General features: G+C 71.8%; 104 protein-coding genes, 4 pseudogenes and 1 riboswitch. Of the genes and pseudogenes, 60 read left to right on the top strand and 48 right to left on the bottom strand.

Translation table 11 applies throughout. The features are described 5' to 3' along the window. Positions 1-49: 49 nt before the first annotated feature. From ACZ7P3_RS19375 to ACZ7P3_RS19365, 3 genes are all read right to left on the bottom strand, one after another. Positions 50-1,603 carry a protein kinase domain-containing protein gene (locus ACZ7P3_RS19375; RefSeq protein WP_472083197.1) on the bottom strand — a complete coding sequence of 518 codons (1,554 nt, stop codon included), beginning with the start codon at positions 1,601-1,603 and terminating at the stop codon, positions 50-52. Beyond that, positions 1,600-2,343: an FHA domain-containing protein gene (locus ACZ7P3_RS19370; RefSeq protein ID WP_472083195.1), complete on the bottom strand. Its 744-nt coding sequence runs from the start codon at positions 2,341-2,343 to the stop codon at positions 1,600-1,602. Before ACZ7P3_RS19370 ends, ACZ7P3_RS19375 begins: the two co-directional genes overlap by 4 nt. 156 nt (positions 2,344-2,499) lie before the next feature. After that, complete coding sequence (locus ACZ7P3_RS19365; protein WP_472083193.1) at positions 2,500-3,087, bottom strand: RDD family protein; 588 nt, start codon at positions 3,085-3,087, stop codon at positions 2,500-2,502. A gap of 265 nt (positions 3,088-3,352) precedes the next feature. Between ACZ7P3_RS19365 and ACZ7P3_RS19360 the strand changes: the two genes are divergently transcribed. The 7 genes from ACZ7P3_RS19360 (at position 3,353) to ACZ7P3_RS19330 (ending at position 11,212) form a co-directional block, all read left to right on the top strand. After that, positions 3,353-4,207: a bifunctional methylenetetrahydrofolate dehydrogenase/methenyltetrahydrofolate cyclohydrolase gene (locus ACZ7P3_RS19360; protein ID WP_472083191.1), complete on the top strand. Its 855-nt coding sequence runs from the start codon at positions 3,353-3,355 to the stop codon at positions 4,205-4,207. Beyond that, a complete protein-coding gene (locus ACZ7P3_RS19355; protein WP_472083189.1) occupies positions 4,197-4,667 on the top strand; it encodes a DUF3017 domain-containing protein in 471 nt (156 codons plus the stop codon). The genes ACZ7P3_RS19360 and ACZ7P3_RS19355 overlap by 11 nt, the downstream gene beginning before the upstream one ends. A 214-nt stretch (positions 4,668-4,881) precedes the next feature. Then, on the top strand, positions 4,882-6,045 hold the full coding sequence (locus ACZ7P3_RS19350; protein WP_472083187.1) for a sensor histidine kinase: 1,164 nt from the start codon (positions 4,882-4,884) through the stop codon (positions 6,043-6,045). Beyond that, positions 6,042-6,716 carry a response regulator gene (locus ACZ7P3_RS19345; RefSeq protein ID WP_472083185.1) on the top strand — a complete coding sequence of 225 codons (675 nt, stop codon included), beginning with the start codon at positions 6,042-6,044 and terminating at the stop codon, positions 6,714-6,716. Before ACZ7P3_RS19350 ends, ACZ7P3_RS19345 begins: the two co-directional genes overlap by 4 nt. A gap of 415 nt (positions 6,717-7,131) precedes the next feature. Continuing rightward, entirely contained in the window at positions 7,132-8,421 is a 1,290-nt protein-coding gene (locus tag ACZ7P3_RS19340; protein WP_472083183.1) for a helix-turn-helix domain-containing protein, read from the top strand. 537 nt (positions 8,422-8,958) lie between these two features. Continuing rightward, complete coding sequence (locus ACZ7P3_RS19335) at positions 8,959-9,948, top strand: malate dehydrogenase (RefSeq protein ID WP_472083181.1); 990 nt, start codon at positions 8,959-8,961, stop codon at positions 9,946-9,948. A gap of 130 nt (positions 9,949-10,078) precedes the next feature. After that, positions 10,079-11,212: a hypothetical protein gene (locus ACZ7P3_RS19330; RefSeq protein WP_472083179.1), complete on the top strand. Its 1,134-nt coding sequence runs from the start codon at positions 10,079-10,081 to the stop codon at positions 11,210-11,212. 9 nt (positions 11,213-11,221) lie between these two features. On the opposite strand, the gene ACZ7P3_RS19325 is transcribed toward ACZ7P3_RS19330, so the two are convergent. Further along, positions 11,222-11,911, bottom strand: a complete 690-nt coding sequence (locus tag ACZ7P3_RS19325) for a siderophore-interacting protein (protein ID WP_472083177.1) — start codon at positions 11,909-11,911, stop codon at positions 11,222-11,224. A 210-nt stretch (positions 11,912-12,121) separates the two neighbouring features. Further along, complete coding sequence (locus ACZ7P3_RS19320) at positions 12,122-13,525, bottom strand: MFS transporter (RefSeq protein WP_472083175.1); 1,404 nt, start codon at positions 13,523-13,525, stop codon at positions 12,122-12,124. Between the two features lie 101 nt (positions 13,526-13,626). Here ACZ7P3_RS19320 and ACZ7P3_RS19315 point away from each other — a divergent pair, with 101 nt between their 5' ends. The 6 genes from ACZ7P3_RS19315 (at position 13,627) to ACZ7P3_RS19290 (ending at position 22,103) form a co-directional block, all read left to right on the top strand. Further along, positions 13,627-14,544 (top strand): LysR family transcriptional regulator, encoded by a 918-nt coding sequence (locus ACZ7P3_RS19315; protein WP_472083173.1) that lies wholly within the window; start codon positions 13,627-13,629, stop codon positions 14,542-14,544. Between the two features lie 410 nt (positions 14,545-14,954). Continuing rightward, positions 14,955-16,475: an aldehyde dehydrogenase family protein gene (locus ACZ7P3_RS19310; protein WP_472083171.1), complete on the top strand. Its 1,521-nt coding sequence runs from the start codon at positions 14,955-14,957 to the stop codon at positions 16,473-16,475. Positions 16,476-16,521: 46 nt separating this feature from the next. Further along, positions 16,522-18,078: a GMC family oxidoreductase gene (locus ACZ7P3_RS19305; RefSeq protein ID WP_472083169.1), complete on the top strand. Its 1,557-nt coding sequence runs from the start codon at positions 16,522-16,524 to the stop codon at positions 18,076-18,078. Then, complete coding sequence (locus ACZ7P3_RS19300) at positions 18,075-19,190, top strand: quaternary amine ABC transporter ATP-binding protein (RefSeq protein WP_472083167.1); 1,116 nt, start codon at positions 18,075-18,077, stop codon at positions 19,188-19,190. Before ACZ7P3_RS19305 ends, ACZ7P3_RS19300 begins: the two co-directional genes overlap by 4 nt. Continuing rightward, on the top strand, positions 19,190-21,139 hold the full coding sequence (locus tag ACZ7P3_RS19295; protein ID WP_472083165.1) for an ABC transporter permease: 1,950 nt from the start codon (positions 19,190-19,192) through the stop codon (positions 21,137-21,139). The genes ACZ7P3_RS19300 and ACZ7P3_RS19295 overlap by 1 nt, the downstream gene beginning before the upstream one ends. 1 nt (position 21,140) lies before the next feature. Next, positions 21,141-22,103, top strand: coding sequence for an ABC transporter substrate-binding protein (locus ACZ7P3_RS19290; RefSeq protein ID WP_472083163.1), 963 nt, complete (start codon positions 21,141-21,143; stop codon positions 22,101-22,103). Positions 22,104-22,275: 172 nt separating this feature from the next. On the opposite strand, the gene ACZ7P3_RS19285 is transcribed toward ACZ7P3_RS19290, so the two are convergent. From ACZ7P3_RS19285 to ACZ7P3_RS19270, 4 genes are all read right to left on the bottom strand, one after another. Further along, positions 22,276-23,334, bottom strand: a complete 1,059-nt coding sequence (locus ACZ7P3_RS19285; RefSeq protein WP_472083161.1) for a hypothetical protein — start codon at positions 23,332-23,334, stop codon at positions 22,276-22,278. Positions 23,335-23,468: 134 nt separating this feature from the next. Then, positions 23,469-24,203 (bottom strand): isocitrate lyase/PEP mutase family protein, encoded by a 735-nt coding sequence (locus tag ACZ7P3_RS19280; RefSeq protein ID WP_472083159.1) that lies wholly within the window; start codon positions 24,201-24,203, stop codon positions 23,469-23,471. Continuing rightward, on the bottom strand, positions 24,200-24,643 hold the full coding sequence (locus ACZ7P3_RS19275; protein WP_472083157.1) for a carboxymuconolactone decarboxylase family protein: 444 nt from the start codon (positions 24,641-24,643) through the stop codon (positions 24,200-24,202). The genes ACZ7P3_RS19280 and ACZ7P3_RS19275 overlap by 4 nt, the downstream gene beginning before the upstream one ends. Beyond that, positions 24,640-25,155 carry a carboxymuconolactone decarboxylase family protein gene (locus ACZ7P3_RS19270; RefSeq protein ID WP_472083155.1) on the bottom strand — a complete coding sequence of 172 codons (516 nt, stop codon included), beginning with the start codon at positions 25,153-25,155 and terminating at the stop codon, positions 24,640-24,642. The genes ACZ7P3_RS19275 and ACZ7P3_RS19270 overlap by 4 nt, the downstream gene beginning before the upstream one ends. Positions 25,156-25,202: 47 nt before the next feature. Between ACZ7P3_RS19270 and pdxR the strand changes: the two genes are divergently transcribed. Beyond that, positions 25,203-26,600 (top strand): MocR-like pyridoxine biosynthesis transcription factor PdxR, encoded by a 1,398-nt coding sequence (gene pdxR, locus ACZ7P3_RS19265; protein ID WP_472083153.1) that lies wholly within the window; start codon positions 25,203-25,205, stop codon positions 26,598-26,600. Between the two features lie 12 nt (positions 26,601-26,612). On the opposite strand, the gene ACZ7P3_RS19260 is transcribed toward pdxR, so the two are convergent. Continuing rightward, the gene (locus ACZ7P3_RS19260) at positions 26,613-26,867 is read right to left on the bottom strand and encodes a GntR family transcriptional regulator (protein ID WP_472083151.1); all 255 of its coding nucleotides are present in this window, start codon (positions 26,865-26,867) and stop codon (positions 26,613-26,615) included. A gap of 148 nt (positions 26,868-27,015) precedes the next feature. Here ACZ7P3_RS19260 and ACZ7P3_RS19255 point away from each other — a divergent pair, with 148 nt between their 5' ends. Both ACZ7P3_RS19255 and ACZ7P3_RS19250 read left to right on the top strand, forming a co-directional pair. Then, positions 27,016-27,270 carry a hypothetical protein gene (locus tag ACZ7P3_RS19255; RefSeq protein WP_472083149.1) on the top strand — a complete coding sequence of 85 codons (255 nt, stop codon included), beginning with the start codon at positions 27,016-27,018 and terminating at the stop codon, positions 27,268-27,270. Further along, positions 27,267-27,521 carry a hypothetical protein gene (locus ACZ7P3_RS19250; protein WP_472083147.1) on the top strand — a complete coding sequence of 85 codons (255 nt, stop codon included), beginning with the start codon at positions 27,267-27,269 and terminating at the stop codon, positions 27,519-27,521. The genes ACZ7P3_RS19255 and ACZ7P3_RS19250 overlap by 4 nt, the downstream gene beginning before the upstream one ends. Positions 27,522-27,793: 272 nt before the next feature. On the opposite strand, the pseudogene ACZ7P3_RS19245 reads toward ACZ7P3_RS19250, so the two are convergent. Beyond that, positions 27,794-28,059: pseudogene (locus ACZ7P3_RS19245) on the bottom strand (IS5/IS1182 family transposase); the annotation flags it as partial. Between the two features lie 96 nt (positions 28,060-28,155). Between ACZ7P3_RS19245 and ACZ7P3_RS19240 the strand changes: the two are divergent. Continuing rightward, positions 28,156-29,214, top strand: a complete 1,059-nt coding sequence (locus tag ACZ7P3_RS19240) for a M4 family metallopeptidase (RefSeq protein ID WP_472083145.1) — start codon at positions 28,156-28,158, stop codon at positions 29,212-29,214. A 29-nt stretch (positions 29,215-29,243) separates the two neighbouring features. Beyond that, positions 29,244-29,510: a protealysin inhibitor emfourin gene (locus ACZ7P3_RS19235; protein WP_472083143.1), complete on the top strand. Its 267-nt coding sequence runs from the start codon at positions 29,244-29,246 to the stop codon at positions 29,508-29,510. A gap of 393 nt (positions 29,511-29,903) precedes the next feature. Here the strand turns inward: ACZ7P3_RS19235 and ACZ7P3_RS19230 are convergent, their stop codons facing one another. Beyond that, the gene (locus tag ACZ7P3_RS19230; RefSeq protein WP_472083872.1) at positions 29,904-30,746 is read right to left on the bottom strand and encodes a DMT family transporter; all 843 of its coding nucleotides are present in this window, start codon (positions 30,744-30,746) and stop codon (positions 29,904-29,906) included. 143 nt (positions 30,747-30,889) lie between these two features. Between ACZ7P3_RS19230 and ACZ7P3_RS19225 the strand changes: the two genes are divergently transcribed. Together ACZ7P3_RS19225 and ACZ7P3_RS19220 are read left to right on the top strand one after the other, a co-directional pair. After that, a complete protein-coding gene (locus ACZ7P3_RS19225; protein ID WP_472083141.1) occupies positions 30,890-31,258 on the top strand; it encodes a hypothetical protein in 369 nt (122 codons plus the stop codon). Between the two features lie 16 nt (positions 31,259-31,274). Beyond that, on the top strand, positions 31,275-32,459 hold the full coding sequence (locus ACZ7P3_RS19220) for a glutathionylspermidine synthase family protein (protein ID WP_472083139.1): 1,185 nt from the start codon (positions 31,275-31,277) through the stop codon (positions 32,457-32,459). A gap of 123 nt (positions 32,460-32,582) precedes the next feature. Here the strand turns inward: ACZ7P3_RS19220 and rocD are convergent, their stop codons facing one another. Beyond that, positions 32,583-33,836, bottom strand: coding sequence for an ornithine--oxo-acid transaminase (gene rocD, locus ACZ7P3_RS19215; RefSeq protein ID WP_472083137.1), 1,254 nt, complete (start codon positions 33,834-33,836; stop codon positions 32,583-32,585). Between the two features lie 44 nt (positions 33,837-33,880). Further along, positions 33,881-33,969: riboswitch (ZMP/ZTP riboswitch) on the top strand. A 31-nt stretch (positions 33,970-34,000) separates the two neighbouring features. On the opposite strand from rocD, the gene ACZ7P3_RS19210 reads away from it, so the two are divergent. The 3 genes from ACZ7P3_RS19210 (at position 34,001) to ACZ7P3_RS19200 (ending at position 37,530) form a co-directional block, all read left to right on the top strand. Further along, on the top strand, positions 34,001-35,464 hold the full coding sequence (locus tag ACZ7P3_RS19210) for a glycine hydroxymethyltransferase (protein ID WP_472083135.1): 1,464 nt from the start codon (positions 34,001-34,003) through the stop codon (positions 35,462-35,464). Positions 35,465-35,702: 238 nt separating this feature from the next. Next, on the top strand, positions 35,703-36,716 hold the full coding sequence (gene trpS / locus ACZ7P3_RS19205; protein ID WP_472083133.1) for a tryptophan--tRNA ligase: 1,014 nt from the start codon (positions 35,703-35,705) through the stop codon (positions 36,714-36,716). Positions 36,717-36,945: 229 nt separating this feature from the next. Next, positions 36,946-37,530 carry a 2'-5' RNA ligase family protein gene (locus ACZ7P3_RS19200; RefSeq protein WP_472083131.1) on the top strand — a complete coding sequence of 195 codons (585 nt, stop codon included), beginning with the start codon at positions 36,946-36,948 and terminating at the stop codon, positions 37,528-37,530. An 18-nt stretch (positions 37,531-37,548) separates the two neighbouring features. Here ACZ7P3_RS19200 and ACZ7P3_RS19195 read toward each other — a convergent pair whose 3' ends face one another. Continuing rightward, positions 37,549-38,304 carry a decaprenylphospho-beta-D-erythro-pentofuranosid-2-ulose 2-reductase gene (locus tag ACZ7P3_RS19195; RefSeq protein WP_472083129.1) on the bottom strand — a complete coding sequence of 252 codons (756 nt, stop codon included), beginning with the start codon at positions 38,302-38,304 and terminating at the stop codon, positions 37,549-37,551. Between the two features lie 83 nt (positions 38,305-38,387). Between ACZ7P3_RS19195 and ACZ7P3_RS19190 the strand changes: the two genes are divergently transcribed. After that, positions 38,388-39,377, top strand: coding sequence for a YihY/virulence factor BrkB family protein (locus ACZ7P3_RS19190; RefSeq protein ID WP_472083127.1), 990 nt, complete (start codon positions 38,388-38,390; stop codon positions 39,375-39,377). Here the strand turns inward: ACZ7P3_RS19190 and ACZ7P3_RS19185 are convergent. After that, a complete protein-coding gene (locus tag ACZ7P3_RS19185; RefSeq protein WP_472083125.1) occupies positions 39,325-40,641 on the bottom strand; it encodes a D-alanyl-D-alanine carboxypeptidase family protein in 1,317 nt (438 codons plus the stop codon). The genes ACZ7P3_RS19190 and ACZ7P3_RS19185 overlap by 53 nt on opposite strands. 181 nt (positions 40,642-40,822) lie before the next feature. Here ACZ7P3_RS19185 and ACZ7P3_RS19180 point away from each other — a divergent pair, with 181 nt between their 5' ends. The 3 genes and pseudogenes from ACZ7P3_RS19180 (at position 40,823) to ACZ7P3_RS19170 (ending at position 43,054) form a co-directional block, all read left to right on the top strand. Next, positions 40,823-41,062: an SCO4848 family membrane protein gene (locus ACZ7P3_RS19180; protein WP_472083123.1), complete on the top strand. Its 240-nt coding sequence runs from the start codon at positions 40,823-40,825 to the stop codon at positions 41,060-41,062. 54 nt (positions 41,063-41,116) lie between these two features. After that, positions 41,117-41,299 (top strand): annotated as a pseudogene (locus tag ACZ7P3_RS19175) (metallophosphoesterase); the annotation flags it as partial. A 210-nt stretch (positions 41,300-41,509) separates the two neighbouring features. Continuing rightward, positions 41,510-43,054, top strand: coding sequence for an ABC transporter substrate-binding protein (locus ACZ7P3_RS19170; RefSeq protein WP_472083121.1), 1,545 nt, complete (start codon positions 41,510-41,512; stop codon positions 43,052-43,054). A gap of 109 nt (positions 43,055-43,163) precedes the next feature. Here the strand turns inward: ACZ7P3_RS19170 and ACZ7P3_RS19165 are convergent, their stop codons facing one another. From ACZ7P3_RS19165 to ACZ7P3_RS19120, 10 genes and pseudogenes are all read right to left on the bottom strand, one after another. Then, a complete protein-coding gene (locus tag ACZ7P3_RS19165) occupies positions 43,164-43,892 on the bottom strand; it encodes a TetR/AcrR family transcriptional regulator (RefSeq protein ID WP_472083119.1) in 729 nt (242 codons plus the stop codon). Positions 43,893-43,901: 9 nt separating this feature from the next. After that, a complete protein-coding gene (locus tag ACZ7P3_RS19160; RefSeq protein WP_472083870.1) occupies positions 43,902-44,438 on the bottom strand; it encodes a thiol-disulfide oxidoreductase DCC family protein in 537 nt (178 codons plus the stop codon). Positions 44,439-44,443: 5 nt separating this feature from the next. Further along, on the bottom strand, positions 44,444-44,851 hold the full coding sequence (locus ACZ7P3_RS19155; protein ID WP_472083117.1) for a hypothetical protein: 408 nt from the start codon (positions 44,849-44,851) through the stop codon (positions 44,444-44,446). 106 nt (positions 44,852-44,957) lie between these two features. Beyond that, on the bottom strand, positions 44,958-45,368 hold the full coding sequence (locus tag ACZ7P3_RS19150; protein WP_472083115.1) for a VOC family protein: 411 nt from the start codon (positions 45,366-45,368) through the stop codon (positions 44,958-44,960). Between the two features lie 107 nt (positions 45,369-45,475). Further along, a pseudogene (locus ACZ7P3_RS19145) lies at positions 45,476-45,721 on the bottom strand (hypothetical protein); the annotation flags it as partial. 152 nt (positions 45,722-45,873) lie between these two features. Further along, positions 45,874-46,653 (bottom strand): succinate dehydrogenase iron-sulfur subunit, encoded by a 780-nt coding sequence (locus ACZ7P3_RS19140; protein WP_472083113.1) that lies wholly within the window; start codon positions 46,651-46,653, stop codon positions 45,874-45,876. After that, positions 46,653-48,407: a succinate dehydrogenase flavoprotein subunit gene (gene sdhA / locus ACZ7P3_RS19135; protein ID WP_472083111.1), complete on the bottom strand. Its 1,755-nt coding sequence runs from the start codon at positions 48,405-48,407 to the stop codon at positions 46,653-46,655. The genes ACZ7P3_RS19140 and sdhA overlap by 1 nt, the downstream gene beginning before the upstream one ends. A gap of 19 nt (positions 48,408-48,426) precedes the next feature. Next, on the bottom strand, positions 48,427-48,909 hold the full coding sequence (locus ACZ7P3_RS19130; protein ID WP_472083109.1) for a succinate dehydrogenase hydrophobic membrane anchor subunit: 483 nt from the start codon (positions 48,907-48,909) through the stop codon (positions 48,427-48,429). Positions 48,910-48,914: 5 nt separating this feature from the next. Next, positions 48,915-49,295, bottom strand: a complete 381-nt coding sequence (gene sdhC, locus ACZ7P3_RS19125) for a succinate dehydrogenase, cytochrome b556 subunit (protein WP_472083107.1) — start codon at positions 49,293-49,295, stop codon at positions 48,915-48,917. 192 nt (positions 49,296-49,487) lie between these two features. Further along, positions 49,488-50,036: a 2-oxo-4-hydroxy-4-carboxy-5-ureidoimidazoline decarboxylase gene (locus ACZ7P3_RS19120; protein WP_472083105.1), complete on the bottom strand. Its 549-nt coding sequence runs from the start codon at positions 50,034-50,036 to the stop codon at positions 49,488-49,490. 154 nt (positions 50,037-50,190) lie between these two features. Between ACZ7P3_RS19120 and ACZ7P3_RS19115 the strand changes: the two genes are divergently transcribed. The 8 genes from ACZ7P3_RS19115 (at position 50,191) to ACZ7P3_RS19080 (ending at position 57,582) form a co-directional block, all read left to right on the top strand. Next, positions 50,191-51,849 (top strand): beta-N-acetylhexosaminidase, encoded by a 1,659-nt coding sequence (locus ACZ7P3_RS19115; protein WP_472083103.1) that lies wholly within the window; start codon positions 50,191-50,193, stop codon positions 51,847-51,849. Between the two features lie 123 nt (positions 51,850-51,972). Then, positions 51,973-52,746, top strand: a complete 774-nt coding sequence (locus ACZ7P3_RS19110; RefSeq protein WP_472083102.1) for a DUF4328 domain-containing protein — start codon at positions 51,973-51,975, stop codon at positions 52,744-52,746. 91 nt (positions 52,747-52,837) lie between these two features. Continuing rightward, the gene (locus ACZ7P3_RS19105) at positions 52,838-53,413 is read left to right on the top strand and encodes a hypothetical protein (protein WP_472083100.1); all 576 of its coding nucleotides are present in this window, start codon (positions 52,838-52,840) and stop codon (positions 53,411-53,413) included. Between the two features lie 146 nt (positions 53,414-53,559). Continuing rightward, a complete protein-coding gene (locus ACZ7P3_RS19100; protein WP_472083098.1) occupies positions 53,560-53,946 on the top strand; it encodes a hypothetical protein in 387 nt (128 codons plus the stop codon). A gap of 237 nt (positions 53,947-54,183) precedes the next feature. Next, positions 54,184-54,816: an RNA polymerase sigma factor gene (locus tag ACZ7P3_RS19095; RefSeq protein ID WP_472083096.1), complete on the top strand. Its 633-nt coding sequence runs from the start codon at positions 54,184-54,186 to the stop codon at positions 54,814-54,816. A 219-nt stretch (positions 54,817-55,035) separates the two neighbouring features. Continuing rightward, positions 55,036-55,305 carry a hypothetical protein gene (locus tag ACZ7P3_RS19090; RefSeq protein ID WP_472083094.1) on the top strand — a complete coding sequence of 90 codons (270 nt, stop codon included), beginning with the start codon at positions 55,036-55,038 and terminating at the stop codon, positions 55,303-55,305. 526 nt (positions 55,306-55,831) lie between these two features. After that, a complete protein-coding gene (locus ACZ7P3_RS19085; RefSeq protein ID WP_472083092.1) occupies positions 55,832-56,494 on the top strand; it encodes an RNA polymerase sigma factor in 663 nt (220 codons plus the stop codon). Continuing rightward, positions 56,494-57,582, top strand: coding sequence for a hypothetical protein (locus ACZ7P3_RS19080; RefSeq protein WP_472083090.1), 1,089 nt, complete (start codon positions 56,494-56,496; stop codon positions 57,580-57,582). The genes ACZ7P3_RS19085 and ACZ7P3_RS19080 overlap by 1 nt, the downstream gene beginning before the upstream one ends. A 225-nt stretch (positions 57,583-57,807) precedes the next feature. Here the strand turns inward: ACZ7P3_RS19080 and ACZ7P3_RS19075 are convergent, their stop codons facing one another. Further along, positions 57,808-58,719: a L,D-transpeptidase family protein gene (locus ACZ7P3_RS19075; protein ID WP_472083088.1), complete on the bottom strand. Its 912-nt coding sequence runs from the start codon at positions 58,717-58,719 to the stop codon at positions 57,808-57,810. An 80-nt stretch (positions 58,720-58,799) separates the two neighbouring features. Here ACZ7P3_RS19075 and ACZ7P3_RS19070 point away from each other — a divergent pair, with 80 nt between their 5' ends. Together ACZ7P3_RS19070 and leuE are read left to right on the top strand one after the other, a co-directional pair. Further along, the gene (locus ACZ7P3_RS19070) at positions 58,800-60,380 is read left to right on the top strand and encodes an acyl-CoA mutase large subunit family protein (protein ID WP_472083086.1); all 1,581 of its coding nucleotides are present in this window, start codon (positions 58,800-58,802) and stop codon (positions 60,378-60,380) included. A 121-nt stretch (positions 60,381-60,501) separates the two neighbouring features. Continuing rightward, positions 60,502-61,151 (top strand): annotated as a pseudogene (leuE, locus tag ACZ7P3_RS19065) (leucine efflux protein LeuE). Positions 61,152-61,182: 31 nt separating this feature from the next. On the opposite strand, the gene ACZ7P3_RS19060 reads toward leuE, so the two are convergent. After that, positions 61,183-62,556 carry an FAD-dependent monooxygenase gene (locus ACZ7P3_RS19060; protein WP_472083084.1) on the bottom strand — a complete coding sequence of 458 codons (1,374 nt, stop codon included), beginning with the start codon at positions 62,554-62,556 and terminating at the stop codon, positions 61,183-61,185. A gap of 71 nt (positions 62,557-62,627) precedes the next feature. On the opposite strand from ACZ7P3_RS19060, the gene ACZ7P3_RS19055 reads away from it, so the two are divergent. Further along, complete coding sequence (locus tag ACZ7P3_RS19055) at positions 62,628-63,305, top strand: TetR/AcrR family transcriptional regulator C-terminal domain-containing protein (protein WP_472083082.1); 678 nt, start codon at positions 62,628-62,630, stop codon at positions 63,303-63,305. On the opposite strand, the gene ACZ7P3_RS19050 is transcribed toward ACZ7P3_RS19055, so the two are convergent. The 3 genes from ACZ7P3_RS19050 to ACZ7P3_RS19040 all read right to left on the bottom strand — a co-directional run bounded on the left by ACZ7P3_RS19050 (position 63,271) and on the right by ACZ7P3_RS19040 (position 67,050). Next, positions 63,271-64,455 carry an acyltransferase family protein gene (locus ACZ7P3_RS19050; protein WP_472083080.1) on the bottom strand — a complete coding sequence of 395 codons (1,185 nt, stop codon included), beginning with the start codon at positions 64,453-64,455 and terminating at the stop codon, positions 63,271-63,273. The genes ACZ7P3_RS19055 and ACZ7P3_RS19050 overlap by 35 nt on opposite strands. Positions 64,456-64,741: 286 nt before the next feature. Then, positions 64,742-66,076 carry an alpha-2,8-polysialyltransferase family protein gene (locus tag ACZ7P3_RS19045; RefSeq protein ID WP_472083078.1) on the bottom strand — a complete coding sequence of 445 codons (1,335 nt, stop codon included), beginning with the start codon at positions 66,074-66,076 and terminating at the stop codon, positions 64,742-64,744. Then, entirely contained in the window at positions 66,073-67,050 is a 978-nt protein-coding gene (locus ACZ7P3_RS19040; RefSeq protein WP_472083076.1) for a glycosyltransferase family 2 protein, read from the bottom strand. Before ACZ7P3_RS19040 ends, ACZ7P3_RS19045 begins: the two co-directional genes overlap by 4 nt. A gap of 198 nt (positions 67,051-67,248) precedes the next feature. Here ACZ7P3_RS19040 and ACZ7P3_RS19035 point away from each other — a divergent pair, with 198 nt between their 5' ends. The 5 genes from ACZ7P3_RS19035 (at position 67,249) to ACZ7P3_RS19015 (ending at position 74,222) form a co-directional block, all read left to right on the top strand. Then, positions 67,249-68,568, top strand: coding sequence for a DUF6716 putative glycosyltransferase (locus ACZ7P3_RS19035; RefSeq protein ID WP_472083074.1), 1,320 nt, complete (start codon positions 67,249-67,251; stop codon positions 68,566-68,568). Positions 68,569-68,600: 32 nt separating this feature from the next. Further along, positions 68,601-69,896, top strand: coding sequence for a cytidylyltransferase domain-containing protein (locus ACZ7P3_RS19030; protein WP_472083072.1), 1,296 nt, complete (start codon positions 68,601-68,603; stop codon positions 69,894-69,896). A 12-nt stretch (positions 69,897-69,908) separates the two neighbouring features. Beyond that, positions 69,909-70,847, top strand: coding sequence for an N-acetylneuraminate synthase family protein (locus tag ACZ7P3_RS19025; RefSeq protein ID WP_472083070.1), 939 nt, complete (start codon positions 69,909-69,911; stop codon positions 70,845-70,847). Positions 70,848-70,894: 47 nt separating this feature from the next. Further along, positions 70,895-72,043 (top strand): hypothetical protein, encoded by a 1,149-nt coding sequence (locus ACZ7P3_RS19020; RefSeq protein WP_472083068.1) that lies wholly within the window; start codon positions 70,895-70,897, stop codon positions 72,041-72,043. A gap of 346 nt (positions 72,044-72,389) precedes the next feature. Then, positions 72,390-74,222: a serine/threonine-protein kinase gene (locus ACZ7P3_RS19015; protein WP_472083066.1), complete on the top strand. Its 1,833-nt coding sequence runs from the start codon at positions 72,390-72,392 to the stop codon at positions 74,220-74,222. A 117-nt stretch (positions 74,223-74,339) separates the two neighbouring features. On the opposite strand, the gene ACZ7P3_RS19010 is transcribed toward ACZ7P3_RS19015, so the two are convergent. Then, positions 74,340-75,002: a class I SAM-dependent DNA methyltransferase gene (locus ACZ7P3_RS19010; RefSeq protein ID WP_472083064.1), complete on the bottom strand. Its 663-nt coding sequence runs from the start codon at positions 75,000-75,002 to the stop codon at positions 74,340-74,342. A gap of 222 nt (positions 75,003-75,224) precedes the next feature. Here ACZ7P3_RS19010 and ACZ7P3_RS19005 point away from each other — a divergent pair, with 222 nt between their 5' ends. The 8 genes from ACZ7P3_RS19005 (at position 75,225) to ACZ7P3_RS18970 (ending at position 85,083) form a co-directional block, all read left to right on the top strand. Further along, complete coding sequence (locus ACZ7P3_RS19005; protein WP_472083062.1) at positions 75,225-76,448, top strand: amidohydrolase; 1,224 nt, start codon at positions 75,225-75,227, stop codon at positions 76,446-76,448. Between the two features lie 243 nt (positions 76,449-76,691). After that, on the top strand, positions 76,692-77,777 hold the full coding sequence (locus ACZ7P3_RS19000) for a BMP family lipoprotein (protein ID WP_472083060.1): 1,086 nt from the start codon (positions 76,692-76,694) through the stop codon (positions 77,775-77,777). 217 nt (positions 77,778-77,994) lie between these two features. Next, on the top strand, positions 77,995-79,041 hold the full coding sequence (locus ACZ7P3_RS18995) for a BMP family lipoprotein (RefSeq protein WP_472083058.1): 1,047 nt from the start codon (positions 77,995-77,997) through the stop codon (positions 79,039-79,041). A gap of 234 nt (positions 79,042-79,275) precedes the next feature. Further along, positions 79,276-80,946 (top strand): ABC transporter ATP-binding protein, encoded by a 1,671-nt coding sequence (locus ACZ7P3_RS18990; protein WP_472083868.1) that lies wholly within the window; start codon positions 79,276-79,278, stop codon positions 80,944-80,946. Beyond that, positions 80,943-82,064 (top strand): ABC transporter permease, encoded by a 1,122-nt coding sequence (locus tag ACZ7P3_RS18985; protein WP_472083056.1) that lies wholly within the window; start codon positions 80,943-80,945, stop codon positions 82,062-82,064. Before ACZ7P3_RS18990 ends, ACZ7P3_RS18985 begins: the two co-directional genes overlap by 4 nt. Continuing rightward, positions 82,064-83,326: an ABC transporter permease gene (locus tag ACZ7P3_RS18980; protein ID WP_472083054.1), complete on the top strand. Its 1,263-nt coding sequence runs from the start codon at positions 82,064-82,066 to the stop codon at positions 83,324-83,326. The genes ACZ7P3_RS18985 and ACZ7P3_RS18980 overlap by 1 nt, the downstream gene beginning before the upstream one ends. Next, a complete protein-coding gene (locus tag ACZ7P3_RS18975; protein WP_472083052.1) occupies positions 83,323-83,727 on the top strand; it encodes a cytidine deaminase in 405 nt (134 codons plus the stop codon). Before ACZ7P3_RS18980 ends, ACZ7P3_RS18975 begins: the two co-directional genes overlap by 4 nt. Positions 83,728-83,805: 78 nt before the next feature. Next, the gene (locus ACZ7P3_RS18970) at positions 83,806-85,083 is read left to right on the top strand and encodes a thymidine phosphorylase (RefSeq protein WP_472083866.1); all 1,278 of its coding nucleotides are present in this window, start codon (positions 83,806-83,808) and stop codon (positions 85,081-85,083) included. 199 nt (positions 85,084-85,282) lie between these two features. On the opposite strand, the gene ACZ7P3_RS18965 is transcribed toward ACZ7P3_RS18970, so the two are convergent. Next, positions 85,283-86,203 carry an AEC family transporter gene (locus tag ACZ7P3_RS18965; RefSeq protein ID WP_472083050.1) on the bottom strand — a complete coding sequence of 307 codons (921 nt, stop codon included), beginning with the start codon at positions 86,201-86,203 and terminating at the stop codon, positions 85,283-85,285. A 78-nt stretch (positions 86,204-86,281) separates the two neighbouring features. Here ACZ7P3_RS18965 and ACZ7P3_RS18960 point away from each other — a divergent pair, with 78 nt between their 5' ends. Further along, positions 86,282-86,671 carry an STAS domain-containing protein gene (locus ACZ7P3_RS18960; RefSeq protein ID WP_472083048.1) on the top strand — a complete coding sequence of 130 codons (390 nt, stop codon included), beginning with the start codon at positions 86,282-86,284 and terminating at the stop codon, positions 86,669-86,671. Here the strand turns inward: ACZ7P3_RS18960 and ACZ7P3_RS18955 are convergent. Beyond that, a complete protein-coding gene (locus ACZ7P3_RS18955; RefSeq protein WP_472083046.1) occupies positions 86,555-87,568 on the bottom strand; it encodes a sigma-70 family RNA polymerase sigma factor in 1,014 nt (337 codons plus the stop codon). The two genes, ACZ7P3_RS18960 and ACZ7P3_RS18955, sit on opposite strands and share 117 nt — an antisense overlap. A 214-nt stretch (positions 87,569-87,782) precedes the next feature. After that, positions 87,783-89,066, bottom strand: coding sequence for an MFS transporter (locus ACZ7P3_RS18950; RefSeq protein ID WP_472083044.1), 1,284 nt, complete (start codon positions 89,064-89,066; stop codon positions 87,783-87,785). 63 nt (positions 89,067-89,129) lie between these two features. On the opposite strand from ACZ7P3_RS18950, the gene ACZ7P3_RS18945 reads away from it, so the two are divergent. After that, positions 89,130-90,092 (top strand): LysR family transcriptional regulator, encoded by a 963-nt coding sequence (locus tag ACZ7P3_RS18945; protein ID WP_472083042.1) that lies wholly within the window; start codon positions 89,130-89,132, stop codon positions 90,090-90,092. A 192-nt stretch (positions 90,093-90,284) separates the two neighbouring features. On the opposite strand, the gene ACZ7P3_RS18940 is transcribed toward ACZ7P3_RS18945, so the two are convergent. Continuing rightward, positions 90,285-91,049 carry a prolyl oligopeptidase family serine peptidase gene (locus tag ACZ7P3_RS18940; RefSeq protein ID WP_472083040.1) on the bottom strand — a complete coding sequence of 255 codons (765 nt, stop codon included), beginning with the start codon at positions 91,047-91,049 and terminating at the stop codon, positions 90,285-90,287. A gap of 133 nt (positions 91,050-91,182) precedes the next feature. On the opposite strand from ACZ7P3_RS18940, the gene ACZ7P3_RS18935 reads away from it, so the two are divergent. Continuing rightward, the gene (locus ACZ7P3_RS18935) at positions 91,183-92,319 is read left to right on the top strand and encodes an adenosine deaminase (protein WP_472083038.1); all 1,137 of its coding nucleotides are present in this window, start codon (positions 91,183-91,185) and stop codon (positions 92,317-92,319) included. A 191-nt stretch (positions 92,320-92,510) separates the two neighbouring features. Next, positions 92,511-92,864, top strand: a complete 354-nt coding sequence (locus ACZ7P3_RS18930; RefSeq protein ID WP_472083036.1) for an ATP-binding protein — start codon at positions 92,511-92,513, stop codon at positions 92,862-92,864. Positions 92,865-92,941: 77 nt separating this feature from the next. Here the strand turns inward: ACZ7P3_RS18930 and ACZ7P3_RS18925 are convergent, their stop codons facing one another. From ACZ7P3_RS18925 to afsQ1, 5 genes are all read right to left on the bottom strand, one after another. Then, positions 92,942-93,145: a PspC domain-containing protein gene (locus ACZ7P3_RS18925; RefSeq protein WP_067300014.1), complete on the bottom strand. Its 204-nt coding sequence runs from the start codon at positions 93,143-93,145 to the stop codon at positions 92,942-92,944. Between the two features lie 92 nt (positions 93,146-93,237). Then, positions 93,238-93,795 (bottom strand): VanZ family protein, encoded by a 558-nt coding sequence (locus ACZ7P3_RS18920; RefSeq protein WP_472083034.1) that lies wholly within the window; start codon positions 93,793-93,795, stop codon positions 93,238-93,240. A 336-nt stretch (positions 93,796-94,131) separates the two neighbouring features. Next, on the bottom strand, positions 94,132-94,743 hold the full coding sequence (locus ACZ7P3_RS18915) for a hypothetical protein (RefSeq protein WP_472083032.1): 612 nt from the start codon (positions 94,741-94,743) through the stop codon (positions 94,132-94,134). Beyond that, positions 94,740-96,329 (bottom strand): ATP-binding protein, encoded by a 1,590-nt coding sequence (locus tag ACZ7P3_RS18910; protein WP_472083030.1) that lies wholly within the window; start codon positions 96,327-96,329, stop codon positions 94,740-94,742. The genes ACZ7P3_RS18915 and ACZ7P3_RS18910 overlap by 4 nt, the downstream gene beginning before the upstream one ends. After that, complete coding sequence (gene afsQ1, locus ACZ7P3_RS18905; protein ID WP_472083028.1) at positions 96,326-97,003, bottom strand: two-component system response regulator AfsQ1; 678 nt, start codon at positions 97,001-97,003, stop codon at positions 96,326-96,328. The genes ACZ7P3_RS18910 and afsQ1 overlap by 4 nt, the downstream gene beginning before the upstream one ends. 250 nt (positions 97,004-97,253) lie before the next feature. On the opposite strand from afsQ1, the gene ACZ7P3_RS18900 reads away from it, so the two are divergent. Then, on the top strand, positions 97,254-98,015 hold the full coding sequence (locus ACZ7P3_RS18900; RefSeq protein WP_472083026.1) for a SigE family RNA polymerase sigma factor: 762 nt from the start codon (positions 97,254-97,256) through the stop codon (positions 98,013-98,015). A gap of 248 nt (positions 98,016-98,263) precedes the next feature. On the opposite strand, the gene ACZ7P3_RS18895 is transcribed toward ACZ7P3_RS18900, so the two are convergent. After that, positions 98,264-98,899: a uridine kinase family protein gene (locus tag ACZ7P3_RS18895; RefSeq protein WP_472083024.1), complete on the bottom strand. Its 636-nt coding sequence runs from the start codon at positions 98,897-98,899 to the stop codon at positions 98,264-98,266. A gap of 127 nt (positions 98,900-99,026) precedes the next feature. On the opposite strand from ACZ7P3_RS18895, the gene ACZ7P3_RS18890 reads away from it, so the two are divergent. Next, a complete protein-coding gene (locus ACZ7P3_RS18890; protein ID WP_472083022.1) occupies positions 99,027-99,284 on the top strand; it encodes a hypothetical protein in 258 nt (85 codons plus the stop codon). Positions 99,285-99,380: 96 nt separating this feature from the next. Here ACZ7P3_RS18890 and ACZ7P3_RS18885 read toward each other — a convergent pair whose 3' ends face one another. From ACZ7P3_RS18885 to deoC, 3 genes are read right to left on the bottom strand one after another with little or no spacing between them, the layout of a single operon-like run. Further along, on the bottom strand, positions 99,381-100,292 hold the full coding sequence (locus tag ACZ7P3_RS18885; protein WP_472083020.1) for an aldehyde dehydrogenase family protein: 912 nt from the start codon (positions 100,290-100,292) through the stop codon (positions 99,381-99,383). Beyond that, positions 100,285-101,730: an aldehyde dehydrogenase family protein gene (locus ACZ7P3_RS18880; RefSeq protein WP_472083864.1), complete on the bottom strand. Its 1,446-nt coding sequence runs from the start codon at positions 101,728-101,730 to the stop codon at positions 100,285-100,287. Before ACZ7P3_RS18880 ends, ACZ7P3_RS18885 begins: the two co-directional genes overlap by 8 nt. Positions 101,731-101,742: 12 nt before the next feature. Then, positions 101,743-102,741, bottom strand: a complete 999-nt coding sequence (gene deoC / locus ACZ7P3_RS18875) for a deoxyribose-phosphate aldolase (RefSeq protein WP_472083862.1) — start codon at positions 102,739-102,741, stop codon at positions 101,743-101,745. Positions 102,742-102,878: 137 nt separating this feature from the next. Here deoC and ACZ7P3_RS18870 point away from each other — a divergent pair, with 137 nt between their 5' ends. Beyond that, the gene (locus tag ACZ7P3_RS18870; protein ID WP_472083018.1) at positions 102,879-103,568 is read left to right on the top strand and encodes a PH domain-containing protein; all 690 of its coding nucleotides are present in this window, start codon (positions 102,879-102,881) and stop codon (positions 103,566-103,568) included. 388 nt (positions 103,569-103,956) lie between these two features. Here ACZ7P3_RS18870 and ACZ7P3_RS18865 read toward each other — a convergent pair whose 3' ends face one another. The 4 genes from ACZ7P3_RS18865 to ACZ7P3_RS18850 form a co-directional block, all read right to left on the bottom strand. Continuing rightward, positions 103,957-105,021 (bottom strand): FUSC family protein, encoded by a 1,065-nt coding sequence (locus tag ACZ7P3_RS18865; RefSeq protein WP_472083016.1) that lies wholly within the window; start codon positions 105,019-105,021, stop codon positions 103,957-103,959. 166 nt (positions 105,022-105,187) lie between these two features. After that, on the bottom strand, positions 105,188-106,819 hold the full coding sequence (locus ACZ7P3_RS18860; protein WP_472083014.1) for a phospho-sugar mutase: 1,632 nt from the start codon (positions 106,817-106,819) through the stop codon (positions 105,188-105,190). Positions 106,820-107,332: 513 nt separating this feature from the next. Continuing rightward, complete coding sequence (locus tag ACZ7P3_RS18855) at positions 107,333-108,157, bottom strand: purine-nucleoside phosphorylase (protein ID WP_472083012.1); 825 nt, start codon at positions 108,155-108,157, stop codon at positions 107,333-107,335. A 172-nt stretch (positions 108,158-108,329) separates the two neighbouring features. Continuing rightward, positions 108,330-108,767 carry a gamma-glutamylcyclotransferase family protein gene (locus ACZ7P3_RS18850; RefSeq protein WP_472083010.1) on the bottom strand — a complete coding sequence of 146 codons (438 nt, stop codon included), beginning with the start codon at positions 108,765-108,767 and terminating at the stop codon, positions 108,330-108,332. Between the two features lie 107 nt (positions 108,768-108,874). On the opposite strand from ACZ7P3_RS18850, the gene ACZ7P3_RS18845 reads away from it, so the two are divergent. Together ACZ7P3_RS18845 and ACZ7P3_RS18840 are read left to right on the top strand one after the other, a co-directional pair. Further along, positions 108,875-110,323, top strand: a complete 1,449-nt coding sequence (locus ACZ7P3_RS18845; RefSeq protein WP_472083008.1) for an NAD(P)H-quinone dehydrogenase — start codon at positions 108,875-108,877, stop codon at positions 110,321-110,323. Between the two features lie 166 nt (positions 110,324-110,489). After that, a complete protein-coding gene (locus tag ACZ7P3_RS18840; protein ID WP_472083006.1) occupies positions 110,490-111,428 on the top strand; it encodes a DeoR/GlpR family DNA-binding transcription regulator in 939 nt (312 codons plus the stop codon). The last annotated feature ends 380 nt before the right edge of the window (positions 111,429-111,808 follow it).

The raw sequence follows: 111,808 nt of genomic DNA, 5'->3' as shown, positions 1-111,808 counted from the left end.
AGTGGTCCCACCGTCCCAGCGGGGGCCGGGCGCCGGTACCTCGGAAGTCTCAGGGTCCCTTCTTTCCCGGGGGCGTGTACTCCTTGAGGTAGTGGGCGACGCGGGCACAGTAGGCGCGGTACTCCGGGGGGATCCCGCCCGCCGCGTTCACCCTCTTGTACGACGTCCGGTAACCGGCCGCGATCAGCAGCCGCTTGTCGCCGGGCAGGCCGGCCTTCAGATGGGGATCGATGTAACACAGGTAGCGGCCCATGGCCGGAATGGACACGGAGGGGGTCAGCGGCGGCGTGGGCGTCGCCGACGCGGGAATGCCGTTGTCCTGCATCCACCAGCGCAGGACGCCGGGCGTCCAGCGGGCGATGCCGAACTCCTGCCGTCCGGGGTCCGAGAGGTCCGGGTCGAAGTTGCTCTCGGCCTTCAGCATCGCCGCGATGAGCGCGGGCGTGACCTCGGGCCGGGGACAGGCGTGGGCGGAGTCCACGATGAGCCGGCGGTAGACGGCCGGGACGCCTTTGCCGGTCCGCAGTTCCGAGGCGCCGTAGGCGGCGAGGGCGACATCGCGGGACCCGTCGTGCCCGTCCGCGGCCCAGGTGCTGATGCCGTAGCCGAGGGCCGCGACGGCGAGGGTCGCGGCCACGGTGCCGGCGATCACCGCAGGCCGGCGTCCGCGGCGCGGCAACAGGCGGGGCAGGCGCGGCGACCGGCCCGTACCCGCGGCGGCCTCGACGCGGCGCAGCAGCGCCTGTGTGGTGATGCGGGTGGCGTGCGTACGGGACAGGCAGTCGCGGACGATCTCCCGCCAGGAGTCCGGCAGTTCGGTCGACAGCCGCAGTTCGTCGGTGCCGCGGGCGTAGGCGGCCGCCGCGTCCCGGCGGGCCGTGGGGGTGGGGCCGGAGAGCGGGAAGGAGCCGGCCAGGACGAGGTGGGCGAGCACGCCGAAGGCCCAGACGTCGGCGGACGCGCGGATCCGGCGGCCGCGTTCGCCGATCTCCGCCCACAGCAGCTCGGGCGGGGTGTAGTCGGGGGTGGAGAAGGCGGGGGTGTAGGCGTGGGTGCCCTCCAGTTCGGCGGCCATGTTGAAGTCGGCGAGGCGGGCGGAGCCGTCCGCCATCAGCAGCACGTTGGCCGGTTTCAGGTCCCCGTGCACCCAGCCCGCCCGGTGCAGCTGGGCCAGCCCCTCGCAGACCTGCGCCAGCAGGGCGGGCCCGGCTGCCGGGCGGGGCGAGGCGGCGAGCAGCGTGGACAGGGAGCCTTCGGCCCGTTCCAGTACGAGGACGGTGGCGCCGTCCAGGGCCGGGCGGGCCGGGTCGTCGACGACGAGGGTCTCGTACATCCGGATCAGCCGCGGCCGCCTGAGCCGGCGGTGCACCTCGATCTCACGCTCGATGAGTTCGCGCAGGTGGGTCAGCTGGCGCGGGGTTCCGGTGCCGGTGGGCAGGAACTTCAGGGCGGCGGTCCCGGGCAGCTCCGCGCCGGCGGGGGAGCCGCCGGTCCGCCGGGCCGCGTAGACGCTGCCGAAGGCGCCCGTCGCGATCGGCTCGCGCACCTCCCAGACGCCGACCCGGTAGCCCTTGGGGACCGGCACGGCGTACGGCTCGGTCACCGGGCCGTCCGGCTCACCGGCGTGGACAGGACGACCAGGTCGTCCTCGCGCACGAGGTCGAAGCGGAGCGCCAGGGAGACCAGGGACTCCTTCTTGCCGTTGAGGCGGGGACCCGTGTCCGCGGTGTCCGGGGCGGGCTTGAGACGCAGCTTCACGGCCAGGTAGTCGATGTTCCACTGCACCGAGGTGCGCGAGGCGGCCGGCCAGGCGGGGCGCAGCCGGTCGACGACCTGGTCGACGGTGGGCAGCGGGGCGTGCGGATCCCCGCGCAGCCGCGGTTCGCACAGGGCGGCCAGGACGGCGAAGTAGCGCTTGGTGCGGTCGACGGAGAAGGCCGGGGCGGTGGTGTCGCCGTCCGCGCCGCCGCCGTCGCGCAGGTAGTCGTGGCGCGGCGCCCACACCTCGATCGGCAGCAGGTCGCCGGCGGCCGGCAGCACGATGCGCGAGAACTCGAACGGGACGGGCGCGTCGAGTCTGCCCGGGCCGACCTTGATGTGCTCGCCGGCGCCTTCCGGGTTCTCCACCACGTACGTCTGCCGCGCGGACAGGTTGCTCAGTATCCAGAAAGCGCCCTGGGCGCCGAGCTCGCCGGCCCGGCGCGAGACCCCGTCGTGCGGGATCGGCAGATCGTTGCCGGGCGCCCGGCCGAAGGTGAGGCGCTCGCCGGGGGCGAGCCGGATCTGGGTGCGGTGGGCTCGGTCCTCCGGGGTCGGCGGAGGTACGACGATGATGCTGTACAAGGTGTGTCTCCCCGTGCCTGACGGCTACCCCGGTCAGAACGGCTGTCCCGGTCAGACTAGGGGGGACACGCCAGGGCCGTGTCTCCCCTGGACGGGTGAGACACGGCCCTTGACGGTGAATGGCGCGAACTGTTCTGTCGCGCGGGGGCGTTCGGCTCAGTTGCTGCGGATCACGATCGAGCCGCACACCTTGTCGGCGAACGTCTGGCTCTTGGAGTCCCACGCCGGCCACAGGTAACCGAGGTAGCAGGGCAGGCTGTCCAGGAAGTGGGCCAGCTGGCGCACGAACGCCATGCCGGCGCCGAGCGGCTGGCCGGTGTCCTCCTTGAGCGTGCGGATGCCGACCACCTTCTTGCCGACGGTCTGGCCGGTCCTGCCCTCCTGGACCACCTGCCAGACGAGGATGCCGATCATGGCGAGGAAGCCGAGGAGCGACAGGGCCGGAGCGTTCGCCTTCACGCCGATCAGGACGAGCGGGAGGTAGACGACCATGTACAGGATGACGTCGATCAGCTTGCTGAGGAACCGCTGCCCCCAGTTCGCGTACGAGGGCTGCATCCCGTAGCCGCCCTGCTGCGGGTAGCCCGGGTACCCCGGCTGCTGCGGGTAGCCGTAGCCCTGCTGGGGCGGCACGCCGGGGGCCTGCGGGTAGCCGTAGCCGGGCTGGCCCTGCTGCGGGTAGCCATAGCCCTGCTGGGGGTTCTGGGGCTGACCGTGGGGCGGGTTGGGCGAGCCGAAACTCATGGCGGATTTCCTCCGTTGACACTGCGGGGACGACGCGGAAGGAACGGAGGAACGTCAGGATCTGAGCGGTTTGCCCCCCAACCGGACCGCGATGCTGCGGCGCTCATGGTCATAGGAAAGGCTGATTGTTGTCCAGCTGGGTACGCGAGGTGTTGTGCAAGTGCAACATCATCGATCAAGGACGGGCGGCCCGGCGGGAGCGCGCGGACCTGCCCGTGGCCACCCGGATTGGAACCGGGAGCCGGTCATCCGCGAGGATGGTGTCATGACCGCCCAGATTCTCGATGGCAAGGCCACCGCAGCCGCGATCAAGACCGATCTGACCGCCCGCGTGGCGGCGCTGAAGGAGAAGGGTGTCACGCCCGGCCTCGGCACGATCCTGGTCGGGGAAGACCCCGGCAGCCAGAAGTACGTCGCCGGCAAGCACCGCGACTGCGCCCAGGTCGGCATCGCCTCCATCCAGCGCGAGCTGCCGGCCACGGCCACCCAGGAGGAGATCGAGGCGGTCGTCCGGGAGCTGAACGAGGACCCGGCCTGCACCGGCTACATCGTCCAGCTCCCGCTGCCCAAGGGCATCGACGAGAACCGCGTCCTGGAGCTGATGGACCCGGCCAAGGACGCGGACGGCCTGCACCCGATGAACCTCGGCCGCCTCGTCCTCAACGAGCCGGCGCCGCTGCCCTGCACCCCCAACGGCATCCTGACCCTGCTGCGCCGCCACGGCGTCGAGATCAAGGGCGCCGAGGTCGTGGTCGTCGGCCGGGGCGTGACCATCGGCCGTCCGATGCCGCTGCTGCTCACCCGGCGCAGCGAGAACGCCACCGTGACCCAGTGCCACACCGGCACCCGTGACCTGTCCGCCCACCTGAAGCGGGCCGACATCATCATCGCGGCGGCCGGCTTCCCGCACCTGATCCGTGGCGAGGACGTCAAGCCGGGCGCGGCCGTCCTGGACGTCGGCGTCTCCCGCAACGCCGAGGGGAAGATCGTCGGCGACGTGCACCCGGACGTGACCGAGGTGGCCGCCTGGATCTCCCCGAACCCGGGCGGCGTGGGCCCGATGACCCGCGCGCAGCTTCTGGTCAACGTGGTCGAGGCGGCGGAGCGCAGTGCCGGCTGAGGACACCCACGACTCGGAACCGACCGCGCGCGACGCGATCAGCGCCCCCGACCGCGAGGGGCACCCGCGGCGGGTCACGCGCCGCTTCCCGCTGTTCACCAGGGACACCGCGCGCCCCGAGGGCGGCGGCCGGGCCGCCCCCGGCGACGCCCCGGCGCCCGCCCGGCAGTGGCCGATGCTGGTGGTGCTGGGCGCGGTCGCGCTCGGCCTGCTGCTGACCGCGCTCGACGTCTTCCGCTACGGCACCCTGCTGATCGGCGTCGCCCTGCTGGCCGGGGCGGTCATGCGCTGGATACTGCCCAGCGTCGGCATGCTCGCCGTACGCTCGCGCTTCACGGACATCGCCACCTACGGGATATTGGGCCTCGCGATCGTCCTGCTGACGATGATGGCCCAGCCCAGACCGTGGCTGGAGATCCCGTTCCTGAAGGACACGCTGCACTTCACGCTGACCAAATAGAACCGCCCGCACGACGGTGGCCCGCGTCTCCCCCGGGGACGCGGGCCACCGGCTTGCCCCCTCGCCGACGCTACGGCCGCCCGCCCGGCGCCCGCGTCCACCTCCGGGCTGAACTCCTCCGTCCGACGGGGGAGGCAGCGTCGCGGGGCTGCAACTTCCGCGGTACCGCCGCAGGTTGACTCCCCGGTCCCGCTGCGGGCGTTACCCTGCGGCGATGCACCCGAGGACCCCCCGCCCGCTCGTCGTGGACGCGCTGATCGCGGTGGCCATGGCCGTGGTCGCCGTCCTGCTGGGGCAGGAGTCGCGGTCGCAGGGCTGGCAGGAACTCGACGCGCGCGCCTACGTCCTGGTCGCCCTGGCACACCTGCCGGTGACGCTGCGCGGCCGATGGCCGGTCGCCGTCTTCGCCGCCGTCCAGGCGGCCGCACTCGTCTACATCACCCTCGGCTACTGGCCGGTGGTGTGCACCTTCGGCTCGATGCTGGCCCTCTACACGGTCGCCTCGGTCCGCCCGGTGCGCACCGCGCTCGCCTGCGCCGCCTGCATGACCGCGCTGTGGGCGTACGCCGGAGCGGTCAGCCGCACCCCGTCCATGGCCTCCGTGCTCGGGCAGGCGCTGCTGTACTCCTCGGTGCTGGTCTGGTTCGGGCACCTGGCCCGCCGCTCCGCCGAACTGACCCGCCGGCTGCACGCGGAGCAGGCCGAGCGGGCCCGGCGCGCGGTCGCCGAGGAACGGGGGCGGATCGCGCGGGAGCTGCACGACGTGGTCGCCCACCACATGTCGGTCATCTCCGTCCAGGCGGGCCTGGCCCGCTTCGTCTTCGCCTCCGACCCCGGCAAGGCCCGCGGGGCGCTCGGCACCATCGCCGACACCAGCGGCGAGGCCCTGGAGGAACTCCGGCGCATGCTCCACGTGCTGCGCGAGGAGGACCCGCAGGCCCCCGAGGGCGCCCCCATGCCCACCCTGGCCCGCCTCGGCGACCTCCTCGACCGGGTGCGCTCCGGCGGCCTGCCCGTGGACCTGGCCGTCGAGGGCGGCGAACGGCCGCTGCCGCCCGGCGTCGAACTGTGCGCCTACCGCGTCGTCCAGGAGGCCCTCACCAACGTCCTCAAGCACGCCGGCCCGGCACACGCGCGCGTGGAGCTGCGCTACGGGGCCCACGACCTGACCGTCCGGGTCGTCGACGACGGGGAGGGGGTGAATCCGGACAGAGTCCGCCCGGGCGCCGGACACGGCTTGATCGGCATGCGCGAACGGGCCAAGCTCTACGGCGGGACCATCAGCGTCGGCCCGCGCGCCGAGGGCGGGTACCAGGTCCAGCTGACCCTGCCCACCTCGGCCACGCAGACCCGGCGGGGGGACGACCGTACGCGATGACCAGAGTCCTCGTCGTCGACGACCAGTTCCTCATCCGCGCCGGGCTCGTGGGCCTGCTGGACGCCGTGCCGGGCTTCGAGGTGGTGGGGGAGGCGGGCGACGGCGAGGAGGCCGTGCGGCTCGCCGCCGAGACCCGGCCCGACGTGATCCTGATGGACATCCGGATGCCCGGCACGGGCGGCATCGAGGCCACCGAGCGCATCCTCGCCCAGGCCGCCGCGGACGCGCCCCGGGTGCTCGTGCTGACCACCTTCGACCTCGACGAGTACGTCTACGGGGCGCTGCGCGCCGGGGCCGCCGGGTTCCTGCTGAAGGACTCCGGACCCGAGCGGCTGCTCGCCGCGATCACCGCGGTCGACGGCGGCGACGCCCTGTTCGCGCCCAGCGTCACCCGCCGTCTGGTCGAGGCCTTCACCCGCCCCCAGGCCCCCGCCGGCCCCGAGGCCGCCGACCCGCCGCCCGACCTCGGCGTGCTGACCGCGCGTGAGACCGAGGTCCTCAGGCTCACCGCCCGTGGCCTGTCCAACCTGGAGATCGCCGAGCGCCTCTACATCAGCGAGGCCACCGTCAAGACCCACCTCAACCGCACCATGACCAAGCTCGAACTGGGCAGCCGGGCCCAGGCGGTGGTGGTGGCGTACGAGACGGGACTGGTCACACCGGGCGGTTGAACGCCCGGGGGACGCCGGAGAACGGCGGTTCGTCCCCTCCCCCGAGCAAGGACGAGCCGCCGCCGAGACCCAGACTCCCCGCTGTGAACGGCCTGTTCAACGCCCGTCTGTACGCTGTGGCACGGAAGTGACCGTTCCGCTACGGTGTCCGCGCACTGCCACATGTGTCGCCATCGTGTCGATGTACCGACGAATCGGGGATACGGTACGAAGACCCCGTGGACACAGGGGCACGGCCGGCGGAACCGATGCTCCTGTGCGCCCCCGCTCCGGGAACTGGGATCCTTAGTCAGCGCATCCCTGTGGGTAGCCAGAACGGGGCCGGGCGGTACCCGACCGGACCGGCGAGCGATCACGTACGGGCAAGCGCGGGGAGCGAACAGCACCAGCCGCGGGGGGAAAGTGGGGGGAAGCAATGCCTCGTTGGAAAGCCTTGCCGGATGAGCTGGATCCGCAGATCAAGGAGTTCACGAGCCAGTTGCGCCGGCTCGTGGACCGCAGCGGCCTGAGCATCGCGGCGCTGGCCGACCGGACCGGCTACAGCAAGACGTCCTGGGAGCGCTACCTGGGCGGCCGGCTCCTCGCGCCCAAGGGTGCGATCGTCGCGCTCGCCGAGGTCACCGGCACCAACCCGGTCCATCTCACCACCATGTGGGAGCTGGCCGAACGCGCCTGGAGCCGGGCGGAGATGCGGCACGACCGGACCATGGAACAGATCCGCATCTCCCAGGCCCGGGCCGCGCTCGGGGAGTTCGGCGCGGCCGAGGCCGAGCAGGCGATCGGTACGAAGGGGGCAGCCGGTACCAAGGAGCCGGCCGACCCCAAGGGGGCAGCCGGCACCAAGGAGCCGGCCGACCCCAAGGGGGCGGCCGACGCCAAGGAGGCGGGTGGGACCAGGACGGCCCGCAGAGGCGCCGGTGCCAACCCGACCCCCGGCATCGCCGGGCCCGCGGGGGTGTCGCCGACGATCCCGCCCCAGCCGACGGCCTCCGAGGCCGACCGGAACGAGAGCGCGGACCGCCCCGCGGCTGCCTCCGGCACCAACTCCTGGGGCCTGGCCGGCTACCAGGGCCCGTCACCGGCGAGCGGCCGCCCCGGTGCCGGCGCGCGTCCCCCCGCCGCTCCGGAGGGCCCCGGGTGGACGCAGGGTGCGCCGAACCCCTTCGACCCGCAGCCGCCGGCCCAGCGGCCCGGCACCGGTCCGTCGGCCGGGGGTTCCGGGCGCAAGCGGTGGCTGACGATGTTCCTCGCGGGCGCCGTGGGCGTCCTCGTCGTCGTCGCGGCCGTCTTCTTCTTCACCCGCCAGGACGGCGGCAAGAAGCCGCAGGCGGCCAAGTCGCCGTCCCCGACGGCCGTCACCAGCCTGCCCGCCGGGGTCAAGTGCAGTGGCTCCGCCTGTGCCGGCAAGGACGCCGAGGCCATGGGATGCACCGGCAACCTGGTGACCACCGCCCGGACCGCCACCGTCGGCACCACCACGCTGGAGGTCCGCTACAGCAAGACCTGCGGCACGGCCTGGGGACGGATCACCGGCGCCGCCCAGGGCGACCGGGTCCAGGTCTCGGCCGGCAAGGCCCGCCAGAGCGGGGACATCACCGCCGTCGGGGACACCATCGCCTACACGCCGATGGTCGTCGTGAAGGACGCGGCCGAGGCCAAGGCCTGCGCGACCCTCGCCGCCGGGCAGACGGGGTGCACGAAGTAGCGGGGGCCACGAGGGAGAGGCGACGGGGGCACGAAACAGGGGGCCGGGGAGCAGCGGGGGCGCGAAGCGAGGGGCCCGGATCGACCGGGGCCGCGAAGCAAGGGCGCCCCGAGGCAACGAGGCCGGGGAGCAACGAGGCCGGGGAGCAACGGGGGCCGCGAGGCGAGGGGGCCGCGAAGCGAGCGGGATCGCGAAGGGGTCCCGCATCAATTCGGGTGGAATTCGGGAGAGGGACGCATGGGCCGCCGGAACCTGGGCACGCGAACCGTACCCCCACGGGATTCCGGTGAGCCGGTACCCCCCAAGGCGGCCGTCCTCGTCCTCCTCTCCCGGACGGGCGGCCGCCTTTCGGGTGGCGGGGCCCTGCTTGCGGGATCCGTCCGATGAGCCCGGCTTGTGGGGTGAGCCACAGGGCCCCGGACGTCTCGCATCGCGGATGCGCGATAGCCTGACCGCTGGATCTCTCTTGACGCCAAGAGATCGATCATCCGCACGGGGCAGGGACGCCCCACCGCCAGCTGTCATACGGAGAACGCCATGACCCGCACTCCCGTGAACGTCACCGTCACCGGCGCGGCCGGCCAGATCGGTTACGCCCTGCTCTTCCGCATCGCCTCCGGCCAGCTGCTCGGCGCGGACGTGCCGGTCAAGCTGCGCCTCCTGGAGATCACCCCGGCGCTGAAGGCCGCCGAGGGCACCGCCATGGAGCTGGACGACTGCGCGTTCCCGCTGCTCCAGGGCATCGACATCACGGACGACCCGAACGTCGCCTTCGACGGCGCCAACGTAGCCCTCCTGGTGGGCGCCCGCCCCCGCACCAAGGGCATGGAGCGCGGCGACCTGCTCTCCGCCAACGGCGGCATCTTCAAGCCGCAGGGCAAGGCCATCAACGACCACGCCGCGGACGACATCAAGGTCCTCGTCGTCGGCAACCCGGCCAACACCAACGCCCTCATCGCCCAGGCCGCCGCGCCGGACGTCCCGGCCGAGCGCTTCACCGCGATGACCCGCCTGGACCACAACCGCGCGCTGACCCAGCTGGCGAAGAAGACGGGTTCGACGGTCGCCGACATCAAGCGCCTGACCATCTGGGGCAACCACTCCGCCACCCAGTACCCGGACATCTTCCACGCCACGGTCGCCGGCAAGAACGCTGCCGAGGTCGTCAGCGACGAGAAGTGGCTGGCCGAGGACTTCATCCCGACCGTCGCCAAGCGCGGTGCGGCGATCATCGAGGCCCGTGGCGCCTCCTCCGCGGCCTCCGCCGCGAACGCCGCCATCGACCACGTCCACACCTGGGTCAACGGCACCGCCGCGGGCGACTGGACCTCCATGGGCATCCCGTCGGACGGTTCCTACGGCGTCCCGGAGGGCCTGATCTCCTCCTTCCCGGTCACCACCAAGGACGGCCAGTACGAGATCGTCCAGGGCCTGGACATCAACGAGTTCTCCCGCGCCCGCATCGACGCCTCCGTCCAGGAGCTGGTGGAGGAGCGCGAGGCGGTCCGTTCCCTGGGCCTCATCTGAGCCTGCCTCCGGCGCTTTTGCCGCGGGCCTGCGCGGGCCCTGTTCCGGTTTCGTCCGGAGCAGGGCCCGCGCCCGTTTTCACCGCTACTGTCAAAAGCAGTGCAGGGAAGGGTGATTCGGGGGGTTCGTGATGAGCGGCTGGAGCGGATGGAACAGCGAGGAGGGGCACGGCGAGGACGGCTACGGCCCCGCTGAGGACAGCGGCCGGGCGGCCTGGTCGCCCGGAACGCCGAACACGCCGCAGTCCGGGGCGCCGAGCACTCCGCCGCCCGGAACGCCGAACACGCCGCAGTCCGGGGCGCCGAACACGCCGCCGTCCGGAGCGCCGAGCACTCCGCCGCCCTGGGCCTACGAGGAGACGCGGACGGCCCCGGTGCCACCGTTCGCGGGCCCCGGTCCCGCCGACGCCCCGCCGCCTCCGCCCTGGGCCACCGCCCCCACGCACGCCGGCGGCCTGCCCGTACCGGCCCCCGTACCGCCGGCCCCCGTGCTGCCGGTCCCCGCCCCGTCGGCCCTCGCTCCGTCGGTCCCCGTACCGTCGTACGAGCCCGGACGCGCCCGGGGCGGCCGGTTGACCGCCCTGGTCATCGCCATGGTGCTGGTCGGCGGGGGCTCGGGCCTCGGGGTCTGGTACCTCGGCCGGGACCGTGGCGGCAGCGGCTCCCCGTCGGCGTCCGCCACGGCCGCCGACGGCACCGTCTCCGCCCCGGTCACCGGAGGTTCCGTCTCCGCCCCGGCGCCCTCGTCCCCGGCGGACACCGCCCGGTCCGGCACCTCCCCGTCCACACCGGGGGAGCCGGCGCAGCCTCCCGCCGGCTACCGCCTCGTCCACGACCCCGCCGGCTACACCCTGGCCGTCCCCGAGGGCTGGACCAGGCGTCAGGAGCAGGGCGAGAAGGCGACCGTGGTCTTCTACGACTCCCCGTCCGACGGCCGCCAGGTGCAGATCTTCGAGCTGACCGAGTCCACCGTGACCGAGTCCCTGGACCTCGCCGAGAACGACCCCGGCTACGGCTACTCCCACCAGCCCGGCTACCGGGCCCTCGCCCGCCGCTCCGGAGCGGACTGGGCCGAGCTGTCCTACCGCTACGACGACCGGACCAAGGGGGCCCGCCGGGTGGTGGACCACCGCTTCCGGGCGCCCGGCGGCACGCTGTACGCGATCCGGGCCGGCGGCCCGGAGAGCCTGTCCGACGCCCTGGTGCGCGGGCCGCTCACGACGGCGCTGTCGTCCTTCTGTCCCTCGGGCGCCCCGTGCGCGTAGCGGGCGCGGTCACTCCATTCCGCGCTTGCCCGGCGCCCAGAACGGCTTGGTGAGGACCGAGCGCCGGTCCCACCCCGCCTCCTGGACGAGGACCCGCCGCACCTCCTGAACGGTCCGCGCCTCCCCGGCGACGTAGGCGATGCCGCCGGGCTCGGGGGCGAGCCGCCGTACCGCCTCCGGCAGCGAGGTGCTGCCGCGCAGCGACCAGTCGAGGCGGCCGGCGTGCCGCAGCGGCAGGCGGTCCGCCGCCGTCTCCGTCTCGATGCACCCCGAGATCCGCGCCCGGTCGGGCAGCGCCGCGAGCATGGCCCCGAAGGCGACGGACGCCGTCTCCTCGCCGACGAACACATGGTGCGCGGCCTCGGGGCGCAGCACGAACGATCCCTCCGGCCGGCCCAGCCGCACCTCGTCGCCCACCCCGGCGGTCCGCCCCCAGCGCGCGCCGGGCCCGGCCTCCGGATGGTCAAGGACGCACAACTCGACGGCACCGGCGGGCTCGTAGCGCCACACCGAGTAGGTGCGCCGGGTCAGTCCGGTGCCGGCCAGGACCCGCACCTGACGGCCGGGGCGCACCTCCAGCCCGGCCAGCGCGTGGCCCTCGATGCGCAGGCGTCGCATGCGTGCGGCGATCTGTTCGGTCTCGGTGACGGTGCCCCGGAGCATCAGCAGGTCGAGGACGGGGTTCAGCAGGGCCGGCACGGACGGCTCCTCGGTGTCGTGGCGAAGGTGTCGTGGCGAAAGTGTCGCGATGGAGGTTGTCGCGATGGAGGTCGTCGCGGTGGAGGTGTCGCGGTGGAGGTGTCGCGCTGCACGGGGAGGGCGGGGTGCCCCGGTGGACCCGGTCGGCCTGGTCCACCGGGGCACCCCGTGCACCCGGTCGGCCTGGCCGACCGCGGCGGGCGCCGGCGGTCAGGAGCGTGCCGATCGCGACAGTACGCGTTTCCGGTCGGACGCGATAGTACGTGAACCGGCCCGGTTGCCGTGGCCGACGACCACCAGCGCCGTCGCGGCCAGCACCACCAGGGCGGTCGTGCGCAGGGCCGGACCCATCCCGCCGGCGAGGTCGGCGTGGGAGGACAGGACGGTGCCGGTGATCGCGACGCCCAGGGCGGCGCCGGTCTCGCGGGCGGTGGTGGCGAGGCCGGAGCCGAGGCCCGCCTGGTGGGGCGGGAGCGAGCTGACCACGCCGAAGGTCAGGGCGGGCATGGACAGGCCGGTGCCGGCCGCGATGACCAGGAGCCAGCAGGCGTACAGCGCGTAGGGGGTGCCCGCGTCGACGGTGGAGACGCCGAGCAGGCCGAGGCCGATCAGGGCGAGCCCGGTGCCGATGATCGTCCGGGGCCGGTCCGCCCAGCGGCCCGCCAGCTTCTGGGAGAGCGCCATCCCGACGGGCAGCGGCAGGATCGCGACGCCGGTGACGGCCGCGCCGAAGCCCTTCATCTCCTGCAGGTACTGGGAGTTGACGAAGAACAGGGAGAACAGGCCGAAGAATCCGGTGGCCGTGCCGAGCGAGGCGGCGCGCAGCCGGGAGGAGGCGAAGACGCGCGGGTCGAAGAGCGGGGCGGCCGAGCGCAGCGCGTGCAGGGTGAAGACGGCGATCAGCAGGGCGCCCGCGGCGAAGGCGCCGAGGATGCGGGCGGAGGTCCAGCCGTAGGACGGGCCCTCGATGATGCCGAACAGGACGGCGACCAGGCCCGCCGTCAGGAGCAGGGTGCCGACCGGGTCGAGGTTGCCGGCGGTGGAGCGTTCGGTGCGCGGGGTGGTGACGGCGACCGCGGCGGCGAGTACCGCGGCGAGCGGGACCATGACCGCGAACAGGGCGCGCCAGGAGAGGAACTGGCCCGCGAGCCCGCCGCCCAGGTTGCCCGCCGCGCCGCCCAGACCGATGGACAGGGTCCAGGCGGCCATCGAACGGGCCCGGTGCTCGGGCGCGGACAGCTGCATCAGGATCGACAGGGTGGCCGGGGTGATGAAGGCCGCTCCGGCGCCGGACAGCCCCCGGCCCGCGATCAGCAGGGCCGGGCCGGTCGCCAGCGCGCTGGTGGCGGCGCCCGCCGCGAACAGGCCGAGCCCGGTGAGCAGCGCGCCCTTGCGGCCGTGCCGGTCGCCGAGCGTGCCGGCCGGGACGAGGAGCCCGGCGAAGACGATGACGTACGCGTCGACCGTCCACAGGATCTCGCTGTGCGAGGGGTGCAGGGACGACGAGATCAGCTGCGGTATCAGCAGGTTGATGGCGGCGACCATGCTCTGGGCGACCAGCACGCAGGCGCACAGCGCGAGCAGGGTCGAACGTTTCAGGGCATGCGAGGGCACGGCTCCTCCTGGGGAGCTAGGCGGTTGGTGCGGGATGCCCTTTCACCGTAGGCTCGCCATGACATGCTTTCCAGTGCAACCTTTGCAAGAGATACTTGCGTATGACGCAATCCGCGGGGCTGGACCTGAATCTGCTGCTCGCGCTGGACGTGCTGCTGGAGGAGCAGAGCGTGCAGGGCGCCGCCCGCCGGCTGCACCTGTCCGAACCGGCGATGAGCCGCACCCTCGGCCGGATCCGCAAGGCCCTCGGGGACCCGGTCCTCGTCCGGGCCGGGCGCCGCATGGTGCCGACACCGCACGCACTGGCCGTGCGCGCCGAGGTGAGCGCGGTGGTGGAGCGGGCCCGCGCGCTGTTCCGGCCCGGCCGGGACGCCGACCTCGGCACGGTCGAGCGCACCTTCACGATCCTCGGCCACGACACGGTCGCCGCCTCCCACGGCCCCGCCCTCTTCGCGCGCGCCGCCCGGGAGGCGCCCGGCATCCGCATCCGCTTCCTGACCGAGAGCCATGTGGACGCGCCGGTCCTGCGGGAGGGAACCGCCGATCTGGAGGTGGGGGTCATCGACTCGGCGGCGCCCGAGGTGCGGGTGGAGGAGCTCGCCGAGGACCGGATGCTCGGTGTCGTCCGCGCCGGACACCCCCTGCTGGAGGGGGAGATGACGCCGGAGCGGTTCGCTGCCCAGGCTCACATCACCGTCTCGCGACGGGGCAGGCTGTACGGCCCCGTCGACGGCGCCCTCGCCGAACTCGGCCTGAAACGGCGGGTGGTGGGCAGCGTGGGCACCTACCCCGCCTCCCTCTTCGTCATCCGCGACACCGATCTGGTGGGGATGGTCGGCAGCAGGGCCGAGCCGCTGGTGTCCTCGCTCGGCCTGGTGACCTTCCCGGTACCGGTGTCCCTGCCGCCGCTGCGGCTGGGGCTGGCCTGGCACCCCCGGCACGACGCCGATCCGGCCCACGCATGGCTGCGCACCTGTGTGCGGGAGCTGGTGGAGAGGTCGGTCGACGGGCCGCGCTAGCCGCTTCTCGAACCGGTGACCGGCATACACGCTGTCGTCGTACCGCGGGATCTCCGTGCAGCCGCACGCCCGGTACATCGCCTGCGCCTCGGTGAGCACGGCGTGCGTCTCCAGCCGTACGACGGCGCCCAGCAGCCGCCGCCCGGCCCGGCAGGGCCATGGATGCCTTCCGGCCGGGCAGGCGGGCCGCGCAGGTCTTCCCGGTGCCGTCCTGTCGCCGTCATGCCCTCCGCGGGCACCCACCCTCGGTCCGTTTTTGTCCGTTTCCGACCGCATTTTCAGTGACGCGGCGCACTTTCGGCCATCGATTGCGCATGCGATCCACCCCCCGGGGCAGGCGGTCACGGTCCCCGACTGTGACACAGCTGTGACACAGGGGGACTGAACAGGAACGGAAGGCAATACCGATCATGGCGGACAGAACGGAACGACAGGCCCAGGCGACCATCCACGCGGGAGGCGAGTGGCTGGAAGCGATCTCCGGCGCGACGCGCGAGATCCTCGACCCCGCGGACGCCCGGCCGTTCGCCGTGGTCGCCGAGGGTGACGAGAAGGACGCGGAGCGGGCGGTGACCGCGGCCCGGCAGGCGTTCGACCGCGGCCCCTGGCCCGGCACCCCCGTCGCCGAACGCGCCGCCCTGCTGCGCCGCGTCGCCGGCCTCCTCGTACGCGACCGCGAGGAACTCGGCCTGCTGGAGGCCCGGGACGCGGGCAAGACGGCCGAGGAGGGCCGCGTCGACATCGACTGCGTGGCCGACGCCTTCCGCTACTTCGCCGACCTGGTCGCCGCCGAGGCCCCCGGCCGGGTGGTCGACGCGGGTTCGCCCGACATCCACAGCGTCGTCGTGCACGAGCCGGTCGGCGTCTGTGCGCTGATCACGCCCTGGAACTACCCGCTGCTCCAGGCCAGCTGGAAGATCGCCCCGGCACTCGCGGCCGGCAACACCTTCGTCATCAAGCCCAGCGAGATCACGCCGATGACGACCGTCGCGCTGATCGGCCTGCTCGCCGAGGCCGGCCTGCCCGCGGGCGTCGCCAACCTCGTCACCGGACCCGGTCACACCGTCGGCGCCCGCTTCGCCGAACACCCCGGCGTCGACCTGGTCTCCTTCACCGGCGGCCTGGTCAGCGGCACCAAGGTCGCCCAGGCCGCCGCTCCCACGGTCAAGAAGGTCGCCCTCGAACTCGGCGGCAAGAACCCCAACGTGGTCTTCGCCGACGCCTGCGCCACCGAAGAGGGCTTCGACACGGCCGTCGACCAGGCCCTCAACGCCGCGTTCATCCACAGCGGCCAGGTCTGCTCGGCCGGCGCCCGCCTCATCGTCGAGGAGTCCGTCCGGGACCGCTTCGTCACCGAACTCGCCCGCCGCGCCGAGAAGATCAGGCTCGGCCGGGGCACCGAGGACGGCGTCGAGTGCGGCCCGCTGGTCTCCGCGCAGCAGCGCGCCAAGGTCGAGGCGTACGTCGCCTCCGCGCTGGCCGAGGGCGCGGTGCTGCGCTGCGGCGGCAAGCGGCCCTCGCCCGCCGCCGAGCGGCCCGAGTCCGGCTACTTCTACGAGCCGACCGTCCTGGACCACTGCCACCGCGAGATGAAGGTCGTCCGCGAGGAGGTCTTCGGGCCGGTCCTCACCGTCGAGACCTTCCGCACGGAGGAGGAGGCGGTGCTCCTCGCCAACGACACCGAGTACGGCCTTGCCGGCGCCGTCTGGACCACCGACGCCGGCCGCGCCCGGCGGGTGGCGGGGCGGCTGCGCCACGGCACCGTCTGGATCAACGACTTCCACCCCTATCTGCCGCAGGCGGAGTGGGGCGGCTTCGGCAGGAGCGGCACGGGCCGCGAGCTGGGGCCGGCCGGGCTCGCCGAGTACCGCGAGACCAAGCACGTGTACCAGAACCTGGCGCCGAAGCCGGTGCGCTGGTTCGCAGGCTGAGCCGCCGACCCACCCCCGGCCGACCCCCCACCTGGAGTAACACCCCATGTCCCACCCTCTGCCCCACCCCCCGTCCGAGAACACGCACACCTACGACTACGTCGTCATCGGCGGCGGCACCGCGGGATCCGTCATCGCCTCCCGCCTCACCGAGAACCCGGACGTCACCGTGGCCGTCATCGAGGGCGGCCCCAGCGACGTCGGCCGCGACGACGTGCTGACCCTGCGCCGCTGGATGGGCCTGCTCGGCGGCGAACTCGACTACGACTACCCGACCACCGAACAGCCCCGCGGCAACTCCCACATCCGGCACAGCCGGGCCCGGGTCCTCGGCGGCTGCTCCTCGCACAACACCCTCATCTCCTTCAAGCCGCTGCCGTCCGACTGGGACGAGTGGGAGGACGCCGGCGCCAAGGGCTGGGGCGCCGTCCCCATGGAGGCCTACTTCGCGCGTCTCCTCAACAACATCGTCTCCGTCGACGAGAAGGACCGGAACGCGATCGCCCGCGACTTCGTGGACGCGGCCCAGTCGGCCCTCGGGGTTCCCCGCGTCGAGGGTTTCAACCGCAAGCCGTTCACCGAGGGCGTCGGCTTCTTCGACCTCGCCTACCACCCCGAGAACAACAAGCGGTCCTCCGCCTCGGTGGCGTATCTGCACCCGGTGATGGACGAGCGCCCCAACCTCCGCATCCTCCTGGAGACCTGGGCGCACCGGCTGGAGCTGAACGGCACCCGCGCCGAGGGCGTCCACGTGCGCACCAAGGACGGCGAAGAAGTGCTGATCCGGGCCCGCAACGAGGTCGTGCTGTGTGCGGGCGCCGTCGACTCGCCCCGCCTCCTGATGCACTCGGGCATCGGCCCCCGCCAGGACCTGGAGGCGCTCGGCATCCCCGTCGTGCACGATCTGCCGGGCGTCGGCGAGAACCTGCTCGACCACCCCGAGTCGGTGATCGTCTGGGAGACCGACGGACCGATCCCGGAGAACTCCGCGATGGACTCCGACGCGGGCCTGTTCGTGCGCCGGGACCCCGAACACGCGGGCCCGGACCTGATGTTCCACTTCTACCAGATCCCGTTCACGGACAACCCGGAGCGCCTCGGCTACGAGCGGCCGGAGTTCGGCGTCTCCATGACTCCGAACATCCCCAAGCCGAAGAGCCGCGGCCGGCTGTACCTGACCAGCGCCGACCCGTCCGTGAAGCCCGCGCTGGACTTCCGTTACTTCACCGACGAGGACGACTACGACGCCCGGACCCTGGTCGACGGCATCCGTATCGCCCGCGAGATAGCCAAGGCCGAGCCGCTCGCGGGCTGGCTCAAGCGCGAGGTCTGCCCGGGCCCGGAGATCCTGGGCGACGCCGAGCTGAGCGAGTACGCCCGCAAGGTCGCGCACACCGTCTACCACCCCGCCGGCACCTGCAGGATGGGCGCCGCCGACGACCGGCTCGCCGTGGTCGACCCGGAACTGAGGATCCGCGGCCTCGACGGCATCCGCATCGCCGACGCCTCCGTCTTCCCGACCATGCCCGCCGTCAACCCGATGATCGGGGTGCTCATGGTCGGGGAGAGGGCCGTCGACCTGATCGGAGGTGATGCGCGATGACGCTCACTGTTCCCACCCGCAAGCCCCCCACCACCGACGACACCCCCGTCTTCTCCGTCGACGGCCTGTGGAAGGTGTTCGGCCCGAAGGCCGACCGCGTCCCGGCCGACCCGGAACTCAGCACGCTGGACCCCGCCGACCTGCGTTCCCGCACCGGCTGCACGGCCGCCGTCCGGGACGTCTCCTTCGACGTGCGCAGGGGCGAGGTCTTCGTGGTGATGGGCCTGTCCGGCTCCGGCAAGTCCACCCTCGTGCGCTGTCTGACCCGGCTGATCGAGCCGACGGCGGGCAGCATCGCCATCGACGGCGAGGACGTGCGCGCCATGGACCAGGGCCGCCTGCGCGAACTGCGCCGCCACCGTGCCGCGATGGTCTTCCAGCACTTCGGCCTGCTCCCGCACCGCACGGTCCTGGACAACGTGGCCTACGGCCTGGAGATCCAGGGCGTCGGCAAGGCCGAACGGCGTGAGCGGGCCGCCGAGTTCGTCACCAAGGTCGGCCTGGAAGGCATGGAGAAGCGCCGCCCCGGCCAGCTCTCCGGCGGCCAGCGCCAGCGCGTCGGACTCGCCCGCGCGCTCGCCGTCGACCCCGAGGTCCTCCTGTTCGACGAGCCGTTCAGCGCCCTCGACCCGCTCATCCGGCGCGACATGCAGGACGAGGTGGCCCGCCTGCACCGCGAGGAGGGCCGCACGATGGTCTTCATCACCCACGACCTCGCCGAGGCCCTGAAGCTCGGCGACCGCATCGCCCTGATGCGCGACGGCCGTGTCGTCCAGCTCGGCACCCCCGAGGAGATCGTCTCCTCCCCGGCCGACGACTACGTCCGCGAGTTCGTCCGCGACGTCCCGCGCGAACAGGTCGTCACCTGCCGCACCGCCATGCGCCCGGCGTCCCCGGAGGAAGCGGGCGCCGGCCCCGCGGTCGCCCCGGACGCCCCGGTGGCGGAGGCCATCGAGGCAGTGGCCCGCGCGGGTGCTCCGGCCCGGGTGATGGACCGGGGCAGGTGCGTCGGCGTGGTCGGCCACGAGCAGCTGCTGGGCGTGGTGGCGGGTGTGGACGCGGACACCGACTCCGCCCTGCCGCGCCCCCGCACCAGCCCGGAGGACGTCTGATGGCCACCCTCACCGTCCCCGCCCTCCACAAGGCCCCCGTCCTGAAGAACCGGGCGGTGGCCAAGCTCCTCCTGCTCGCGCTCGCCGCCGCGGTCCTCGTGCCCCCGCTCAACGCCCACTGGGGCGGCGGTGCCTGGCCGCACGCGCTGACCGTCGACGTCTCCAAGCCCCTCGCCGACGCCAGCAACTGGGTGATCGACAACCGCGACAGCCACCCCCTGTTCCTCTACTTCTTCGGCTACATCAGCAACGCGGTCGTCCTCGCCGTACGCGCCGTCTACCTCACCCTGCTCGCCGCGGGCTGGACGGGCGTCACCGTCTTCGGTGCCCTCGTCGCCTGGCGGGTCGCCGGTGTCCGCCTGGCCGCCGGCACCGCGGTCGCCTTCCTGGCCTGCGGCGCGCTCGGCATGTGGACGCCGACCATGCAGACCCTCGCGCTGATGGTCGTCGCCGTCCTCGCCTCCGTGGCCGTGGGCGCCGTACTGGGCCTCGCCGCCGGCCTCTCCGACCGTCTGAACCGCGCCCTGCGCCCGGTGCTGGACACCATGCAGGTGCTCCCGGCGTTCGCGTACCTCCTCCCCGTGGTCCTGGTCTTCGGCATCGGAGTCCCCGCGGCCGTCCTCGCCACCGTCGTCTACGCCGCCCCGCCGATGGCCCGCCTCACCGCACTCGGCCTGCGCGGCGCCGACCCCGAGGTCCTGGAGGCCGTGGAGTCGCTCGGCACCACCCCCCGGCAGCGGCTGCTGACCGCCCGCATCCCGCTGGCCCGCAGGGAACTCCTGCTCGGTCTCAACCAGACGATCATGATGGCGCTGTCCATGGCCGTGATCGCCTCGGTCATCGGCGCCGGCGGCCTCGGCGACCGCGTCTACCAGGCGCTCGCCTCCGTCGACGTGGGCGCCGCCCTCGCGGCCGGCATCCCGATCGTGCTGCTGGCCGTCGTCCTGGACCGCGTCACCGCGGCGGCCGGGGACGGCACCGACGCGACCGACCGCCCCCGCACGACCGGCACCCTCTACGCCCTCTACGCCCTCGCGGTCACCGTGGCGCTCGCGCTGGCCGCCCGGCTGCTCGGCGCCCTCGACTGGCCGTCCGGCGCCACCCTGGACATCACCGGGCCGGTCAACACCGCCAAGGACTGGATGGTCGACCACCTCTACTCCGGCGTCCCGGTCGTCGGCGGCACCGCCGAATGGGCGGGCCACTTCACCACCTGGATCCTGGACCCGGTCCGCAGCGGCCTGCAGTGGCTGCCCTGGTGGTCGGTACTGCTCCTCGTCGCCGCGCTGGCCTGGGTGATCGGCACCTGGCGCACCGCGCTGACCGCCGTCCTCGCGATGGCCGCGATCGGCGTCCTCGGGGTGTGGGAGCCGTCCCTCGACACGCTCTCGCAGGTGCTCGCCGCCGTCGCCGTCACCCTCGTCCTCGGCTTCGCCACCGGCATCGCGGCCGCCCGCAGCGACCGCTTCGAACGGGCGCTGCGCCCGGTCCTGGACGTCTTCCAGACCATGCCGCAGTTCGTGTACCTGATCCCGGTCGTCGCCCTGTTCGGGGTCGGCCGTGCCCCCGCCGTCGCCGCGTCCGTCGTCTACGCCCTCCCGGCCGTCGTGCGGATCACCGCGCAGGGCCTGCGCCAGGTCGACGCGGCCGCGCTGGAGTCGGCGCGCTCGCTCGGCGCGACCGGCCGCCAGCAGCTGTGGCAGGTCCAGCTCCCGCTCGCCAGGCGGTCGTTGCTGCTCGCCGCCAACCAGGGCGTGGTCCTGGTCCTCGCCGTCGTCATCATCGGCGGCCTGGTCGGCGGCGGTGCCCTCGGCTACAACGTCGCCTTCGGCCTCGCCCAGGGCGACCTGGCGACCGGTCTGGTCGCCGGTGCGGCCATCGTCTGCCTGGGCCTGATGCTGGACCGGGTGACCCAGCCGACCGAACGCCGCGCGAGGGAAGGAGCCTGACATGCGCATCCGTACGACTGCCGTGGCCGCGACCGCTCTCACGGGCTCGCTCGCGCTGCTGACCGGCTGCGGCGCCGCCGACATGACCAAGCAGGCCTCGCCGTTCGCGAACACCCAGGGCTCGAAGACGGTCACCCTGTCCGTGCAGTCCTGGGTCGGCGCCCAGTCCAACGTGGCCGTCGCCCAGTACCTCCTGGAACACAAGCTGGGCTACCGCGTCGACACCGTCCAGGTCGACGAGGTGCCGGCCTGGGACGCGCTCAGCCAGGGCCGGGTCGACGCGATCCTGGAGGACTGGGGCCACCCCGACCAGGAGAAGCGGTACGTCACCGACAAGAGGACCATCGCGCACGGCGGCGACCTCGGGGTGACCGGGCACATCGGCTGGTTCGTGCCGACGTACCTGGTCAAGCAGCACCCGGACATCACCGACTGGCGGAACCTGAACAAGTACGCCTCGCTCTTCCGTACCCCGGAGAGCGGCGGCAAGGGCCAGCTGATGGACGGCTCCCCGTCCTACGTCACCAACGACAAGGCGCTGGTGAAGAACCTGAAGCTGGACTACCAGGTCGTCTTCGCCGGTTCCGAGGCGGCGCAGATCACGCAGATGAGGCAGTTCGCCAAGGAGAAGAAGCCCTTCCTGACGTACTGGTACTCGCCGCAGTGGCTGTTCAAGAAGGTCCCCATGACGGAGGTGAAGCTGCCGCCGTACAAGGAGGGCTGCGACGCGGACGCGGCCAAGATCGTCTGCGCCTACCCGCACACTCCGCTGCAGAAGTACCTCAACGCCGGCTTCGCGAAGTCCGGCGGCAGGGCGGCGGCCTTCCTGAAGAAGTTCAAGTGGACCACCGAGGACCAGAACGAGGTCTCGCTGCTGATCGCCGACCAGAAGCTCTCGCCGCAGGACGCGGCGAAGAAGTGGGTGGACAGCCACCCCTCCGTGTGGAAGCAGTGGCTGTCCTGAGCCGGGATCCGCAGGCCGGCACCGGGCAGGGCTGAGCGCGGGGCTGCCGCGCCGGTCTCCGCGTGCTCGGCGCGCTTGCCCTGCTCGGAGCGCTCGGCGCGGCGTGCCCGGTGAGCCTGCCGTTGACCTCGCGGTGGGCGACCGGACCCGTCCACCGCGAGGCGGACCGCGGTCAGCTCCAGCGGACGGCGTGGTAGAGGGTGGCGTCCCCGGGATCGTCGACGCTGCACTCTCCTACGGTGGTGCCGCTCGCGTCGACCGAGGCCGGCACGCACACGCCGGTGCTGCCGGCGGGCGCGCCGAGGTGGCTCACGGTGCCGTCGGAACTCCACCGCACGGCACGCGGGTTCGTCGCACCGTGCATCGATTCCCCGGCGATGACCCCGAGGTCGTTGACGGCCTCGGCCTCGCCGCCGTCGTCGCCGGTGAGTTCCGCGAGCGCGGACACCGTCCCGTCGGCGTTCCACCGCACCGGGGTCCTCCGGACGGGCCCCATCGGACTGCTGAGGCCGGACATGCCGACGATCTCACCGCTGTCGTTGATCGCGTTGGCGCGGCCGGCGGTGTCACCGGGCAGCGAAGGCAGCTCCTGCACCGTGCCGTCCGCGCTCCACCGCACCGCGTGCATACGGCCGTTGCCGGCGAGAGAGACCCCGACCGCCACACCGGAATCGTTGACTCCCACGGCCCACGCCTGCGTGTCGCCGGGCAGCGCGGGCAGGACGTTCCTGCTGCCGTCGGGGTTCCAGCGTGCGGCCTTCGTGCGGCCGCTGGTCGCGTCGTAGGTCTCGCCGGCCACGACACCGGTGCCGCTGACGGCCCGCGCCATGCCGCCCTTGCCGCCGGGCGGGGCCCCGAGGTCGGTGACCGTTCCGTCGGGGTTCCAGCGCACCGGCACCCGGCCGTGGGTACCGCTCGCATCGCCCACGACGACACCACTGTCGTTGACCGCCAGCGCCTCGCTTTCGGTGCTGCCGCCAAGGCGGGGCAGCCGGACGATCGTGCCGTGTGCATCCCATGACGTCGCATGGGTGGCGTCGGCCGAAAGCCGGGCCCAGCCGACGGTGAGCCCCGACCCGTTGATCCCGGTGGCCGCGCTCTGCGTCCCCCCGGGGAGGGTGCCGAGATCGGTCGCGGTGGCGGTCGCGGCCGCCGACACCGGAGTGTTCAGCGCGGCGACCGCGACCGCAGCCAGACCGGAACACCATGCAATGTGCCGAAGAAGCCTCATGGCCGCGAGTGTGATCGACGCCCCGATCCGCCGACAACAGGATGATCGGACAACCGTGAACCACCGCAGTTTCCCGTCGTGACAACCACCGACGCCCCGACGCCGCAGATCCCGGACTCCGTTCCGCGGCGGGACTACGCCGGCGGGACCTGGCGGAGCCCGTCGGCGATCTCCCGCAGCGCGGCCGCGGCCCGCCGCTGGAGTCCCGGCCCGAACGTGATGCGGGTGGCCCCGAGTTCGCCGAGCGCGGCGGGCGAGGGGCCCTCGCCGTCCAGCCGGGCCAGCATGTTCAGCGGGCCCCGGATCCCGGACCGCAGCAGGGGCAGCAGGCCCGCCGGGGCGAGGATCGGGTACACGCAGTCCGCGCCCGCGGCCACGTACAACGCCGCGCGCTCGACGGCCCGTTCGGGGTCGCCGTCGCCGTGGACGAAGGTGTCGACGCGGGCGTTGACGAACAGCCGGTCCGCGGCGGCCGAGCGCACCTCGGCGAGGAACTCGGCCTGCTCCCGCGGGTCCTTGAGGACACCCCCCGCCGAGTCCTCCAGGTTGCAGCCGACGACGCCGGCCTCCAGCAGCCGCTCCACCAGCTCCTTCGGCGCGAGCCCGTAGCCGCCCTCGACGTCCGCCGACACCGGCACGTCCACCGCCCGCGCGATCCGGGCCACCGCGGCGAACATCTCGTCCGCCGGGGTCTCGCCGTCCGCGTACCCGAGAGCGGCGGCGACGCCCGCGCTCGGGGTGGCCAGCGCCGGGAACCCGGCCTCGGCGAACACCCGGGCGCTCGCCGCGTCCCAGGGGCCGGGAAGGACCAGCGGGTCGCCCTGGCCGCGCTTGAGATGCAGCGTCCGGAACACGTCCACGTTGCTCACGGCTGGTAACCCCCCGGCGGGACACGGCGGCTGACCATCAGGCGGTTCCAGCCGTTGATGACGGTGACGAGACCGATGAGGTGGGCGAGTTCGGCCTCGGGAAAGTGCTTGGCGGCGGTGTCGTGGACCTCGTCGGGCACGAAGCCGTCGGTCAGCACGGTGACCGCCTCGGTCAGGGCCAGCGCGGCCCGCTCCCGCTCGCTGTAGAGGTCCTCGGTCTCCTCCCAGGCGCCGAGGAGCTGGAGGCGGTCCTCCGACTCCCCGTTCTCCCGGGCCACCCGCAGGTGCATGTCGAGACAGAAGGCGCAGTGGTTGAGCTGCGAGGCACGGATCATGACCAGCTCGGCGAGGACCGGATCGCCGAGCCCCTTCTTGGCGGCCGCGCCGAGTGCGGACATCGCCCTGCCGACCGCCGGGTCCAGCAGCCGGGTCCGGCTCACTTGTACTGCCCCGGGGTGTAGTGCCCCGGGGCCATCCGGGTCGTCACGCCGAACCGGTTCCAGGCGTTGATCACCGTGATCGCGGCGATCAGTTGCGACAGCTCGGCCTCCTCGAACTGCTCGGCGGCCTTCTCGTAGACCTCGTCCGGCACGAAGCCGTCGGTCAGCACGGTGACCGCCTCGGTCAGCTCGATCGCCGCCAGCTCCTTCTGCGTGTAGAAGTGCCGCGACTCCTCCCACGCGCTGAGCTGGACGATCCGTTCCACGCTCTCGCCGGCCGCGAGCGCGTCCTTGGTGTGCATGTCGAGGCAGAAGGCGCAGTGGTTGAGCTGCGAGGCGCGGATCTTCACCAGCTCGTACAGCTTCGGGTCCAGGCCGTTCCTGGCCGCGGTCTCCAGGCGGATCATCGCCCGGTAGACCTCGGGCGCGTGCTTGGCCCACTCCAGTCGCGGGGCGAGCTCGGGGGCGTACTCGACGGTGTCCTGTGCGGTGGTGTCCTGTGCAGTGTTCATGTCCTCGACCCTAGGAGTGAGGCAGCCCAGGAGTATGGTCCATTTCCATGGTGAATTCATGGGCCACTCTGGGTGTCGACCTGCACCTGGAACCGGCCGGCTCCGGCGGGCTGCGCCGGGGCCTGACCGACGCACTGCGGGAGGCCGTACGCAGCGGCCGCCTGGTCCCGGGCACCCGGCTGCCCTCCTCCCGCTCCCTCGCGGCCGACCTGGGCATCGCCCGCAACACCGTCGCCGAGGCCTACGCCGACCTGGTCGCCGAGGGCTGGCTCACCGCCCGCCAGGGCTCCGGCACCCGGGTCGCGGACCGGGTCGTGGCCCCGCCCGCGGCCTCGGCACCCCGGCGCCGCGAGCCGGGCGAGCCCGTCCACAGCCTGATCCCCGGCTCCCCCGACCTCGCGTCCTTCCCCCGCATCGAGTGGCTCAAGGCCGCCCGCCGCGCCCTGTCCGTCGCACCCTCGCACGCCTTCGGCTACGGCGATCCACGCGGCCGTCCCGAACTGCGCACCGCCCTCGCCGGCTACCTGGCCCGCGCCCGGGGCGTCCGCACCGACCCCGAGACGGTCGTGATCACCGCGGGCTTCTCACACGCGCTGCGCATCCTCGGCACGCTGCTGCGCTCACGCGGGGTGCGGTCGGTCGCGGTGGAGTCGTACGGCCTCGACGTGCACTGGGGCCTGCTGCGGGACGCGGGCCTCGTCACCTCCGCGCTGCCCTACGACGACCTGGGCACGGACCCGGGTCCCCTGGACGAGCAGGGGGCGGTCCTGCTCACCCCCGCCCACCAGTTCCCGATGGGCACGCCGCTGCACCCCGACCGGCGGGCCGCCGTCGTGGACTGGGCGCGGCGCACCGGCGGGCTGGTCCTGGAGGACGACTACGACGGCGAGTTCCGCTACGACCGCCAGCCCGTCGGCGCGCTGCAGGGCCTCGACCCCGACCGGGTCGTGTACCTCGGCACCGCCAGCAAGTCCCTCGCCCCCGGCCTCAGACTGGGCTGGATGGTGCTGCCGCCGGCCCTGGCGGAGGAGGCCACCGCGGTCAAGGGCCGCATCGACACCGTCGGGGTACTGGATCAGCTGACCCTGGCCGAGTTCCTCACCTCCGGGGCGTACGACCGCCACGTCCGCTCGGCCCGGCTGCGCTACCGGCGCCGCCGTGACGCCCTCGCCGCGGCCGTCGCCGACCGCGCCCCCGACGGCCCCCGCATCGAGGTGACCGGGATCGCGGCCGGCCTGCACGCGGTGCTGAGGCTGCCGCCCGGCACCGAGCAGTCGGTGATCCAGGCCGCCACCTGGCAGGGCCTGGCCCTGCACGGCCTCGCCTTCCACCGCCACGAGGAGGCTGTCGCCGAGCCCCTGGACGCACTGGTCGTCGGCTACGGAACACCGTCGGACAGCGCGTGGACGGGGGCCCTGGAGGCGTTGTGCAGGGTGTTGCCGTGAACGGAGCTCCGGCTAGGCGGGGGTTTCGGGGGAGGGCGGTAGGGGGTCGGCCACAAAGGTCCCCAGTCCGACTTCGCCCCGCGTCCAGCCCTGCTCCCGTACATGCCGCATGGCCTTCGCGGCTGTCGCGTTCACCACGCCGAACTCCTGGGCGATTTCGAGCGTGGACGGCACGCGGCTTCCCGGCGGATACGTGCCGTTCTTGATGCGTCGGATGATCTCCGCGGCAATCTGACGCCAGAGGGGGCGCGTGCGGTCAAGCTCCATGAGCCTCAGCGTGGGTGACCATGGCATTCTGCGCATCCGTGGTTATCCGCGGTTATCCACGGTATGTTGGTTTCGCAAGCAGAACGGCCCCGACGGGAAGCGGCTACTTCCTCACCGGGGCCTCAGCCGACTGAATAGGAGTCGACCTGTGCGCAGCCTACTGGCCGCGATGCTGAGCCTTTTCCTGCCGCCGCGCGGAGCCCACCGCGCCGCCACGCCGCCGCCCCTCATTGCCCGCCAGTCCGCGTTCCGGCTCACCCCCGTGCGCAGGACGCGGCCGTACCCGACGGACGTCATCGCCGCCGACGCCCTACCGCTGGTCCGGCCCTACGTCGTCGTCTGGGAACGCGAGCGTGACGAACAAGCACGGCGCTACTACGCCCCGTGGGAGGCCGCCGTATGAGTACGTCACCCCTCCGCAGCCTCGGCGTCGACCCCGCTACCGGCAAGGAGGCGTTCGTGGTCGCGCGCCCCGGCGGGTTCCTGGAGGCGCTGGCCGACGCGCATGCCCTGGAGGCCGCCGCCGTCCTGGTGGCGGTCGTCGGCGCCGTACTGGAGGCGGGGGAGGCGTCGGACGCCGAACTCGCCGCCCTCGTACCGCCGTTGCATGCGGCGCTCGACGAATGTGTCGGCATGATGGCGGCAGGCTCGTAAGCGATGACGGAGCCGGGGGGTGATGGCGTTGTCCGGAGGCTTGGGGCCACCCGTGCGAACCCTCCCGTCTCGGCGGGCGGCAGCCTTGCGGCGGGGCTGCCTGCCCTCACCCGGCCGGCCGTCGGGCGCCGGACCGGAAGCGATCTTCCGCAGCGGCTGCGAGAAGCGGCTGCGAGAGCGGACCGTCCGCCTTCGTCGCTTGGACGACATCCTCGGCGGTGACACCTTCAGGGTCTGCATCGGCGAATGAGGTCGCGCAGACAGGGGTGTGCTCACGGGCGGCGGTTCGGACGTCCGTCCCAGCGGTGGGTCGTCCACGCCCTGCGGAGCAGGCTACGGACGGTGACGAGCGTATCGACGAGGCCGAAGAAGGCGTCGATGACGGCGGCGCGGCGCTCATAGCTTCAGGCGAGCCGGTGGAAGGCGTTCTGCCAGGCGTGGGTGCGCTCGATGTGCCATCGCCGGCTCGCCCTGATCGGCGCCTTCTCACCCCGACACCCGTGCGCTCGCGCCGGCCCCTATCAGACTGCGGGATGCGGAGGTTCCGCCACCCAAACGGAGATCAACCACTCGATCTCATTAATCGCCGCACGAAGGAGTGTCAGCCCCGGTGCCCAGTGCCACATAGCACGACATGAACGCATCGGCTGAACCGTTCTTCCGCACGATCATTCCCCCGCACATCCTCGACAGGCTCGCGGAGTCCGAGGATCCCCGGTACCACGAGCCCGCGCGCCGCACCCTCGAGCACGACGGTGCCCTCCGCACCCAGCGCCGGGTCGTCGCCGCCCGCGGCCTGGCTCCGACCACCCCTGCCGCCGCCTCGGACAGCCCGAACCGCACGATCTACGACGCCCATCACCTGACGACCCTGCCCGGCGGCAAGGTCCACACCGAGGGTGCCGCCCCCGGCAAGGACGCCGCGGTCAACCGCGCCTACAGCGCGCTCGGCGCCACCTTCGACTTCTACCTCAAGGCCTACGGACGCCGCTCCGTCGACGGCACCGGTCTGCCGCTGAACGCCACCGTGCACTACGGCATGGAGTACGACAACGCCTTCTGGAACGGCGACCAGATGATCTTCGGCGACGGGGACGGCATTGCCTTCCTCGACTTCACCATCTGCATCGAGGTCATCGGCCACGAACTGACCCACGGGGTCACCCAGTACACGGCCAACCTGGAGTACTACGGCCAGTCCGGCGCCCTCAACGAGTCGGTCTCGGACGTCTTCGGCTCGCTGATCAAGCAGTACTCCCTCGGCCAGACCACCGACCAGGCCGACTGGCTGATCGGCGCGGGCCTGCTCGGCCCCACCATCGACGGCATCGCCCTGCGCTCCATGAAGGCTCCCGGAACCGCCTACGACGACTTCCAACTGGGCAAGGACCCCCAGCCCGCCACCATGAACGACTTCGTCGAAACCCCGCGCGACAACGGCGGCGTCCACATCAACTCCGGCATCCCCAACCACGCCTTCTACCTCCTCGCCTCCGCCCTCGGCGGCTTTGCGTGGGAACGCGCGGGCAAGATCTGGTACGAGACGCTGACCGGCGGCAACCTGGCCTCCGACGCCGACTTCGCCACGTTCGCCCGGCAGACCGCGGCCACGGCCCGGAGCCTGTTCGGCGAGGGCGACGAGACCAAGGCGGTGCTCAAGGCCTGGGCCCAGGTGGGGGTCCCCATCTCGTAACCCGGCCCGTACCGGGCGACAATGGCGGCATGCGGATCGCCATCACCCGTACCGGCGGGTTCGCCGGTATCGAGCGTCGGGCCGAACTGGACACGTCCGGCCGGCCCGACGTCACGCACCTCGAGGCCCTGGCCCACCACGCCCTCGCCCCGGGCCACGACTCCCCCGCCCGCGGTGTCCCCGACGGCTTCCACTACGAGATCACGGTCGACGATCGCACGGTCCACCTCGCGGACCCGCACCTCACCGAGGACCAGCACGAGCTGATCAGCACGGTGCTCCGCGAAGGCGCGTGACCCTCTTCCGGTGCATGCGGAGCCGTTCCCTGCACCACCCGTCCCTCCACCATGGCGAACCGACCCGCTCCGGGACCAATTCGCGGCACTCCTGCCCAAGCGGCCTGCGGTCGATCCGGCCCACCCGCTGGGGTGCCACCGCAGCCGCCCGCGACGGGGAGGGCGAACTCGGCACCGTCGGGGCCGGCCGTGATGCCGTAGGGCCCGGCCTCCTTGTCCGCCACGCGGATCTCCGTGGCGGCCGGGGCATCGGAACGGGGCACGGCAACTCCTCGCGGGACAGGCATCGATCAGCTACCGCACCCTGCCCAAGAGGAGACGTTTTCGCGCAGGGTGGCCGGGGGCGACGGGGCGAGCCCTGCGCCGCCGGGGTCGTGCGTCGTCGCGGCGCCCTCAGCCTTCTTCCGTCGCCGGTGTTTCCTCCGTGGCCGGCGCCTCCCCGAACCGTGCCAGCGCCAGTGCCCCCACCACCGCCACCGCGAACCCCAGTACCGCCAGCCAGGCCAGGCCCTCGCGGGTGCGGTCGCCGAGCCAGATCACCCCGACCGCGGCCGGGCCGATCGTCTCGCCGAGCACCAGGCCGGCCGTCGCCGTCGTCACCGAGCCGCGCTGCAGGGCGGAGGTCAGCAGGATGAAGGCGGCGCCGCCGCCGATCAGGAGGGCGTAGGCCGCCGGGTTGGTGAACAGATCGGCCGGCCGCAGCGAGTCGATCAGGCGGACCGACACCTCCACCACCCCGAACCCGAAACCGGCCCCGAGCCCCAGCACCAGTGCCCGCATGCGGCCGGACAGCCGCCCGCCCAGCGGGGCGAGCGCCAGCATGCAGAGCGCCGTCGCGAGCATCGCCCACTTCAGGGCGTCCGAACCGTCCTGGTTCCCCTCCGGGCCGGACGCCAGCGCCAGCATCGCGAGACCGGCGCACACCACGCCGACCGCGCCCCACTCCGTGCCCGTCAGCCGCACCCGCAGCAGGCGCGCCGCGACCACCGCCGTCACCGCCAGACTCGACGCCAGGGCCGCGCCGACCGCGTAGATCGGGATCGAGCGCAGCGCCGCGATCTGGAACAGGAAGCCGAGTCCGTCCAGTGCCAGTCCCGCCAGATAACGCCACTGCCTGAGCGCCCGCAGCAGCAGCGCGGCCTCGCCGCCTCCGCCCGTACCGGCTTCCCGCGCGGCGACCGCCTGCAACACCGTCGCCGTACCGAAGCAGACCGCCGCGGCCAGGGCACACACCATTCCAAAGAGCACGAAGTGACTCTAGGGTAGGCGCGATCCGGCCACCCCCCTCGGTGCCCGTTCCCGCCGGTCTCTAGGCTGGCGGCCGAAAACGGGCCCGACCGACGGGCGTTCAACGGGCAGCCAACGGGGGAGACACCAGCATGGACACCGCACGCCGACGACTTCGCTCCGGAACCGTCCTCCTGGGCGGGATGGGCCTGCTGGCCACCGCCCTGACCGCCTGCTCGTCCTCCGCCCCGGACAAGCGCTGCGTCGACCGCAACAGCTACCAGCTCGCCAAGGGCTACAAGGTCGTCTCCGACAAGAACTGCGGGACGACGAAGGCCTCCGTGAACGGCGCCTGGTACTACGGCGGCAAGAAGAAGGGCTCCTGGGTCGACAGCGGCTCCTTCACCAGGCCGAGCAAGGGATCCGGCTCCGGTTCCGGCTACTCGTCGAGCGGCGGCGGCCACCACAGCGGGGTCCACCGCGGCGGCTTCGGCGGCGGCCACGGCAGCTCCGGCGGCTGAACCCAAGGAGCCGATCATGGAACGCCGTACGACCACTCCGCGCCCCGGCTGGCAGCAGACCGTCGAGGCACAGGGGCTCGTCTACCCCCTGACCCGCCACCCCGACGGCGAACTGCGCCCCTACTGGGACGAGAGCGCCTACTACGCCTTCAGCCTCGACGAGATCGAGAGGCTGGAAGAGACCGTCGAGGAACTGCACCGGATGTGCCTGGCGGCCGCCGGGCACATCGTGGCGGAGAACCGCCTCGCCGACCTCGGCATCACCGACCCGCGCATCGCCGGGGCCGTCACCGAGGCCTGGCACCGCCGCGCCGAACTGCCGGCCGTCTACGGCCGGTTCGACCTGCGCTACGACGGCACGGGCCCGGCCAAGCTGCTGGAGTACAACGCGGACACCCCGACCTCCCTGGTCGAGGCCGCCTCCCCCCAGTGGTTCTGGATGGAGGAGCGCTTCCCCGGCGCCGACCAGTGGAACTCCCTGCACGAACGCCTCGTGGACGCCTGGCGGGTACAGGCGAAGCTGCTCCCGCCGGGCAGCCCCCTGCACTTCGCGCACTCCAGCGCCGACGAACTCGGCGAGGACCTGATGACGGTCGCCTATCTGAAGGAGACCGCCGAGCAGGCCGGCCTCGACACGGACTGGATCTCCATGGAGGAGATCGGCTGGGACACCCTCTCCGGCCGGTTCGTCGACAACCGGCTCCGGTTCATCCGCAGCATCTTCAAGCTCTACCCCTGGGAGTGGCTCACCTCCGACCTCTTCGCCGGACACGTCCTCGACACCCTCGACAACGGCGGCGGCACCGGCAGCACCCTGTGGATCGAACCGGCCTGGAAGATGCTCCTGAGCAACAAGGCCCTCCTCGCGATCCTCTGGGAGCTGTACCCCGGCCACCCCAACCTGCTCCCCGCCTACCTGGACGGCCCGCGCGAGCTGGCCGAGGCGGGCGGCTACGTCGCCAAGCCCCTGCTGGGCCGCGAGGGCGCGGGCGTGACCGTCCACGAGCCCGGCGCGCCCGCGGTCCTGCGGGACGAGCCCTGCTGCTACCAGCAGCTCGCCCCGCTGCCCGCCTTCGACGGCAACCACGTCGTCCTCGGCGCCTGGGTCGTCCAGGACGAGCCCGCCGGCCTCGGCATCCGCGAGTCCTCCGGCCTGATCACCGACGAGTACGCCCGCTTCCTGCCGCACGTGATCCTCTAGCCGGCCAGGCCTTCAGGCCCTGGGGGAACCTTTCGGGCGTTCAGGAAACCCCTCGGGCCCAGAAACCCCCCAGGCCCCAGGAACCCCTCAGGCCCCAGAAACCCCCCAGGCCCCAGGAACCCCTCAGGCCTCCAGGACCGCGCTCAGCTGGGCGAGCCCCCAGTCCAGATCCTCCTCGGAGACGACCAGCGGCGGAGCGATCCGGATGGTGAACCCGTGGGTGTCCTTGACCAGCACACCCCGGTCCATCAGCCGCTCCGACACCTCCCGCCCGGTGCCGACCCGCGGGGCGATGTCCACCCCGGCCCACAGCCCGCGCCCGCGCACCGCCGTCACCCGGCCCGTGCCGAGCAGCGCGCGCAGCCCGTCGTGGAGCCGTGCCCCCAGCTCCGTCGCCCGCGCCTGGAACTCGCCCGAGCGCAGCATCGCGATCACCTCCAGCGCCACCGCGCAGGCCAGCGGGTTCCCGCCGAACGTCGAGCCGTGCTCGCCCGGCCGGAACACCCCGAGCACGTCCGCGCTCGACACCACCGCCGACACCGGCACGATCCCGCCGCCCAGCGCCTTCCCCAGCACATACACGTCCGGGACGACCCCCTCGTGCTCGCAGGCGAAGGTCCGCCCGGTCCGGCCGAGACCCGACTGGATCTCGTCGGCGACGAAGAGCACGTTCCGCTCACGGGTCAGCTCCCGCACCCCCGGCAGATAGCCGGCCGGCGGCACGATCACCCCCGACTCGCCCTGGATCGGCTCCAGCAGCACGGCGACGGTGTTCTCGGTGAGCGCCGACCGCATCGCCGTGAGATCCCCGTACGGCACGATCTCGAACCCCGGCGTGTAGGGCCCGAAGTCCGCCCGTGCCTCCGGATCGGTGGAGAAGCTGATCACGGTCGTCGTACGCCCGTGGAAGTTGCCGCCCGCGACCACGATCTTCGCCATCTCGGAGGGCACCCCCTTCACCCGGTACCCCCACTTCCGGGCCGTCTTCACCGCGCTCTCCACCGCCTCGACGCCCGTGTTCATCGGCAGCACCATCTCCATGCCGCACAGCTCGGCCAGCTCGGTGCAGAACGCGGCGAACCGGTCGTGGTGGAAGGCGCGGGACGTCAGCGTCACCCGCTCCAGCTGCCGCCTGGCCGCCTCCACCAGCCGCCGGTTGCCGTGGCCGAAGTTGAGCGCCGAGTATCCGGCCAGCAGATCCAGATAGCGCCGTCCCTCCACATCCGTCATCCAGGCGCCCTCCGCCGTGGCCACGACCACGGGCAGTGGATGGTAGGTGGGCGCACTGTGCGCGTCTGCGGCGGCGATGAGGTCTTCAGCAGTGGTCACGGCCTCTCCCGGATAGGACGGTGGCCCCCTTCCTATCTCCGCTCGCATGGTGGACGCGGGATCTCGCCCCCGTGGCGCGCCCGGTAGGCTGATCAGCGGGCCGTGACTGGCGCGCTGGGATGGGACGGACCATCGGGGAGCGGCCCGAGCGGGAACTGTGCCGTGCGCCTGGGCCGAACCGAACATGCCGAACGCCACGTCCGGAGGTCCCGATGCCTGAGAATGCCCCCCATTCCGCGTCTCTTTCCGCCGAGTCCACCGCCTTCCGCGCCGCCCTCGACGTGATCCGCGCCGTCGAACCGGGCGTCGCCGACGCCATCGGCCAGGAGGTGGCCGACCAGCGCGAGATGCTCAAGCTGATCGCCTCGGAGAACTACGCCTCCCCGGCCACGCTGCTCGCCATGGGCAACTGGTTCAGCGACAAGTACGCCGAGGGCACCATCGGCCGCCGCTTCTACGCCGGCTGCCGCAACGTCGACACGGTGGAGTCCCTGGCCGCCGAGCACGCCAAGGCGCTGTTCGGCGCCCGGCACGCCTACGTCCAGCCGCACTCCGGCATCGACGCCAACCTCGTCGCCTTCTGGGCCGTCCTCGCGGACCGGGTGGAGGTCCCCTTCCTGGAGAAGACCGGCGTCCGCCAGGTCAACGAGCTCTCCGAGGCCGACTGGGCCGAGCTGCGCCAGGCCTTCGGCAACCAGCGCATGCTCGGCATGTCCCTGGACGCCGGCGGCCACCTCACCCACGGCTTCCGCCCGAACATCTCCGGCAAGATGTTCGACCAGCGCTCCTACGGCACCGACCCGGCCACCGGCCTGATCGACTACGAGGCCCTGCGCGCCCAGGCCCGCGAGTTCAAGCCCCTGATCATCGTCGCGGGCTACTCCGCCTACCCCCGCCTGGTGAACTTCCGGATCATGAGGGAGATCGCCGACGAGGTCGGGGCGACCCTCATGGTCGACATGGCCCACTTCGCGGGCCTGGTCGCCGGCAAGGTCCTGACCGGCGACTTCGACCCGGTCCCGCACGCCCAGATCGTCACCACCACGACCCACAAGTCCCTGCGCGGCCCGCGCGGCGGCATGGTCCTGTGCGACGACTCCCTCAAGGACCAGGTCGACCGCGGCTGCCCGATGGTCCTCGGCGGCCCGCTCCCGCACGTGATGGCCGCCAAGGCGGTCGCCCTCGCCGAGGCACGCCGGCCGTCCTTCCAGGACTACGCCCAGCGCATCGTCGACAACTCCCGCGCACTGGCGGAGGGGCTGATGCGCCGGGGCGCGACCCTGGTCACCGGCGGCACCGACAACCACCTCAACCTGATCGACGTGGCCACCTCCTACGGCCTCACCGGCCGCCAGGCCGAAGCGGCCCTCCTCGAATCGGGCATCGTCACCAACCGCAACGCCATCCCGGCGGACCCGAACGGCGCCTGGTACACCTCCGGCATCCGCATCGGCACCCCGGCGCTCACCACCCGGGGCCTGGGCACGGCGGAGATGGACGAGGTGGCGGGCCTGATCGACCGCGTCCTCACCACCACCGAGCCGGGCACCACCAAGTCGGGCGCCCCGTCCAAGGCGGCCCACGTCCTGGACGCGAAGGTGGCGCAGGAGATCTCCCAGCGGGCGACGGACCTGGTGGCGGGCTTCCCGCTGTACCCCGAGGTCGACCTGGGCTGACCCGCCCGCCCTTCACGAGGCCCGCACGGGGCTCCTCGCGCGGCGGCCCGGCACTGCGCCGGGCCGCCGCGCGGCGCATCGGGAAGCCGCCGCCGGCCGCCACGCCCGCAGGAGTCCTGGTCCGGGCCCGGCCGGCGCCGATCGCACCCGGCTTGATCATCCACCGGACGATCAAGCGGAACGAGCCGGAATCCCCCGGTGTCCTCAGGGGGAGCGCGCAGCTGAGAGAATGGTGAACATGGCCACTGACCGACCCCGCGTGCTCTCCGGAATCCAGCCCACCGCAGGCTCGTTCCACCTCGGCAACTACCTCGGCGCCGTCCGCCAGTGGGTGGCCCTGCAGGAGTCCCACGACGCGTTCTACATGGTCGTCGACCTGCACGCGATCACGGTCCCGCAGGACCCCGCGGAGCTGCGTGCCAACACCCGGCTGGCCGCCGCGCAGCTGCTGGCCGCGGGCCTGGACCCGGACCGGTGCACGCTCTTCGTGCAGAGCCATGTGCCCGAGCACGCCCAGCTCGCCTGGATCATGAACTGCCTCACCGGCTTCGGCGAGGCCTCCCGCATGACCCAGTTCAAGGACAAGTCCGCCAAGCAGGGCGCCGACCGCGCGTCCGTCGGCCTGTTCACGTACCCGATCCTGCAGGTCGCGGACATCCTGCTGTACCAGGCGCACGAGGTGCCGGTCGGCGAGGACCAGCGCCAGCACATCGAGCTGACCCGTGACCTGGCCGAGCGCTTCAACGGGCGCTTCGGCCCGACCTTCACCGTCCCCAAGCCGTACATCCTCAAGGAGACGGCGAAGATTTATGACCTGCAGGACCCGTCGATCAAGATGAGCAAGTCGGCGTCCACGCCGAAGGGCCTCATCAACCTGCTCGACGAGCCGAAGACGACGGCGAAGAAGGTCAAGAGCGCGGTCACCGACACGGACACGGTGATCCGTTTCGACACCGAGAGCAAGCCCGGCGTCAGCAACCTGCTCACGATCTACTCGACGCTCACCGGGACCGGCATCGCCGACCTGGAGGCGTCCTACGAGGGCAAGGGCTACGGCGCGCTCAAGACGGACCTCGCCGAGGTCATGGTCGAGTTCGTGACGCCGTTCCGGGAGCGCACCCAGCAGTACCTGGACGACCCCGAGACGCTCGACTCGGTCCTCGCCAAGGGCGCGGAGAAGGCGCGTGCCGTCGCCGCGGAGACGCTTGCGCAGGCGTACGAGCGGGTGGGTTTCCTGCCGGCCAAGCACTGAGCCGCGAGCCGGGGCAGCACCGGGCGCCCGGGGGCACCGGGAAGGCGTCCGGGGGCACCGGGAAGCACCCGGGAGCACCGCGGCGTACGCCGCACGCATGTCCGAGAGGGCAGAGCGCTGCACATCACTTCTGCTGCGCCTGCCCACAGGACATCCGTGGCCGTACAGTCAATATCCGACGGCCCGGACGAAGCGGCCGAGAAGAGAAAACACGACGACGGGAGACGACGTGGGGACCGTAACGATCGGCGTGTCGATCGCGGTCCCGGAGCCTCACGGCAGCCTGCTCCAGGAGCGGCGCGCGGGCTTCGGCGACCCCGCGGCTCACGGCATCCCCACGCATGTCACCCTGCTGCCGCCGACCGAGGTGGCGGCCGCCGGCCTGCCGGCGGTGGAGGCCCATCTCCTGGAGGTCGCCGCGGCCGGCCGGCCGTTCCCGATGCGGCTGTCCGGGACCGGCACCTTCCGGCCCCTGTCCCCGGTGGTCTACGTCCGTGTAGTCCGGGGTGCGGAGGACTGCAGCAGGCTGCAGCAGCGCATCCGCGAGGCCTCCGGGCCCGTGGCGCGCGACCTGCAGTTCCCGTACCACCCGCACGTCACGGTCGCGCACGGCATCGACGACGCGGCGATGGACCGCGCCTTCGCGGGGCTGGCCGACTTCGAGGCCGAGTGGCCGTGCACCGGCTTCGCGCTGTACGAGCAGGGCGTCGACGAGGTGTGGCGCAAGCTGCGCGAGTACGCGTTCGGCGGGTCCGTGGTGCCGCCGCAGGGGGGCCGTCCCGACATCGAGCGCGGGACGATCGCCAGCCGGTAGCCCCGGCCCCCGGCTCCGTCAGAGCGGCAGTCTGCGGTACAGCGCCCGCGGTGCGTGCCGCAGCGCCGACATCACCAGCCGCAGTGCTCCGGGTACCCACACGGTCTCCGAGCGGCGGCGCAGGCCCAGTTCGACGGCCGTGGCGACCGCTTCGGGGGTGGTGGCGAGCGGCGTCTCGGGCAGTCCGTCGGTCATCCTCGTGCGGACGAACCCGGGGCGTACGACCATGACGTGCACGCCGGTGCCGTGCAGCGCGTCGCCGAGGCCCTGGGCGAAGGTGTCGAGGCCGGCCTTGCTGGAGCCGTAGATGAAGTCGCCGCGACGGGCCCGTTCCCCGGCGATCGAGGAGAGGACCACCAGGGAGCCGTGGCCCTGGGTCTGCAGGGCGCGGGCGGCGACCAGGCCGGCCGATACGGCTCCGGTGTAGTTGGTCTGGGCGACCTCGACGGCACGCAGCGGGTCGCGCTCGTCGTAGGCCTGGTCGCCCAGGATGCCGAAGGCGAGCAGCACCATGTCGATGCCGTCCTCGGCGAACACCTTGCCGAGGACCGTCTCGTGGGAGGCGGGGTCGAGGGCGTCGAAGGCGACCGTGCGGACGTCCGCGCCCAGGGCGTGCAGGCTCCGGGCCGCCTGGTCCAGGGCGGGTCCCGGGCGGCCCGCCAGCCAGACGGTGCGGGTACGGCGGGCGATCAGGCGGCGGGCGGTGGCCAGCGCGATCTCGGAGGTGCCGCCGAGGACGAGCAGGGACCGGGGCAGTGCGGTGGCGTCCTTCATGACTGCTGACCGTATAGCCCGTATATGACCGTCTTGGTGAAGAAACGCGGTGTTGCCCTCCTCGGAGCGGGCACAGTCGGATCATGGACTGGCTGAAGAGGCTTCCCGGGATCGGGCCGATCGTCACCTGGCTGACGGCCACGCACGCGTGGCACTCGTACGAGCGTCTGGACCGGGTGAAGTGGACACGGCTGGCCGCCGCGATGACCTTCATCAGCTTCGTGGCGCTGTTCCCGCTGCTGACGCTGGCCGGGGCGATCGCCGCCGCCACGCTCAGCCCCGCGCAGCAGAAGAACCTGCAGAGCAAGATCTCCGACCAGCTCCCCGGCCTCGCCGATCAGGTGGACATCCACTCCCTGGTCCAGAACGCCGGCACCGTCGGGCTCATCGCCGGCGCCCTGCTGCTGTTCACCGGCATGGGCTGGGTGGGCCAGATGCGCGACTGTCTGCGCGCGGTGTGGGAGCTGCCCGACGCCGAGCAGAACCCGGTCCTCGCCAAGGTCAAGGACGCGGGCATCCTGGTCGGCCTCGGCGGGGCCGTCCTCGCCACGCTGGCCATCTCCACCGTCGCCTCCGCGATGGTGGGCTGGATCACCGACCAGCTCGGCATCGACCGGTCGGGCTGGGGCGGCATCCTGCTGCGGATCGCCGCGTTCACCGTCGCCGTGCTCGCCGACTTCCTGCTGCTGCTCTACGTCCTCACCCTGCTGCCCGGCGTCGAACCGCCGCGCCGCCGGCTGCTGGTGGCCGCGCTGCTCGGCGCCGTCGGCTTCGAGCTGCTGAAGCTGCTGCTCAGCGGCTACATCCAGGGCATCGCCAGAAAGAGCATGTACGGCGCGTTCGGCGTCCCGGTCGCGCTGCTGCTCTGGATCAACTTCACCGCGAAACTGCTCCTGTTCTGCGCCGCCTGGACGGCGACGCGGGGCAAGGAGGGTGACGAGGGCGGGGAGGACGAGGAGAGCGGGAAGGAGGAAGAAGGCGAAGAGGGCGGGGAGGGCGAAGAGGGCGGGGAGGGCGACCTCAGGGACGGGACCGACGGCGCATCAGGTCCGGCAGCGGCCAACGGCGGTTGACCAGGAACGCCCCGCCGGCCAGCAGCACCAGCAGCCCGCCCGCGACCGCCAGGGCGGTGCCGACCCCGCTGGAGCCGCCCGTGGCGGTGGAGCCGACCACCGGCTTCGAGCCGGAACCGGAGGTTCCGTGCGTGGCTCCGGTGGAGGCGGTGGCCCCCGGCTGGGCCGTGGACTGCGCGGCGTTCTTCGGCGGGACCAGCTCGCCCACCGGGTTGACCTTGCCGGCCGCCTGGAAGCCCCAGTCGAGCAGCTTCGCGGCCTCCTTGTAGACCTCGTTGTGCTCGTGCTTCTCCGGGTTCATCACGGTGACCAGCAGCACCCTGCCGCCCCGCTCGGCGACGCCGGTGAAGGTGGCGCCCGCGTTGGTGGTGTTGCCGTTCTTCACACCGGCGATGCCCTGGTAGACGGGCACGTCCGTGTCGCCGCTGAGCAGCCGGTTGGTGTTCTGGATCTCGAAGGACTCGCGGGCGGACGACGTGCCCTCGCCCTTGTCCCCGCCCTTCCCCCCGCCCTTGCCCTTGCCCTTCTTCACGGTGGCGCCGGGGAACTCGGCCCGCACGGTCGCGCAGTACTCCCGGAAGTCCTTCTTCTGCAGGCCCGAGCGGGCGAACAGCGTCAGGTCGTACGCGGAGGACACCTGGCCCTTGGCGTCGTAGCCGTCGGGGCTGACCACGTGCGTGTCGAGGGCCTGGAGCTCCCCGGCGTGCGCCTGCATGTCCCGCACGGTCTGCTCGACGCCGCCGTTCATCGAGGACAGCACATGGACGGCGTCGTTGCCGGAGCGCAGGAAGACGCCGAGCCACAGGTCGTGGACCGTGTAGGTCTCGTTCTCCTTTATGCCGACCATGCTGGAGCCCGCCCCGATGCCCGCCAGGTCGGCCGGAACCACCTTGTGCTCCGTCGTCTTCGGGAACCTGGGCAGCACGGTGTCCGCGAACAGCATCTTCAGCGTGCTCGCCGGAGGCAGCTGCCAGTGCGCGTTGTGCGCGGCGAGAATGTCGCCCGACTCGGCGTCGGAGACGATCCAGGAGCGGGCGGTGAGGTCCTTGGGGAGCACCGGCACCGTGCCGGCGAGGTTCACCTGCGTCCCGGGCTGTCCGAGCCGGACGCCGCCGACCTCCGACATGTGCGCCGGGGGAGTGGCCGTGGGGCTGGTCGAGGGGGTCGGGGCCGCGAGGGCGGCGGGAGCGGTGAAGGAGAGGGACAGCAGCGTGGCGGAGGCGACCAGCAGGGATCGCCGGCCGGTCTTCTTGGGTGCGGGCACGGTCGAGAACGTACCTGCCGCGGGACGCGAAGTCCCGCCGCGCGCCCCACCCCGCACACGCGACAGGAGACCCGGCGGCGATACTGATGTCGTGCCGTGCTCATCCGGGGAGCAACCCCCGGCCCCCTGGCCGCCCCGGCCGGCCGCGGTGGCCCGGCACTGTGTCGAAAGGTCTGCCCCTGTGAAACTCAGCCGCCCGGTCTCCTGGTTCCTGCTTGCCTTCGGGGTGTGGAGCTGGGTCATCTGGGTCACTTTCGTCAAGAACCTGATCAAGGACAGCAGCGGTCTCGCCTTCGACGACGGGCACCCGACCGCGTACTTCTGGGTGCACTTGCTGCTGGCGGTCGTCTCCTCCGTATTGGGGACGGTCATCGGGGTCATCGGGTTGCGTGGTCTGCGCGCGTTGCGCCGGACCTCATAGCGGGGGCGGACCGGTGGCGGTGGTCGTCGTCCTCGTGCTCGTCGCCCTGGCCGCGGCGGCCGGCTCCGGCCCGGCAGCCTCCTCGCGGCCGGCGCGAACCCGACCGCGGCCGGTCTCGACCGCTACGGCGACACGCAGCCGTACGTCGGCCGGGGCGCGGGTGCCTGGGGGCCGCCCACCCGGGTGGGGGCGCCGCCGGACGTGACGGTGATCGAGCCGGCCGCCGCGCGCGCGTGAGGGGAACCGCTCCCACGCCTGTGAAGACGCTGTGAAACCCGGCCGAAACAACACCTCGGTAAGTTCTTCCCCATCTGGTCAGAAAGCCCTTCCCCCAGTGAAATCCGTGTGATTAGGTGAGCCGCGCCGCTTAGGGGAGTGGCGACATTGTGCTGGCCAGGGGTAGGGCCTTGAAGGCCTGGGGAGGGCACCACCATGCGATCGGTTCGCATGCGGATTCTCGTGACGCTGCTCGTACTCGCCGTCGTGGGCATCGGCGGCTGGCAGTTGCTGCCGTCGCAGGAGAGCAAGAACAAGGCCATCACGGTCGGGACGACGGACGCCGTCACGTCGCTGGATCCGGCCGGCGCCTACGACGCCGGTTCCTGGGCCCTGTTCAGCAACGTCTTCCAGTCGCTGCTCACCTTCGAGCCGGACGGGGTCGAGCCGGTCCCGGACGCGGCGAAGAGCTGCGCGTTCGAGGGCGGCGGTCTCAAGACGTACCAGTGCAGGCTGCGCGACGACATCACCTTCCCGAGCGGACGCACGATGACCGCCGAGGACGTGAAGTACTCCTTCGACCGGGTCAAGAAGATCGACTCCGACCTCGGCCCGGCGTCCCTGTTCTCCACCCTCGGCTCGGTGAGCGCCGACAACGCCACGACGGTCACCTTCCACCTCTCGTCCTCGGACGCCACCTTCCCGCTGAAGGTCGCCACCGGCGCCGGTTCGATCGTCGACAAGGACAAGTACCCGGCCGGCGCCCTGCGCAAGGACTCCGGGGTCGACGGCACCGGCCCGTACACCCTGACCTCGTACACGAAGGACCGGCAGGCCGACCTTGCGCCGTACGCGCACTACAAGGGCTATCTGAGCGGTACCGGCCGCCCCGTCCAACTGCGCTACTACGCCGACTCCCAGAAGCTCGACAGCGCCTGGAGGACCAAGCAGGTCGACGTCGCCACCCGGACGCTGCCGCCGACCGTGCTCTCCGAGCTGAACCCGAGCGACCCGGACAACCGCGTCTCCGAGTCCGACAGCTCCGAGACCCGCAACCTCTACCTGAACACCCGCACCGGCTCCCCGCTGCACGACGCACGCGTGCGCCGCGCCATCGCCTGGCTGGTCAACCGCGAGCAGCTGGCCGCCACGGTGTACCACGGCACGGTCGACCCGCTGTACTCGCTGATCCCGACCGGCATCACCGGCCACACCACGTCCTTCTTCGACGCCTACCCGACGCAGAGCGCCAAGAAGGCGCGCGAGCTGCTCACCCAGGCCGGGGTGACCCTGCCGGTGCACTTCACCTTCGGCTACGGCAAGGGGCGGGGCCAGGGCGCGGAGGAGGCCGCGACGCTGAAGAAGCAGCTGGAGGCGACCGGTCTGTTCAAGGTGGACGTGCGGGGATACGAGTGGACGGACTTCCAGAAGCGCTGGGCCGCCGGGAAGATGGACGCCTGGGCGGTCGGCTGGGTGGCCGACTACCCCGACGCGGACACCTTCGGCTCCCCGCTCGTCGGCTCCGGCTCCACGATGAGCACCGGATACAGCAACAAGGCCGTCGACCAGCTCATCCTGGACAGCCAGCAGTACCCCGACCGCAGCCGGGCCGCCGAGGACTTCCGCGGCATCCAGGCGGACGTGGCGGCCGACGTGCCGCTGATCCCGCTGTGGCAGGCCAAGGAGTACGTGGTCAGCATCGAGGACGTCGGCGGGGGCCAGTACCTCACGGACGGCACGGGCGTCTTCCGCCTGTGGCGCCTGAACTGGATCTGATCGGCCCGCGGACGGCACGGGGGAGTTCCGTCCGCGGCACCCGAACGGGATCCGGCCGGCCCGCGGACGGCACGGGGTGTTCCGCCCGTGCCGTCCGGACCGGACCCGGTCAGCGCGAACGCGGGTCCGGCAGCGCCCTCGTCATTCCCGGCAGGAAGTCCGTGAACAGTTCATGGACCTCCAGGACCAGCGGGCGCAGCACCCGGAAGCGTGCCAGGGCGACTCCGCGGGCCGTCAGCCGCGCCCCCCGGCGGGCCAGTCGGTAGCTGCGCTCGCGGCCCTCGGTGCGGTCGAAGATCCAGTACAGGACGAGACCCATCTGGGAGAGCCACATCAGCTCCGGGAGGACGTCCCGCAGCTCGGGCGCCACCTTGGACCTGGAGCCGGCCAGCACCTCGCGGTGGACGCTGATGGCCGACTCGCGGGCGTGCTCGCTCTCCGGGGAGAAGGGGCTGAGCGGGCTGTCGGGGTCGGCGGCGTTCTTGAAGAACTGGACCGCGAACTCGTGGTACGGCCTGGCGATGTCCAGCCATGCCGTCAGGACGCCCGCGAGGCGGGCCTCCAGATCGGTCTCCCGGGCCAGGACCTCCCGGACCGCCACCTGGTGCTCGACGGCGATCCGGTCGTAGAAGCCCTGGATCAGGTGCTCCTTGCCCTCGAAGTAGTAGTAGGCGTTCCCGACGGAGACCCCGGCCTCCTTGGCGATGGCCCGCATCGTCGTCTTGTCGTAGCCGCGCTCCTGGAACAGCCGCATCGCGGTCTCCAGGATCAGCGCGCGGGTCTGCTCGGACTTGGTCTTGGGATCGGCCGCCTCGGGGCCGTCGTTCTTCGCGGGCACGAGAGGAGCCTAACCAGTGGCGCACCGGCCGTCGGAGCAGGACGGCGGGTTGTAACTCCAGCCCGTGCTCGGGTGGTACACCCATCCCTCGGCGAGGCGCTGCGTGCCGCCCCCGCCGATGTCGCCCTGCCGGTACGTCTGGCCGCCCCACTGCCCGCCGCGCCCCTGTGCGCCCCGCCATTTCGCGGCCGCCAGCACCGCGCCCCGGGCCAGCCTCGCCCCGGCCGGAGTGCTCAGCCTGTGGGCCAGCGGGCGGTGTTCGCGCAGGGCCCACAGCACGACGATCCAGGCGCGGGAGGCCTGGTAGACCTGACCGGAGTCGCCGATCACGGTGACCTCGTCCAGGGTGGCGGCGTGATCGAGCCCCGGGTAGCGCCTGCGGGCCTCGGCCGACCCGGCCGGCACCAGCTCCAGCGGCACCAGCTGCGACTGCCGTACGAGCCAGTCGCGCAGGTGGGTGCAGAGGCCGCACTCGGCGTCGTACAGGACGGTGAGCCCGCGGACCGGGGCACCGGCGGCGCCCCGGTCCGCGGCCGCGGCGGTCACGGTGCTCACGCCCCGGCCGTGGGCGGGACCCAGGCCTGCGGCGGCACCGGCGGCTGCTGCTCCCGCTCCATGATCCCGCGGCGCCGCATCTTGTTGAGCACGTACACGTTGCCCAGGTGCATCACGCCGAGCACCAGCAGCACCACGCCCAGCTTGGTCGACAGGGCCTCGAAGATGCCGCGGGTGTCGTCGATGGTTCCGCTGCCGCTCAGGTACAGCGCGACGAAGCCGAGGTTGACCAGGTAGAAGCCGACCACCAGGAGGTGGTTGACGGCGTCGGCGAGCTTCTCGTTGCCGCGCAGCACGTCGGCGAGGAAGATCCGGCCGTTGTGGCTGAGCGTGCGGGCCACCCAGACGGTCAGCGCGATGCTGACGACCAGGTAGATGACGTAGGCGATGACGGTGCGGTCCATGCCCCACCCCTTCTTGAACGCGTTCAAAACGCTGGCAGGGATGACTGTAGACCTGTTTTTGAACGCGTTCAACGCAAGAGGTGGAGGGGTGCGTGTGGTGCTGCTCTCAGTTCCTCCGCCCCAGCTGGGGGCGCTTGGAGTAGTCCGTGAAGCCGAGGACGTTGCCCCACGGGTCGGCGGTCTCCACGGTCCAGCCGGTGGCCACCGGGAAGGCCTCGTCGAGCGGCGCGATCCCGGCGGCGGCCAGCTGTCGTGCCGCCGCGCGCGCGTCCGCCACCTCCAGCCACAGGCGCGGCGCGGGCCAGGACGGCGGCCGGTGCCCCAGCCCGTCCTCCAGGCGCAGCAGGATCCCGGGGGTCTCGCCCCCGACCTTCAACAGCGCGATCCCGCCCTCGTCGAAGCGGAACGCGACGCTGAACCCGGCCCGCTCGTAGAAGGCGACGGCCTCGCCGAGGTCGCCGACGGGAAGCACGGCGTTGTCGAAACCGAGCAGTTCGTACGACTCATGGTCTGACATGTCGTCAGATTAGAGTGTCCGGGCGAAAGGGCGCGGCGACGGTCCGGGAGCCCGGTGGTGCGATCACTCGTTGAGGCGAGGCGGCCCCGGCCGGCCGGGGCCGGCACTCACATGGCGCTCAGCGACCGGGCGTAGTTGATCTGGCCCATGACGGCCGGGAAGGTCTGCGGTCCGAGGGCCGGGACCATCGTCGAGTGGTGCCGGCCCGCGCTCGTCACGGTGATCTGGATGTAGCCCGTGGTCTTCTTCTCCTTCAGCAGGAGGAAGAACAGGCCCAGAAGGCAGAACAGGAAGAAGACGATCGCGAGCACGATGGCGTGCGAGGGGATCTTCTCCTCGGTGTGCGACATGTCCAGCCGTGGTCGATCAGGCTGTTGGATCAGCCCCTCGTCCTGCCAGTTCTCCCCCGGCGGATGTGATGAACGGCTGGTCCGATGATCCAAGGCCGAGGGGCCGTTCCTCCCGCCTCCGGGAGGAACGGCCCCTCGTACGCTCGGACGTCCCGTCAGTAGCGACGCGTGATCAGCGCGCGCTTCACTTCCTGGATCGCCTTCGTGACCTCGATACCGCGCGGGCAGGCGTCCGTGCAGTTGAAGGTCGTGCGGCAGCGCCAGACGCCGTCGCGGTCGTTGAGGATCTCCAGGCGCTGCTCGCCCGCCTCGTCACGCGAGTCGAAGATGAAGCGGTGCGCGTTGACGATGGCGGCCGGGCCGAAGTACTGGCCGTCGTTCCAGAAGACCGGGCACGAGGACGTGCACGCGGCGCAGAGGATGCACTTCGTGGTGTCGTCGAAGCGCTCGCGGTCCTCGGCGGACTGCAGCCGCTCGCGCGTCGGCTCGTTCGTGTCCTTGGTGACCAGGAACGGCATGACGTCCCGGTACGCCTGGAAGAACGGCTCCATGTCCACGACCAGGTCCTTCAGGACCGTCAGGCCCTTGATGGGCTCGACCGTGATCGGCTTCTCGGGGTTGATGTCCTTGATGAGGGTCTTGCAGGCAAGACGGTTCTTGCCGTTGATCCGCATCGCGTCCGAACCGCAGATGCCGTGCGCGCAGGAACGCCGGAAGGTCAGCGTGCCGTCGACGTCCCACTTGATCTTGTGGAGGCCGTCGAGGACGCGCTCCTTGGGGTCGATCTCCAGCTGGAAGTCTTCCCAGACCGCCTCCGCCGAGACCTCCGGGTTGAACCGGCGGACCCGGAAGGTGACCGTGATGTAGGGGGAGTCGGCGAAGCCGGGCTCGGGCTGGCCGGCCGCGTCCGCCTTGTCCAGAACAGGGGTAGCCATCAGTACTTACGCTCCATCGGCTGGTAGCGGGTCTGGACGACCGGCTTGTAGTCGAGACGGACGGTTTCCGAGCCGTCGGCGCCGACCTCGCGGTACGCCATCGTGTGGCGCATGAAGTTGACGTCGTCGCGGTTCGGGTAGTCCTCGCGGTAGTGACCGCCGCGGGACTCCTTGCGGGCCAGGGCGGACACCGCCATGACCTCGGCCAGCTCGAGCAGGTTGCCCAGCTCGATCGCCTCCAGGAGGTCCGTGTTGAACCGCTTGCCCTTGTCCTGGATCGACACGTTCTTGTAGCGCTCGCGCAGCTCGGCGATCTTCTCGACGGCCGTCTTGATCGTCTGCTCGGTGCGGAACACCATGACGTTGGCGTCCATGGTCTCCTGCAGCTCGCGGCGGATCGTGGCCACCCGCTCGGTGCCGGTGGAGTTGCGCAGCTGCTCGATCTGCTCGACGACCAGCGACTCCGGGTTCTCCGGCAGCTCGACGAAGTCGGCCGTGTGGGAGTACTCGGCGGCGGCGATGCCCGCACGGCGGCCGAAGACGTTGATGTCCAGCAGCGAGTTGGTGCCCAGGCGGTTGGCGCCGTGCACGGACACACAGGCGACCTCGCCGGCCGCGTACAGGCCCGGGACGACGGTGGTGTTGTCCGCCAGGACCTCGCCCTCGACGTTGGTCGGGATGCCGCCCATCGCGTAGTGGGCGGTGGGCTGGATCGGGATCGGGTCCGTGTACGGCTCGATGCCCAGGTAGGTGCGCGCGAACTCCGTGATGTCCGGGAGCTTGGCGTCCAGCTGCTCCGGCGGGAGGTGCGTGAGGTCCAGGTAGACGTGGTCGCCCTCGGGACCGCAGCCGCGGCCCTCGCGGATCTCCGTGTAGATGGAGCGGGAGACGACGTCACGGGACGCGAGGTCCTTCATGACCGGCGCGTACTTCTCCATGAAGCGCTCGCCGTCCTTGTTGCGCAGGATGCCGCCCTCACCGCGGGCGCCCTCCGTCAGCAGGATGCCCATGCGCCAGATGCCGGTCGGGTGGAACTGGAAGAACTCCATGTCCTCCAGCGGCAGGCCCCGGCGGTAGCAGGCCGCCTGGCCGTCACCGGTGAGCGTGTGCGCGTTGGAGGTCACCTTGAAGAACTTGCCGGTGCCGCCGGAGGCGTAGATGACGGCCTTCGCCTGGAAGACGTGGATCTCGCCGGTGGCCAGCTCGTACGCCACCACGCCGGACGACTTCCTGACGCCGTCGACCTCGGTGATCAGCTGGTCCAGGACGTAGAACTCGTTGAAGAACTCCACGCCCTCCTTGACGCAGTTCTGGTACAGCGTCTGGAGGATCATGTGGCCGGTGCGGTCCGCGGCGTAGCAGGACCGGCGCACGGGCGCCTCGCCGTGGTTGCGGCTGTGACCGCCGAACCGGCGCTGGTCGATGGTGCCGTTGGGCGTCCGGTTGAACGGCAGGCCCATCTTCTCCAGGTCGAGGACGGCGTCGATGGCCTCCTTCGCCAGGATCTCGGCGGCGTCCTGGTCGACCAGGTAGTCACCGCCCTTGATCGTGTCGAAGGTGTGCCACTCCCAGTTGTCCTCCTCCACGTTGGCCAGCGCGGCGGCCATGCCGCCCTGCGCGGCGCCCGTGTGGGAGCGGGTGGGGTAGAGCTTGGTCAGGACGGCGGTGCGGCTGCGCTTCGTCGCCTCGATGGCCGCGCGCATGCCGGCGCCGCCGGCGCCGACGATGACGGTGTCGTACTTGTGGATCTTCATGTTTCTCGCAGCCCCGTGCCTAGCGGATGTTCGGGTCGAAGGTGAAGATCACCAGCGTGCCCAGCAGGATGGTGAACACCGTGGCGGTGTAGAGCAGGCCCTTCAGCCACAGCCGGGTGTTCGCGCGCTCCGCGTAGTCGTTGATGACCGTGCGCAGGCCGTTGGCGCCGTGCAGCATCGCCAGCCACAGCATCGCCAGGTCCCAGATCTGCCAGAACGGGGACGCCCAGCGGCCGGCCACGAAGGCGAAGCCGATCTTGGAGACGCCGCCGTCCAGCACCAGCTGGATCAGCAGGTGGCCGAGGACGAGGACGACCAGCACGACGCCGGACAGGCGCATGAAGAGCCAGGCGACCATCTCGAAGTTGCCCCGGGTCGAACGCGGGGTCTTCTTGGTCCGCTTGCGCGGCGCCTCGATGAACGGGGCCGGGTTCTCGACGCTGTAGACGGGGGCTCCCTCGACGGGGCCGACGCCGGACGCGGTGGATTCAGTCGTGGACATGGGCCTCAGCTCCCGAACAGAACACGAGCGGCGTGGCCGAGGACGGGATAGAGCGCCCCGGCCATCAGGACGACCCAGACACCGACGACGGTCCAGAGCATCTGCTTCTGGTAGCGCGGGCCCTTCGACCAGAAGTCGACGGCGATGACGCGCAGGCCGTTGAGCGCGTGGAAGAGGATGGCGGCGACGAGGCCGTACTCCAGCAGCGCGACGATCGGCGTCTTGTACGTGGCTACGACCTTGTCGTAGTCGTCGGGGGAGACACGCACGAGAGCGGTGTCCAGGACGTGGACGAACAGGAAGAAGAAGATGAGGACGCCGGTGACTCGGTGAGCCACCCAGGACCACATTCCTTCCCGGCCGCGGTACAGCGTTCCAGCCGGCACGGAAGAACCCTCCGGGAGCGGGGACTAGGGCCGCGCCGGCTTCACTGTCGGTCGGGCCCGGCCGGGTACGGTCCACCGGCCCTCAGCATCGTATCCATGCGGTGGCGTGAGGCTTACGGGGGGCCTACTCGTGTGATCAAAGTGGCACGCGGTTGGGCTAGCGACGTGCGGCAACCGGGGTGGAGTGTCCTGTTATCTGCCGGGTGCGGACGCGTTGTGGCTGGTCGCGCAGTTCCCCGCGCCGCCGAGGAGCTGGCCGAGCCGCTGTCCCGCGAGGCGCCTGAGTTCCTCCGCCGCTGTCACCCGTTCCTCCTCCGGATCGTTTGTCAATCGTGATCGGATGCCTTCGAGGACGTGGTCGAGGGTCTCCGCGGGCGGCGTATCACCCAGATAGATGACGAACGCGTGGCCGAAACGGGCCTCGTACGCGGCATGGGCCGCGCTCAGGGCCGTGTGGGCGACCGCGTACGTCCCGTCCGGCAGCTCGGGCAGGCGCTCGCCCGCCAGCGCCTCCGACAGATCGGCGGGGGACAGGTCGTACGCCGCCTCGTCCGCCGCCGCCAGGAGGGAGTCCAGGTCGGGGTAGGGACGGTGGTCGGCCAGCCGGCGGGACCAGCGCAGGCAGTACAGGCAGCGCTGGAGCAGGGCGCGGGCCTCGTCGGCGGAGGCGGCGTTGAAGGCGTCCAGCGGCTGGGGAAGGTACGGGAGACGGTGCGCAGGCAGCGTGGGTCCTCGCGTCACATGTGGTGTGGCAGCGGATGCTGTGAAAGGTGTGTCATCACGTTATCGAGAGTGGTCACTGTGTGTCCGTAGGATGCCTGATTTTCACCCGGACGGAAGAGTTTCAGAACGTCTCGGTGACGAATGAACTGCGGATCGGACGTACGTTGTTTGAGTGAGCCAGCACAAGCGCCGGGTCTCGGCGCAGCAGGTGAGGCGCAAACGGGCGGTCGTGGCCGTCACGTTCGCCGGGACCGTCGCGCTCGGCGTGGGCGTCGGCTTCTGGGCCTCGGCGGACGGGGGCGGCGGGCGGCCGGCGGGCAGCACGGGGCAGGCGCCGTCGAAGCGCGCGTCCGCCGCCGCGTCCAGTGACGCGGCCACTCCGAGCAGTACCGCGCCCAGCCGCTCCTATCCGCTCTCCCAGGCGCCGCGCACCATACCGGCGGTGCGCTCCCACACCCCGGCGCGCGGGCCCGGCTGGAAACCGCAGCACGGCGAGCGGGTGGTGGTGAGCGATCCGGAGCTGGCCGACGAGGGCCGGCTGATAGCCGGTGAACTGGGGCTGGCGTACGCGGGGGAGAAGGACGACGTACGGGCCGGGGACCTGCGGCTGGCCCTGGGCGGCGGGGGCGGGAACCCCGAGTCGTACACCATGACCGTCCGCGGGGGGCGGGTCGACATCAGCGGGCCGGCCGACGCCGGGGTCTTCTACGGCACCCGCACCCTCAAGCAGGAGGTCCACGGTGCCGGCGCGGCACCGGAGGGTGTCGTGCGCGACGAGCCCGCCAAGCCGGTGCGCGGCTTCATGCTGGACATGGCGCGCAAGCCGTACACCGCGTCCTGGATCGAGGACCGGATACGCGAGCTGGGGGACCTGAAGTTCAACGAGCTGGGCCTGCACTTCTCCGACGACCAGGGCTTCCGGATCGAGTCCAGCACCCATCCCGAGATCGTCTCCAAGGACCACCTGTCCAAGGCGCAGGTCAAGCAGATCGTGGATCTGGCGGCCGCCCGGCACATCACCGTGGTGCCCGAGATCGACTCGCCCGGACATCTGGGCGCGGTCATCGCCGCCCACCCCGACCTGCAGCTGCGCAACGCGAACGGGGACGCGACACGCGGCGCGGTCGACATCTCCAAGCCCGGTTCCGCGAAGATCGTGGACGATCTGCTCAACGAGTACGCCGGCCTGTTCACCGGCAACCAGTGGAACCTCGGCGGCGACGAGTACCAGGCGCTGACCGTGTCGGACCCGCAGACCTCCTACCCGCAGCTGGCGGCCGCCGCCCAGCAGAAGTACGGCTCCGGCGCCACCGTCGCCGACCTCGCCACCGGCTGGCTGAACGACCGGGCCGCCACCGTGCGCGCCCACGACCGGACCATGCGCGCCTGGAACGACGGCTTCTACGCGAACACCTCCGTGCAGCCCGCCAAGGACCTCCAGGTCGCCTACTGGACCGGCAAGGAGATCGGCGCCCGGCCGCCCGCGGAGTACCTGAGCGCGGGCCGCAAGCTGATCAACTACAACGACGAGTTCCTGTACTACGTCCTCGGGCAGCCGCAGACCTTCGTCTACCCGACCGGGCAGCGGATCTACGAACAGTGGACCCCGCGGGTGGTGCGCGGCACGACCGCCGTACCGGCGAACTACGACGGGCAGATCCTCGGCGGCACGTTCGCGGTCTGGGGCGACTTCCCGAACGCCCAGACCCAGGACCAGGTCGCCGCCGGGATACGGATGCCGCTGCGGGCCACCGTGCAGAAGCTGTGGGACCCGGGCACCCCCGCGCAGTCCTGGTCCGACTTCCGGAAACTGGCGAACCGGCTGGGCTGAGACCGCACCCGGATTCGAGTGGACGTGCGAGGGCCGCGAACCGTATCTTCCGGTGTTCACCGTCGCGCACCCGGCTCAGGGGAGAGCCGCGCGCTTCCATGTCGTTCCGGGGGAACTCCTTTCATGACCTGTGCCCGCTGCCAGCACTTCGCCGCCGCTCCCGGAGGCACCCTGTGCGCCCAGTGCGCCACGGTCGCACCGCCGGTCGCCGCGCCGCCGTTCGCCGGGGCGCCCGGTGCCGTTCTGCGCTCTCCGGTCGGGCTCGGCCGGGCCACCGCGGTGCTGCTCGGCCTGGTCATCGCCGCCGACCTGTTCGCCGTCGTCGCCGATACGCTGCAGATGAACGTCGCCGGGGACATGGCCGACAGGGCCACCGGCGCCGATGTGCTGGACCGTGCCCACCGGGCCGACTCGCTCTACTCCGCCTCCGGCGTCGTCCAGGGCGTCGCCCTGCTGGCGACGATCGTCGTGTACCTGTGCTGGCTGTGGCGGGTGCGGGTCAACGCCGAGGTGTTCAACCCGGGCGGGCACGGCAAGGCGCGGGGCTGGGTGATCGGCGGCTGGTTCGTCCCGGTCGTGAACCTGTGGTTCCCGCGCCGGGTCACCCTCGACATCTGGGACTCCAGCGCCCGCTGGGCCGAGCGCCCGAGCCATGCGCTGGTCAACTGGTGGTGGACGGTGTGGATCCTCTCCCTGCTCGCCGACCGGGCCGCCACCACGGAGTACGGCCATGCCCACAGTGCGGACGAACTGCGGGCGGCCGCCCGCCAGATGCTGTTCTCCGACGTGGTCGACATCCTGGCCGCCGCGCTCGCCGTCCTGGTGGTTCTCAAGATCACCCGGATGCAGCACCAGCGGGCTCTCGCGGGCGCCGAGCCGGTCCTGGCCTTTGGCTGAAAACTCCTGGCTGTGACACTCCCGCGCCGTCGCACGCAGTAAGGGGAAGTGCGGGCTCCGTAAAGGCGGTGCCCTGGCGAGGGAGGCTTCCATGAGCCTGGTGGAACTGATCGCGCAGGCCGACGAACGGGGACTGGCCGCCAGCGGGCTGGCTTGTTTGGATCGGTGCGTACCCCTGCTGGACGGAGACGACGAGGCGCTGCGCCCGCTCTGGGCGAGCCTTGCCGACGGCTCCGACTGGGCCCGGAGCCTGGACAAGGCGCGCGGCGCCTTCGACCCGGCGGGATCCGGCGCGGACGGGGAGGCCGGCGTGGACGAGGCCGCGCTGCTCGCCCGCCGCATGCTGGACGCGGCCCCCGCCGAGCGCACCGCCGAGGCGATACGGGTCTGGGCCGACGCCTGCTCCGTCGCCTCCCTGCGCATCCACCGGCTCCTGGATCCCGCCGTGGACGACACCGCGCAGGGCGAGCGCCCGGACGACGGACGCGAGGGCGGCACCGAGGGCGTGTCCCCGCTCGTCGCCGCCGAGCTGCGGCGCCAGGTCGTCGTCCTGGAACTCCTCGCCGAGCACGGCACGCACGGCCTGCGCCGCGCCCTGGACGTCACGGTCGAGGGCCGCAGGGTGCTGCGCGCGGTGGTGTCCCGCCGGGCCCGCGGCCGCGGCTGAACGGAATTCAAACCCCGCTTCCGGGTGAGTCCTGTGACTGTCGTGCGGTGGCGGTGGGGCGGTCCTGCACCGGTTGGGGAAACGGTCCGGATCCGCGTGACGGAAGTCCGCCCGCGCCCGCTTTTCCCTATGTGACAGCCCAGTACGTGACAGCACAGCAGGAGACCCGGCCGCACGCCGCGGCGAAGCCCGTACGGTGGGCGGCCGACACGGTGGCCACCATGCGCGAGGGCGCGCGGGTACGGCTCGACTACTCGGCGCAGAGCCTGTGGCGGGTGGACCGGATGATCGAGGAGATACGCCGCGAAGGACCGCCGTACGCGGCGGTCGAGAGCGCGCTGCGCGGCTTCGGCGCCTACGCCGGTGAGGTCATCGTCCGCCGGACCGGCGCCGAGTGGTGGGCGACCGGCGGCGAGCACTGGATCCGCACCCCCGACGGCCGGCTGTGGGACCCCATCGACGAGGCCCGGCGGTGCTTCGGCGGCCATGGCTCGCTGCGCCTGCTGTGCCGGGACGCGACCGCCACCGGCTGACCTTCCGGCCCGTGCCCCTCGCGCGGGCGGGCCCCGGCCCGGGGGAGCGGGGGCACCGGCGATCGGCCCTCGCCGCGCGCCCCTCGCCCCGGGGCGGCGTCCGGCCGCCGAGGGCCTGTGACACTTCTGTGAGGCCCGGCGCTGATGACCTTGGAAGGCGTGGACACGGCCGCGGTGCGGCGCCCGTGCGGCATGCGCCATGCGGTGGCCACGAACTCGGCGCGAACGAGGACTGTCTTGGGCCAGGGAGGGGAGACCCGTCGACCGCAGGCAGGCGACGGGGAACTGGGCGCGGCCGTCGCGCGGGCCCAGGAGGGTGACGAGAGCGCCTTCGCGGTGGCCTACCGGATGGTGCAGCCGGGCCTGCTCGGCTATCTGCGCGGCCTCGTCGGCGACGACGCCGAGGACGTGGCCTCCGACGCCTGGCTGGAGATAGCCCGCGACCTCGGACGGTTCCGGGGGGACGGCGACGGGTTCCGCGGCTGGACCGCCACCATCGCCCGGCACCGGGCCCTGGACCACCTGCGCAGACAGCGGGTACGGCCCCGGCCGGCGGCGCTCGAGCAGGACGTACTGGAACTGCCGGGGCCGCACAGCACGCACGAGCAGGCGCTGGAGTCCCTGTCCACCGAGCGCGCCCTGGAGCTGATCCGTGCGCTGCCGCGCGACCAGGCCGAGGCGGTGCTGCTGCGGGTGGTCGTCGGCCTCGACGGCCCCGCCGTCGCACGCGTCCTGGGCAAGCGCCCCGGCGCGGTCCGCACCGCCGCGTACCGCGGGCTGAAGCGGCTGGCCCGCCAACTGGGCGCCCAGGACGCGGCGGCGACCGGTGTGACGGATGAGGGCCCCCGAACGCTGGGGGAGTCGGAATGAACGGCGGCCGCCGGTGGCCGTGCGGATGCACGGGACCGCCGGGACGAGGCCTCCGGCGGATCCGAAGCGGCACGGCGGGCCGGACCGGGAGCGGGAACAGACATGGGTGAACGGCACAGCGGCGACGGGTCGCCCTGCCGTCGGCACGGGCACCCCGCCGGCACGGTCCTGGGACCGGGGCCGGAGCCCGCACCGGCACCGGCGCCGGGGCCTGGACCGGTGCCGGTCGACGGGGATGCCGCGTTCGAGGCGCGGTTCGCCGCCGCGATCCGCGGGGACGGCCACCCGGAAGGGCGCCCGGAGGGCCACCCGGAAGGCCGCCTGGAAGGACGCCCGGAGGGCCGCTTCGAAGACCGCCCGGAAGGCGTCGATCCCGAGGCCGAGCGGCTCGCCGTGGCCGCGTTCCGCGCCGCCCGGGACTCCGGAGCACACCGGGCGCGGACCCGGCGCCGGGACGACTGGCGCCCCCGGGAGCCGCGTCGGCGGTGAGAAGGACGTAGTGGCCCACCGCGCCGCCCGGTTGACCCGCACCGAAGGACAAAAGGCCGACAAGCGTGCGAAGTCGAACAACAACAGCAGTTCGGGCACGGAGGCGAGGGCCGGCAGGAGATATGAGGGCCGGCAGGAGTACGAGGGCCGACAAGGGTGTTACGAGGGCCGGCAAGGGCGTGAGGGCCGGTGCAAGCGCGAGGGCCGGCGCGGATCCGAAGACCGGCAGGCGTGGTGCCGCCGACTCGCCGAAGGCCGACGGGAGGAGCAGGCGAACCGGCCCTCCCGCCCGCGTCGAGCGGCCGGGGCAACGGCCGGGGCCGCCACCCCCCACAGGAGAGGCCCCGGCCGTCGCGCGACACGGACCGCGCGGCGGCCCGTACTTTTCTCAGCGCCATGAGTGCGTTTTCTGTCACACCCGCGCGTGTCACGAGTTAGTTGCATCTTCTACAGACATGGACGAGGAACGGTTTCACGCCGTAACGTGCCTTTCGCGCCGACCGAAGACGGGCGTAAAGGGAGTGCGGTGCTGGGGGACGACGCGGAGCTGACCACCGCGGTGCGTGCGGCACAGGGCGGGGATGAGACCGCGTTCCGTACGGTGTACCGCGCGGTGCACCCGAGGCTGCTCGGATACGTACGCACGCTGGTAGGAGATCCGGACGCCGAGGACGTCGCGTCCGAGGCCTGGCTGCAGATAGCCCGGGACCTCGACCGGTTCAGCGGCGACGCCGACCGCTTCCGAGGCTGGGCCGCCCGGATCGCCCGCAACCGCGCCCTGGACCACATACGCATGCGCGGCCGCCGCCCCGCGATCGGCGGCGACGAGACCGAACTGACCGGCCGCGCCGCCGAGTCCGACACGGCCGGCGAGGCCATGGAGGCGCTGGCCACGAACGGCACCCTCTCGCTCATCGCGCGGCTCCCGCAGGACCAGGCCGAGGCGGTCGTCCTGCGCGTGGTCGTGGGCCTCGACGCCAAGACCGCCGCCGAGACGCTCGGCAAGCGCGCGGGCGCCGTACGCACCGCCGCGCACCGCGGCCTGAAACGGCTCGCGGAGCTGCTCGGCGACGATCCGGAATCGGCGGGCGTGCTCGACGCGCTCCCGCCCCAGCGAGAACCGCGCCGTCGCGCGGTGACGTCCGCCACTGTGACGCATACGCGTGCGCGGACGCAGAAGGACATGTGATGGCCGACGAGCAGTACAAGTGGCTGACCGGGGAGACGGCGGAACGTCTGCTGCGCGGTGAGTCACTGGAAGCCGTCGACGCATCCGTCCGTGACCAGGCCGAACAGCTGGGCAAGGCGCTGGGCGCGCTCTCCGCCCAGGCTGCCCCCGCGACCGGTGAACTGCCCGGCGAGCAGGCCGCGCTGGCCGCGTTCCGCAAGGCCCGTGCGGAGACCGAGTCCGAGCGCACCGCCGCCGCCCTCGGCGAGGGCGCCCCCGGCAGACGCTCCGTCCGCGCCGCACGCGGCGCGGACGCGGGTCTGGTTCGCATCGGCGCCCCGCCCCGCACCAGAACCGGAACCGGCTCCGGGCGCCCGCACTGGGCCCGTCCGGTGCGCCTCGCGCTCGCCGCCGCGGTGGCCGCGGGCATGCTCGGCGGCGTCGCCATGGCCGCGGGCAGCGGGGTGCTGCCGATGCCGTTCCACCGCGAACCGGGGCCCGCGGCCTCCGTCTCCGCCCAGAACTCCGGACGGCCCCCCACCTCTCCCTCCCCGCGGTCCTCCCCGGGCATCGTCCCCGACATCGACACGCCCAGCCCCGGCAGCAGCGGTTCCCCCGGCGCGGACCCCTCCCGGAGTACCGCCGGACAGGACGCGGACGAGGACAAGGGCGCCCGTCCCGGCTCCGGCGCACCCTCCACCACCCCCGGTACCTCGTGGCGGGGCACCGCCGTCGCCGCTGCCTGCCGCGACCTGCAGGACGGCAAGGACCTGGGCTCCGGCCGCAGGCGGGTCCTGGAGGTCCTGGCGGGCGGCTCCGCGCGGGTGGCCAAGTACTGCAAGTTCGTCCTCGCGGGCCAGTCCGCCTCCGGGGGCGACAGCAAGGGCGACGGCGACGGCAACGTCGGCAAGGGCGACGGGAAGAGCGGCAAGGGCGACGGCGACGGCCGCGGCGGTGACGACGACGGTCATCCGGGCCCGGGCCGGGGTCACGGTCACATCCGTCACCGGGGCGGCATCGCCTCCCCCTTGCCCTCGGCCTTCGCGCCGCGCACCCAGGGCCGACCGGTGCCGGTGCCCCTGCCGAGCCCGTCGTACACCGCGCTCTGACCTTTACATACGCCTCTGACCTGCGGTTTTGTTGATCGCGAAAATTTCTCCGCGAGAGGTGTGACGTTTTCGGCCCCCGCGACGCAGTACTCAGTGAGCCGACTGGTCATCGGCCGTCGCACTGAGCCGGGGTTCCCCCCGTACCCACGGCTCGTGCACCTGGCGCGGGCGGGACACGTTCCCCCGGTCCCGCCCGCGCCCCACACCTCCCGCCGGCACGGCGCCTCACCAGTACACGACGACCTTGTCGCCGTTGCGCACCTGCGCGAACAGCTCCGCGATCGCCGTCTCGTCCCGCACGTTGACGCATCCGTGCGAACCGCCGGCGTAGCCGCGGGCGGCGAAGTCGTAGGAGTAGTGCACCGCCTGGCCGCCGCTGAAGAACATCGCGTACGGCATCGGCGAGTGGTAGATCGTCGACACGTGGTGCCGTGACTTCCAGTAGATGCGGAACACACCCTCGCGGGTGGGGGTGTACTGGGCGCCGAAGCGCACGGACACGGTCTCGACCGTGCGCCCGTCGATCATCCAGCGCAGCGTCCGGCTGGTCTTGCTGATGCACAGCACCCGGCCGGTCAGACAGCGCGGATCGGGCGCGGCGGCCGGCTGACCGCCCATCAGATACAGCTCCCACATGCCCGGCCGGTGCGTCATCGCCAGCAGCCGCTGCCAGGTGACGGTGTCCAGCCTGCCGGTCCGCGGCAGCCCGCGTTTGCCCTGGAAGCCCTGGACGGCCTGCTCGGTCAGGTCGTCGTACGTCCCCGTCGGTCCGTCGAACAGCCAGCCGACCTGGCGCAGCCGCGCCTGCAGCTCGCGCACCCCCGAGCCGCTGTCCCCGCGCGACCACACCACCCGGGGCGCGGGCAGGCCGGGCTCGGCGGCGGGTGCGCCCCCGGCCGTCCCGTGGGATCCGGGGCTGTCGGCCGTACGGGTGGGGGCGGGGCTGCCGGCCGTCGGGGCGGGTCCGGGGCCGTCGGCCGTCCGGGCCGGTTCCGGGCCGTCGCTGGACGGCAGCCGGATGTGCACCGGCCCGCGGTGCTTGCCGTCCGTGTCGGGGGGCTGCACGGTGCAGCCGCAGAGCGCGGCGAGGGCGGTGGTCGAGGCGAGTACGGCGACAGGTCTCCCCGGGATCCTCATGCCGGTGATGCTTCCCCGCGTGACCGCCGTCGAACTACGGGGCATGGTGAGGGGGGACAGAACGGACTGCGGAGGCATCCATGGCGCGCGAGTCGGAGTCGGGTCTGCCGATCGAGCCGGTCTACGGGCCGGACGACCTGACCGGCTGGGACCCGGCCCGGAAGCTGGGCCGACCGGGGAACTACCCGTACACCCGCGGGGTGTATCCGACCATGTACACCGGCCGCCCCTGGACCATGCGCCAGTACGCCGGGTTCGGGACGGCGGCGGAGTCCAACGCCCGCTACCGGCAGCTGATCGCGCACGGCACCACGGGCCTGTCCGTCGCCTTCGACCTGCCCACCCAGATGGGCCACGACTCCGACGCGCCCCTGGCCCACGGCGAGGTCGGCAAGGTGGGCGTGGCGATCGACTCCATCGAGGACATGCGGGTGCTGTTCGACGGCATCCCGCTGGACCAGGTCTCCACCTCGATGACGATCAACGCACCGGCGGCGCTGCTCCTCCTCCTCTACCAGCTGGTGGCCGAGGAGCAGGGCGTGCCGGCCGACCGGCTGACCGGCACCATCCAGAACGACGTCCTGAAGGAGTACATCGCGCGGGGCACCTACATCTTCCCGCCGGGGCCCTCGCTCCGGCTGACCGCCGACATCTTCAGGTACTGCACCGCCGAGATCCCGAAGTGGAACACGATCTCGATCTCCGGCTACCACATGGCGGAGGCGGGCGCGTCCCCCGCGCAGGAGATCGCCTTCACCCTCGCCGACGGCATCGAGTACGTCCGTACGGCGGTGGCGGCCGGCATGGACGTCGACGACTTCGCCCCCCGGCTGTCCTTCTTCTTCGTGGCCCGTACGACGCTGCTGGAGGAGGTCGCCAAGTTCCGCGCGGCGAGAAGGATCTGGGCGCGGGTGATGAGGGAGGACTTCGGCGCACGGAACCCGAAGTCCTGGATGCTCCGCTTCCACACCCAGACGGCCGGGGTCCAGCTGACGGCCCAGCAGCCGGAGGTGAACCTGGTCCGGGTGGCGGTCCAGGCCCTCGGGGCCGTCCTCGGCGGCACCCAGTCCCTGCACACCAACTCCTTCGACGAGGCGATCGCCCTGCCGACGGAGAAGAGCGCGCGCCTCGCGCTGCGCACCCAGCAGGTACTGGCCCACGAGACGGACGTCACGGCGACGGTCGATCCCTTCGCGGGCTCCTACGCGGTCGAGAAGCTGACCGACGAGGTCGAGACGGCCGCGCTGGACCTGATGCGCAGGGTCGAGGACCTCGGCGGGGCGCAGGCGGCGATCGAGCGGGGCTTCCAGAAGGGCGAGATCGAGCGGAACGCCTACCGCATCGCGCAGGAGACCGACTCCGGCGAGCGGGTGGTCGTGGGCGTCAACCGCTTCCGGCTGGACGAGGAGGAACCGTACGAACCGCTGCGGGTGGACCCGGCGATCGAGGAGCGGCAGCGGGAACGCCTGGGCAGACTGCGGGCCGGGCGGGACCAGCGGGCCGTGGACGTGGCGCTGGACGCGCTGAAGAAGGCGGCGGAGGGGGAGGGGAACGTGCTGTACCCGATGAAGGAGGCGCTGCGGGGGCGGGCGACGGTGGGGGAAGTGTGCAACGCACTGCGGGAGATCTGGGGGAGCCATGTGCCGGCGGACGCGTTCTGAGCCGGGGGTTGCTTCGTACGGGTGATCAGGGGCGGAAACCGCGTGCCCCCGGCCACGCTCGTGGAGCGACGACCGACCCGCCGGGACCCGGATGTCGTACCCCCGTGCGACACTCCTTCTCATGTTCGGCGTCATCGATCTCCCCACCTATCTGGCCGGTCTCGTCCTGATCGTCCTGCTGCCCGGTCCCAACTCCCTGTACGTGCTCTCCGTCGCCGCCCGCCGGGGCGTGCGGGCCGGATACACCGCCGCCGCCGGGGTGTGGTGCGGGGACACCGTGCTGATGACACTGTCCGCCGCCGGGGTCGCCTCGCTCCTCCAGGGCAACGCCGTGCTCTTCGGGATCGTGAAGTACGCCGGTGCCGGATATCTGACCTGGCTGGCGATCGGGATGCTGCGTTCCGCCCGGGCGATGTGGCGGACCCGGCGGGAGAAGGCCGTCGAGGAGGCCGCGCCCATCGCCTCGGCCGAGGAGCGGCCCTTCCGCCGTGCCTTCGTCGTCAGCCTCTTCAACCCCAAGGCGATCCTGTTCTTCGTCGCCTTCTTCGTGCAGTTCGTGGACCCGGGCTACGCCTACCCCCCCTCTCCTTCGTCGTGCTGGGCGCCTTCGCCCAGCTGGCCAGCTTCCTCTACCTCAGCGCGCTGATATTCGGCGGCACCCGCCTCGCCGCCGCCTTCCGCCGCCGCAAGCGGCTGTCTGCTACGGCCACCTCGGCGGCGGGAGCCCTGTTCCTCGGGTTCGCGCTGAAGCTGTCGCTGGCCAGTGCGTAGGCCGGCGGGTCAGCGGACGTAGGCCGGCGGGTCAGCGGACGCCGACCCCGGCCAGATAGGCGCCGAGGCCCTCCGCCGAGTCGCCCGCCCAGCCGACGTACCCGTCCGGGCGGACCAGGAAGACGCCGGGTCCGTACGAGGCCGGGGCGGCCGGGAGGGCCGTCACCCCGGTGACGGGTGCGGTGGCGCCCAGCAGCATCCAGTGCGGCCCCCGGAACGCGTCGAAGAGCCGTACGCCGTCCACCGTGCCGTCCGGCGCGCGGTCGCCCGCCCGTACCGCGGACGGGACGGCCCGGGTCTCCTGGCTCAGGGACGAGTCCGGGTAGCCCAGCCCGAGCTGCACCGTCGCCTTTCCGCGCCGCACCTCCCCGCGGTGCACCCCGGTCGTCAGGCCCAGCATGGCCGCCGCATTGGCCCGCCGCTCCTCCTCGTAGGTGTCCAGCAGGGCCCGGGGCGCCCCGTCCCGCAGCACCGCGCCCAGCTTCCAGCCCAGGTTGTAGGCGTCCTGGACGCTCGTGTTCAGCCCCTGCCCGCCGGCCGGTGAGTGGACGTGCGCCGCGTCGCCCGCGAGGAACACCCGGCCCACCCGGAAGCGGTCCGCGAGCGCCGCCCGGGGCCGGAACTCCGAGGCCCAGCGCAGCTCGGTGAGGTCGTCCCCGTCCAGGTGCGTGTACGCGGCGACCAGCCCCCGCAGGCCGTCCAGGGTGAGGTCCGGCTCCGTGCCCTCCGGGAGCCTCGCGGCCAGCTGGAAGACGTCCGTGCCGGTGAGCGGGCACAGCATGAGACCGGTGTCGTCGGCCGCCGGGAACGCGTGCCAGTACTCCCGGTCGAGCCCCTTCACCCGCACGTCCGCCACCAGGAACGGCGCCGGGTCGACCGTCTCCCCGGTCATCCGCACACCCACCGCCCGCCGTACGGCGGACCGCCCGCCGTCGGCCGCGACGACGTACCGCGCGCGGATGCCCGTACCGTCGGCGCACCGTACGTCCACGCCCTCCGCGTCCTGCTCCAGGCCCGTCACCTCGCGCCCGAAGGCGACCTTGCCGCCCAGCTCCAGCAGCCGCGCGTACAGCACTTCCTGCGTCCGCCACTGCGCGACCATCCACGGCTCGGTGTACGGCGCGCCCTCGTCCGCCGCGACCGGCTCGAACATCGGCTGCTCGCCGACCCGCCGGCCGCCCTTCCAGATCATCCGCGTCGGGTAGGGGCCGCCGGCCGCGCGGATCGCCTCCAGCACGCCGAGGTCCTCGAACACCTCCTGGGTGCGGGGCTGGATCCCCTTGCCGCGCGAACCCGGGAACAGCCCCTCCGCCCGCTCCACGATCAGCGCGTCCACGCCACGCCGGGCGAGGTCGATGCCGAGGGCGAGTCCGGTGGGACCGGCGCCCACGATCAGGACATCCATCACGATTCTCCTTAACGCCGTTAAGTGCCGTCGATGACGAGAGTGCACTTAACGCTGTTAAGCTGTCAAGTGTGAGTACGGAACGACGCGCGCCCCTCGATCGCAAGCGGGTCGCGGACACGGCGCTGCGGCTGCTGAACGAGGTCGGCCTCGACGGGCTGACCCTGCGTGCCATCGCCAAGGAGCTGGACGTCAAGGCTCCGGCGCTGTACTGGCACTTCAAGGACAAGCAGGCGCTGCTCGACGAGATGGCGACGGAGATGTACCGCCGGATGGTCGCGGGCGCCGCTCTCGATCCCGCCGACACCTGGCAGGAGAGGCTGGGCAAGGCCAACCGCGGGCTGCGCGCCGCGCTGCTCGGCTACCGCGACGGCGCCAAGGTCTTCAGCGGTTCACGCTTCACGGGCACGGACCACGCCCGCGAGCAGGAGGCGAGCCTGCGCGTCCTCACGGACGCCGGCTTCACCCTCGCCCAGGCGGTCCTGGCGGGCCGGACGGCGTATGCGTACACCATCGGCTTCGTCACCGAGGAGCAGGGCGTGCGGCCCCTCCCGGGGGAGCGCCGGGAGGGGTACGACATCGAGGAGCGCGCCCGCCGCCTGGCCGACTTCCCGCTCGCGGCCGAGGCCGGGAAGGTGCTCTTCGGTGACTACGACACGCAGTTCGAGGAGGGTCTCGTCCTGGTGATCGCGGGCATCGAGGCCCGCTTCGGCCTCAGCCGACGCCCTTCCCGCCGTTCGGCAGGTTGATCCCGGCGGGGACCACGGGCGTACGGGCCTTCTTCAGGGCCCTCTTCAGACGCGGGCCGAATGGTTTCTCCACAAACCGGTGGATCAGCCAGGCGAGCGTCAGCATGCCGAGCACCGTCGTCGCCAGCGTCGCGTAAGCGGGCAGGCCCAGACCCCGGTGCAGCACCCGGATCACGAACCAGCCCAGGTGCTCGTGGACCAGGTAGAACGGGTACGTCAGCGCACCGGCCGTGGCCAGCCAGCGCCAGTTCGCCCACCGGGTCCAGCCCAGTGCCACGGCCGCCACGGAGGCGAAGGCGACGGTGACGATCAGCACTATGACGTGCGGGCTGCGGACGAAGTCGCCGTGGGCGCCCGGGTGCCACAGCCCGCGGGTCGCGGCGCTCTGCCCGAGCAGCCAGGAGACGCCCACGATGCCCCACAGCAGCAGGTCGCTGCCGAAGCGGTGGATCAGGTAGAGCGCGAGACCGCCGATGAAGAAGGGGGCGTAGTCCGGCATGACCAGCTGGTCCGTGAGCGCGTTGCCCGATGTGCGGCACACCACCGCGGCCAGCGTCCACACCGCGCAGAACAGCACGACCCGGCGGTAGGTGACCCCGCGCATGACGACGAACAGCGCGAACAGCGCGTAGAAGCGGACCTCGACCCACAGCGTCCAGCACACCCCGAGCACGCGCGGCACGCCCATCGGCTGCTGCAGCATGGTCAGGTTGACCAGGAACTCGTCCAGCCGCACCGCGTGCACCACGGCCGGCAGGGCCAGGGACGCGCCGGTGACCAGGACCAGGGCGACCCAGTAGGCGGGGTAGAGGCGGGCGACGCGGGAGCGGAAGAAGTCGCCCAGCGAGCGGCCCCAGCTGCTCATGCAGATGACGAAACCGCTGATGACGAAGAAGAACTGGACGCCCAGACAGCCGTACGTGGCCAGCTGCGACAGCGTCGGGAAGAGGAGGGACGGCGACTGGTGCCAGGACTCCGAGACCGTGCCGCCGCGTCCGGCGTAGTGGTAGAGGCAGACCAGCAGCGCGGCCACGAGCCGCAGCCCGTCCAGGGCGTGCAGGCGGTTCCGGCGGGCGTCCGCGGCGGGCGGGGCGGGTGTCGTCCCGGGTGCGGGCGGAGCGCTGGTGAGGGTGGTGGGCGAAACAGGCATGATGCTCGACATTTTCCCGAACAAACGTTGCTCTGCTCGGATTTTCATGTGAATTTCTGTCGCACACCAGACCGTGCCGTCGCTCACCTGGGAAAATCATAGGAATGACTGGCGTGGTGGACCAATCATTCATCCGGTCAACCCTGTTCGTTAACCAACCGGTCGCTTCGGATTCCCGAACCCTTCGGCCGTCGTCCTCGTCCCCGTCCGAAACCGCCGAAAGCCGTGGCGGGCCCGCATACGGCCCCGCCACGGCGAAAGAGACACAGGCCGGCGGAGCGGAGAATCAGCGGCGCACGGCCCGGCGCAGATTGCGGGCCTTGCGCGCCACCCGGCGGACCGTCGCGTTGCGCGGGATGAACGCCAGCTGTGCCGGCACCCCGCCGGGCAGCGCCAGCGAGGTCAGCCGCTTGCGCTTGAAGTAGCGCAGGGTGCGCTCGTTCAGGTTCTTCGCCAGATAGCGCTCGGTCTCGTCGCGCAGCGTCGGCAGGATCTTCGGCTGCATCGCGAAGCCCACCGCACGCACCAGCGCGCCCAGCGCCTCGACCGCCATGCCCCGGCTCTGCTCGGTCACCGCTCCGCGGTCGCCCAGCTCGGGCAGCAGCGCGTCGACCACGGTGACCGGGATCCGGTTGCTGTTCTCGTACGGCGTCAGCTGCTCCAGCAGCAGATCGGTGCCGACCCGGGCGACCGGCAGGCCGTACAGCGCGGAGGCGGTCAGCAGGGCGGTGGAGAAGCAGCCGACCACCAGCGCGGGACGCATCCGCTGGTAGAGGACCTCGGCGAGGACGGGCGTGTCGAGCACGGTGAGGTCGACCTTCAGCTTCTCCGCCTCCTGCTCCAGGGTGCGGGTGAAGCGGGCCGGAGCGGTGGGGTGCGGCTTGAACACCACCTTGGTGTGCCCGAGCGCGACCGCCCCCTTCAGCATCCGCACATGCAGGTTCTCCTCCTGCTCGGCGGTGAGGATGTCGAGCGCGGAGAGGTACTGCCCGAGCAGCAGCGCGGGCTCCTCGATCTGCGGCAGATCGTCGCCGAGGGGCGCCAGCTCGGCCAGCACCTTGGTGAAGGCCGGCGTCGCCACGATCTCGCCCGGCACGCCGAACTCGGTGAGCAGCAGGGGCTTGAGGCCCGGCACCAGGTCGAGGTGGAGCACCCGGTCCACCCGGGTGCCGACCAGCGGGTCGATCTTGTTGCGCGTCGGGCCGTAGCTCATCAGGCCGTCGGCGTAGACGGTGACCGGGGCGCCGGTGAAGATCTGGGCGAGCGCGAGCGACGGGTTGACCTGGATCGACTCGACGGCCAGCTCCACGTCGTCGTCCCCGAGCTGCCACTCGTGGCGCAGATACCGCTCCCACAGGGGCATGTCGTCCACCCGGGGCGCCCAGCCGCCGGGGTGGAAGGGGAAGATCGTCTCGTTGTACGAGAGCACGTCGTCGAAGCGGTCGCGCAGCCGCTCGAAGCCCGGCATCTCGTCCAGGCCGGGTGTGGTCTCGGGGGTGGCCGCGTTGTTGCAGACCAGCAGGATGCGCCGGTCGGCGGGGCGGAAGCAGCCCGAGTCCAGGGCGGCGGCGAGCGTGGCCGTGCCGTACAGCGTCGACGCCTGGAAGATCTGGGTGGTCACGCGGCGACCCCCGCGGGGGCGGGACGGCGGCGCAGCCGGCGCAGCTTGGTGGCGCGCTGGAGGTCCATGGAGTCCAGCGCCTCGTCCAGCACGTCCTGCGGCATGCGCCGCAGCGCCGCGGCACTCATGGATTTCAGTTTCTTCGCCACCGCGGGCTCGAACCTTTCGATGGATCCCAGGTGATGGGAAATGATGGCGCAATAGGTGCGCACGGCCTTCGGCAGGAGGTCGGCGGCGTCCCGGTCCGCGGCGGTCTCCGCGACCACCTGGTCGAACGCGCGAATGAAATCGAGCTGCCGGACGTCACCGATCTGGGTGAGCGACGAGGCGACTCCGCGCCGGTAGAACACACCGAGCAGGCTGACCGCGGCGAAGGATTCGGCCTCCCGGTGCAGCTTCCAGATCCACGGCCGGTCCTCGGCCGTGCGCAGTCCGTCGGTGAAGTGCAGCACACCCTTGTCCACCAGGCGCCGGTGGTAGACACCCGCCCAGGCGTAGGCGTAGTCCACGGAGGTGGAGCGGTCGGCGGGCAGGATCGCCTCGCGCGGGTTCAGCACGACGCCCCGGCGGCCGACCGGCACCCGGTGCACGGCGCGGGCCCGCGCGGTGCACTGCACATGGTCGGTGCGCAGGAAGTCGCAGTTCAGCTCGTCCATGGCGGCGACCAGCTGAGGGTAGTAGCCGGGGGCGAGCCAGTCGTCGCCGTCCAGGAAGGTCAGGTACTCGCCGCGCGCCCGGTCGATGCCGGTGTTGCGGGCGGTCGCCAGTCCTCCGTTCTTCTCGTGTCTGACGAAGACCGCGCCGGGCAGCTCACGCTCCGCGCGCGCGAGAATCTCCGGTGTCCCGTCGCGGGAACAGTCGTCGACGAGAATGAATTCGAAGTCCTCACGCGCGTTCGCACTGAGGCTCCTCAGGGTGTCGGGCGCGTATTGCTGCACGTTGTAGAACGGCACGATGACGGAGAGCTTGACCACGTGGTGGACGTTAGGGCGAAGCCCGTCATTCGTCTTGACCGTTATCTTGATACCAGGTGAACGACGCGTGGCGAACCCGTGAACCGGGCTTTTTTGCGGCGTGATCATGGCCCGATTCGCCATTCGGCGATGTGCTGTTAACCGTTTGTTGTATTCAGGTTGGGCGGTTCCTCGGAATGCCTTCCTAGCGTCTTCGACGTGCCAGCAAGTGCAACGAAAGCCCTGCGGGTGGCCGTCCTCGCCGATTCCGACACCCGGTGGAAGTGGGGCGCGCTCACCGCGCAGCGCGTCACCCCCACCGATGCCGAGATCCGGCTCGACGGCTACCTCCTGCGGGGCCGAGCGACCCCGACCGCCCGCCAGCTCGACGAGATCGGCGTCCGCGCGGACTCCCTCCGCGAGGTGACGGCCGTCGAGTTCCTGCGTGCGATGGCCGAAGACGGGGACGACCCGTACGACGTCCTCGTCCTCGCCCTGGTCGGCGGCGGCGTGCAGGCGATGCTGCACGGGCTCGGGAACGCCTGGGGCTCCGGGAAGCGTCCCGTCGTCGTCACCGGCTACGTCGGTGTCGTCTACGAGAAGCTCGCCGACGGGCTGCTGCTGCGGCACGGGGCGGACCTCGTCCTCGCCAACTCCCGCCACGACGCGGACCGCTTCCGGGCCGTGTACGAGGGGGTCGGCGCAGACGCCTCCGCGGTGACCGAGGTCGCACTGCCGTTCCTCGGCGGGGCGCCGTACACCGGCGAGCACGACCCCTGCACGGTGGTGTTCGCGGCCCAGCCGTCCGTCCCGGACAGCCGCAAGGACCGCACCTACCTGCTGGACCGGCTGATCGGGCACGCCCGCCTGCACCCCGAGCGCGAAGTGCTGCTCAAGCTGCGCTCCAAGCCCGGCGAGCACACCACCCACATCGAGGAGCTGCCGTACCAGAAGCTGGTCCAGGGCAAGGACGTGCCCGCCAACTTCCGCCTGGTGTACGGCCACATGGGCGAGGTGCTCGACCGTACCGACCTGCTGGTCACGGTCAGCTCCACGGCCGCCCTGGAGGCCCTGCACCGCCGCATCCCGACGGTCGTCCTGACCGACCTGGGCGTGCGCGAGACGCTCGGCAACCACCACTTCACCGGTTCCGGGTGCCTCGCCTCCTGGGACCAGCTGGACGCCGGGCACCGCCCGGCGGCCGACGAGGAGTGGGTGGCCCGCCAGGGCGTCGCCGCCGACGGCTCCTACGCCACCGCGTTCGACACCGCCCGCGAGCGCATCGCCGGGCTGCTGGACCGGCCGGGGGCCCTGCCGCCCCTCGCCCCCTACTACACACCCGAGACCGCGCCCGGCTACCTCCCCGGAATCCTCGCGCGCCACCACCTCGGCCCCGACGGCGCACCGCTGCCCGGCGCGCCCGCCGCCGACAAGGCGCCCGGACCCGTCCGCCAGATCGTGCGCCGGGCCGCACGCGGCGCCTACCGCCACGGCGTGCAACGCGTGGCCCCCGTGATCCGACGAATGGGAGAGCTGTGAGCGACCGGATCCCACGGCAAGGAGCAGAGCACATGACCGACGCCAACCCCGACGCACCCGCGGTGCGCCGCGTGCTCGCGGTGATCCCGGCGCGCGGCGGCTCCAAGGGCGTCCCCGCCAAGAACCTCGCCCCCGTCGGCGGCATCCCGCTGGTGGCCCGCGCGGTGCGCGAGTGCCGCGCCGCCCGGCTGGTGACCGACGTGGTCGTCTCCACCGACGACCAGGCCATCGCCGCCGCCGCCCGCCAGGCCGGTGCCGAGGTCGTGCTGCGCCCCGCCGCCATCGCGGGCGACACCGCCACCTCCGAGGCCGCCGTCCTGCACGCCATGGACGCCCACGAGGCCCTGCACGGATCGACCGTCGACGTGGTCCTGCTCGTGCAGTGCACCAGCCCCTTCGTGGTCCGCGAGGACGTGGACGGGGTCGCCGGGGCCGTCGTCGAGAACGGCGCCGACACCGCGGTCACCGTCGCCCCCTTCCACGGCTTCATCTGGCGGGACGCGGCGGACGACCCGACGGCCGTCGACACGGAGTCCACGGCGACCGCCGGCGGATCCGTGACCGTCACCAACTCCACGACGGTGAGCGGCGGCTACGGCGTCAACCACGACAAGTCCTTCCGCCCGCGCCGCCAGGACCGTCCCCAGGACCTGCTGGAGACCGGCGCCGCCTACGCGATGGACGCGGCCGGCTTCCGCGAGCACCAGCACCGCTTCTTCGGCCACACCGAGCTGGTCCGCACCGACCCGGCCCGGGTACTGGAGATCGACGACCCGCACGATCTGGCCCGCGCCCGCGCCCTGGCCCCGCTCTTCGACGCGGACCGGCCGGGCGCCCTCCCCACCTACGGCGACATCGACGCCGTGGTCCTCGACTTCGACGGCACCCAGACCGACGACCGGGTGCTGATCGACTCCGACGGACGGGAGTTCGTCTCCGTGCACCGCGGAGACGGACTCGGCATCGCCGCCCTGCGCAAGAGCGGTCTGAAGATGCTGATCCTGTCCACGGAACAGAACCCGGTGGTCGCCGCCCGCGCCCGGAAGCTGAAGCTCCCGGTGCTGCACGGCATCGACCGCAAGGACCTCGCACTGAAGCAGTGGTGCGAGGAGCAGGGCATCGCGCCGGAGCGCGTGCTCTACGTCGGCAACGACGTCAACGACCTCCCGTGCTTCGCCCTCGTGGGCTGGCCCGTGGCGGTCGCGAGCGCCCACGACGTCGTACGCGGCGCCGCACGCGCGGTCACCACTGTCCCCGGTGGTGACGGCGCGATCCGAGAGATCGCCAGCTGGATCCTCGGCCCCTCTCTCGATTCCCTCCCCAAGTAAGGACATCCCCTGATGAGCACCAACTCCCGTCTGCGTCAGTTCGGTTCGCGCGAGGTCGGCCCCGGCCGTCCCGTCTACATCTGCGGCGAGATCGGCATCAACCACAACGGTGAGCTGGAGAACGCGTTCAAGCTGATCGACGTGGCCGCCGAGGCCGGCTGTGACGCCGTCAAGTTCCAGAAGCGCACCCCGGAGATCTGCACCCCGCGCGACCAGTGGGACATCGAGCGCGACACCCCCTGGGGCCGGATGACCTACATCGACTACCGCCACCGCGTGGAGTTCGGTGAGGACGAGTACCGCCAGATCGACGAGTACTGCAAGAGCAAGAACATCGACTGGTTCGCCTCCCCGTGGGACACCGAGGCCGTCGCCTTCCTGGAGAAGTTCGACGTCCCGGCCCACAAGGTCGCCTCCGCCTCCCTGACGGACGACGAGCTGCTGAAGGCGCTGCGCGCCACCGGCCGCGCGATCATCCTCTCCACGGGCATGTCGACGCCGAAGCAGATCCGCCACGCGGTCGAGGTCCTGGGCTCGGACAACATCCTCATGTGCCACGCCACCTCCACCTACCCGGCCAAGGCCGAGGAGCTGAACCTCCGCGTGATCAACACGCTGGAGAAGGAGTACCCGAACGTCCCGATCGGCTACTCCGGCCACGAGACGGGCCTGCAGACCACCCTCGCCGCGGTCGCCCTGGGCGCCACCTTCGTCGAGCGCCACATCACCCTCGACCGCGCCATGTGGGGCTCCGACCAGGCCGCCTCCGTGGAGCCGCAGGGCCTCGTGCGCCTCGTCCGCGACATCCGCACCATCGAGGCCTCCCTCGGTGACGGCGTCAAGAAGGTCTACGAGTCCGAGCAGGGCCCGATGAAGAAGCTGCGCCGCGTCGCCGGCGTCGTCGCCGAGGCGGAGATCGCCGCGGCGGCGGGCGAGCCGGTCTCGGTCTGAGCGCCCTGATCGCCTTAACTGCCCTACGACGGGACGGTCGTACGACGATGAGCCCCCGCGCCGGCCAGGCCGGCCACCCTGCCCGCACGCTCGCCTTCGTGGAGAGCCCGGTACAGCTGCTGAACGTACTGGAGTGGGCGCACCTGCAGGGCCTGCGCGGTGCCACCGAGCCGGCCCGGCCGTCCGTGCCCGCGCAGGCACGGCGGTCGCCGGCCACCGCACCGGCACCGGCCGACGCGGAGCTCACCGTCGTCGTCCTGTCCCCGACCGACCCCATGACCCGGGGCCAGCTGCGCCGCATGGCGGACCTGGCCCGGGACGAGGGGTACCGGGTGCGCTGGGAAGAGGCGCGGGGCGGCGCGACCGCGCCCTTCCACACCATCGGCGGCCTGGCCGGCTCGCTGCGCCGGGCCGACCGCATCGTCATGGGGGATCCCTTCTCCCGTTACGTACAGCTGCTGCTGACCATCACCCGGGCGAGCGACCTGGTCGTGGTGGACGACGGCACGGCGACGATGGAGTTCGTCGCCCAGCTGGCCCGCGGCGAGCGCCTGGTCCGCTGGCACCGCAAGGGCGGCCGCCCCGGAGCCCGCGACCTGCTCTTCGCCCCCGTCTCCTCCTCGGCCCGCCGCCGCCTCACGCCGAGCGCGCACCGCCGCGTCGAGGTCTTCTCCTCCATGCCGGTGACGGAGACCCCCGAGGGGGTCACGGTCACCGCCAACGACTTCGCCTGGACCCGCGCCCGCTTCGGGCCGCCGCGGATCACCAAGGGCGCGGACATGGTCGGCACGTCCCTGGTCGAGACCGGCGTCGTGGACGGCGACCGCTACCTGGAGGCCGTCCGCAGCCTGGCCAAGGCCCACGGCGCCACGCGGTACTTCGCCCACCGCCGCGAGAGCGCGGAGAAGCTGCACCGGCTGGCCGCCGAGACGGGCCTGGAGATAGTCCGCCCGGACCTCCCCCTGGAACTGATCGCCCGCCGCGGCCCCATCGGCCGCACGATCCTCAGCTTTCCCTCCACAGTCGTCCACACCCTCCCTCTCGCCCTCGCCGGCACGGGCGTCCGCGTCGCCGTCTGCGACATCGACCCCACCTGGCTGACCGAGACCGCCTCGCCCCGCGCCCAGGGCTTCCTGTCGGGAGTCACGGGGACGGCCAGGGACGTGCACCGGCTGACTGCGGTGGCGATGGCCTAGGGATTCGCCCGACCGCGCCGTCGGCGAGCGTGCCTGCCCGCCCGGCCGCTCGTCGCGGCCCGCGACGGGCATCGACCGCCCCGCCCACGGGGTACGCGCTTCACCGAGCACCGAGCGCGGAGTGCCTAGTGCCCCTAGTGCCGAGCGCCGAGCGCCGAGTGCCTAGTGCCGAGCGCGGGGTGCGGAGTGCCGAGTGCGGAGTGCCGAGCGCCGAGTGCCGAGCGCGGGGTGCGGAGTGCCTAGTGCCGAGCGCGGAGTGTCGAGCGGTCGGTCGGCTTCCGGTTGGTGGTCGTGCACCGCGTTAAGATCCCTGCGCCGCAGACGAGTTGCACGACACGGGGGATCGATGGACGGCACAGGCATACCTCAAGGAGTCTTCCAGCCGCTGGCCGAGGACGATCCGCACGTGATCGCCGGCTACCGACTGGCCGCCCGGCTCGGCGCCGGCGGGATGGGCAAGGTGTATCTGTCCCACACCCCGGGCGGACGACCCGTGGCGATCAAGGTGATCCGGCCGGAGTTCGCCGAAGACCCCGAGTTCCGGCGCCGGTTCGCGCAGGAGGTGCGCGCGGCCGAGCGGGTCCAGGGCCTGTACACGGCTCCGGTGATCGACAGCGACACCGACGGCCCGCACCCCTGGCTCGCGACGGCCTACATCTCCGGCCCCACCCTGGCCGCGGCGGTCGCCGAACACGGACCGCTGCCCGCCTCCACGGTCCTGCTGCTCACCGCCGGGGTGGCCGAGGCCCTCCAGGTGGTGCACGGCGCGGGCATCGTGCACCGCGACCTGAAGCCTTCCAACGTGCTGCTGGCCGCCGACGGCCCGCGAGTGATCGACTTCGGCATCGCCCGCGCGGCCGACACCACCGCGCTGACCGGCAGTGGTGTCACGGTCGGCACGCCCGCCTTCATGTCGCCGGAACAGGCGGCGGGGCGGCCCGTGGGCCCGCAGTCCGACGTGTTCGCCCTCGGCCAGGTCGTCGCCTTCGCGGCCCTGGGCAGGTCCGCCCACGGGGACGGGCCCTCCCACGCGGTGCTCTACCGGATCGTGCACGAGGAGGCGGACCTCACCGGACTGCCCGCCGAACTGACCGGACTCGTACGCCGGTGCCTGGCCAAGGACCCCGACGCGCGCCCGTCCCTCGGTGAGGTCCTCGCCCTGTGCGGCGCCGCGTCCGACGCCACGCAGCTGCGCCGCCCCGAGGACTGGCTGCCCGGCGTGGTGACCGCCGCCATGGCCGACCGCTACCACGCCCCCCTGCCCGTGCCGCCCCGGCAGCACCCGGCGCACGGGGCCGTGCCCGGCGGGGCGACCGTACCCGCGGCGCCGCAGTACTGGCCGACGGCCGTGTCCGGCGTGCCCGCCCCGACCGCTCCCGTGCCCCGGCAGCCGCCCACGGCTCACCCGCAGCCTCCGGCGGTCCCCGCGCACCCGCACCACGCGCCGACACGGACCGCCCAGCCCGTTCACCCCGCCCAGCCCGTCACCGGGTATCCCGTGGCGCCGGGCGCGCCCGGGAGCCGCTCCGCCCGCCGCCCGAGGACCGGCGTCATCCTCGGCTGTGCCGCCGGAGCCCTCGTGCTCGTCGCCGCAGCCGTCGGCCAACTCGGCCACGGCGGCGGTTCCGGCCACGGCGCGGAGGCGAAGCGGACCGGCCCGGCGGACACTGCCTCCGGCGGAAAGACCTCCGCCGCACGGCCCACGGACGGCGCGAAGGCCGGCGGGGCGAAGACGGGCGGGGCGAAGACGGGCGAGCCGTCCGGCGCGTCCTCGGGCAGCACGCCCGAGCCCGCCGTCTACAAGAACCTCAACCTGGCCGACGGCTACTACCTCAAGTTCAGCGACCAGCCGGTGGTGCCGCACAAGTCCAACTACGACGACCTGTACCTGATCTGCACGGGCAGTTCCTGCGTCTTCGGGTCCTACAACGACAGACTCGTCCTGCTCGACCGGGGTGAACAGGGCTCGCTGGACGCGTGCAGGCAGGACACCCGCTACGTGCCCCAGGAGATCTCCGTGAGCCGGTTCTCCCAGGGCAGGCAGTTGTGCGTGACCACCCCGGACGGCATCGTGGCCATGGTGACGTTCAAGGGCCAGTCGCCCAGCACCAGCGCCAGCCTCTACGTCACCCTGGACGTCACCGTCTGGCGCGACGCGGTACCGGCGACGGAGGACTAGCCCAGAGGCCGGAACGGAGGCGCCGAAGCTTTTCCAGGGCTTCGAAGGGGTGAAGGCCGCGGACGGGAGGGCGAGGGCGCCGAGGGCCGGGTGCCCGGCGCCGCCGGCCCGGGCCCTTCAGAGCGTGCCGGGGTTCCGGGCCAGTACGAACGCGCGTGCCCGGGTCTCCTCCCCGTCCGGCTCCCGGACCACCGTCGCCACCCGTTCCAGGCCCGCCTCGGCCAGCAGCGACGCGACCTGCTCCGGCGTACGCCAGTAGTAGTCGAGGTCGATCGCACGGCCGAAGCGTTCCGCCAGATGGAGGTGGTCCGGTTCGGTGGCCGACTGGAAGGCGAGGAGGGCGTGGCCGCCGGGAACCAGCGTGCGGCGGAACTCGGCGAACGCCGTCGGCAGGCGGTCGTCGGGGACGTGGATGGTCGAGTACAGCGCCAGGATGCCGCCCAGGGTGGCGTCCGGGAGGTCCAGGGACGTCATCGAGCCCACGTGGAAGCGCAGCCGGGGGTGCGCCTCCCGGGCCAGGGCCACCATGGCGGGCGAGACGTCGACGCCGAAGACCGGAACGCCCAGGACGTGCAGGCGGGCCGTGACCTCGCCCGGGCCGCTGCCGAGGTCGGCCACGGGGGCCGGGCCGTTCGCCGTGACCAGCTCGGCGAAGGCGGTGATCAGCTGCCGGTCCAGGGGGTGGGAGGGGCCGCCCGGGAAGTGCGAGGCGTAGTCCTTGGCGATCGCGTCGTAGGAGGAGCGGGTGGTCTCAAGGAAGTCCGCGGTCGAGTCGCTCACGGTCGCGGACCCTACCGGGACCGGTCCCGGCGCGTGGACAAGTCGCGCGGGAGGGTGGTGATGCGTGATATCCGTGGAAGAAGGAAAGAGAGGTTTTACCCACCAGAGTCCGCCGTCATGCGTCCGCCGGTCAGCTTTTCTTCCCCTAACGGGCTGAACTTTTGTTGATCGATGGGCAGTTGACCGGTCGGGCGGCCTACCCTTCAGAGGGTGAACCAATTGATGTCCCGAGAGTCCGAGGCCGATTTCCCCGGGGATGTGCTCCCCGGCGTGCTCAGCGCACCCCTGCACGCCGAACTCGTCGCCTTCCGCCGCGACTTGCACATGCACCCCGAGCTGGGCAACCAGGAGTTCCGTACGACCGCCGCGATCAAGGAGCGGCTGGAGCGGGCCGGGCTGCGCCCCCGTGTCCTCGCCACCGGAACCGGACTCATCTGTGACATCGGGCCGGCCGAGGGGGAGCGGCCCACCATCCCCCTGATGGCCCTTCGCGCCGACATCGACGCGCTGCCGATCCCCGACACCAAGGCCGACTGCCCGTACCGGTCCACCGTGCCGGACCGCGCCCACGCCTGCGGCCACGACGTGCACACCAGCGTGGTCCTCGGTGCCGGGCTCGTCCTCGCCGACCTGCACGAGAAGGGCCTGCTGCCCCGGCCGGTGCGGCTGCTCTTCCAGCCCGCCGAGGAGGTGATGCCCGGCGGCGCCCTCGGCGCGATCAAGGACAAGGCGCTCGAAGGCGTCGGCCGGATCCTCGCCGTGCACTGCGACCCCAGGGTCGACGCCGGCCGGGTCGGGCTGCGGCACGGGCCCATCACCAGCGCCTGCGACCGGCTGGAGATCGCCCTGGACGGGCCCGGCGGCCACACCGCCCGGCCCCACCTGACCACCGACCTGGTCACGGCCGCCGCCCGCGTCGCCATCGACGTCCCCGCGCTCATCGCCCGGCGCGTCGACACCCGCAGCGGCCTCGCCCTGACCTGGGGCCGGATCGAGTCCGGCCACGCGCCGAACGTCATCCCGCAGCACGCCGAGCTGTCCGGCACCATCCGCTGCCTGGACCTGGAGGCCTGGCGCGAGGCACCGGACATCGTGCACGCGGCCATCGACGAGGTCGCCACCCTGCACCGGGCCAAGTCGGAGATCACCTACGTGCGGGGCGTGCCGCCCGTCGTCAACGACCGGGAGTCCACCGAGCTGCTGCGCAAGGCGATGGTCACCCGGCGCGGCCTGCACTCGGTCGAGAGCACCGAGCAGAGCCTCGGCGGCGAGGACTTCTCCTGGTACCTGGAGCACGTGCCCGGCGCCATGGCCCGTCTCGGCGTCCGCGCCCCCGGCGACCGCACGGTCCGTGACCTGCACCAGGGCGACTTCGACGCCGACGAGCACGCCATCACGGTCGGCGTGGAGATGTTCACGGCCGCCGTGCTGCTCGAGGGCCTGTAGACCGTCCGGAAGGGGACAGAGGCGCCCGGTTGGTGCCTCTTCGTCCCCTTGTGTCACCCTGGTGTAACCGGCTGCGCACGGCTGTAACCCGGAGTCGGCACGAATCGATAACGGCCGCGAGAAACCCCGTTCCGCTCCCCTTCTACGCGCGTTACTGTGCGCCGAAATCGCCACCACTGGCGGCACATTGGGGAGAGCGGCCCGGTGACGGCGCCGTGGGGATGAAGGGTGCTTGCTGTGCGTATGGTCTCTCGGAAGATTTCCAGAAGGTCCCGGAGGACGAGGTTCTCCCAGGCCGCGGCGGCCGTCGCGGTCGTCGCTCTCGCGGCTGCCGGCTGCGGCAAGTCCAGCACCGAATCCACCGGCACGCCCTCCAAGGACGGCAAGTACGCCGCCAAGGGCATCGGCCTCGCCTACGACATCGGCGGCAAGGGCGACCAGTCCTTCAACGACGCCGCCTACGCCGGCTTCAAGAAGGCCGAGGACGAGTTCAAGATCGGCGGCCGGGACATCGAGCCGCAGGACGGCGAGTCCGACGCCGACAAGGTGCAGCGCCTGGAGACCCTGGCGAAGGCCGGCTACAACCCGATCATCGGTGTCGGTTTCGCCTACGCCCCGGCCGTGAAGCAGGTCGCCGCCAAGTACCCGAAGCTCACCTTCGGCATCATCGACGACAACACCATCCAGGCGAAGAACGTCGCCGACATGGTCTTCCACGAGGAGCAGTCCTCGTACCTGGCGGGCGTGGCCGCGGCCAAGGCCACCAAGAAGAACCACATCGGCTTCATCGGCGGCGTCGACATCCCGCTGATCCACAAGTTCGAGGCCGGGTTCGACCAGGGCGCCAGGTCCGTCAACCCGAAGATCAAGATCGAGTCGCAGTATCTGACCCAGACGCCGCAGGAGGGCGGTTTCTCCAGCCCGGACAAGGGTGAGAACGCGGCCAACGGCCAGATCGAGGCCGGCGCCGACGTCATCTACCACGCCGCCGGCCTCTCCGGGCAGGGCGTGATCAAGTCCGCCGCCGAGCACAAGGTGTGGGCGATCGGCGTGGACTCCGACCAGTACACGCAGAGTGCGCTCGCCAAGTACAAGGACTACATCCTCGGCTCGGCCCTGAAGAACGTCGGCGGTGCCGTCTACGAACTCTCCAAGTCCGTCTACGAGGGCAAGCCGCTCAGCGGCGATGTCCGCGGCGACCTGAAGTCCGGCGGCGTCGGCTTTGCGGACACCAACCCGAAGTACAAGGCGATGACCGGCGTGGTCGCGGCTGTGAACAAGGCCAAGCAGGACATCGTCGACGGTAAGATCACGGTCGAAACCAAATAGTCTGACTTTTGGTTCTCCGTTTACCCGGAGGCCAGTTGTCTCCGGTACGCCCCTTGCCTCCTGCAAGGGGCGTACTGCTGTCCGTAACCTTGGCGGTGACTGTGGCCACAGCTCGATAACGGACCGGACATTGGGGGTTTTCCGTCTGGTCTACGCGCGTTACGCTGCGGCGGAACCAGCGCCTGGTTTGGGCGCTTGCACAAAGGAGTGAAGTTCCATGCGCCGGGTGTCCCGCATCACGATTGCAGGCGTTGCGACCGCAGCGCTCGCTGTCACTGTCTCTGCTTGTGGCAGCTCGTCCACCTCTTCCTCCTCCGAGGGCAAGTCCAAGGGCATCGGCCTGGCGTACGACGTCGGCGGCAAGGGTGACCAGTCCTTCAACGACGCCGCCTACGCGGGCTTCCAGAAGGCCCAGAAGGACTTCGGTGTCAGCGGCCGGGACATCGAGCCGCAGGACGGCGAGTCGGACGCGGACAAGACCCAGCGCCTGGAGACCCTGGCGAAGGCGGGCTACAACCCGGTCATCGGCGTCGGCTTCGCCTACGCGGGCGCCGTGAAGGAGGCCGCGACGAAGTTCCCGAAGGTCACCTTCGGCATCATCGACGACAACCAGACCCAGGCGAAGAACGTCGCCGACATGGTCTTCCACGAGGAGCAGTCCTCCTACCTCGCGGGTGTCGCGGCCGCCAAGGCGACCAAGAAGAACCACATCGGCTTCATCGGCGGCGTGGACGTCCCGCTGATCCACAAGTTCGAGGCGGGTTACGAGCAGGGCGCCAAGTCCGTCAACCCGAAGATCAAGGTCGAGTCGCAGTACCTGACCCAGACCGCCCAGGAGGGTGGCTTCTCCAGCCCGGACAAGGGTGAGAACGCCGCCAACGGGCAGATCGACGCGGGCGCGGACGTCCTCTTCGCCGCCGCCGGCCTCTCCGGCCAGGGCGTCATCAAGTCCGCCGCCGAGCACAAGGTGTGGGCGATCGGCGTCGACTCCGACCAGTACAAGCAGAGCGCGCTGGCCAAGTACAAGGACTACATCCTGACCTCGGCCCTGAAGAACGTCGAGGGCGCGGTCTACGACCTGTCCAAGTCGGTCATCAAGGACAAGAAGCCGGTCTCGGGTGACATCCGCGGCTCGCTGGACAACGGTGGCGTCGGCCTGGCCGACTCCAACCCGACCTTCAAGGGCAACGCCGGCATGCAGGCCGCGGTCAAGAAGGCCGAGGCGGGCATCAAGGACGGCACCATCAAGGTCAAGACCTCCTGACGATCTGGGTCAGAAGCCTTGGCCAACAGAACGCTGTAATGGCAGCGTTACGGCCACGGAACGGGGTGCGGAGAGGATGACCTGCCCGCACCCCGTTCGCGCGGCAGAATGCTCGGAACGGATCGGATTTTTGATCGAGAAGGACTTCTCGATCAAGGACGGTCAGATCCGGGCACTATTTAAAGCAGGGGCGCTACGCGCGTAGAGCGGCCCCTTTCCCGAGGAGAGTGCGCCATCGACGCGTCCAGCAGCCCTCCGCTCACCGCTCCGTCGACAGTCGCGGTCGAGCTCGCGGGCATCACCAAGCGATTCCCGGGTGTGGTGGCCAACCACGACATCCACCTGACCGTCCGCAAGGGCACCGTCCACGCCCTCGTCGGCGAGAACGGCGCCGGCAAGTCGACCCTGATGAAGATCCTCTACGGCATGCAGAAGCCGGACGAGGGCACCATCACGGTCGACGGCGAGCAGGTGAGCTTCTCCAGCCCCGGCGACGCCATCGCCCGCGGCATCGGCATGGTCCACCAGCACTTCATGCTGGCCGACAACCTGACCGTGCTGGAGAACGTGGTGCTCGGCAGCGAGAAGCTGCACGGCATCGGCGGCGGCGCCCGCAAGAAGATCAAGGAGATCTCCGACCGCTACGGCCTGGGCATCCGCCCGGACGTGCTGGTCGAGGACCTCGGTGTGGCCGACCGTCAGCGGGTGGAGATCCTCAAGGTCCTCTTCCGCGGCGCACGCACCCTGATCCTCGACGAGCCGACCGCGGTGCTCGTCCCGCAGGAGGTCGACGCGCTCTTCGACAACCTGCGCGAGCTGAAGTCCGAAGGCCTGTCCGTCATCTTCATCTCCCACAAGCTGGGCGAGGTGCTCTCCGTCGCCGACGACATCACCGTCATCCGGCGCGGTACGACGGTCGGGACCGCGATCCCGTCCGAGACCACCCCGCGCCAGCTGGCCGAGCTGATGGTCGGCAGCGAGCTGCCCACCCCGGAGACCGCCGAGTCCACCGTGACCGATCGGGCCGTGCTGGAGGTCAGGAACCTCACCGTCTACGCGGCCGGTGCCTCCCTCGGCGCCGAGGACGAACCGGCGGGCGAGGGCCTCACCGAGTTCGCGGGCGCAGGCGAGGCCAAGCGGGTCCTCGACGACGTCTCCTTCACCATCCACGCCGGCGAGGTCATGGGCATCGCCGGTGTCGAGGGCAACGGCCAGACCGAACTGATCGACGCGCTGATCGGCACCAAGCACGCCGACTCCGGACAGATCGTGTTCCTGGGCGAGGACATCACCCCCTGGGCCACCCGCAAGCGCCGCGAGTCCGGCGTCGGCTACATCCCCGAGGACCGCCACCGGCAGGGCCTGCTGCTGGAGTCCCCGCTCTGGGAGAACCGCATCCTCGGCCATGTCACCGAGAAGCCCAACGCCAAGGGCTTCTGGCTGAACCCCAAGGGCGCCCAGGCCGACACCCGCCGGATCGTCGAGGAGTACGACGTCCGCACCCCCGGCATCGACGTCACCGCGGCCTCCCTGTCCGGCGGCAACCAGCAGAAGCTGATCGTCGGACGCGAGATGAGCCACGACCCGAAGTTCCTGATCGCCGCCCACCCCACCCGTGGCGTGGACGTCGGCGCGCAGGCGCAGATCTGGGACCGCATCCGCGACGCCCGCCGTGAGGGCCTGGCCGTGCTGCTGATCTCCGCCGACCTGGACGAGCTGATCGGCCTGTCCGACACGCTGCGCGTCATCTACGACGGCAGGCTGGTCGCCGACGCCGACCCGGCCACCATCACGCCGGAGGAGCTGGGCACGGCCATGACGGGTGCCGCGTCCGGTCACCTGGAGCACGAAGAGACCGCCCCCGAGGGCGACGACAACGCCGGTCCGGAGGACGAGGCCCGATGAAGAAGTTCGACAAGGAGCGGGTGCTCACCGCGCTGGCCGGACCGGTCATCGCGCTCGTCCTGGCGATCGTGCTGACCTCCGTGGTCCTGCTCGCCTCGGGCAAGAACCCGATCGAGCCCTACACCCTGATGCTCCAGCAGCTGCCGTACTCGGACATCCAGGTGCTGATCATCAACCAGGCGTCGTTGTACTACATCGCCGCCATCGCGGTCGCCCTCGGCTTCCGCATGAACCTGTTCAACATCGGCGTCGACGGCCAGTACCGCCTCGCCGCGGTGATGACCGCCGTCGTCGGCGCGCACGTGGCCCTGCCCAGCTTCCTGCAGGTCCCGCTGCTGCTGCTGGTCGCCATGGCCACCGGTGCCTTCTGGGCCGGCATCGCCGGCGTCCTGAAGATCACCCGGGGGGTCAGCGAGGTCGTCGCGACGATCATGCTGAACTCGATCGCCACCGCCGTCATCGGCTACATCACCCTCACCGACGTGTGGGGCGTGCAGGTCGGCGACAACGTGACCACCGGTGTCATGAAGAAGTCCGGCTGGTTCCCGGGCATCAACCTGGGCTCCGACGTCGGCGAGATCTACGGCCTGGTCTTCCTCGCCGTCCTCCTCGGCATCGGCTACTGGATCGTCCTCAACCGCACCCGCTTCGGCTTCGACCTGCGCGCCACCGGCGCCTCGGAGACCGCCGCCGCGGCCTCCGGCGTCGACGCCAAGCGCATGGTGCTGACCGCGATGCTGATCTCCGGTGCCATCGCCGGTCTGTCCGGTCTGCCGCTGCTGCTCGGCGACACCCACACCTACAGCCTGAGCTTCCCCGCGGGCCTCGGCTTCACCGCCATCGGCATCGCCCTGCTCGGCCGCAACAACCCGGGCGGCATCGCGCTCGCCGCCCTGCTGTGGGCCTTCCTCGACAAGGCCTCGCCCGCCCTCGACTACGCGACCCCGGTGGCGTACGACAAGGAGATCGCGACGATCATGCAGGGCCTGATCGTCTTCGCGGTCGTCATCTCGTACGCGGCCGTACAGCAGTGGGCTCTGCGCCGTCAGCAGCGCCGGGTCGGCGCCGAGCTGGCCGCGGCCGCCGCCAAGAACACCAACAAGGAGGTGGCTGCCTGATGTCCACCGCGACCATCGCCAAGCCGCAGGCGAAGCAGCCCCGCAAGGGCGGCCGCCGTATGTCCCTCCCGGTACTCCTGCTGGTCATCGCGGGCGTGCTGGTGCTGACCTCGATCGTCCGCATCATCACCGGCGCGGACGGCATCACCTCGGTCGGGCAGATGTCCACCGCGCTGCAGCTCGCGGTGCCGATCGGCCTCGCGGGCCTCGGCGGCCTGTGGGCCGAGCGCGCCGGCGTCGTCAACATCGGCCTCGAGGGCATGATGATCCTCGGCACCTGGTTCGGCGCCTGGGCCGGCTACCAGTGGGGCCCGTGGACCGGTGTCGTCTTCGGCATCATCGGCGGCGCGCTCGGCGCCGTCCTGCACGCCATCGCCACCGTCACCTTCAACGTCAACCACATCGTCTCCGGTGTGGCGCTGAACATCCTGGCCCTCGGCGTGACCCGCTACCTGTCGAAGTTCACCTTCGCCAACGCGCCCCAGGGCTCCACCAAGCAGTCCCCGCCGATCGACTCCCTCGGCGAGTTCAGCATCCCGGGCCTGTCGGACTGGCTGAACACGCTCAACGGGAAGCACTGGTTCCTGGTCTCGGACATCGCGGGCCTGCTCGGCGGACTGGTCACCGACCTGTCGCCGCTCACCGTCATCGCGGTCGCCATGATCCCGCTGACCTGGTGGGTGCTGTGGCGCACCTCCTTCGGTCTGCGCCTGCGTTCCTGCGGCGAGAACCCGGTGGCCGCCGAGTCCCTCGGCGTCAACGTGTACAAGTACAAGTACATCGCCGTGATCATCTCCGGCGGCTTCGCCGGTCTCGGCGGCGCGTTCCTGTCCATCGTCGCCTCGAACGTGTACCTCGACGGCCAGACGGCCGGCCGCGGCTACATCGGTCTCGCCGCGATGATCTTCGGCAACTGGATGCCGGGCGGCCTCGCCCTCGGCGCCGGCCTGTTCGGTTACACCGACAGCCTCAACCTGCGCGGCGGCACGGTGAACGTCCACGCGCTGATCCTGCTGCTGGCGATCCTGCTGGTGTTCGGCGCCGCCTACCAGGCGTGGAAGAAGAAGTACGTGCCCGCCGTCGTCACGGTCGTCATCGCGGCCCTGATGTTCGTCTGGTACGCCTCCACCAACGAGGTCCCGCGCCAGCTGGTGACGGCCACCCCGTACATCGTCACGCTGCTCGTCCTGTCGCTGTCCGCGCAGAAGCTGCGGATGCCGAAGGCGGACGGCCTGCCGTACCGGAAGGGACAGGGCAAGTGACCAGCCCTGTCGCCGAGTTCGACTGGGAGGTCCTGCGGGCCGAGGCGCGGGAGGCCATGTCCCACGCCTACGCCCCCTACTCGGGCTTCCCGGTCGGGGTCGCGGCCCGGGTCGACGACGGACGCACGGTCACCGGCTGCAATGTCGAGAACGCCTCCTACGGCCTCGGCCTGTGCGCCGAGTGCGGTCTGGTCTCGCAGCTGCAGCGCACCGGTGGCGGCCGGCTCACGCACTTCACCTGTGTGGACGGCACGGGCGGGCTGCTCGTCCCGTGCGGCCGGTGCCGTCAGCTGCTCTACGAGTTCGGCGGCCCCGACCTGCTGCTCGACACCCCCGCGGGCATCCTCCCGCTCTCCGAGATGCTGCCCCAGGCCTTCGGCCCCGGCCATCTCAACAAGTAACTCCCGTACGGCCCCCCTGACCCGATCAGGGGGGCCGTGCACTTCGCACCTCCCGGAAGGAAGTCATCAGCCATGGCCATGGACGCCATCTCCGTCATCCGCACCAAGCGGGACCGCGGTGAGCTGACCGACGAGCAGATCGACTGGGTCATCGACGCGTACACCCGCGGCGAGGTCGCCGACTACCAGATGGCCGCGCTCAACATGGCGATCCTGCTCAACGGCATGAACCGCCGCGAGATCGCCCGCTGGACCGCGGCCATGATCGCCTCCGGCGAGCGCATGGACTTCTCCTCGCTGTCCCGTCCGACCGCGGACAAGCACTCCACGGGCGGCGTCGGCGACAAGATCACCCTCCCGCTCGCGCCCCTCGTCGCGGCCTGCGGCGCGGCCGTCCCGCAGCTCTCCGGCCGCGGCCTCGGCCACACCGGCGGCACCCTGGACAAGCTGGAGTCGATCCCCGGCTGGCGTGCCCTGCTCTCCAACGAGGAGATGCTGCACGTCCTGGACACCACCGGCGCGGTGATCTGCGCGGCCGGCGACGGCCTCGCCCCGGCCGACAAGAAGCTGTACGCCCTCCGTGACGTGACCGGCACGGTGGAGGCGATCCCCCTGATCGCCTCGTCCATCATGTCGAAGAAGATCGCCGAGGGCACCGGCTCCCTGGTGCTCGACGTGAAGGTCGGCTCGGGCGCCTTCATGAAGACCATCGAGGACGCGCGCGAGCTTGCCTCCACCATGGTCGGCCTCGGCACCGACCACGGCGTGAAGACGGTCGCGCTCCTCACGGACATGTCCACCCCGCTCGGCCTGACCGCCGGCAACGCCCTGGAGGTCCGCGAGTCGGTCGAGGTCCTGGCGGGCGGCGGCCCGGCGGACGTCGTGGAGCTGACGGTCGCCCTGGCCCGCGAGATGCTGGACGCGGCCGGCGTGAAGGACGCGGACCCGGCGAAGGCGCTGGCCGACGGCTCGGCGATGGACGTCTGGCGCCGGATGATCGCGGCCCAGGGCGGCGACCCGGACGCCGAGCTGCCCACGTCGAAGGAGCAGCACGTCATCAAGGCCCCGTCCTCCGGCGTCCTCACCCGCCTGGACGCCTACGACATCGGCGTCGGCGCCTGGCGCCTCGGCGCGGGCCGCGCCCGCAAGGAGGACCCGGTGCAGGCGGGCGCGGGCATCGAGATGCACGCCAAGCCGGGCGACACGGTGACCGAGGGCCAGCCCCTCCTCACCCTCCACACGGACACCCCTGAGCGCTTCGAGTACGCCCTCCAGGCGGTCGAGGGCTCGTACGACATCGCGGCGGCGGGGACGGACTTCACGGCCTCGCCGGTGGTGCTGGAACGTATCGCCTGACCAGGGGATTCATCGTTCGGGTGAACGGGATCGGTGGACCACTGCCGGTCCCGTTCGGCATGCTGGGATCGGTGACGCACCGATGGGAGACCGCCGTGAGCGCACTCACCGTGAGCCAGGACCCTTTCGGCGATCCCATCAAGCTGCCGGAGCCGTTCGACGTCACCATCGACACCAGCGAGTTCCCCGTCGACTGACCTCACCCCAACACCGCCGCCACCCCCACCAGCACCGGCACCGACACCACCGTCGACAGCAGGACCGAATCCCGGGCCAGGGACTCGGCCACGCGGTAGCGGCTCGCATAGGTGAAGAGGTTCTGTGCGGCGGGCAGCGCCGAGGTCACCACCACGTCCAGCAGCGGTGCGCCGTGCAGCCCGAAGACGCCCCTGGCCAGTGCCCACGCCACCGCCGGCTGTCCCACCGACTTCAACGCCACCGACAGCAGGACCGGCCCGCGGTCCCGCCCCCGGCCGGGTAGCGCGCTGCCGTGCAGGGACATGCCGAAGGCCAGCAGGGCCGCGGGGACGGACATGTTGCCGATCAGGGTGAGGGGGTCCATGACCGGGTCGGGGACCTTCCAGCCCACCGCCGCGACCAGGACCCCGGACAGGGAGCCGACCGCTATCGGGTTGCGCAGCGGGGTCAGCAGGCGCTGCCACAGTGTGCCCTTCTCACCCATGCCGGACAGGTCAAGGATCGTCAGGGCGACCGGGGTGACGAGGACGACCTGGAACAGCAGCACCGGCGCCACCAGCGACGCGTCGCCCAGGACGTAGGCGGCGATCGGGATGCCGAGGTTGCCCGAGTTGACGTAACCGGAGCACAGGGCGCCGATCGTGGTGCGGCCCACGCCCCAGCGCCGCAGCGCACCGGCCGCCACGAAGACGCCGGAGACGGCGGCCGTGCTCAGGGCCGTCACCAGCAGCCGGCTGGAGAACAGCACCGCGAGGTCGGCCCTGGCCAGGGTCGTGAAGAGAAGCGCCGGACCCGCCACGGCGAAGGCCAGTGCGGTGAGCACCTCCCGGCCCTGGTCACCGAGCGAGCCGCGCCGTCCCAGCACATAGCCCACCCCGATGACGACCGCGATCACCGCGAACCCGCTCAGTACCCCCGTCACGGGGCCAACCCTCCAGCCGTGCCGGGGAGCGGGTCAATGTGATCTTCGCCGGAGAGCGGCAGGGACGGCGGGGTCGCGATGAGTTACGGCCACGGTGGCGGTCTACTGCACGTGGACGCCAAGACACCCGCCGTACTCATGCTGCCCGGCCCCGTCACCCGGGACGAGGTGCCGGGGCTGTGCGACGAGGTGCGGGCTCTGCTGCTGGAGCCGGGCGGTGCCGGGGTCGTCGTGTGCGACGTGGGCGGGCTCGGGCCGCCGGGTCTCGGGACCGTCGAGCTGCTGGCGCGGCTGCAGCTGGCCGCCCGCCGGGCCGGCGGGCGGATCCTGCTGCGCGACCCCGGCCCCGCGCTACACGCCCTTCTCGACCTGGTCGGGCTCCGCTTCGAGGTGGAGGGGCAGATCGAAGAGGGGGAACCAGCGCTTGGTGTCGAGGAAGCAGTGGAATCCGGTGATCCGGCCCTCTGAGATCTCCAGGACCTGCACCGCCCAGGGGCTGAAGCCGCCCTTTTCCTCGTCCGGCTTGTAGTGCGCGAAGCCCGGCAGGCCGTTGGCCCGGACCGGCAGCAGACGGGAGCCCGCGCAGGAGGCGCCGAGGGTGGTCATGAAGCCGGTGATGTCGGCGGTGCCGCGCAGCCACAGGTCGAACGGCGGCATCGTCATGACGGCGTCCTCGTGCAGCAGCGCCGTCAGCGCCGTCATGTCGTAGCCCTCGAAGGCCTTGACGTAGCGCTCCAGGAGCTTCTGCTGCTCCTCGTCCAGCGGGTCGGACACCGCGCCCTTCGCGCCCGTGTCCCCGCGCTCGGCGAGCGTCGCCCTGGCCCGCTGCAACGCGCTGTTGACCGAGGCGACCGTGGTGTCCAGCAGCTCGGCGACCTCGCTCGCCTTCCACGCCAGCACCTCGCGCAGGATCAGCACCGCCCGCTGCTTGGGCGGCAGCTGCTGGAGGGCCGCCATGAACGCCAGCCGGATCGACTCCTTGGCGACCGCGGCCTCCGCCGGGTCCTCCACGGTCGGCAGCACCCGCGCGTCCGGCATCGGCTCCAGCCATGTGTTGTCCGGGCGGGGGGCCAGGGCCGCCTGCGCCAGCGGGGTCGAATCGGTCAGGTCCATCGGCCGGGCCCGCTTGTTGCCCGCCGTCAGCATGTCCAGGCAGACGTTCGTCGCGATCCGGTACAGCCACGAGCGCAGGCTGGAGCGGCCCTCGAACTTCTCGTAGCTCCGCCACGCCCGCACCAGGGTGTCCTGCACCGCGTCCTCGGCCTCGAAGGAGGAGCCGAGCATGCGGTAGCAGTACCCGGTCAGCTCGGTCCGGTGCTTCTCCAGTGCGACGTCGAGATCCGCCGTCGCCGTGCTGTCGCCCATCGTCCACCCACCCCTGTGGCCGTTCTGTCCAAGCGCCTTCGCGCCCCAGCACTCCGGAAGCTACCGCAGCCCACTGACAATGGCGCCCGGAGTGCAAAAACGCCCAGCTCAGACCGATTGGTTCACGGACATGAGCGAAGACCGGGCGCCTGTCGCACGAAGTGCGGGGCAGCGGCCTGCCGGCCGCTGCCCCGCACCTTCGTGTCCCGAGGTCTCAGTGCGCCGCCACCGGCGTCCGCCGGGCCGCCACCCGGGCCGCCCGGGAGCCGGCGACGGTGATCGTGACGACGCCGAGGACCGCGAGGATGCCCACGGTGACCGTGCCGGCCCAGCCGTCCGCGTGGAAGGCGGTCGCGCCGACCGTGCTGCCCACGCTGGAGCCGATGTAGTACGAGGACTGGTAGAGGGCGGAGGCCTGGGCGCGGCCGTGGGTGGCCGTCTTGCCGACCGCCGAGGAGGCCACCGCGTGGCCCGCGAAGAAGCCCGCGGTGATCAGCACCAGCCCCAGCAGGACCAGCGGGAGGGAAGTGGCCAGGGTCAGGAGCAGGCCCGCCGCCGTCGTGCCGCCCGCCAGGTACAGCGCGCCCCGGCGGCCGAGGCGGCCCACCAGCCGGCCCGCCGTCGACGCGGACACCGTACCGACCAGGTAGACCAGGAAGACCGAGCCCACGATGCCCTGCGGGAGGGAGAAGGGGGCCTCCGTCAGGCGGTAGCCGATCACCGTGTACACGCCGCCGAACACCGTCATGAACAGCGCGCCGATCGCGTACAGGCGGCGCAGCAGCGGGTCGGCGAGATGGTCGCGGACCGTGCCGAGCAGGACGCGCGGGCGCAGCGAGCCGGCCCTGAAGTGCTTCGGTGCCGGCAGCAGCAGGCGGAACGCCACCGCGCAGGCCACCGATATCACCCCGATCACCCCGACGGCGACCCGCCAGCCCCACTCCTGGGCGACCCAGCCGGTGATCAGCCGGCCGCTCATCCCGCCGACGCTGTTGCCCGCCACGAACAGCCCGATCGCCGTGACCAGCGCCTTCGGCCGGACCTCCTCGGCCAGATACGCCGTCGCCGACGCCGGAAGGCCGGCCAGCGCCGCGCCCTGCACCGCCCGCAGCACCACCAGTGCGCCGATCGACGGCGCGAAGGGAACCAGCAGACCGACGCCCACCGCGACCGCCAGCGAGGCCGTCATCACCGTACGGCGGCCGAAGCGCTCCGACAGGGCGCTCATCGGCAGCACGAACAGCGCCAGACCACCGGTCGCGGCCGCCACCGTCCAGCTCGCCTCGCTCGCCGCGACCCCGAACTCCCCGGAGATCAGCGGCAGCAGGGCCTGTGTGGAGTAGAGGAGGGCGAAGGTCGCGACTCCGGCGAGGAAGAGGGCGAAGCTCATCCGTCGGTAGCCGGGGCCGCCCGGTGTCAGACGGGAGTCGGCGTCGGAGGGACGGACGGACAGGGCGGCGTCCACGGTGGTGGACGCCCCGGTACTGGCGGGAGTCATGCCTCGAAGCTACGTACGGCCTCGCTCATCCGTCCAATGCATGGAATCGCCATAATCGTTCCCATGGCGCATCAGCAAAGCTCACAGGCCCGGCTGTCACCGTCCAGTGACACAGAAGACACCACTGAGATGTCGAGGTTGCTCGCGCCTCGCCTCGCGTACTTCGCCGGAGTCGCCCGCACCGAGCACGTCACCCGGGCCGCCCACGAGATGAACGTCCCCCAGTCGACCCTCTCGCGCGCGATGGTCCGCCTGGAGCAGGACCTGGGCGTCGGCCTCTTCGCCCGCCACGGCCGCACCGTCTCCCTCACCACCGCCGGCCGTACCTTCCTCGCCTCCGTCGAGCGCGCCCTGGCCGAGGTCGAGCGCGCCGCCGAGGAGGTCCGCGCCGACGCCGACCCGGCCACCGGCAAGGTCGCCTTCGGCTTTCTGCACACCATGGGCGCCGAGACCGTACCGGGTCTGCTGCACGCCTTCCGCGCCGGCCACCCGCGCGTCCGCTTCAGCCTCGTCCAGAACTACGGCGAGGCGATGCTGGAGCGGCTGCGCGCGGGGGAGCTGGACCTCTGCCTCACCTCCCCGGTCCCCGACGCCCCCGACCTGGTCGCCCGCCGTCTCGACGAGCAGAAGCTGCGTCTGGTCGTGCCGGCGGACCACCGGCTGGCCGCGCGCCGCCGCATCCGCCTGGCCGAGGCCGCGGACGAAACCTTCGTCACGCTGGAGCCGGGCTATGGCCTGCGGCGGATCACCGACGACCTCTGCAGAGAGGCGGGCTTCCGGCCGCGGGTCGCCTTCGAGGGCGAGGAGGCGGAGACCCTGAGGGGCCTGGTGGCGGCGGGCCTGGGGGTCGCCCTCCTGCCCCCGCCGACCGTGCCCAGGCCGGGCGTGGTGGAACTGACGGTGACAGCTCCCAGAGCGGTCCGCGAGATCGGCGTCGCCTGGCTGGCGGACCGCCCGGACACCCCGCCGGTGGCGGCCTTCAAGAAGTTCCTCCTTTCCAGAAGGGGGAGCCTCCTGACCGCCTGAGGGACGCGGGGCCGTGTGCGGTGTGCGGCTCGGCCGGATGCGCGCGACAGGTGCGGGCCCACCTACGCCCCGGACACCGCGTCAACCCCGCTGAAGCGCCCCCCGGCCCTGCGGTCGACGGCATCCGGACATCGCTTCAACCCCGCTGAAGCGCCCCCCGGCCCCTGCGCCCGACGGCATCCGGACATCGCGTCAACCCCGCTGAAGCGACCGCCCGAACCCCGCGGCCAGCGGCATCCGCAGCCCGAGGGGCGGCGGAGCGGCGAGCGCGTCCTCGAGCGGACGGGCGAGCGCGGACCCGAACAGCGCTCCCATCACGAAGTCCACCGCCAGAGACACCACTTCGTCCCGGTGCTGATGCAGCCCGTGACCATCGGAGTGCACCTCGAACCGGCACACGTCCCGGTTCGCCTTCTTCGCCCGCGTCGCCAGCCGGAACGACAGCTCGGGATCGGTCCGCTCGTCGTTCGTGCCGTGCACGATCAGCACCCGCCGCCCCACCAGCTGCCTCACCGGCTCGGCGGGCGCCGCCACATCCTCCTCGGGCAGCCAGGGGGCGACCGCGACCACCGAGTTGACGGCCTCGTGCCCGCCCGCCCGCAGGGCCGCCCGCCCGCCCATGTCGAGGCCCACCAGGCACACGGGAACATCCCCGTACCGTCGTACGACCTCGTCGGCGGCCCACTCCGCGTCCCCTGCCAGATGTGCCTCGCTGCCGTTCCAACCCCGGTAGCGGTACTGGACGGTGTGGACGGCCAGCCCCTCCGCGCGGCCAGCCCGGGCGAGGCGGCGGCCGAGGGAGCGGACGAAGACGGTCGCCCGGACGAGGGACGGTTTGCGGGCGGAGACCTCCTCGCCGCCGGGGAGCAGCAGCACCGCTCCGCTCACCGCCGTCGGCTCCGGGCCGACTGCCCTCCCCAGCCTGGCCGTTCGCACCGGCGTCGCTTGCTGTCCCATGACAGAACAGTGTCAGAAGGCGCGGTGCACGAAACCCGTCCTGGCGGTCACCGTTGCGTATCGACGGAAAAGTGCCGTCGCGTCGGACGGCGTACAGCGGGCGCTCTACGCGCGTAGGCGTTAGAGTGCGGCAATGACGAGCCAGACTGCACCGACTGGGACCGTCCCGACGAACGTTCCGGCGCCGGACCAGATCCGCCGGGCCCCCAAGGTTCTGCTGCACGATCATCTCGACGGCGGGCTGCGCCCCGGAACCGTCGTCGAACTCGCCCGGGAGACGGGCTACTCACAGCTCCCCGAGACCGACCCCGACAAGCTGGGCATCTGGTTCCGCGAGGCGGCCGACTCCGGCTCGCTGGAACGGTATCTGGAGACCTTCTCGCACACCGTCGGCGTGATGCAGACCCGCGAGGCGCTGGTCCGGGTCGCCCGGGAGTGCGCCGAGGACCTGGCCGAGGACGGCGTCGTCTACGCCGAGGTGCGGTACGCGCCCGAACAGCACCTGGAGAACGGGCTGAGCCTCGAAGAGGTCGTCGAGGCGGTCAACGAGGGCTTCCGGCAGGGGGAGCAGCTCGCCCGGGAGGACGGGCGGCGCATCCGGGTCGGCGCCCTGCTCACCGCCATGCGGCACGCGGCCCGCGCCCTGGAGATCGCCGAACTCGCCAACCGGTACCGGGACCTGGGCGTGGTCGGCTTCGACATCGCCGGAGCCGAGGCCGGTTACCCGCCCACCCGGCACCTGGACGCCTTCGAGTACCTCAAGCGCGAGAACAACCACTTCACCATCCACGCCGGCGAGGCCTTCGGGCTGCCGTCGATCTGGCAGGCGCTGCAGTGGTGCGGCGCCGACCGGCTCGGGCACGGGGTGCGGATCATCGACGACATCGAGATCCGCGAGGACGGCTCGGTGAAGCTGGGGCGGCTGGCCTCGTACGTCCGGGACAAGCGCATCCCGCTGGAGCTGTGCCCCAGCTCCAACCTGCAGACCGGGGCCGCGCCCTCCTACGCCGAACACCCGATCGGACTGCTGCGGCGGCTTCACTTCAGGGCGACGGTCAATACGGACAATAGGTTGATGTCGCACACCAGCATGACCCGGGAATTCGAGCATCTCGTCGATGCGTTCGGTTACACCCTCGATGATCTGCAATGGTTCTCGGTCAATGCGATGAAATCAGCGTTCATTCCTTTCGATGAACGACTCGCTATGATCAATGACGTGGTCAAGCCCGGATATGCAGAACTGAAATCCGAATGGCTGTTCCGGTAGACGGCTTCCACCAGCACTTCCTTCGGTGTGGGCGGGGAGCGGCCGATCGATCGTAGACGCGAAATGCGGACGGGCTTTCACAAGTCGTCCGCATTTCGGTGTTTGCGGCGGGTGGCTCGGCATGTTTACGGTCGAGGACCGCTCGGATCTTTTTTTGATCTCCCGTCTCCGCATTCAAGGACGCATTCACTATGAAGCAGTCTGCTGTCAGGACCCTCGGCGTCGCCGCCCTCGGTGCCGCTTTCGCCGCCGCCGGCGCGGGCGCCGCCGACGCGGCCCCGGCCGTCCCGGACGCGACGCAGGCCCTGGGCTCCGTGGCCAAGACGCTGCCGGCCGAGAACGTCAGCCGGGCGCTGCCGGGCGCCGGCCAGGCCCTCGCCCAGGGGCAGAACGCCGTCGGTGCCGGGATGTCCGCCGCCCGCCCGGCCGTCCAGAGGGTCCCCGGCGGCGATTCGACCGCGCCGGTCTCCGGACTGCTCGGCGGACTGCCGCTGAAGGACCTGCCCACGCACGGCGCGCCGGTGAACGGTGTCGCGCTCGGCTGACGTCCGCCGCCCGCACGACGCCGCTGGGGCGCTCCCGGAGCAGTCCGGAAGCGCCCCAGCGGCGTTCACGCACGGACTCACCAGGCGGCGGTCCGGGCCTTGTCCTCCGCCGGCAGCAGGATCCACAGCGCTATGTAGAGCAGGAACTGCGGGCCGGGCAGCAGACAGGACAGCAGGAAGATCACCCGCATCGTCGTCGCGGAGGTGCCGAAGCGCCGTGCCAGCGCTGCGCACACTCCGCCGATCATGCGGCCGTGGGTGGGGCGGGCAAGGGCGGTCATGTCGGCTCCTTCGTGAGCTCCGTCGGAGGCGGCCCGATCGGCTGCCTCATCCGACGTCCACGCTACGGAGACCAAGGGGGCAAAGCGTCGCTCTACGGGGCGATCCCGACCCTGGGAATCGTCGGGGTCCGACCCTGAGCGAGCTCCTCGTGGACGGTGAGCCTCCCCGTCGTGCGGGGCTCGCACTCGGCCCGCCGCAGCCAGGCCCGGCCCGCGGGCACCACGGCCAGGTGGGCCAGGGCCACCCCCACGGTGTTCAGCAGCAGCGAGTCCACGTCCACGACCCTGCCGGGCACCCCGGTCTGCAGCAGGGCGATCCCGAGGGAGATCAGGGTGCCCGCGGCCGACGTACGGATCAGGGAGGCGAGCGGGGAGACGGTGAGCCTGCCGTGCACCATCGGCAGCAGCACGCCCAGCGGCGCGAGCAGGGCCAGCCCCTCGCCGAGGGGTCTGGCCGCCTCGGGCCAGCCCAGCGCCAGATCGGCCCGGATGCCGGCCAGTGGGCGCAGATTGGCGGGCATCACCCAGGGCACGTCCAGGGGCCGCAGCATCAGCCAGGCGACGAGCACGAGATGGGCGACGAGGAGGACACCCCCCGTCGCACGGATGCGGATCGCGGCGCTGCCGCCGATGGAGCCTTGACGCTGCACGCCCCCCTAGACGCACCCGTGTGCACGATCGGTTCCGCTTCCGTCACGCGGATGCACATGAGGTGTCCGCCACACCGGGCGCGTCGCGGCCCGCCGCCGGGCCTCCGTCGCACCGGCCGAGCGTGGTCGGCTGTCCGCTGCACCGGCCCGGTCCGTGGCCGAATGCCCGCCGCACAGGCGCCGCGCGGCCCGCGGCCGGCTGTCCGCCGCACCGCCCGGCGCGGCCCGCGGCCGGCTGTCCGCCGCACCGCCCGGCGCGGCCTGCGGTCGGCTGTCCGCCGCACTGCCTGCCGCGGCCCGCGGCCGGATGTCCGCCGCGCCGCCCGCCGTGGTCGGTCAGCCCGCCGTGACCTCGGCGGACGGAGGCTCGGTGCTGCCCGGCCGGTTGCGGACGTCGTCCGTGCACTCGTAGCGGCGCAGCGGCTGGGTGCCCGGGCCGCCCAGGATCACCGAGCCGTCGCCCTCGGTCGCCGCCGAGTCGGACAGCGTGCACACGACCTGGGCGAGGGCGTAGGAGGTGAGCCGGCCCGGCGCGGTGCTCAGCCGCAGCGTGTCCTCCGGGTCCTTGGGGCCCGGCCCGGCCACGCTCAGGCCGCCCGGCACGTACGTCGAGTAGCGTGCCGCCCGCTCGGCGGGCGAGGGGGGCGCGGCGAGCTGGTCCAGCAGGCCCTGCGCCACGATGACCCGGCGCCGCGCGTCCGCGGTGCCCTCCGGGACCGGCACGGTCCGGTCGACGGTCACCAGGGACGAGGCGCACAGCAGGAAGACCTGTACGGGCACCCCGTGCGCGGACTGGGTCGACAGGTCGGGCCCGGGCAGCGAGCACGGCACCCTGGAGGGCGCGCCGCCGAAGTCCGTCGGCACCTCGGTGGCCCGGATCCCGCACCCGGTGAGCAGCCCGGCGAGAAGGGGCACCGCGAGCAGGCGGCGAACGGTCCCTGCGGTCATGCCCCCTCCTTCCCCGGATCCCCGGTCCCGTTGCCCTCGGTGCCTTCGCCTTCGCTGTCGTCCTCCGTCAGCCGCGAAGCGTCCCGCGGCAGCCGCAGGGTGAACACCGCGCCGCCCTCGGGAGAGTTGGCGGCGGTGATCTCGCCGCCGTGGATATGGGCGTTCTCCATGGCGATGGACAGGCCCAGACCGCTGCCCTCGGAGCGCGGCCGGGAGGCGCTGGCCTTGTAGAAGCGGTCGAAGACGTGCGGCAGGACGTCCTCGGGGATGCCGGGCCCGTGGTCACGCACCGCGACGACCAGGTCGTCGCCGTCGATCCGCACGGACACGCGCACCGGCGAGCCGCCGTGCTTGAGGGCGTTGCCGATCAGGTTGGCGAGGATCACGTCCAGGCGGCGCGGGTCCAGGCGGGCGTGGATGCCGCGTTCGGCGTCCAGCTCCACGGCGTCCAGCCAGGCGCGGGCGTCGATACAGGCGGTGATCTGGTCGGCGATGTCGACGTCGTCCAGGACCAGGCGGGCGGTGCCCGCGTCGAAGCGGGTGACCTCCATCAGGTTCTCGACCAGGGAGTTCAGCCGCCGTGTCTCGCTGACCACCAGCCGCACGGCCGGCTCGATCATCGGGTCGATGCTCCCGGCGTCCGCGTCCAGCTCCTCCTCCAGCACCTCCGTGACGGCGGTGATGGCGGTCAGCGGGGTGCGCAGCTCGTGCGACATGTCGGCGACGAAGCGGCGCGAGGCGTCGTCCCGCGCGGCCATGTCCGCGACCCGTTTCTCCAGTGCCTCGGCCGCGTTGTTGAACGTGCGTGACAGATCGGCGAGTTCATCGGTGCCCGAGACCCGCAGCCGGGTGTCCAGCCTGCCCTCGCCGAGCCGTCGGGCGGCCACCCCGAGCCGGTGCACCGGCTTCAGCACGGTCGTGGCGGCGGCCTGCGCGAGCAGCGCCGAGCCGATCAGCGCAAGGCCCGTCGCGATCCCCAGCGACCAGGCCAGCGAATTGAGGTCCTTGGCCTCCGGCTCCAGCGACTTGGACATGTAGCCCGCCGGACCGCCGCCGATCAGCCGCGTGCCGGCCACCAGATACGGCGTGCCGTGGTCGTCGACCCGCTGCCAGTACAGGTGGTACGGCGACTTGTTGCCGTCGGTCACCTTCTGCCGCTTGTTCACGGCGGTGTGCAGCGACTTCGGCACGTCCTCCATCGAGAAGCCGTTGATGCCGCCCGAATTGCCGTACACCGTCTTGCCGTTGGCGTCCTCGGCGACCAGCAGCACGCTGAACCGCTGGCTGCTGGCGGCCATCTGGCCCGCCGCGCGCTGCAGTTCGTCCTGCGTGGGGTGCACGGGCAGCGCACCCGCCCGGTTCTGCATCTCCTGCTGGAAGTCGCGCAGCACCGCGTCCTGGGCGCGGGTGAGCACGGCCTCCCGGTTCAGCCAGTACGCGATGCCCGACGCCGACACCGCGGCGGTGAGCGCGACCAGACCGAAGACGACGACCAGCCGCAGCCTGAGACTGGTGAACCGCAGCCGCGACAGACTTCCCTTGCGCCCCGCGGTCCAGCCGCGCAGCCCCCCTTGCGTATCGGTCACTGAGGCGTGTCCAGGCGGTAGCCGACACCACGGACGGTACGGATCAGGGTCGGGGAGGAGGGGATGTCCTCCACCTTGGCGCGCAGCCGCTGTACACACGCGTCCACCAGGCGCGAGTCGCCGAGGTAGTCGTGCTCCCACACCAGCCGCAGCAGCTGCTGGCGCGACAGCGCCTGGCCGGGCCGCCGGCTCAGCTCCAGCAGCAGTCTCAGCTCGGTCGGCGTCAGCTGCAGGTCCTCGCCGTTCTTCGTCACGGTCATCGCGGACCGGTCGATGACGAGGCTGCCGAAGGTCGCCGAGTCGCTGGACTCGCGTTCACCGCGGCGCAGCACGGCCCGGATCCGGGCGTCCAGCACCCGGCCCTGGACCGGTTTGACGACGTAGTCGTCGGCCCCGGACTCCAGTCCGACCACCACGTCGATGTCATCGTTCCGGGCGGTCAGCAGGATGATCGGCAGCTGGTCGGTGCGCCGGATGCGCCGGCACACCTCGAACCCGTCGATGCCGGGCAGCATCACGTCCAGCACGATCAGATCCGGGCGCTGCTCGCGCAGCAGCTTCAGACCGTCCTCACCGCTGGCAGCGGTGGCCACCCGGTGTCCCTGGCGCGTCAGGGAGAGCTCCAGGGCCGTACGGATGGCGTCGTCGTCCTCGATCAGCAACAGGGAAGGCACGGGCTCATTCTGGCCCATGGACGGCCTGTCGTACGACCTGTGGTCGGCCTGCGGTGTGTACGGACCCGCCCGGGCCGGCCGGCACCACCCCCTGTGCCCAGGTTGTGACTGTGCTGGCCCGGACCCCTGTGACAGGTCTGTGACAGTCGACGGACACGGCCATGAAGGTCACTCGGCAAGCTTTTCGGCACAGGCAAGGAAGCAACACCGAGCAAGCCGAAGACCGGAAGTCCACCACGGGGAGCGCGAGATGAACACGCTGCACGGCATCAGCACCAGCGCAGTGATCACGCGTCTGCACGACGTGCACCGGGGTTCGGAGAAGTCCGGCGCCGTGAGCGGGCGGGGGTGCGCTCGCGGCGCCGGGCGTCAGCACACCGGTTACATGACGGTGGTTGACGCGCACACGGGGGAGCCCGCGGCGGTCGCCGCCAAGGGCACGCACGGGGGATCCGCGTACAGGGAGGACTCGGGGGAGCGCCGTTCGCTGAGCGAGGCGGAGTTCACCGCCTACGTCCAGGAGCGCCGCGCCTCCCTGTACGCCACCGCCTACCACCTGACCGGCGACCGCTTCGAGGCCGAGGACCTGCTGCAGAGCGCGCTGTTCTCGACGTACAAGGCGTGGGACCGGATCAGCGACAAGGCGGCGGTCGGCGGCTACCTGCGCCGCACCATGACCAACCTGCACATCAGCGCCTGGCGGCGTCGCAAGCTCAACGAGTACCCGACCGAGGAACTGCCGGAGACGCCCGGCGAGACGGACGCGATGCGCGGCACCGAGCTGCGCGCGGTCCTGTGGCAGGCGCTGGCCCGGCTGCCCGAACTCCAGCGCACCATGCTGGTCCTGCGCTACTACGAGGGCCGTACGGACCCGGAGATCGCGGAGATCCTCGACATCAGTGTCGGCACGGTGAAGTCCAGCATCTGGCGGTCGCTCCGCCGGCTGCGCGAGGACGAGGTCCTCAGCTTCGGCCGTGACGAGGAGAACGCCTTCGGCGAGCTGGTCGCCTGAAGGCAGGGGCCACCGGGGGGTGGCCCTGGGGGACACGGGGGAGCACCGGGGGGACCACTGGGGGGTGGGCCCCACGGGGGAGGGTGAAGAACGGGACTGGAGGGCCGGGGGGTCCATCCAGTCCCGTTTCCCGTTGTTCTACGGCGTCCCGTCGGGCCGTCGTCACGGTGCTCTGTCGGGCCGTCGTCACGGCGTCCTGTCGGGCCGTTGTCACTGCGTTCCCGTCAGGCGTTCGTCGCTGTGTCCCGTCAGGCGGTCGTCTGCTGGCGGGTCTGCCGTCCCGTTGCCGCGGCGGCCAGCCGGCCCAGCGCCTCGTCCCGGTCGCACGGACGGGCGCCCAGGGAGACCTGGCGGGTCACGATCGAGCGCTCGGCGCGCATCAGCCGCCAGCCGCGGCGGATCAGGAACGGCACCGACTTGCGGCCCTCCTTCAGGTCCCGCAGGAAGCGCCGGCGGAAGGTGGCGACCGCACCGCGGTTCAGGCACAGGGCGTCCGCCAGCAGGCCCAGTTCACGGCAGCGCTCCACGATCTCCGCGGCGAAGATGCCCTCCGCGATGAACAGCGGGGTGCGCCCGATGTGCAGTGTCTGCTCGCCGGTCCGGGCGCTCAGCGAGATGTCGTACAGCGGCACGGGGGTGGACCCCGTCGCGCAGAGACGGGCGATGGCCTCCACCGCGACGTCCGCGTCCCACGACCGGGGATGGTCCCAGTCGATGTCCGAACTCCCCTCCACCAGGGGCAGTGTCGGGTCGTCGCCCTCCTTGTAGAAGTCGTCGAGGCGCAGAACGGGCAGCCCGGAGCGGGCGGCGACGAGTGACTTGCCCGAGCCCGAGGGGCCGCACAGCAGCACGACACGGGCGGGGGACGGGGGATGAATGCTCACGGAACACCAGTTTGACGCATGGCGCGCCTCCTGCCGACCCCGCGGGTCGGCTTTGGAGTGCGCATCACACCTCGATTACGCTTCGTGCCGATACGATCACCCTACGTATGGAAAGGTGGCATCAGAGATGGCACGATCTGTCTCCCCCCGTACCCTCGCCGTCCGGCGCACCCTGGCGGCGTTCACGATCGCCGGTGCGGCCCTGGGCGCGGCGACGGCGGCCGTGCACGCCCAGCCGCTCGCCGGGGCGTCCGCACGTCCTGCGGCCGCCCCCCTCGGCGACGGCGGGCTCAGCGACTTCACCGGGCCGCTGGCCCAGGTGGAGACGCTCGGCGCCGTGCCGGCGGTGGAGCAGGTGGGGGGACTGCTCTCCGGGCAGGGCTGAGCCGAGCGCGAGGAGAGCCGTACACGTGAAGACACCAGGAGAGCCGCGCCGCCCCCGGACGGAGGGGCGGCGCGGCTCTCGGCCTGCGGGGCGCCGTCAGTACGACGAGCCGGACGCGCCCAGCGAACCCGTCGGGTGCCAGACCGTCTTCGTCTCCAGGAACGCCGTCATGCGCTCGGTCCCCGGAGTCTTCGACCAGCCGTCCACACCCTGTGGACGCAGGACGCGCTTCAGGTTGTCCGCGGCCGCGATCTCCAGCTCCTTCGCCAGCGCCTCGTCGGCGCCCGCGAGGTCGATCGCGTTGACGTCCTGGTGCGCGGCCAGCGGCGCCGCGATCTCCGCCGTACGGCCGGACAGGACGTTGACGACACCGCCGGGCAGGTCGGAGGTGGCCAGGACCTCGCCCAGGGACAGTGCCGGGAGCGGGGACTTCTCGCTCGCGATCACCACCGCCGTGTTGCCGGTCGCGATCACCGGGGCGATCACCGAGACCAGGCCGAGGAAGGACGACTCCTGCGGCGCCAGGACGGCCACCACACCGGTCGGTTCGGGGGAGGACAGGTTGAAGAACGGGCCCGCGACCGGGTTCGCGCCGCCGACCGTCTGGGCGATCTTGTCGGTCCAGCCCGCGTACCAGACCCAGCGGTCGATCGCGGCATCCACGACCGCGGCCGCCTTCGCCTTCGACAGGCCCTCGGCGTCGGCGACCTCCCGGACGAACTGCTCCCGGCGGCCCTCCAGCATCTCCGCGATGCGGTAGAGGATCTGGCCGCGGTTGTACGCGGTCGCGCCGGACCAGCCGCCGAACGCCTTGCGGGCGGCCACGACCGCGTCACGGGCGTCCTTGCGGGACGACTGCGGAGCGTTGGCCAGCCACGTGCCCTTTGCGTCGGTCACCTCGTACACCCGGCCGCTCTCGGAACGCGGGAACTTCCCGCCGACGTACAGCTTGTAGGTCTTGAAGACACTGAGTCGCTGCTGCTCGGACTTCTCAGACTTCTCAGACATCGAGGTACGCCTCCAGGCCGTGCCGGCCGCCCTCGCGGCCGAAGCCCGACTCCTTGTAACCGCCGAACGGCGAGGTCGGGTCGAACTTGTTGAACGTGTTGGACCAGATCACGCCCGCGCGGAGCTTGCCCGCCACCGCCAGGATGCGGGAGCCCTTCTCCGTCCAGATGCCCGCCGACAGGCCGTACGGCGTGTTGTTCGCCTTGGCCACGGCCTCGTCGGGCGTACGGAAGGTGAGGACCGACAGCACCGGGCCGAAGATCTCGTCGCGGGCGACGGTGTGCGCCTGGGTGACACCGGTGAACAGCGTCGGGGCGAACCAGTAGCCGGAGGAGGGGAGCTCACAGGCCGGGGACCAGCGCTCGGCGCCCTCCGCCTCGCCCTGCTCGGCCAGCGCGGTGATCCGGGCCAGCTGCTCGGCGGAGTTGATCGCGCCGATGTCGGTGTTCTTGTCGAGCGGGTCGCCGAGGCGCAGCGTCGAGAGCCGGCGCTTCAGGGAGTCGAGCAGCTCGTCGTGGATCGACTCCTGCACCAGCAGGCGGCTGCCCGCGCAGCAGACCTGGCCCTGGTTGAAGAAGATGCCGTTGACGATGCCCTCGACGGCCTGGTCGATCGGGGCGTCGTCGAAGACGATGTTGGCGCCCTTGCCGCCCAGTTCCAGGGTGAGCTTCTTGCGGCTGCCGGCGACCGTGCGGGCGATCGCCTTGCCGACGGCCGTGGAGCCGGTGAAGGCGACCTTGTTCACGTCCGGGTGCGCGACGAGGGCCGCGCCCGTGTCCCCGTAGCCCGGAAGGATGTTGACGACACCCTTGGGCAGGCCCGCCTGGCGGCAGATGTCCGCGAAGAACAGGGCGGAGAGGGGCGTCGTCTCGGCGGGCTTGAGGACGACCGTGTTGCCGGTCGCCAGCGCCGGGGCGATCTTCCACGCCAGCATCAGCAGCGGGAAGTTCCAGGGGATGACCTGACCGGCCACGCCCAGCGGGCGCGGGTCCGCACCGAAGCCGGCGTGGTCGAGCTTGTCGGCCCAGCCCGCGTAGTAGAAGAAGTGCGCGGCGACCAGCGGGAGGTCCGCGTCGCGGGTCTCCTTGATCGGCTTTCCGTTGTCCAGCGTCTCCAGGACGGCCAGCTCGCGGCTGCGCTCCTGGATGATGCGGGCGATGCGGAAGAGGTACTTGGCGCGCTCGGAGCCGGGCAGCGCCGACCACTTCTCGAACGCCTTGCGGGCGGCCTTCACCGCACGCTCGACGTCCGCCTCACCGGCCTGGGCGACCTCGGAGAGGACCTCCTCGGTGGACGGACTGACCGTCTTGAAGACCTTGCCGTCGGCCGCCTCGGCGAACTCGCCGTCGATGAAAAGGCCGTAGGAAGGCGCGATGTCGACGACGGAGCGGGACTCGGGCGCCGGTGCGTACTCGAATGCGGATGTCTGCATGTCCATCTTCATGGGGTCTCAGTCCACCGTCACGTAGTCGGGGCCGGAGTAACGGCCGGTGGCCAGCTTCTGACGCTGCATGAGCAGGTCGTTCAGGAGCGAGGAGGCGCCGAAGCGGAACCAGTGGTTGTCCAGCCAGTCCTCGCCGGCGGTCTCGTTGACCAGGACCAGGAACTTGATCGCGTCCTTGGTGGTGCGGATGCCGCCGGCCGGCTTCACGCCGACCTGGACGCCGGTCTGGGCGCGGAAGTCGCGCACCGCCTCCAGCATCAGCAGGGTGTTGGCGGGGGTGGCGTTGACGGCGACCTTGCCCGTCGACGTCTTGATGAAGTCCGCGCCCGCCAGCATGCCCAGCCAGCTCGCCCGGCGGATGTTGTCGTACGTCGACAGCTCACCGGTCTCGAAGATGACCTTCAGCCGGGCGCTCGTCCCGCAGGCCTCCTTCACGGCGACGATCTCGTCGTACACCTTCAGGTACTTGCCCGCCAGGAACGCGCCCCGGTCGATGACCATGTCGATCTCGTCGGCGCCCGCTGCGACGGCGTCACGGACGTCGGCCAGCTTGACGTCGAGGGCGGCGCGGCCGGCCGGGAAGGCGGTGGCGACCGAGGCGACCTTCACGCCGGAGCCGGCGACGGCCTCCTTGGCCGTGGCCACCATGTCGGGGTAGACGCAGACCGCGGCCGTGGCGGGGGACGTCCGGTCCGTCGGGTCGGGGTGGACCGCCTTGGCGCCGAGCGCCCGGACCTTGCCCGGGGTGTCCGCGCCTTCCAGCGTCGTCAGGTCGACCATCGAGATGGCGAGGTCGATGGCGTACGCCTTCGCGGTGGTCTTGATGGAACGGGTGCCGAGGGACGCGGCGCGCGCCTCCAGGCCGACCGCGTCGACGCCGGACAACCCGTGGAGGAAGCGGCGCAGCGTGCTGTCGGACGCGGTGACGCCGGCGAGGGCGTGCGCTGTGGGTGTGGGGGCACCGCCCTGTTCGAGCGAAGCCGAGAGCTTGGGGGAGGTGGGCATGGTCACCAGACGAGCATATCTACGCGCGTAGCTGCTGTATAGCCCCGGGTGCTCATTACCTGTCCGCAGGTCACGGATGAGCGCCGGTGTCGGGGCTCATAGGGGCGGTCGCGGCGGCTTCGGGCAGAATCGGGAGCATGACGACCCCGGACCACCAGTCACCCGCGCCACAGCCCTCGGCGCCCGCCGCCAAGGACCGGATCTACCGCTCGCCCCTGGCGCTGGTGGCCGGCGTGCTGCTGCTCGCGCTCGTCGCCTGGCTGGGCTTCGACGCACTGGTCCGCGGGCACGGGCGGACGCCCTGGCTCGCGCTGGCCGGGCTGATCCTGATCGTGCCGCTGGTGATCGCCTTCACCCTGCGCCCGGCCGTCTACGCCAACGAGGACCGGCTGCGCATCCGCAACCCCTTCCGGGTGATCGGCGTGCCCTGGGGCGAGATCGCATCCCTGCGCTCCGGGTACACCAACGAGGTCGTCGCGAAGTCCGGCGCCAAGTACCAGCTGTGGGCCGTCCCCGTCTCGCTGCGCGCCCGCAAGAAGGCGGCGCGGCGGCAGATGCGGGCGGCATCCGGGGCCGGGACCGGGCGCGGTGGAGGGGTCGGGGGCCTGGGCCTCGGCGGGTTCGGTGCGTTCGGAGGTGCCGACGTCCCGGACGGTCCGGCACGCGCGGAGAGCGACAAGATCATCGACGACCTGCGGGACCTCCTGGAGCGACGGGGCGACGCGGAGACGGCCCAGGGCGAGATCACGGTGCGCTGGGCCTACGAGGTGGCCGCGCCCGCGGTGGCCGGAGCGGTGCTGCTGGCGATCCTGCTGATCGTGGGGTGATCCGGCGGGTCTTCGGGTGATCCGGCGGGGTCTTCGGGTGAGGCCGGGCTTGGGGTGAGGCCGGGGTTTGGGGTGAGGCCGGGGTTTGGGGTGAGGCCGGGGTTTGGGGTGAGGTCGGGCTTGGGGTGAGGCCGGTGTTCGGCCCGGCTCGTCCTTGTGGGCCGGCTCGTCCGTCTTGGCCGTGTGGGTCGTTTGGGCTGTCTCGGCCCTGAGGCGTTCCGCTTCCCCGTCGGGCGTCGGGCGTCGGGCGTCGGGCGTCGGGCGCCGGGTGCCGGGTGCCGGGTGCCGGGTGTCGATCTTCGTACCTCGGTACGGCCGTCGACCGTCGTACCCAGGCCCTCCGGACTCACCGCGGTCCGTCATCCGGTGTGTGCGCGGCGGTCACTGGTCACGGTGGTGGAGGGGGCCGGGTGCCGGGCGCGGGGGCGAGTGGTGAGAGGGCCGCGTCGAGGTGGTCGAGGATCTTGCTGAACGGCCGGCGCAGCGACACGGCCGGGGGTGCAGCGTCCTCCCCGGCGTACCGGGTGAGGTCCGCGCGTGCGGCAGCCACGTCCGCCCCGGGATCCCGTCCCTCCAGGGCGGCCTCGACGGCGCGTCCGGTGGACTGCGCGACCGGCGGCAGACGTGTGCGGGCCCGGAGGAGGGTCGGGTCGAGCCCGTGGCGCAGGGTGAAGTAGTCGACCTCCGCGCCCAGCGTGAGGAGGTAGGGGGACGCCTCGGCGGCCAGGCCGATCCGGCGGCTCAGCTCGGCCACCCTGGTGCGGTGTCTCCGGCGCAGGGGGTTCCACCGCATGGCCCGGTCCGCCTGCCGGGCGCGTTCCCCGTTGCGGCGCAGTCTCTCCGCCTGCCGTTCGGTGAACGTACGGTTCGTCCGCGCCGCGTCCGGCGATCCGATCGCGCGCACACTGCTGGTGAGGGTCTGGGCGAGACAGTCCCGGCAGTCCCGGGCCAGTGCCGTCACCTCCCGGAACGGGTTCCGCGGCCACAGCAGGGGAGCGAGTACGGCGGTGATCACGCCGGCCAGGGCGGTTTCCCACAGCCTGGCGAAGCCGTACGCCTCCGGAGAGGGATTGGCGAAGACCAGCAGCGAGGTGAGCGCGATCTGCACGTTCAGCGCCGATCCGGAACTCAGGACGATTCCGCACAGCAGCGCCAGCCCCATCACGAGGACGAGGGTGGCCGTGGACGGCCGGAAGAGACTGACCAGGGTGATGCTCAGGGCCACTCCGGCCAGCACGCCGAGGACCCTCAGCAGCAGCGCCGCCATCGAGGAGGCCGGATCCTCGCGCAGGCACATGAGGGGGACGATGGCGGCGAACACCGGCGGCTGAGCGGCACCGGCCCACAGTGCCGCCTGCCAGGAGATGGTCGCGATGACCAGGATGCGGGCCACCGCCGGCCCCTGTACCCGGAGTCTGCCGCGCAGCGACGTCCACGGGGAAGCGCCCGTCATCCTCTCACCGTAGGCGCAGGACCCGCCCGCCACCCGCCCGGCACCCGCCCGGCTCGGCCGGTGAGGCCACCCCGGGATCACGCACGGCCGGGGGCGGCAGCCGTGACCGGGCCGGCCGCCGCCGGCTCCATGACGGAGCCGGCGGCGGCCGGTACGGGCGTACGGCTCAGAGGCCGGCGGCTGCCGACAGGTCCCGCTTCAGGGCGGCCAGCAGCTCCGCGGCCTTCGCACGGGCCGCCGGGAGGCCGGCGTGGCCGGGAACCGGCACCACGGCCTCCAGGTAGCACTTCAGCTTGGGCTCGGTGCCGCTGGGGCGGACGATGACACGGGCGCCGTCGAGGGTGTAGCGCAGGCCGTCGGTGGGCGGGAGCCGGTCCGTGCCGCGGGTCAGGTCCTCGGCCCGGGTGATGGACAGGCCGGCCAGTGCGGCCGGGGGCTGCTCGCGCAGGCGGTTCATCGCGTCCGCGATGACGGAGAGGTCCTGGACGCGGACGGACAGCTGGTCCGTGGCGTGCAGGCCGTGCTCCACGGCGAGGTCGTCGAGCAGGTCGAGGAGGGTGCGGCCCTCCTCCTTGAGCACGGACGCGAGCTCCGTGATCAGCAGCGCCGCCGTGATGCCGTCCTTGTCGCGTACGCCCTCGGGGTCCACGCAGTAGCCGAGGGCCTCCTCGTAGCCGTAGCGCAGGCCCTCCACGCGGGCGATCCACTTGAAGCCCGTGAGGGTCTCCTCGTACGGCAGGCCCGCCTTCTCGGCGATGCGGCCGAGGAGGGAGGAGGAGACGATCGACTCCGCGAACACGCCGGTCGCGCCCCGTCGGACCAGGTGAGCGGCGAGCAGCGCGCCCACCTCGTCGCCGCGCAGCATCCGCCAGTCACCGTCGGCCTTGACGGCCACGGCGCAGCGGTCGGCGTCGGGGTCGTTGGCGATGACGAGGTCCGGGTCGGCCGCGCGGGCCCGGGCGAACGCCAGGTCCATGGCGCCCGGCTCCTCCGGGTTGGGGAAGGCCACCGTCGGGAAGTCCGGGTCCGGGTCGGCCTGCTCGGCGACGAGCACCGGCTCGGGGAAGCCGGCCCGGGCGAAGGCGGCCAGCAGGACGTCGCGTCCGACGCCGTGCATCGCCGTGTAGACCGTGCGGGCGGTGCGCGGGGAGCCGGCGGCCAGGACCTCGTCCGTACGGGCCAGATAGGCGTCCAGGACCGCGTCGTCCAGGGTCTCCCAGCCGCTGTCCGGGCGGGGTACGTCGTTCAGGGAGACGATCGCGTCGATCTCGGCGGCGATCTCCGCGTCGGCGGGCGGCACGATCTGGGAGCCGTCGCCGAGGTACACCTTGTAGCCGTTGTCCCGGGGCGGGTTGTGGCTGGCGGTGACCTCCACGCCCGCGACCGCGCCCAGGTGCCTTATCGCGAAGGCCAGGACGGGAGTGGGCAGGGGGCGGGGCAGGACCGCTGCGCGCAGGCCGGCGCCGATCATCACGGCGGCGGTGTCCCGGGCGAAGTCGGCGGACTTGTGGCGGGCGTCGTAGCCGATGACGACCAGGCCGCCGGTCCTGCCGTGCGTCTTCAGGTAGGCGGCGAGGCCGGCGGCGGCGCGGATGACGACGCTGCGGTTCATGCGCATCGGGCCGGCGCCGAGTTCGCCTCGCAGGCCGGCGGTGCCGAACTGGAGGGTGCCGCTGAAGCGGGCCGACAGTTCCGTTGTGTCGCCGGCGTCGATCAGCTTGGCGAGTTCCTCACGGGTCTCCGCGTCGGGGTCCTCGGCGAGCCATGCCGTGGCCTTGGCGATGAGATCGTCGTGCACCTTGGGATCAACCTCTCCTTGTTTGCCTCGTCCCTGAGGGCTCCGCCCCCAGACCCCCGCTCTGCCCACCCGCCCACCCGACTCGGTCGGCCGAGAGGCGCGGGGGCAGGATCACACCCGGCGGAACCGCAGCACCACGACAGCGGCACCGCGGCTTCGCAGCACCGCTGCCGGAGCTACCGCGACAGCAGTGCCGTGGCTCTGCCGCGTTACGGTCAGCAGCGCCGTGGCACTTCCGCGCCGCGGTGAGCAGCACCCTGGCACTACCGCGTTGCGGTCAGCTGTACTGCGGCACTGCGGCACTGCGGCACGGCGCGCTGCGGCACCGCGACGTCTCTGTACCACGGGGCCGCGGTACCGCAGCGCGCCGTGGTGCGCTTGCACTCGGGTGGCACCCGTGGGCTCTCACGCTCCGTCGTGCCTGTGGTGCGCTCACGCCCCGTCGTGCTCGTGGTGCGTTCGCGCACCCCGTGGTACCCGTGGCGCGCATCCCCTCGTAGGTGTCCGGCCCGCTTACAGCTTGCCCAGTACCTGGCTCAGCAGCTGGCCCATGCGTGCGGCCGAGTCGCGGCCCGCCTGGAGGACCTCCTCGTGGTTGAGGGGCTCGCCGGTCATGCCGGCCGCGAGGTTGGTGACCAGGGAGATGCCCAGCACCTCGGCGCCCGCCTCGCGCGCGGCGATGGCCTCCAGGACCGTGGACATGCCGACCAGGTCCGCGCCGATCACGCGGGCCATGCGGATCTCGGCCGGGGTCTCGTAGTGCGGGCCGGGGAACTGCGCGTAGACGCCCTCCTCAAGGGTGGGGTCGATCTCCTTGCACAGGGCGCGCAGGCGCGGGGAGTAGAGGTCCGTCAGGTCGACGAAGTTGGCGCCGACGATCGGGGACGTGGCCGTCAGGTTGATGTGGTCGCTGATCAGGACCGGCTGGCCGGGACGCATGCCCTCGCGCAGGCCGCCGCAGCCGTTGGTGAGAACGATGGTCTTGCAGCCCGCGGCGACGGCCGTGCGGACGCCGTGCGAGACGGCGGCCACCCCGCGGCCCTCGTAGTAGTGCGTGCGGCCCAGGAAGACCAGCGCGCGCTTGTCACCGAAGGAGTACGAGCGGATCTTGCCGCCGTGCCCCTCGACGGCCGGCGGCGGGAAGCCGGGCAGCTCGGTGACCTGGAACTCGGCGTCGGGGGTGCCCAGGGCGTCGACGGCCGGAGCCCAGCCGGAGCCCATCACGAGGGCGACGTCGTGGGTCTCGGCGCCCGTCAGGTCGCGCAGGCGCGCGGCGGCGGCGTCGGCGGCGGCGTAGGGGTCGCCCTGGATGTCGTCCGGAAGGAGAGATGCGTTCACGCCGACGAGGGTAGCCGGTCTTCGCCTACGCGCGTAGATGACAGAGCCCACGGGAATGCGATCGTTGTCTTGTCGTTTTCGACGAAGGAGACGGAAGGAGGAGAAGGAGGGGGAGGAGGGGGAGGAGGGGGAGGAGGGGTGCATGCGCGGCGAGGTGCCGGCGCGGCTCGCCTCAACAGGGGCGCTTGCGCAGCTCCATCACGTAGTCGTGGGGTGCCCCGGCGGACTCGGCGGCGTCGGCGATCTCCCCGAGGTACCGGGCCGACGGCAGCCCGCCCTCGTAGCCGTTGAGGACGTACGTCCAGGCCGACTCCTCGCCGTCCAGCGTGTGCACGCGCACCCGGGCGCGCCGGTAGATGCCGAGGCCCACGCCCTCCCACCGGTCGAGCGACTCCTCGTCCAGGGGCGCTATGTCGTACAGGCCGACGAACACCTGGGCCCCGGGCTCCTCGACGATCGTCGCCAGCGCGCCCTCCCAGCCCAGCTGCTCGCCGCCGAAGGTCAGCCGCCAGCCGTTCAGCCAGCCTATGGCGCGCAGCGGGGAGTGCGGGGCGCGGCCGGACATCAGCCCCGCGTCGAGGTTGCCGGCGTACGCGGCATAGAGCGACATGGAGAGAGGGTACGGCAGCGGAAACTCCCGCCACGGTCACCCTCTCCCGACCCCCCGGCTCCCGCTGGTGCGGCCCCGGGCAGTAGCACCTTGAAGCGTGCGGGACAATGGGGTACGTGACTCGGATCGTGATCATCGGTGGCGGACCCGGCGGATACGAGGCGGCGCTGGTTGCCGCCCAGCTCGGCGCGGAGGTGACCGTCGTCGACTGCGACGGTCTGGGCGGAGCGTCGGTACTGACCGACTGCGTGCCGTCGAAGACCCTTATCGCTACGGCCGAGGTGATGACCACCTTCGACTCCTCGTACGAGGAGCTGGGCATCATCGTCGCCGACGACACCCCGCCGCTGGAGCAGGCGGCCCGGGTGGTCGGTGTGGACCTCGGCAAGGTCAACCGGCGTGTGAAGCGGCTCGCGCTCGCCCAGTCGCACGACATCACCGCCTCCGTCACCCGCGCCGGCGCCCGGGTCCTGCGCGGCCGCGGCCGGCTGGACGGCATGCAGGGCCTGGACGGCTCCCGCAAGGTCGTCGTCACCGCCGCCGACGGCACCGAGGAGACCCTCGTCGCCGACGCCGTCCTCATCGCCACCGGCGGTCACCCGCGCGAGCTGCCGGACGCCCAGCCCGACGGCGAGCGGATCCTGAACTGGACCCAGGTCTACGACCTCACCGAGCTGCCGGACGAGCTGATCGTGGTCGGCTCGGGTGTGACCGGTGCCGAGTTCGCCGGCGCCTACCAGGCGCTCGGCTCCAAGGTGACCCTGGTGTCCTCGCGCGATCGCGTGCTGCCCGGCGAGGACCCGGACGCCGCCGCCGTCCTGGAGGACGTCTTCCGGCGCCGCGGTATGAACGTCATGGCCCGCTCCCGCGCGCAGTCCGCCAAGCGCGTCGGCGACCGAGTGGAGGTGACGCTGGCCGACGGCCGCGTCATCACCGGCTCGCACTGCCTCATGGCCGTCGGCGCCATCCCGAACAGCGCGGGGCTCGGCCTGGAGGAGGCCGGCGTCAAGCTGCGCGAGTCCGGGCACATCTGGACCGACAAGGTGTCCCGTACGACCGCTCCCGGCGTCTACGCGGCCGGTGACGTGACCGGTGTCTTCGCCCTCGCGTCCGTCGCCGCCATGCAGGGACGCATCGCCATGTACCACTTCCTCGGCGACGCGGTGGCTCCGCTGAACCTGAAGACGGTCTCCTCGAACGTCTTCACCGACCCGGAGATCGCCACCGTCGGCTACAGCCAGGCCGACGTGGACGCAGGCAAGATCGACGCGCGCGTCGTCAAGCTTCCCCTGCTGCGCAACCCGCGCGCCAAGATGCAGGGCATCCGGGACGGCTTCGTGAAGATCTTCTGCCGTCCGGGAACCGGGATCATCGTCGGCGGTGTGGTCGTCGCGCCGCGCGCCTCGGAACTGATCCACCCCATCTCGATCGCCGTCGACAACAATCTGACGGTCGAACAGATCGCGAACGCATTCACGGTCTATCCCTCCCTTTCGGGGTCGATCGCCGAGGTGGCACGACAGCTCCACACGCGCAAGGCGGGCGGCGAGGCCTGACGGCCGAAACCACATCCCCGCTGGTCACGGGGAGTTGTCGCGCATGCGTACGGCATAGTCGGGCGGGTTAGGCCCTATACCACTTCCCGCCCTACCATGCGAACAACTTCTGTTATTCGGCGCAAACTGCTGAAAGCAGACGGTCGTTGGGGTTACTGTCAGTTTCGTGTTCGCTGCAGAACGTCGCCAATTGATCCTCGAAATGGTGCGAGCCAACGGAGCCGTGTCGCTCCGTGAACTCGCCCGCGTCGTCCAGACCTCCGAAGTGACCGTACGACGGGACGTGCGGGCACTGGAGGCAGAAGGACTCCTCGACCGCCGGCACGGCGGTGCGGTACTGCCGGGCGGATTCACGCGTGAGTCCGGCTTTCCGCAGAAATCCCATCTCGCGACCGCCGAAAAGACGGCCATCGCCGACCTGGCCGCGGGCCTCGTCGAAGAAGGCGAGGCCATCGTCGTCGGCGCGGGGACCACCACGCAGGAGCTGGCCCGCCGGCTCGCGCGCGTGCCCGGGCTGACGGTCGTCACCAACTCCCTCCTGGTCGCACAGGCGTTGGCCCATGCCAACCGGGTCGAGGTCGTGATGACCGGCGGCACCCTGCGCGGCTCCAACTACGCCCTCGTCGGCTCCGGCGCCGAACAGTCCCTGCAGGGCCTGAGAGTGTCCAAGGCGTTCCTGTCGGGGAGCGGCCTGACCGCGGAGCGGGGGCTGTCCACGTCCAACATGCTCTCGGCGTCCGTCGACCGTGCGCTGGTGCAGGCCGCCGCCGAGGTGGTGGTCCTCGCCGATCACACCAAGCTCGGCACGGACACGATGTTCCAGACGGTGCCGACCGATGTCATCACCCGTCTGGTCACCGACGAGCCGCCTGTCCACGACGACCGCGCCGCGACGGAGCTGCAGGCTCTCGCCGATCAGGGGGTGCAGATCGCCGTGGCCGGGGCGAGCGGGAGCCCGGGGGGTGAGCCGGGGCCTGCGGCGCGGCGCGCTCCGCTGCCGGGGCCCAGGCGGGGACAGGTGCCCGGGGGCGGGTTGCGGGGGATGCTCGGAGAGCAGTCGGCCGGGGCTGAGCGGGCCCGGGTGGCCGATCTTCGCAGGCGCTGAGGTATTCGTCCGCCGTTGGGGGTTGAGCCGGGGTGGCGGGTGCGGGGCCGTTGTGGCTTGTCGCGCAGTTCCCCGCGCCCCTTGGTTGGGTGCCGCTTGGGTGGCCGGGAAGTGGCTCGGGGTGCTGCTTGGGCGGTTGCCTTGTGGCGGTTCGCTCGGGGTGGCGGGTGCGGGTTCGCCGTGGCTTGTCGCGCAGTTCCGCGTGCCGCTTGGTTGGGTGCTGTTCGGGTGGGTGGGGAGTGGCTCGTGGTGGCGCGGTTTCCCGTGTCCCTGGGGTCGGGTGGCGTGTGTGGGGCGGCGCCCGGTGGGTGTGGTGTCCGCCGGGCGCCGTTCGGGTTTTGTGGTGTCAGTCCTTGATTTCGCAGATGGCTGCGCCTGAG

It is taken from the genome of Streptomyces sp. NPDC107581, assembly GCF_055657175.1.
This window is presented reverse-complemented; position numbering and strand designations above follow the sequence as displayed.

What these genes read in the sequence shown, in the direction of transcription:
- ACZ7P3_RS19365 (WP_472083193.1), bottom strand. Translation starts at nt 3,087, where the DNA reads ATGAGTTTCGGCTCGCCCAACCCGCCCCACGGTCAGCCCCAGAACCCC.
- ACZ7P3_RS19360 (WP_472083191.1), top strand. Translation starts at nt 3,353, where the DNA reads ATGACCGCCCAGATTCTCGATGGCAAGGCCACCGCAGCCGCGATCAAG.
- ACZ7P3_RS19350 (WP_472083187.1), top strand. Translation starts at nt 4,882, where the DNA reads ATGCACCCGAGGACCCCCCGCCCGCTCGTCGTGGACGCGCTGATCGCG.
- ACZ7P3_RS19345 (WP_472083185.1), top strand. Translation starts at nt 6,042, where the DNA reads ATGACCAGAGTCCTCGTCGTCGACGACCAGTTCCTCATCCGCGCCGGG.
- ACZ7P3_RS19340 (WP_472083183.1), top strand. Translation starts at nt 7,132, where the DNA reads ATGCCTCGTTGGAAAGCCTTGCCGGATGAGCTGGATCCGCAGATCAAG.
- ACZ7P3_RS19335 (WP_472083181.1), top strand. Translation starts at nt 8,959, where the DNA reads ATGACCCGCACTCCCGTGAACGTCACCGTCACCGGCGCGGCCGGCCAG.
- ACZ7P3_RS19330 (WP_472083179.1), top strand. Translation starts at nt 10,079, where the DNA reads ATGAGCGGCTGGAGCGGATGGAACAGCGAGGAGGGGCACGGCGAGGAC.
- ACZ7P3_RS19315 (WP_472083173.1), top strand. Translation starts at nt 13,627, where the DNA reads ATGACGCAATCCGCGGGGCTGGACCTGAATCTGCTGCTCGCGCTGGAC.
- ACZ7P3_RS19310 (WP_472083171.1), top strand. Translation starts at nt 14,955, where the DNA reads ATGGCGGACAGAACGGAACGACAGGCCCAGGCGACCATCCACGCGGGA.
- ACZ7P3_RS19305 (WP_472083169.1), top strand. Translation starts at nt 16,522, where the DNA reads ATGTCCCACCCTCTGCCCCACCCCCCGTCCGAGAACACGCACACCTAC.
- ACZ7P3_RS19300 (WP_472083167.1), top strand. Translation starts at nt 18,075, where the DNA reads ATGACGCTCACTGTTCCCACCCGCAAGCCCCCCACCACCGACGACACC.
- ACZ7P3_RS19295 (WP_472083165.1), top strand. Translation starts at nt 19,190, where the DNA reads ATGGCCACCCTCACCGTCCCCGCCCTCCACAAGGCCCCCGTCCTGAAG.
- ACZ7P3_RS19290 (WP_472083163.1), top strand. Translation starts at nt 21,141, where the DNA reads ATGCGCATCCGTACGACTGCCGTGGCCGCGACCGCTCTCACGGGCTCG.
- ACZ7P3_RS19285 (WP_472083161.1), bottom strand. Translation starts at nt 23,334, where the DNA reads ATGAGGCTTCTTCGGCACATTGCATGGTGTTCCGGTCTGGCTGCGGTC.
- ACZ7P3_RS19270 (WP_472083155.1), bottom strand. Translation starts at nt 25,155, where the DNA reads ATGAACACTGCACAGGACACCACCGCACAGGACACCGTCGAGTACGCC.
- pdxR (WP_472083153.1), top strand. Translation starts at nt 25,203, where the DNA reads ATGGTGAATTCATGGGCCACTCTGGGTGTCGACCTGCACCTGGAACCG.
- ACZ7P3_RS19260 (WP_472083151.1), bottom strand. Translation starts at nt 26,867, where the DNA reads ATGGAGCTTGACCGCACGCGCCCCCTCTGGCGTCAGATTGCCGCGGAG.
- ACZ7P3_RS19250 (WP_472083147.1), top strand. Translation starts at nt 27,267, where the DNA reads ATGAGTACGTCACCCCTCCGCAGCCTCGGCGTCGACCCCGCTACCGGC.
- ACZ7P3_RS19240 (WP_472083145.1), top strand. Translation starts at nt 28,156, where the DNA reads ATGAACGCATCGGCTGAACCGTTCTTCCGCACGATCATTCCCCCGCAC.
- ACZ7P3_RS19235 (WP_472083143.1), top strand. Translation starts at nt 29,244, where the DNA reads ATGCGGATCGCCATCACCCGTACCGGCGGGTTCGCCGGTATCGAGCGT.
- ACZ7P3_RS19230 (WP_472083872.1), bottom strand. Translation starts at nt 30,746, where the DNA reads ATGGTGTGTGCCCTGGCCGCGGCGGTCTGCTTCGGTACGGCGACGGTG.
- ACZ7P3_RS19225 (WP_472083141.1), top strand. Translation starts at nt 30,890, where the DNA reads ATGGACACCGCACGCCGACGACTTCGCTCCGGAACCGTCCTCCTGGGC.
- ACZ7P3_RS19220 (WP_472083139.1), top strand. Translation starts at nt 31,275, where the DNA reads ATGGAACGCCGTACGACCACTCCGCGCCCCGGCTGGCAGCAGACCGTC.
- rocD (WP_472083137.1), bottom strand. Translation starts at nt 33,836, where the DNA reads ATGCGAGCGGAGATAGGAAGGGGGCCACCGTCCTATCCGGGAGAGGCC.
- ACZ7P3_RS19210 (WP_472083135.1), top strand. Translation starts at nt 34,001, where the DNA reads ATGCCTGAGAATGCCCCCCATTCCGCGTCTCTTTCCGCCGAGTCCACC.
- trpS (WP_472083133.1), top strand. Translation starts at nt 35,703, where the DNA reads ATGGCCACTGACCGACCCCGCGTGCTCTCCGGAATCCAGCCCACCGCA.
- ACZ7P3_RS19195 (WP_472083129.1), bottom strand. Translation starts at nt 38,304, where the DNA reads ATGAAGGACGCCACCGCACTGCCCCGGTCCCTGCTCGTCCTCGGCGGC.
- ACZ7P3_RS19190 (WP_472083127.1), top strand. Translation starts at nt 38,388, where the DNA reads ATGGACTGGCTGAAGAGGCTTCCCGGGATCGGGCCGATCGTCACCTGG.
- ACZ7P3_RS19170 (WP_472083121.1), top strand. Translation starts at nt 41,510, where the DNA reads ATGCGGATTCTCGTGACGCTGCTCGTACTCGCCGTCGTGGGCATCGGC.
- ACZ7P3_RS19155 (WP_472083117.1), bottom strand. Translation starts at nt 44,851, where the DNA reads ATGGACCGCACCGTCATCGCCTACGTCATCTACCTGGTCGTCAGCATC.
- ACZ7P3_RS19150 (WP_472083115.1), bottom strand. Translation starts at nt 45,368, where the DNA reads ATGTCAGACCATGAGTCGTACGAACTGCTCGGTTTCGACAACGCCGTG.
- ACZ7P3_RS19140 (WP_472083113.1), bottom strand. Translation starts at nt 46,653, where the DNA reads ATGGCTACCCCTGTTCTGGACAAGGCGGACGCGGCCGGCCAGCCCGAG.
- sdhA (WP_472083111.1), bottom strand. Translation starts at nt 48,407, where the DNA reads ATGAAGATCCACAAGTACGACACCGTCATCGTCGGCGCCGGCGGCGCC.
- ACZ7P3_RS19130 (WP_472083109.1), bottom strand. Translation starts at nt 48,909, where the DNA reads ATGTCCACGACTGAATCCACCGCGTCCGGCGTCGGCCCCGTCGAGGGA.
- ACZ7P3_RS19110 (WP_472083102.1), top strand. Translation starts at nt 51,973, where the DNA reads ATGACCTGTGCCCGCTGCCAGCACTTCGCCGCCGCTCCCGGAGGCACC.
- ACZ7P3_RS19105 (WP_472083100.1), top strand. Translation starts at nt 52,838, where the DNA reads ATGAGCCTGGTGGAACTGATCGCGCAGGCCGACGAACGGGGACTGGCC.
- ACZ7P3_RS19080 (WP_472083090.1), top strand. Translation starts at nt 56,494, where the DNA reads ATGGCCGACGAGCAGTACAAGTGGCTGACCGGGGAGACGGCGGAACGT.
- ACZ7P3_RS19075 (WP_472083088.1), bottom strand. Translation starts at nt 58,719, where the DNA reads ATGAGGATCCCGGGGAGACCTGTCGCCGTACTCGCCTCGACCACCGCC.
- ACZ7P3_RS19070 (WP_472083086.1), top strand. Translation starts at nt 58,800, where the DNA reads ATGGCGCGCGAGTCGGAGTCGGGTCTGCCGATCGAGCCGGTCTACGGG.
- ACZ7P3_RS19060 (WP_472083084.1), bottom strand. Translation starts at nt 62,556, where the DNA reads ATGGATGTCCTGATCGTGGGCGCCGGTCCCACCGGACTCGCCCTCGGC.
- ACZ7P3_RS19050 (WP_472083080.1), bottom strand. Translation starts at nt 64,455, where the DNA reads ATGCCTGTTTCGCCCACCACCCTCACCAGCGCTCCGCCCGCACCCGGG.
- ACZ7P3_RS19030 (WP_472083072.1), top strand. Translation starts at nt 68,601, where the DNA reads ATGACCGACGCCAACCCCGACGCACCCGCGGTGCGCCGCGTGCTCGCG.
- ACZ7P3_RS19025 (WP_472083070.1), top strand. Translation starts at nt 69,909, where the DNA reads ATGAGCACCAACTCCCGTCTGCGTCAGTTCGGTTCGCGCGAGGTCGGC.
- ACZ7P3_RS19020 (WP_472083068.1), top strand. Translation starts at nt 70,895, where the DNA reads ATGAGCCCCCGCGCCGGCCAGGCCGGCCACCCTGCCCGCACGCTCGCC.
- ACZ7P3_RS19015 (WP_472083066.1), top strand. Translation starts at nt 72,390, where the DNA reads ATGGACGGCACAGGCATACCTCAAGGAGTCTTCCAGCCGCTGGCCGAG.
- ACZ7P3_RS19005 (WP_472083062.1), top strand. Translation starts at nt 75,225, where the DNA reads ATGTCCCGAGAGTCCGAGGCCGATTTCCCCGGGGATGTGCTCCCCGGC.
- ACZ7P3_RS19000 (WP_472083060.1), top strand. Translation starts at nt 76,692, where the DNA reads ATGGTCTCTCGGAAGATTTCCAGAAGGTCCCGGAGGACGAGGTTCTCC.
- ACZ7P3_RS18995 (WP_472083058.1), top strand. Translation starts at nt 77,995, where the DNA reads ATGCGCCGGGTGTCCCGCATCACGATTGCAGGCGTTGCGACCGCAGCG.
- ACZ7P3_RS18985 (WP_472083056.1), top strand. Translation starts at nt 80,943, where the DNA reads ATGAAGAAGTTCGACAAGGAGCGGGTGCTCACCGCGCTGGCCGGACCG.
- ACZ7P3_RS18980 (WP_472083054.1), top strand. Translation starts at nt 82,064, where the DNA reads ATGTCCACCGCGACCATCGCCAAGCCGCAGGCGAAGCAGCCCCGCAAG.
- ACZ7P3_RS18970 (WP_472083866.1), top strand. Translation starts at nt 83,806, where the DNA reads ATGGACGCCATCTCCGTCATCCGCACCAAGCGGGACCGCGGTGAGCTG.
- ACZ7P3_RS18960 (WP_472083048.1), top strand. Translation starts at nt 86,282, where the DNA reads ATGAGTTACGGCCACGGTGGCGGTCTACTGCACGTGGACGCCAAGACA.
- ACZ7P3_RS18955 (WP_472083046.1), bottom strand. Translation starts at nt 87,568, where the DNA reads ATGGGCGACAGCACGGCGACGGCGGATCTCGACGTCGCACTGGAGAAG.
- ACZ7P3_RS18950 (WP_472083044.1), bottom strand. Translation starts at nt 89,066, where the DNA reads ATGACTCCCGCCAGTACCGGGGCGTCCACCACCGTGGACGCCGCCCTG.
- ACZ7P3_RS18945 (WP_472083042.1), top strand. Translation starts at nt 89,130, where the DNA reads ATGGCGCATCAGCAAAGCTCACAGGCCCGGCTGTCACCGTCCAGTGAC.
- ACZ7P3_RS18940 (WP_472083040.1), bottom strand. Translation starts at nt 91,049, where the DNA reads ATGGGACAGCAAGCGACGCCGGTGCGAACGGCCAGGCTGGGGAGGGCA.
- ACZ7P3_RS18935 (WP_472083038.1), top strand. Translation starts at nt 91,183, where the DNA reads ATGACGAGCCAGACTGCACCGACTGGGACCGTCCCGACGAACGTTCCG.
- ACZ7P3_RS18930 (WP_472083036.1), top strand. Translation starts at nt 92,511, where the DNA reads ATGAAGCAGTCTGCTGTCAGGACCCTCGGCGTCGCCGCCCTCGGTGCC.
- ACZ7P3_RS18925 (WP_067300014.1), bottom strand. Translation starts at nt 93,145, where the DNA reads ATGACCGCCCTTGCCCGCCCCACCCACGGCCGCATGATCGGCGGAGTG.
- ACZ7P3_RS18915 (WP_472083032.1), bottom strand. Translation starts at nt 94,743, where the DNA reads ATGACCGCAGGGACCGTTCGCCGCCTGCTCGCGGTGCCCCTTCTCGCC.
- ACZ7P3_RS18900 (WP_472083026.1), top strand. Translation starts at nt 97,254, where the DNA reads ATGAACACGCTGCACGGCATCAGCACCAGCGCAGTGATCACGCGTCTG.
- ACZ7P3_RS18890 (WP_472083022.1), top strand. Translation starts at nt 99,027, where the DNA reads ATGGCACGATCTGTCTCCCCCCGTACCCTCGCCGTCCGGCGCACCCTG.
- ACZ7P3_RS18885 (WP_472083020.1), bottom strand. Translation starts at nt 100,292, where the DNA reads ATGTCTGAGAAGTCTGAGAAGTCCGAGCAGCAGCGACTCAGTGTCTTC.
- ACZ7P3_RS18880 (WP_472083864.1), bottom strand. Translation starts at nt 101,730, where the DNA reads ATGGACATGCAGACATCCGCATTCGAGTACGCACCGGCGCCCGAGTCC.
- deoC (WP_472083862.1), bottom strand. Translation starts at nt 102,741, where the DNA reads ATGCCCACCTCCCCCAAGCTCTCGGCTTCGCTCGAACAGGGCGGTGCC.
- ACZ7P3_RS18870 (WP_472083018.1), top strand. Translation starts at nt 102,879, where the DNA reads ATGACGACCCCGGACCACCAGTCACCCGCGCCACAGCCCTCGGCGCCC.
- ACZ7P3_RS18865 (WP_472083016.1), bottom strand. Translation starts at nt 105,021, where the DNA reads ATGACGGGCGCTTCCCCGTGGACGTCGCTGCGCGGCAGACTCCGGGTA.
- ACZ7P3_RS18850 (WP_472083010.1), bottom strand. Translation starts at nt 108,767, where the DNA reads ATGTCGCTCTATGCCGCGTACGCCGGCAACCTCGACGCGGGGCTGATG.
- ACZ7P3_RS18845 (WP_472083008.1), top strand. Translation starts at nt 108,875, where the DNA reads ATGGGGTACGTGACTCGGATCGTGATCATCGGTGGCGGACCCGGCGGA.